This is a genomic window from Pseudomonas sp. MF09156 (genome assembly GCF_059862305.1).
Genome location: NZ_JCBCUR010000003.1, coordinates 114,986 through 230,328 on the forward strand (window position 1 = coordinate 114,986; position 115,343 = coordinate 230,328).

100 protein-coding genes, 2 tRNA genes and 1 riboswitch (2 of these 103 running past the window's edge) are annotated in these 115,343 nt (G+C 61.2%); of the genes, 33 read left to right on the forward strand and 69 right to left on the reverse strand.

What is annotated here, in order from left to right; translation table 11 throughout:
* Nucleotides 1-179, forward strand: the end of a protein-coding gene (ureC, locus tag AC19YY_RS09660) for an urease subunit alpha (protein WP_169952114.1). Its footprint begins 1,522 nt before the window's first position; 179 of the gene's 1,701 nt are visible here — the last part of the coding sequence; its start codon lies beyond the left edge, outside the window; its stop codon occupies nt 177-179.
* Nucleotides 180-278: 99 nt separating this feature from the next.
* Nucleotides 279-1,403 carry a sensor histidine kinase gene (locus tag AC19YY_RS09665; RefSeq protein ID WP_500604113.1) on the forward strand — a complete coding sequence of 375 codons (1,125 nt, stop codon included), beginning with the start codon at nt 279-281 and terminating at the stop codon, nt 1,401-1,403.
* Between the two features lie 1,074 nt (nt 1,404-2,477).
* On the opposite strand, the gene AC19YY_RS09670 is transcribed toward AC19YY_RS09665, so the two are convergent.
* Nucleotides 2,478-3,422, reverse strand: a complete 945-nt coding sequence (locus tag AC19YY_RS09670) for a DnaJ C-terminal domain-containing protein (protein ID WP_169952118.1) — start codon at nt 3,420-3,422, stop codon at nt 2,478-2,480.
* 272 nt (nt 3,423-3,694) lie between these two features.
* Here AC19YY_RS09670 and AC19YY_RS09675 point away from each other — a divergent pair, with 272 nt between their 5' ends.
* On the forward strand, nt 3,695-4,963 hold the full coding sequence (locus AC19YY_RS09675) for an Hsp70 family protein (RefSeq protein ID WP_169952120.1): 1,269 nt from the start codon (nt 3,695-3,697) through the stop codon (nt 4,961-4,963).
* A gap of 137 nt (nt 4,964-5,100) precedes the next feature.
* Here AC19YY_RS09675 and AC19YY_RS09680 read toward each other — a convergent pair whose 3' ends face one another.
* The 3 genes from AC19YY_RS09680 to AC19YY_RS09690 form a co-directional block, all read right to left on the reverse strand.
* The gene (locus AC19YY_RS09680; protein WP_169952122.1) at nt 5,101-6,114 is read right to left on the reverse strand and encodes an AI-2E family transporter; all 1,014 of its coding nucleotides are present in this window, start codon (nt 6,112-6,114) and stop codon (nt 5,101-5,103) included.
* A gap of 181 nt (nt 6,115-6,295) precedes the next feature.
* Nucleotides 6,296-6,595, reverse strand: a complete 300-nt coding sequence (locus AC19YY_RS09685) for a PsiF family protein (RefSeq protein WP_169952124.1) — start codon at nt 6,593-6,595, stop codon at nt 6,296-6,298.
* A gap of 71 nt (nt 6,596-6,666) precedes the next feature.
* Nucleotides 6,667-7,455 carry an AraC family transcriptional regulator gene (locus tag AC19YY_RS09690; protein ID WP_169952126.1) on the reverse strand — a complete coding sequence of 263 codons (789 nt, stop codon included), beginning with the start codon at nt 7,453-7,455 and terminating at the stop codon, nt 6,667-6,669.
* Nucleotides 7,456-7,552: 97 nt separating this feature from the next.
* On the opposite strand from AC19YY_RS09690, the gene AC19YY_RS09695 reads away from it, so the two are divergent.
* Complete coding sequence (locus AC19YY_RS09695) at nt 7,553-8,425, forward strand: DMT family transporter (protein WP_500604114.1); 873 nt, start codon at nt 7,553-7,555, stop codon at nt 8,423-8,425.
* Here AC19YY_RS09695 and AC19YY_RS09700 read toward each other — a convergent pair.
* Entirely contained in the window at nt 8,422-9,312 is an 891-nt protein-coding gene (locus tag AC19YY_RS09700) for an esterase/lipase family protein (RefSeq protein WP_169952130.1), read from the reverse strand. The genes AC19YY_RS09695 and AC19YY_RS09700 overlap by 4 nt on opposite strands.
* Before the next feature lie 177 nt (nt 9,313-9,489).
* On the opposite strand from AC19YY_RS09700, the gene AC19YY_RS09705 reads away from it, so the two are divergent.
* The gene (locus AC19YY_RS09705; protein ID WP_169952132.1) at nt 9,490-10,020 is read left to right on the forward strand and encodes a ferritin-like domain-containing protein; all 531 of its coding nucleotides are present in this window, start codon (nt 9,490-9,492) and stop codon (nt 10,018-10,020) included.
* 112 nt (nt 10,021-10,132) lie between these two features.
* Here the strand turns inward: AC19YY_RS09705 and AC19YY_RS09710 are convergent, their stop codons facing one another.
* Nucleotides 10,133-12,202, reverse strand: a complete 2,070-nt coding sequence (locus tag AC19YY_RS09710; RefSeq protein WP_500604115.1) for an AsmA family protein — start codon at nt 12,200-12,202, stop codon at nt 10,133-10,135.
* Between the two features lie 368 nt (nt 12,203-12,570).
* Between AC19YY_RS09710 and AC19YY_RS09715 the strand changes: the two genes are divergently transcribed.
* Entirely contained in the window at nt 12,571-12,909 is a 339-nt protein-coding gene (locus AC19YY_RS09715; protein ID WP_170058617.1) for a hypothetical protein, read from the forward strand.
* Nucleotides 12,910-13,061: 152 nt separating this feature from the next.
* On the forward strand, nt 13,062-13,694 hold the full coding sequence (locus tag AC19YY_RS09720; protein WP_076961541.1) for a TetR family transcriptional regulator: 633 nt from the start codon (nt 13,062-13,064) through the stop codon (nt 13,692-13,694).
* A 5-nt stretch (nt 13,695-13,699) separates the two neighbouring features.
* Here AC19YY_RS09720 and AC19YY_RS09725 read toward each other — a convergent pair whose 3' ends face one another.
* Nucleotides 13,700-14,218: a C40 family peptidase gene (locus tag AC19YY_RS09725; RefSeq protein WP_500604116.1), complete on the reverse strand. Its 519-nt coding sequence runs from the start codon at nt 14,216-14,218 to the stop codon at nt 13,700-13,702.
* Between the two features lie 309 nt (nt 14,219-14,527).
* Here AC19YY_RS09725 and ureE point away from each other — a divergent pair, with 309 nt between their 5' ends.
* The 5 genes from ureE to AC19YY_RS09750 all read left to right on the forward strand — a co-directional run bounded on the left by ureE (nt 14,528) and on the right by AC19YY_RS09750 (nt 18,224).
* Nucleotides 14,528-15,028, forward strand: coding sequence for an urease accessory protein UreE (gene ureE, locus AC19YY_RS09730; RefSeq protein ID WP_500604117.1), 501 nt, complete (start codon nt 14,528-14,530; stop codon nt 15,026-15,028).
* A complete protein-coding gene (locus AC19YY_RS09735; RefSeq protein WP_169952142.1) occupies nt 15,025-15,699 on the forward strand; it encodes an urease accessory UreF family protein in 675 nt (224 codons plus the stop codon). Before ureE ends, AC19YY_RS09735 begins: the two co-directional genes overlap by 4 nt.
* Before the next feature lie 9 nt (nt 15,700-15,708).
* On the forward strand, nt 15,709-16,323 hold the full coding sequence (gene ureG, locus AC19YY_RS09740) for an urease accessory protein UreG (RefSeq protein WP_003217431.1): 615 nt from the start codon (nt 15,709-15,711) through the stop codon (nt 16,321-16,323).
* 22 nt (nt 16,324-16,345) lie between these two features.
* On the forward strand, nt 16,346-16,918 hold the full coding sequence (locus AC19YY_RS09745) for a HupE/UreJ family protein (protein WP_500604118.1): 573 nt from the start codon (nt 16,346-16,348) through the stop codon (nt 16,916-16,918).
* A gap of 184 nt (nt 16,919-17,102) precedes the next feature.
* Complete coding sequence (locus AC19YY_RS09750) at nt 17,103-18,224, forward strand: AGE family epimerase/isomerase (protein WP_500604119.1); 1,122 nt, start codon at nt 17,103-17,105, stop codon at nt 18,222-18,224.
* Between the two features lie 111 nt (nt 18,225-18,335).
* On the opposite strand, the gene AC19YY_RS09755 is transcribed toward AC19YY_RS09750, so the two are convergent.
* The 9 genes from AC19YY_RS09755 to amaB form a co-directional block, all read right to left on the reverse strand.
* Nucleotides 18,336-19,241, reverse strand: a complete 906-nt coding sequence (locus tag AC19YY_RS09755) for a cation diffusion facilitator family transporter (protein WP_169952148.1) — start codon at nt 19,239-19,241, stop codon at nt 18,336-18,338.
* 164 nt (nt 19,242-19,405) lie between these two features.
* Nucleotides 19,406-20,170 (reverse strand): SDR family oxidoreductase, encoded by a 765-nt coding sequence (locus AC19YY_RS09760; protein WP_169952150.1) that lies wholly within the window; start codon nt 20,168-20,170, stop codon nt 19,406-19,408.
* 803 nt (nt 20,171-20,973) lie between these two features.
* Nucleotides 20,974-21,690 (reverse strand): ABC transporter ATP-binding protein, encoded by a 717-nt coding sequence (locus AC19YY_RS09765; protein WP_029300502.1) that lies wholly within the window; start codon nt 21,688-21,690, stop codon nt 20,974-20,976.
* Nucleotides 21,687-22,562 carry an ABC transporter ATP-binding protein gene (locus tag AC19YY_RS09770; protein ID WP_029300504.1) on the reverse strand — a complete coding sequence of 292 codons (876 nt, stop codon included), beginning with the start codon at nt 22,560-22,562 and terminating at the stop codon, nt 21,687-21,689. Before AC19YY_RS09770 ends, AC19YY_RS09765 begins: the two co-directional genes overlap by 4 nt.
* Nucleotides 22,559-23,836, reverse strand: a complete 1,278-nt coding sequence (gene livM, locus AC19YY_RS09775; RefSeq protein WP_169952152.1) for a high-affinity branched-chain amino acid ABC transporter permease LivM — start codon at nt 23,834-23,836, stop codon at nt 22,559-22,561. Before livM ends, AC19YY_RS09770 begins: the two co-directional genes overlap by 4 nt.
* A gap of 2 nt (nt 23,837-23,838) precedes the next feature.
* The gene (locus tag AC19YY_RS09780) at nt 23,839-24,753 is read right to left on the reverse strand and encodes an ABC transporter permease subunit (RefSeq protein ID WP_029300506.1); all 915 of its coding nucleotides are present in this window, start codon (nt 24,751-24,753) and stop codon (nt 23,839-23,841) included.
* A gap of 222 nt (nt 24,754-24,975) precedes the next feature.
* Nucleotides 24,976-26,112 (reverse strand): branched-chain amino acid ABC transporter substrate-binding protein, encoded by a 1,137-nt coding sequence (locus AC19YY_RS09785; protein WP_104911477.1) that lies wholly within the window; start codon nt 26,110-26,112, stop codon nt 24,976-24,978.
* A gap of 389 nt (nt 26,113-26,501) precedes the next feature.
* Nucleotides 26,502-27,785 carry an L-pipecolate oxidase gene (amaA, locus tag AC19YY_RS09790; RefSeq protein ID WP_169952156.1) on the reverse strand — a complete coding sequence of 428 codons (1,284 nt, stop codon included), beginning with the start codon at nt 27,783-27,785 and terminating at the stop codon, nt 26,502-26,504.
* A 152-nt stretch (nt 27,786-27,937) separates the two neighbouring features.
* The gene (gene amaB, locus AC19YY_RS09795) at nt 27,938-29,428 is read right to left on the reverse strand and encodes an L-piperidine-6-carboxylate dehydrogenase (RefSeq protein WP_432754965.1); all 1,491 of its coding nucleotides are present in this window, start codon (nt 29,426-29,428) and stop codon (nt 27,938-27,940) included.
* A 150-nt stretch (nt 29,429-29,578) separates the two neighbouring features.
* Here amaB and AC19YY_RS09800 point away from each other — a divergent pair, with 150 nt between their 5' ends.
* The gene (locus AC19YY_RS09800; protein ID WP_169952161.1) at nt 29,579-30,466 is read left to right on the forward strand and encodes a LysR substrate-binding domain-containing protein; all 888 of its coding nucleotides are present in this window, start codon (nt 29,579-29,581) and stop codon (nt 30,464-30,466) included.
* A gap of 65 nt (nt 30,467-30,531) precedes the next feature.
* Here the strand turns inward: AC19YY_RS09800 and AC19YY_RS09805 are convergent, their stop codons facing one another.
* The 11 genes from AC19YY_RS09805 to AC19YY_RS09855 form a co-directional block, all read right to left on the reverse strand.
* Nucleotides 30,532-33,909: an ImcF-related family protein gene (locus AC19YY_RS09805; protein WP_500604120.1), complete on the reverse strand. Its 3,378-nt coding sequence runs from the start codon at nt 33,907-33,909 to the stop codon at nt 30,532-30,534.
* Entirely contained in the window at nt 33,896-35,023 is a 1,128-nt protein-coding gene (locus AC19YY_RS09810; RefSeq protein WP_500604121.1) for a KPHS_23130 family T6SS system protein, read from the reverse strand. Before AC19YY_RS09810 ends, AC19YY_RS09805 begins: the two co-directional genes overlap by 14 nt.
* Nucleotides 35,020-35,283, reverse strand: coding sequence for a PAAR domain-containing protein (locus AC19YY_RS09815; protein WP_170042475.1), 264 nt, complete (start codon nt 35,281-35,283; stop codon nt 35,020-35,022). The genes AC19YY_RS09810 and AC19YY_RS09815 overlap by 4 nt, the downstream gene beginning before the upstream one ends.
* On the reverse strand, nt 35,280-37,625 hold the full coding sequence (locus AC19YY_RS09820) for a T6SS phospholipase effector Tle1-like catalytic domain-containing protein (RefSeq protein ID WP_500604122.1): 2,346 nt from the start codon (nt 37,623-37,625) through the stop codon (nt 35,280-35,282). Before AC19YY_RS09820 ends, AC19YY_RS09815 begins: the two co-directional genes overlap by 4 nt.
* A complete protein-coding gene (gene tli1a, locus AC19YY_RS09825) occupies nt 37,613-38,125 on the reverse strand; it encodes a Tli1a family immunity protein (RefSeq protein ID WP_500604202.1) in 513 nt (170 codons plus the stop codon). The genes AC19YY_RS09820 and tli1a (AC19YY_RS09825) overlap by 13 nt, the downstream gene beginning before the upstream one ends.
* Before the next feature lie 179 nt (nt 38,126-38,304).
* Nucleotides 38,305-38,826, reverse strand: a complete 522-nt coding sequence (gene tli1a, locus AC19YY_RS09830) for a Tli1a family immunity protein (RefSeq protein WP_500604203.1) — start codon at nt 38,824-38,826, stop codon at nt 38,305-38,307.
* A gap of 170 nt (nt 38,827-38,996) precedes the next feature.
* The gene (tli1a, locus tag AC19YY_RS09835) at nt 38,997-39,509 is read right to left on the reverse strand and encodes a Tli1a family immunity protein (RefSeq protein WP_463671615.1); all 513 of its coding nucleotides are present in this window, start codon (nt 39,507-39,509) and stop codon (nt 38,997-38,999) included.
* A 179-nt stretch (nt 39,510-39,688) separates the two neighbouring features.
* Nucleotides 39,689-40,210 carry a Tli1a family immunity protein gene (tli1a, locus tag AC19YY_RS09840; RefSeq protein ID WP_262376983.1) on the reverse strand — a complete coding sequence of 174 codons (522 nt, stop codon included), beginning with the start codon at nt 40,208-40,210 and terminating at the stop codon, nt 39,689-39,691.
* 72 nt (nt 40,211-40,282) lie between these two features.
* Nucleotides 40,283-40,777 (reverse strand): YceK/YidQ family lipoprotein, encoded by a 495-nt coding sequence (locus tag AC19YY_RS09845; protein WP_500604123.1) that lies wholly within the window; start codon nt 40,775-40,777, stop codon nt 40,283-40,285.
* A complete protein-coding gene (gene tla1 / locus AC19YY_RS09850; RefSeq protein ID WP_169899448.1) occupies nt 40,774-41,529 on the reverse strand; it encodes a toxin Tle1 chaperone Tla1 in 756 nt (251 codons plus the stop codon). The genes AC19YY_RS09845 and tla1 overlap by 4 nt, the downstream gene beginning before the upstream one ends.
* A gap of 10 nt (nt 41,530-41,539) precedes the next feature.
* A complete protein-coding gene (locus tag AC19YY_RS09855; RefSeq protein ID WP_500604124.1) occupies nt 41,540-43,924 on the reverse strand; it encodes a type VI secretion system Vgr family protein in 2,385 nt (794 codons plus the stop codon).
* 388 nt (nt 43,925-44,312) lie between these two features.
* Here AC19YY_RS09855 and pncB point away from each other — a divergent pair, with 388 nt between their 5' ends.
* Both pncB and nadE read left to right on the forward strand, forming a co-directional pair.
* Nucleotides 44,313-45,527: a nicotinate phosphoribosyltransferase gene (gene pncB / locus AC19YY_RS09860; protein WP_169952179.1), complete on the forward strand. Its 1,215-nt coding sequence runs from the start codon at nt 44,313-44,315 to the stop codon at nt 45,525-45,527.
* A gap of 3 nt (nt 45,528-45,530) precedes the next feature.
* Entirely contained in the window at nt 45,531-46,358 is an 828-nt protein-coding gene (nadE, locus tag AC19YY_RS09865; protein ID WP_169952181.1) for an NAD(+) synthase, read from the forward strand.
* A gap of 133 nt (nt 46,359-46,491) precedes the next feature.
* Here nadE and azu read toward each other — a convergent pair whose 3' ends face one another.
* The gene (azu, locus tag AC19YY_RS09870; protein WP_500604125.1) at nt 46,492-46,938 is read right to left on the reverse strand and encodes an azurin; all 447 of its coding nucleotides are present in this window, start codon (nt 46,936-46,938) and stop codon (nt 46,492-46,494) included.
* 382 nt (nt 46,939-47,320) lie between these two features.
* Between azu and AC19YY_RS09875 the strand changes: the two genes are divergently transcribed.
* Nucleotides 47,321-47,509 carry a hypothetical protein gene (locus AC19YY_RS09875; protein WP_169952186.1) on the forward strand — a complete coding sequence of 63 codons (189 nt, stop codon included), beginning with the start codon at nt 47,321-47,323 and terminating at the stop codon, nt 47,507-47,509.
* 81 nt (nt 47,510-47,590) lie between these two features.
* On the opposite strand, the gene AC19YY_RS09880 is transcribed toward AC19YY_RS09875, so the two are convergent.
* The 3 genes from AC19YY_RS09880 to AC19YY_RS09890 all read right to left on the reverse strand — a co-directional run bounded on the left by AC19YY_RS09880 (nt 47,591) and on the right by AC19YY_RS09890 (nt 54,452).
* Nucleotides 47,591-48,487 (reverse strand): transglutaminase family protein, encoded by an 897-nt coding sequence (locus AC19YY_RS09880; RefSeq protein ID WP_500604126.1) that lies wholly within the window; start codon nt 48,485-48,487, stop codon nt 47,591-47,593.
* Nucleotides 48,487-50,973: a circularly permuted type 2 ATP-grasp protein gene (locus tag AC19YY_RS09885; RefSeq protein ID WP_500604127.1), complete on the reverse strand. Its 2,487-nt coding sequence runs from the start codon at nt 50,971-50,973 to the stop codon at nt 48,487-48,489. Before AC19YY_RS09885 ends, AC19YY_RS09880 begins: the two co-directional genes overlap by 1 nt.
* A 194-nt stretch (nt 50,974-51,167) precedes the next feature.
* A complete protein-coding gene (locus AC19YY_RS09890; RefSeq protein ID WP_500604128.1) occupies nt 51,168-54,452 on the reverse strand; it encodes a transglutaminase family protein in 3,285 nt (1,094 codons plus the stop codon).
* Nucleotides 54,453-54,475: 23 nt separating this feature from the next.
* Here AC19YY_RS09890 and AC19YY_RS09895 point away from each other — a divergent pair, with 23 nt between their 5' ends.
* On the forward strand, nt 54,476-54,826 hold the full coding sequence (locus tag AC19YY_RS09895; protein ID WP_500604129.1) for a hypothetical protein: 351 nt from the start codon (nt 54,476-54,478) through the stop codon (nt 54,824-54,826).
* A gap of 95 nt (nt 54,827-54,921) precedes the next feature.
* Here AC19YY_RS09895 and AC19YY_RS09900 read toward each other — a convergent pair whose 3' ends face one another.
* The 8 genes from AC19YY_RS09900 to rnr form a co-directional block, all read right to left on the reverse strand.
* Nucleotides 54,922-57,225 carry a YgiQ family radical SAM protein gene (locus AC19YY_RS09900; RefSeq protein WP_169952196.1) on the reverse strand — a complete coding sequence of 768 codons (2,304 nt, stop codon included), beginning with the start codon at nt 57,223-57,225 and terminating at the stop codon, nt 54,922-54,924.
* A gap of 99 nt (nt 57,226-57,324) precedes the next feature.
* A complete protein-coding gene (gene dnaB, locus AC19YY_RS09905; RefSeq protein WP_038445597.1) occupies nt 57,325-58,719 on the reverse strand; it encodes a replicative DNA helicase in 1,395 nt (464 codons plus the stop codon).
* 108 nt (nt 58,720-58,827) lie between these two features.
* On the reverse strand, nt 58,828-59,274 hold the full coding sequence (gene rplI, locus AC19YY_RS09910) for a 50S ribosomal protein L9 (protein ID WP_003171376.1): 447 nt from the start codon (nt 59,272-59,274) through the stop codon (nt 58,828-58,830).
* An 18-nt stretch (nt 59,275-59,292) separates the two neighbouring features.
* The gene (locus tag AC19YY_RS09915; RefSeq protein ID WP_170042461.1) at nt 59,293-60,186 is read right to left on the reverse strand and encodes a YybS family protein; all 894 of its coding nucleotides are present in this window, start codon (nt 60,184-60,186) and stop codon (nt 59,293-59,295) included.
* 36 nt (nt 60,187-60,222) lie between these two features.
* On the reverse strand, nt 60,223-60,453 hold the full coding sequence (gene rpsR, locus AC19YY_RS09920) for a 30S ribosomal protein S18 (RefSeq protein WP_003171373.1): 231 nt from the start codon (nt 60,451-60,453) through the stop codon (nt 60,223-60,225).
* A 29-nt stretch (nt 60,454-60,482) separates the two neighbouring features.
* Nucleotides 60,483-60,905 carry a 30S ribosomal protein S6 gene (rpsF, locus tag AC19YY_RS09925; RefSeq protein ID WP_003217491.1) on the reverse strand — a complete coding sequence of 141 codons (423 nt, stop codon included), beginning with the start codon at nt 60,903-60,905 and terminating at the stop codon, nt 60,483-60,485.
* 320 nt (nt 60,906-61,225) lie between these two features.
* On the reverse strand, nt 61,226-61,981 hold the full coding sequence (gene rlmB / locus AC19YY_RS09930; RefSeq protein ID WP_003217493.1) for a 23S rRNA (guanosine(2251)-2'-O)-methyltransferase RlmB: 756 nt from the start codon (nt 61,979-61,981) through the stop codon (nt 61,226-61,228).
* Entirely contained in the window at nt 61,978-64,614 is a 2,637-nt protein-coding gene (gene rnr / locus AC19YY_RS09935; RefSeq protein WP_170042459.1) for a ribonuclease R, read from the reverse strand. The genes rlmB and rnr overlap by 4 nt, the downstream gene beginning before the upstream one ends.
* 224 nt (nt 64,615-64,838) lie before the next feature.
* On the opposite strand from rnr, the gene AC19YY_RS09940 reads away from it, so the two are divergent.
* The 4 genes from AC19YY_RS09940 to AC19YY_RS09955 all read left to right on the forward strand — a co-directional run bounded on the left by AC19YY_RS09940 (nt 64,839) and on the right by AC19YY_RS09955 (nt 67,925).
* Nucleotides 64,839-64,925, forward strand: a tRNA-Leu gene (locus tag AC19YY_RS09940).
* Between the two features lie 179 nt (nt 64,926-65,104).
* Nucleotides 65,105-65,191: transfer RNA gene (locus AC19YY_RS09945), tRNA-Leu, on the forward strand.
* Between the two features lie 143 nt (nt 65,192-65,334).
* Nucleotides 65,335-66,360, forward strand: coding sequence for an extracellular solute-binding protein (locus AC19YY_RS09950; protein WP_169952203.1), 1,026 nt, complete (start codon nt 65,335-65,337; stop codon nt 66,358-66,360).
* Nucleotides 66,360-67,925, forward strand: a complete 1,566-nt coding sequence (locus AC19YY_RS09955) for an ABC transporter permease (RefSeq protein ID WP_500604130.1) — start codon at nt 66,360-66,362, stop codon at nt 67,923-67,925. The genes AC19YY_RS09950 and AC19YY_RS09955 overlap by 1 nt, the downstream gene beginning before the upstream one ends.
* A 90-nt stretch (nt 67,926-68,015) precedes the next feature.
* Here AC19YY_RS09955 and AC19YY_RS09960 read toward each other — a convergent pair whose 3' ends face one another.
* From AC19YY_RS09960 to AC19YY_RS10015, 12 genes are all read right to left on the reverse strand, one after another.
* Nucleotides 68,016-69,950 carry a methyl-accepting chemotaxis protein gene (locus tag AC19YY_RS09960; RefSeq protein ID WP_170042455.1) on the reverse strand — a complete coding sequence of 645 codons (1,935 nt, stop codon included), beginning with the start codon at nt 69,948-69,950 and terminating at the stop codon, nt 68,016-68,018.
* Between the two features lie 139 nt (nt 69,951-70,089).
* Nucleotides 70,090-71,379 (reverse strand): adenylosuccinate synthase, encoded by a 1,290-nt coding sequence (locus AC19YY_RS09965; RefSeq protein ID WP_169952210.1) that lies wholly within the window; start codon nt 71,377-71,379, stop codon nt 70,090-70,092.
* 54 nt (nt 71,380-71,433) lie between these two features.
* Entirely contained in the window at nt 71,434-72,621 is a 1,188-nt protein-coding gene (locus tag AC19YY_RS09970; RefSeq protein WP_500604131.1) for an ATP phosphoribosyltransferase regulatory subunit, read from the reverse strand.
* A 296-nt stretch (nt 72,622-72,917) separates the two neighbouring features.
* Complete coding sequence (hflC, locus tag AC19YY_RS09975) at nt 72,918-73,784, reverse strand: protease modulator HflC (protein WP_017849753.1); 867 nt, start codon at nt 73,782-73,784, stop codon at nt 72,918-72,920.
* Nucleotides 73,784-74,962, reverse strand: a complete 1,179-nt coding sequence (gene hflK / locus AC19YY_RS09980; protein ID WP_115127254.1) for an FtsH protease activity modulator HflK — start codon at nt 74,960-74,962, stop codon at nt 73,784-73,786. Before hflK ends, hflC begins: the two co-directional genes overlap by 1 nt.
* Nucleotides 74,963-75,058: 96 nt before the next feature.
* Nucleotides 75,059-76,360, reverse strand: a complete 1,302-nt coding sequence (gene hflX / locus AC19YY_RS09985; RefSeq protein WP_029299582.1) for a ribosome rescue GTPase HflX — start codon at nt 76,358-76,360, stop codon at nt 75,059-75,061.
* Between the two features lie 12 nt (nt 76,361-76,372).
* Entirely contained in the window at nt 76,373-76,633 is a 261-nt protein-coding gene (hfq, locus tag AC19YY_RS09990; RefSeq protein ID WP_010221594.1) for an RNA chaperone Hfq, read from the reverse strand.
* 95 nt (nt 76,634-76,728) lie between these two features.
* Entirely contained in the window at nt 76,729-77,700 is a 972-nt protein-coding gene (gene miaA / locus AC19YY_RS09995; RefSeq protein WP_170042453.1) for a tRNA (adenosine(37)-N6)-dimethylallyltransferase MiaA, read from the reverse strand.
* Nucleotides 77,700-79,598 (reverse strand): DNA mismatch repair endonuclease MutL, encoded by a 1,899-nt coding sequence (gene mutL, locus AC19YY_RS10000; protein ID WP_170058222.1) that lies wholly within the window; start codon nt 79,596-79,598, stop codon nt 77,700-77,702. The genes miaA and mutL overlap by 1 nt, the downstream gene beginning before the upstream one ends.
* 14 nt (nt 79,599-79,612) lie before the next feature.
* Nucleotides 79,613-81,034, reverse strand: coding sequence for an N-acetylmuramoyl-L-alanine amidase (locus tag AC19YY_RS10005; protein ID WP_169952436.1), 1,422 nt, complete (start codon nt 81,032-81,034; stop codon nt 79,613-79,615).
* 17 nt (nt 81,035-81,051) lie between these two features.
* Nucleotides 81,052-81,519, reverse strand: coding sequence for a tRNA (adenosine(37)-N6)-threonylcarbamoyltransferase complex ATPase subunit type 1 TsaE (tsaE, locus tag AC19YY_RS10010; RefSeq protein WP_169952216.1), 468 nt, complete (start codon nt 81,517-81,519; stop codon nt 81,052-81,054).
* Nucleotides 81,507-82,367: an NAD(P)H-hydrate dehydratase gene (locus AC19YY_RS10015; protein WP_169952218.1), complete on the reverse strand. Its 861-nt coding sequence runs from the start codon at nt 82,365-82,367 to the stop codon at nt 81,507-81,509. The genes tsaE and AC19YY_RS10015 overlap by 13 nt, the downstream gene beginning before the upstream one ends.
* A gap of 63 nt (nt 82,368-82,430) precedes the next feature.
* On the opposite strand from AC19YY_RS10015, the gene queG reads away from it, so the two are divergent.
* Nucleotides 82,431-83,510 carry a tRNA epoxyqueuosine(34) reductase QueG gene (queG, locus tag AC19YY_RS10020; RefSeq protein WP_169952220.1) on the forward strand — a complete coding sequence of 360 codons (1,080 nt, stop codon included), beginning with the start codon at nt 82,431-82,433 and terminating at the stop codon, nt 83,508-83,510.
* On the opposite strand, the gene AC19YY_RS10025 is transcribed toward queG, so the two are convergent.
* Both AC19YY_RS10025 and orn read right to left on the reverse strand, forming a co-directional pair.
* Entirely contained in the window at nt 83,492-84,106 is a 615-nt protein-coding gene (locus tag AC19YY_RS10025) for a trimeric intracellular cation channel family protein (protein ID WP_169851492.1), read from the reverse strand. The genes queG and AC19YY_RS10025 overlap by 19 nt on opposite strands.
* 175 nt (nt 84,107-84,281) lie before the next feature.
* Nucleotides 84,282-84,824, reverse strand: a complete 543-nt coding sequence (orn, locus tag AC19YY_RS10030; protein ID WP_169952222.1) for an oligoribonuclease — start codon at nt 84,822-84,824, stop codon at nt 84,282-84,284.
* Nucleotides 84,825-84,930: 106 nt separating this feature from the next.
* Here orn and rsgA point away from each other — a divergent pair, with 106 nt between their 5' ends.
* The gene (gene rsgA / locus AC19YY_RS10035; protein WP_099170122.1) at nt 84,931-85,962 is read left to right on the forward strand and encodes a small ribosomal subunit biogenesis GTPase RsgA; all 1,032 of its coding nucleotides are present in this window, start codon (nt 84,931-84,933) and stop codon (nt 85,960-85,962) included.
* Nucleotides 85,963-86,076: 114 nt separating this feature from the next.
* On the opposite strand, the gene motB is transcribed toward rsgA, so the two are convergent.
* Both motB and motA read right to left on the reverse strand, forming a co-directional pair.
* On the reverse strand, nt 86,077-87,099 hold the full coding sequence (gene motB, locus AC19YY_RS10040; RefSeq protein WP_169952225.1) for a flagellar motor protein MotB: 1,023 nt from the start codon (nt 87,097-87,099) through the stop codon (nt 86,077-86,079).
* A gap of 3 nt (nt 87,100-87,102) precedes the next feature.
* Entirely contained in the window at nt 87,103-87,954 is an 852-nt protein-coding gene (gene motA, locus AC19YY_RS10045; protein ID WP_169952227.1) for a flagellar motor stator protein MotA, read from the reverse strand.
* 166 nt (nt 87,955-88,120) lie between these two features.
* Here motA and AC19YY_RS10050 point away from each other — a divergent pair, with 166 nt between their 5' ends.
* Genes AC19YY_RS10050 through asd form a run of 3 tightly spaced genes read left to right on the forward strand, consistent with a single transcriptional unit; the run spans nt 88,121 to nt 91,406 of the window.
* A complete protein-coding gene (locus AC19YY_RS10050; protein ID WP_500604132.1) occupies nt 88,121-89,656 on the forward strand; it encodes an HDOD domain-containing protein in 1,536 nt (511 codons plus the stop codon).
* A gap of 57 nt (nt 89,657-89,713) precedes the next feature.
* Entirely contained in the window at nt 89,714-90,529 is an 816-nt protein-coding gene (locus tag AC19YY_RS10055) for a rhodanese-like domain-containing protein (RefSeq protein ID WP_169952231.1), read from the forward strand.
* A 16-nt stretch (nt 90,530-90,545) separates the two neighbouring features.
* Nucleotides 90,546-91,406, forward strand: a complete 861-nt coding sequence (asd, locus tag AC19YY_RS10060; protein WP_169952233.1) for an archaetidylserine decarboxylase — start codon at nt 90,546-90,548, stop codon at nt 91,404-91,406.
* Nucleotides 91,407-91,503: 97 nt separating this feature from the next.
* Here asd and serB read toward each other — a convergent pair whose 3' ends face one another.
* Complete coding sequence (serB, locus tag AC19YY_RS10065) at nt 91,504-92,718, reverse strand: phosphoserine phosphatase SerB (protein ID WP_169952235.1); 1,215 nt, start codon at nt 92,716-92,718, stop codon at nt 91,504-91,506.
* 133 nt (nt 92,719-92,851) lie between these two features.
* Between serB and AC19YY_RS10070 the strand changes: the two genes are divergently transcribed.
* The gene (locus tag AC19YY_RS10070) at nt 92,852-94,381 is read left to right on the forward strand and encodes an AhpA/YtjB family protein (RefSeq protein ID WP_500604133.1); all 1,530 of its coding nucleotides are present in this window, start codon (nt 92,852-92,854) and stop codon (nt 94,379-94,381) included.
* Between the two features lie 171 nt (nt 94,382-94,552).
* On the opposite strand, the gene AC19YY_RS10075 is transcribed toward AC19YY_RS10070, so the two are convergent.
* The 9 genes from AC19YY_RS10075 to AC19YY_RS10115 form a co-directional block, all read right to left on the reverse strand.
* Entirely contained in the window at nt 94,553-95,260 is a 708-nt protein-coding gene (locus AC19YY_RS10075) for a PqiC family protein (protein WP_029299146.1), read from the reverse strand.
* 176 nt (nt 95,261-95,436) lie between these two features.
* The gene (gene parC, locus AC19YY_RS10080; protein WP_170042443.1) at nt 95,437-97,701 is read right to left on the reverse strand and encodes a DNA topoisomerase IV subunit A; all 2,265 of its coding nucleotides are present in this window, start codon (nt 97,699-97,701) and stop codon (nt 95,437-95,439) included.
* 10 nt (nt 97,702-97,711) lie between these two features.
* The gene (locus tag AC19YY_RS10085; protein ID WP_169952241.1) at nt 97,712-98,233 is read right to left on the reverse strand and encodes a TIGR02281 family clan AA aspartic protease; all 522 of its coding nucleotides are present in this window, start codon (nt 98,231-98,233) and stop codon (nt 97,712-97,714) included.
* Nucleotides 98,230-99,225 carry an esterase-like activity of phytase family protein gene (locus AC19YY_RS10090; RefSeq protein WP_169952244.1) on the reverse strand — a complete coding sequence of 332 codons (996 nt, stop codon included), beginning with the start codon at nt 99,223-99,225 and terminating at the stop codon, nt 98,230-98,232. Before AC19YY_RS10090 ends, AC19YY_RS10085 begins: the two co-directional genes overlap by 4 nt.
* Nucleotides 99,225-101,129 carry a DNA topoisomerase IV subunit B gene (gene parE, locus AC19YY_RS10095; RefSeq protein WP_169952246.1) on the reverse strand — a complete coding sequence of 635 codons (1,905 nt, stop codon included), beginning with the start codon at nt 101,127-101,129 and terminating at the stop codon, nt 99,225-99,227. Before parE ends, AC19YY_RS10090 begins: the two co-directional genes overlap by 1 nt.
* A 44-nt stretch (nt 101,130-101,173) precedes the next feature.
* Nucleotides 101,174-101,782, reverse strand: a complete 609-nt coding sequence (locus AC19YY_RS10100) for a YqiA/YcfP family alpha/beta fold hydrolase (protein ID WP_170058097.1) — start codon at nt 101,780-101,782, stop codon at nt 101,174-101,176.
* Between the two features lie 205 nt (nt 101,783-101,987).
* A complete protein-coding gene (cpdA, locus tag AC19YY_RS10105; RefSeq protein ID WP_500604134.1) occupies nt 101,988-102,803 on the reverse strand; it encodes a 3',5'-cyclic-AMP phosphodiesterase in 816 nt (271 codons plus the stop codon).
* Between the two features lie 97 nt (nt 102,804-102,900).
* Entirely contained in the window at nt 102,901-103,350 is a 450-nt protein-coding gene (locus AC19YY_RS10110; protein ID WP_169952252.1) for a DUF1249 domain-containing protein, read from the reverse strand.
* The gene (locus tag AC19YY_RS10115; RefSeq protein ID WP_169952254.1) at nt 103,341-103,958 is read right to left on the reverse strand and encodes an NUDIX domain-containing protein; all 618 of its coding nucleotides are present in this window, start codon (nt 103,956-103,958) and stop codon (nt 103,341-103,343) included. Before AC19YY_RS10115 ends, AC19YY_RS10110 begins: the two co-directional genes overlap by 10 nt.
* 202 nt (nt 103,959-104,160) lie before the next feature.
* Between AC19YY_RS10115 and AC19YY_RS10120 the strand changes: the two genes are divergently transcribed.
* Nucleotides 104,161-104,907, forward strand: coding sequence for an RsiV family protein (locus AC19YY_RS10120; protein WP_169952256.1), 747 nt, complete (start codon nt 104,161-104,163; stop codon nt 104,905-104,907).
* On the opposite strand, the gene cytX is transcribed toward AC19YY_RS10120, so the two are convergent.
* Nucleotides 104,876-106,165, reverse strand: coding sequence for a putative hydroxymethylpyrimidine transporter CytX (gene cytX / locus AC19YY_RS10125; protein WP_170042438.1), 1,290 nt, complete (start codon nt 106,163-106,165; stop codon nt 104,876-104,878). The genes AC19YY_RS10120 and cytX overlap by 32 nt on opposite strands.
* 130 nt (nt 106,166-106,295) lie before the next feature.
* Nucleotides 106,296-108,185: a phosphomethylpyrimidine synthase ThiC gene (gene thiC, locus AC19YY_RS10130; RefSeq protein ID WP_170058099.1), complete on the reverse strand. Its 1,890-nt coding sequence runs from the start codon at nt 108,183-108,185 to the stop codon at nt 106,296-106,298.
* A gap of 150 nt (nt 108,186-108,335) precedes the next feature.
* Nucleotides 108,336-108,441, reverse strand: a riboswitch (TPP riboswitch).
* A 196-nt stretch (nt 108,442-108,637) separates the two neighbouring features.
* Here thiC and AC19YY_RS10135 point away from each other — a divergent pair.
* A complete protein-coding gene (locus AC19YY_RS10135) occupies nt 108,638-110,077 on the forward strand; it encodes a TolC family outer membrane protein (RefSeq protein WP_169952262.1) in 1,440 nt (479 codons plus the stop codon).
* Nucleotides 110,078-110,362: 285 nt separating this feature from the next.
* Here the strand turns inward: AC19YY_RS10135 and waaA are convergent, their stop codons facing one another.
* Nucleotides 110,363-111,640 (reverse strand): lipid IV(A) 3-deoxy-D-manno-octulosonic acid transferase, encoded by a 1,278-nt coding sequence (waaA, locus tag AC19YY_RS10140; RefSeq protein ID WP_169952264.1) that lies wholly within the window; start codon nt 111,638-111,640, stop codon nt 110,363-110,365.
* A 23-nt stretch (nt 111,641-111,663) separates the two neighbouring features.
* Nucleotides 111,664-112,554, reverse strand: coding sequence for a LysR family transcriptional regulator (locus AC19YY_RS10145; RefSeq protein WP_169952266.1), 891 nt, complete (start codon nt 112,552-112,554; stop codon nt 111,664-111,666).
* Nucleotides 112,555-112,659: 105 nt separating this feature from the next.
* On the opposite strand from AC19YY_RS10145, the gene AC19YY_RS10150 reads away from it, so the two are divergent.
* The 4 genes from AC19YY_RS10150 to AC19YY_RS10165 form a co-directional block, all read left to right on the forward strand.
* Entirely contained in the window at nt 112,660-112,995 is a 336-nt protein-coding gene (locus tag AC19YY_RS10150; protein ID WP_099170110.1) for a DMT family transporter, read from the forward strand.
* Nucleotides 112,996-113,079: 84 nt separating this feature from the next.
* Nucleotides 113,080-114,255 (forward strand): NAD(P)/FAD-dependent oxidoreductase, encoded by a 1,176-nt coding sequence (locus tag AC19YY_RS10155; RefSeq protein WP_170058102.1) that lies wholly within the window; start codon nt 113,080-113,082, stop codon nt 114,253-114,255.
* Entirely contained in the window at nt 114,252-115,064 is an 813-nt protein-coding gene (locus AC19YY_RS10160; RefSeq protein ID WP_169952270.1) for an aldo/keto reductase, read from the forward strand. The genes AC19YY_RS10155 and AC19YY_RS10160 overlap by 4 nt, the downstream gene beginning before the upstream one ends.
* A gap of 41 nt (nt 115,065-115,105) precedes the next feature.
* Nucleotides 115,106-115,343, forward strand: the start of a protein-coding gene (locus AC19YY_RS10165) for a metal ABC transporter ATPase (protein WP_169952272.1). 728 nt of this gene lie beyond the right edge of the window; the window shows 238 of its 966 coding nt (coding positions 1-238); the start codon lies at nt 115,106-115,108; its stop codon lies beyond the right edge, outside the window.

Below are 115,343 nucleotides of genomic sequence, written 5' to 3' on the forward strand. Positions count from 1 at the left end.
AGCAGATCGCAGTGGTCAAGGGTTGCCGCCAGGTGCAAAAGAGCGACTTGATCCACAACGACTACCTGCCAGACATCGAGGTCGATCCGCAGACCTACCAGGTCAAGGCCGATGGCCAGCTGTTGTGGTGCGAGCCGGCGGACGTGCTGCCGATGGCCCAGCGTTACTTCCTGTTCTGACCGTTCATCGGCAGGCACCTGCTGTGCCAGTGAAGCCGGGAGACGTTGGCGCTACGATGCGCGACGTTTGTTCACTGTCTTGCACTTGGGAACCTGGCTATGCGCCTATCCGAATTCATCGTGTTGCATGCCGACCGAATCGTCGATGAATGGGAACAGTTTGCCGAAACCCTGACCCCGGCCGCCGAAACCCTGAACCGCGCGCAACTGCGCGACCACGCCCGTTCGATCCTGCTGGCCGCCGCGCGGGACATGAACACTCGCCAGAGCGCCAGCGAACAGGCGGCCAAGGCCAAGGGCGAAGGCCCGGAAAAAACCCCAAGCCTGGACGAAGCGGCCGCCAGCCATGGCGAACTGCGCCATACCGTGGGTTTTGACCTGGTGCAGATGACCTCCGAGTTCCGCCACCTGCGCGCCTGTGTGATTCGCCTGTGGGTCAATAGCCTGGAATCGCCGGACCTGGACTATTTCCAGGACATGATCCGCTTCAACGAAGCCATCGACGAAGCCCTGGCCGAATCCACGGCGGCCTACGCCGAGCAGGTCAATCGCTCGCGGGATATTTTCCTCGCCATCCTCGGCCACGACCTGCGCGCGCCCTTGCAGGCGGTGAAGATGTCCACCGAGATGTTGTTGCGCAAAGCTGCGTTGGACAGCAACGGTTTGAGCCTGCTGGGCAATATCCAAAATGGTGCGCGGCACATGGAGGCGATGGTCAGCGACCTGTTGGAGTTTGTTCGCAGCCGACTGGGCAGCAGCCTGCCTATCGAGCCCAAGCCAATGAACCTAGCCGATGCTGCCAAAGAGGCCATCAATGAAGCGTGCGCAGGCCGCCCGGACTGCCGGGTTCACCTGCACATCGACGGGGAAACCCAAGGGCTGTGGGATCGCGGGCGCATTGATCAGCTGTTGCAGAACCTGATCGGCAATGCATTGCAGCACGGCCTCAACAGCCAGGCGGTGACCCTGAGCCTAGAGGGCACGCCCGACAGCGTGGAACTGCGCATGCACAACTACGGCCAGCCGATTCCCCAGGCGGCGCTGGGCACCGTGTTCGACCCGCTGGTACGCAGCGCCAACGAAGAGCTGGGCAGCAACTCGACCAGCCTCGGGCTGGGCTTGTTTATCGTCAAGGAAGTGGTGCAGGCCCATAGGGGCACGATTGAAGTGACGTCCAGCGAGGCGGCGGGCACCACGTTTACCGTAGTGCTGCCACGCCAGTAGACACCACCGATCCCTTGTAGGAGCTGTCGAGCTTTAGCGAGGCGGCGATGGCGGTGGGTCCGTCGACATCCATGCTGGCAGTGCCGCCGCCATCGCAGCCTCGCCGGGGCTCGACAGCTCCTACATTTCATTTGCGATGTGGCGCAAATCTATGCCCGCCAACGATCCCCGGTAGGAGCTGTCGAGCTTTAGCGAGGCGGCGATAGCGGTGGGTCAGGCAGCATCAATGCTGGCAGTGCCGCCGCCATCGCAGCCTCGCCGGGGCTCGACAGCTCCTACATTTCATTTGCGATGTGGCGAAAATTTTTGCCCGACAACGATCCCCTGTAGGAGCTGTCGAGCTTTAGCGAGGCGGCGATGGCGGTGGGTCAGGCAGCATCAATACTGGCAGTGCCGCCGCCATCGCAGCCTCGCCGGGGCTCGACAGCTCCTACATTTCATTTGCGATGTGGCGCAAATTTGTGCCCGGCAACGATCCCCTGTAGGAGCTGTCGAGCTTTAGCGAGGCGGCGATAGCGGTGGGTCAGGCAGCATCAATGCTGGCAATGCCGCCGCCATCGCCGCCTCGCCGGGGCTCGACAGCTCCTACATTTCTTTTGCGATGTGGCGCAAATTTATGCCCGGCAAAGATCCCCTGTAGGAGCTGTCGAGCTTTAGCGAGGCGGCGATGGCGGTGGGTCAGGCAGCATCAATGCTGGCAATGCCGCCGCCATCGCAGCCTCGCCAGGGCTCGACAGCTCCTACATTTCTTTTGCGATGTGGCGCAAATCTATGCCCGGCAACGATCCCCGGTAGGAGCTGTCGAGCTTTAGCGAGGCGGCGATAGCGGTGGGTCAGGCAGCATCAATACTGGCAGTGCCGCCGCCATCGCAGCCTCGCCGGGGCTCGACAGCTCCTACATTTCATTTGCGATGTGGCGAAAATTTTTGCCCGGCAACGATCCCCTGTAGGAGCTGTCGAGCTTTAGCGAGGCGGCGATGGCGGTGGGTCAGGCAGCATCAATGCTGGCAATGCCGCCGCCATCGCTGGCAAGCCAGCTCCTACAGGGTTTTGCTGATTTCCCACACAGGGCGGTTAGCGGCCCCAGGTTTCCCGTGGATCAAAATTGGCCTTTTGCGCCAGTTCCTGCCACAGCGCCTTGACCTCATCGTCACTGCTTTTGGGCATCACGGCCTTGAGCTGCACAAACAGGTACCCGCGCTGCCCGGCCTTGTTCAGCAAGCCATGGCCCTTGGCCCTCATGCGCTGGCCGTTCTGGCTGCCGGCCGGGACCTTGAGGTTGATCTTGCCGGTCAGGGTCGGCACTGCGACTTCCGCGCCCAGAGCCAATTCCCACGGTGCCAGCGGCAAAGTGATCACCAGGTTTTCGCCTTCGACCTCGAACTTCGGGTGCGGCGCAAAGCGGATGATCAGGTACAAGTCGCCATTGGCGCCGCCACCGATCCCCGGAGCACCCTGGCCCTTGAGGCGAATGCGCTCGCCATCGGCCACACCGGCCGGAATCTTCACGTTCAGGCTCTTGGTGGTGTTGCTGACGTGCTGGCCCGCCGCATTGTATTGCGGCACCTGGAAGCTGATTGCCTTGGGCTCGGTGGACAGGGTCTCCTCCAGGAACACCGGCAACTCCATCTCCACATCCTGGCCGCGTCGCCCGGGGCTGCGCCCCTGGGCGCCGCCAAAGCCGTTGCCACGCGAGCCGAAGATCGAGCTGAAGAAGTCCGAAAACTCGCCCGTATCCTGGCCACCGCCAAACCCGCCACGGCTCTGCCAACCTGGCGGCCCCTGGAAGGGCTGACCGTGCTGGCCATAGCGGCGCAATTCATCGTACTCGGCGCGCTTGTCGGCACTTTTCAGCGCTTCATAGGCTTCCGAGGCGTCCTTGAACTTCTCTTCCGCGTCCTTTTCCTTGCTGACGTCGGGATGATACTTACGGGCCAGCTTGCGATAAGCGGCCTTGATCTGCTTGTCATCGGCCGTCGGCTCGACACCAAGAATCTTGTAATAGTCTTTGAAATCCATGGGGGCATCACCATCCGTTATCGAGATCGCACAGTCGGGCCCTGCCTGCCTGGGCATTGCGGGGCGATTCGAGGTGCGTCAGAAAAATATCGGCGGCTTGCAGGACAAACTTGATCCTTTCGACAGCCACCAACCGTATGCACAGGAGTTGGGGGCAAGGAGCCGACCTTTCAAGGTAACAAGTCTGCTGTATTTAGCGGATAGTCGGCCTACGCATCTGCACGCGAGTGACATACACTGCGCGGCCGTTTTTTAACCGGAACCTGTTAGACATGAACAACACCTCTCCAGCCCGTGCCTGCGGCATCGACTTCGGCACGTCCAACTCCACTGTCGGCTGGATCCGTCCCGGCATGGAAACGCTTATCGCGCTGGAGGACGACAAGATCACCCTGCCGTCGGTGGTGTTCTTCAACTTCGAAGAACGCCGCCCGGTGTACGGCCGCCTGGCGCTGCACGAGTACCTGGAAGGCTACGAAGGCCGCCTGATGCGTTCGCTCAAGAGCCTGTTGGGCTCCAAGCTGATCAAGCACGACACCAGCGTGCTGGGCACGGCCATGCCGTTCAAGGACCTGCTGGGGCTGTTTATCGGCCAGCTCAAGAACCGCGCCGAAGCCACTGCCGGCCGTGAGTTCGAAGAAGTGGTACTGGGCCGCCCGGTATTTTTCGTCGACGACGACCCGATGGCCGACAAAGAGGCCGAAGACACCCTGGTGGACGTGGCCCGCAAGCTCGGCTTCAAGGAAGTCTCGTTCCAGTACGAGCCGATCGCCGCAGCCTTCGACTACGAATCCACCATTGAACAAGAAGAGTTGGTCCTGATTGTCGACATCGGCGGCGGTACCTCCGACTTCTCCCTGGTGCGCCTGTCGCCCGAGCGGCGCAAGCACGACAACCGCCACGACGACATCCTCGCCACCGGCGGCGTGCATATCGGCGGTACCGACTTCGACAAACAGCTCTCGCTGGCCGGCATGATGCCGCTGTTCGGCTACGGCAGCCGCATGAAAAGCGGGGCCTACATGCCCACCAGCCACCATATGAACCTGGCCACCTGGCACACCATCAACTCGGTGTACTCGCAAAAATCCCAGCTGGCCCTGGGCAGCATGCGCTACGACATCGAAGACACCGGCGGCATCGACCGCCTGTTCAAGCTGATCGAGCAGCGCGCCGGCCACTGGCTGGCGATGGAAGTGGAAGAAACCAAGATCCACCTCACCCACGACGACAGCCGCCACGTGCCGCTGGACCGGGTAGAACCGGGCCTGAGCGTGGAACTGAGCCGCGCCCTGTTCGAATCGTCCATCGACAACCTGCTGGAACGGGTGCGCAACAGCGTGACCCAACTGCTCGACGACGCCTCGGTGGACGTGGCCCAGGTCGACACGGTGTTCTTCACCGGCGGCTCCAGCGGCATCCCGGCCCTGCGCCACAGCATTTCGGCGATGCTGCCCAATGCCCGGCACGTGGAAGGCAACATCTTCGGCAGCATCGGCAGCGGGTTGGCGATCGAGGCAAGCAAGCGTTACGGCTACTGAGTATTAGCTGAAACCGCGGCGCGCCCTTTCGCGAGCAAGCCCGCCCCCACATTTGGACCGCATTCCCAAGGCGGAACCCGGTCGAAATGTGGGAGCGGGCTTGCCCGCGATAAGGCCAGCCTAGACGCCCTCAATCTTCAGACCATCCCACCCAGCTTCAACTCACTCTTCAAATACGCATAATAAATCGGCCCTGCCACCACCCCAGGCAGGCCGAATGCGGCTTCAAACACCAGCATCGCCAACAACAACTCCCACGACTTGGCGCTGATCTGCCCGCCGACGATGCGGGCATTGAGGAAGTACTCGACCTTGTGGATCACGATCAGGTAGCCCAGCGCCGCCACCGCCACCCAAATCGACATCGACAACGCGACGATGGTGATCAGGGTGTTGGACATCAGGTTGCCGATCACCGGCAGCAGGCCCAGCAGGAAGGTGAGGACGATCAGGGTCTTGGTCAGCGGCAGGTGGATCCCCGCCAGCGGCAGCACCACCGCAAGGAAGATCCCGGTGAAGATGGTGTTGAGCGCAGCGATTTTGATTTGCGCAAAGACAATGTTGCGAAAAGCCTGGACCAGCAGGTGCAGGCGGTCGAACAACGCGGCTGCCAGGGGTTTGCGCTTGGTCAGGTCCGGGACCCGCTGCAGGGCGATGATGGCGCCCAGGACCATGCCGATCAGCAGGGTCACGAACATATGCGCCGCGTCCTTGCCCACCAGCTGCAGTTCGCTCAGGTGCTTGCTCAGCCATTCACCGATAGCCACGCGAAACTCGGCGGCGCTGGCCGGCAGGTAGGCGTCGAGGAACGGCGGCAACTGGCCGCGCGCGCGGTCGACCACGCCCATGAATTTATCGAGGGAAGCCCCGGGGTTTTCCGCTTCGTGCAGCAAAAAGCTGATGGCACCGGCAAAAATCAGGGTCAGCACGCTGACAATCACGGTGCCGAGCAATGCCACCGCCAGCCAGCGCGCGCGCCGGCCTTCGATCAAGCGTTGCAGTTGCGGGGTGAGCATGTTGACCAGTTCGAAGACCAACAGGCCGGCCAACAGGCTGGGCAGCAGTTTTAACGGTAGGACCAGCAGCAACCCGCCGAAAATGATGATGTAGCTGGCCAGCAACAACACATGACGCTGAGAAAACGTTGGCATACAGCCTCTAAACGAACGGCGTTAAAGGATGGGCAGTCTGCCAGCCTTGGGGCAATCAAGCGAGAAGTCTGATGGTTGTGAACACCATCAACTGTGGGAGCGGGCTTGCCCGCGATGGCGCTGGCTGGCTGACACACCGCAATCGCGGGCAAGCCCGCCCCCACAGGGGTATTTAAGCGGGTCAGCCTTTAAGGCAGGTGCTCATAAAGGTTTTACGCGCATCGCCGGCCAGCGCCTTGGTTTTTGCCGTCGCGTTGCAGTCCTTCATTTTTTGCTGCTGCGGGGTCAGGGTCTTGGCGTCATTGGCGGCCGGGGCCGAGAGGCAGGTTTTCATGAAGGCCTTGCGCTCGTCGCCCTTCAAGGTCTTGGTGGAGGCTTCGGCGTTGCAGGTGGTCATTTTGTTTTGCTGGGCAGTGGCCGCAAACCCTTGGGAACAGAGCAGCAGACCGATCATCAACAACGGAATACGCAACATCTTCATGGAGTTTTCTCCCTGTTACCACGCCGAGGGGCGCGGCCTCCCCTGCAGTGTAGACAAAGCCTGTTACACCTTCACCTGCTACGTAAGTTCGTTCGTCGATACTGCTCCGGCGTACAGCCGGCCTGGCGCTGGAACATTGCAATAAACGCCGAGGCGGTGCTGTAGCCCAGGTCAAAGGCCACTTCCTGGACGCTGCGCGTGTTTTCCAGGGCCTCGATGGCCGCCAGAAAGCGCAGGCGCTGGCGCCATTCGCCAAAGCTCATGCCCAGTTCGCGCACAAATTGCCGGGCCAGGGTGCGCTCGCTGACGTGTACCTGCTGCGCCCATAGCGCCAGCGCGCGGTTGTCCCCGGGATCAGCCTGCATGCCTTCAAGCACGCTGAGCAGGCCGGGGCTGCTGGCATACGGCAGGAAACAGTCATGCACCGGCGCCTGGCGCAGTTGGTCCACCAGCACCTGGGCCAGGCGCACGTCGGCTTCGTTGGCCGGGATATTCACGTCGCGCTCGGCAAAATCACTGAGGATGGCCTTGAGGATGTTGCTGATGGTCAGGGTGCAGGGCTGCGTGGGCAATTGCTCGCACAGGGACGGCGCCAGGTACACCGAGCGGTAGATAATTGCCTGGGCGTTGTAGGAGCTGTGCTGGGTGTTGGGCGGGATCCACACCGCATATTGCGGCGGCGACATAAACCGGTTGCCGCCCACTTCAAAGCGCATCACGCCGCGGGCCGAGTAGTCCAGGGAGCCCCAGGCATGCTGGTGGCTGGAGGCGCGGCTGTCGGCGGCAAATTCCGAGTAGCGAAAGTACACCGGGGCCGGTAGCACGTCGAAATCGGGCAGGTTGATGTAGGTCTTCGGCATATTGTCTGGATACAGAGGCGGCTTGTCTGGATCGAAGTATAGGCTTCGATCCAGACAAAGGATAATCACCCCTCACTAACGTTCCTGGTTCCTTGCAATGCAATACGCTTATCCGCTGCTGGCCATCTTTATCTGGGCTGGTAATACCGTGGTCAACAAACTCGCCGTGGGCTCGATTTTCCCGGCCGAGATCGGTTTTTATCGCTGGCTGCTGGCCGCCATCCTGTTTACCCCGTTCATGCTCAAGCCAGTCATTGCCAACTGGGCGCTGATCCGCCCCAACCTGGGCAAGATCGCCGTGCTCGGCGTGCTCGGCATGGCGGTCTACCAGAGCCTGGCGTACTACGCCGCCAACCTGACCAGCGCCACCAATATGGGGATCATCCTGTCGCTGATGCCATTGATGGCCCTGACTGCGGCGATTATCAGCCTCGGCCAGCGCCTGACCTTCGGCGCCCTGACCGGGGCGGTGCTGTCGTTTGCCGGGGTGGTGGTGGTGGTGTCGGCCGGCAGCCTCGGCGCGCTGCTGCAACACGGGGTTAACCTGGGCGACGCGATGATGCTGGTGGCCACCCTGGCCTATGCGATCTACAGCACCCTGCTGAAAAAATGGCAATTGCGCCTACCGCCCCTGGTGTTGCTGTATTTGCAGGTGCTGGTGGCGGTGGTGGTGCTGTTTCCGCTGTTCCTGGCCTCGGACAAGGTCGGCCTGGGCCGGTCGAATATTGGCCTGGTGGTGTACGCCTGCCTGCTGGCATCGATGATTGCGCCGCTTTCGTGGATGCATTCGGTCAAAAACCTGGGGCCGAGCCGGACCACGCTGTTTTTCAATTTGCTGCCGCTGATCACGGCGCTGATTGCAGCGGTGGTGCTCAAGGAGCAGTTGGCGCTGTATCACTTGGTGGGGGGTGTGTTGACCTTGGGCGGGGTGATTTTGTCGGAGCGCTGGACCACGCCGGTAAGGCGTTAAAGCCCGGCCGCCTTCAACCGCTGCGCATGTTCGACAAACAGGCGGATCGGCTCGGCACCCTTGCCCACCAGGCCCAGTGACTGGTTGACGATATCGAAATGGTCCAGCGCATAGTCATCGCCAATCACCGTGCCCAGGTGTGAGCTGTAACGCCCGACCATGCCGTCGCACTGGCCTTTCTCCTTGACGAAGGTGCGCGCAAACAGCCGGCAACTGCGGTTGGTGCCGTCCAGCAGGTTGCGCCCGCGATCGGTCTTGCCCGGCTGCAAGGTGCCGGACCAGGAGTAATAACGCACTCCGCCCACTTCTTCGGCGCCCTGCCCGCCCCAGGTGTCTGGCAGGCCTTGGGGGTATTGACGATTGAACAGCGCCACACCCGCGCTGGTCAGCGATTGATGGGAGGCGTGGATATCCGCCGCAAAACGCGGGCCGCGATAGCCGGTTTCGAGCAGGCCCATCACCACGCCCACCAGGCGCAACAGCGCACTCATGATCCGGCCCTTGGCGCTGTCGGCCGGATAGTGGGTGTGCAGGTAGTCCGCCAATTCCGAACCGTGATTGGGCCCGGCCACCGAGGTCACCGAGGCCACCCATTCCGGGCGTTTGGCCGCCGCGTAACGGGCGGTGAGCGAGCCCTGGCTATGGCCGATCAGGTTGACCTTGTCGGCACCGGTCTGGCGGCGAATCTGCTCGATCTGCACCAGCAACTGCTCGCCGCGTACCTCGCTGGAGTTGAGCGGCGCCACCTGCACCGCAAACACTTGCGCCCCGCCCGCACGCAAGGCCGGGACGATGCCGTACCAATACGGGTACAGCAGCAGCCGCACAAACCCGAGCATGCCCGGCACCAAAACCAGGGGATAACGTGTAGCCAATGTCTGCGGCATGGGGGCAAACGTCCTTCAAAGGGGCGATTGAGCTGATCCTAGACCAGCCCTGCGGCAATCGATATGACACCCGGCAACATCCGATAAAACTTTTTGCGCCGCGCAGCACTCACAACTTTGAGCGATCACACCCCGAGAGTGTGGCGCAAAACCGGATATCGCCCTGAGGAGATTGAAATGACCGACATGCATTTGTCTGACGTAAGCACCCTTCGCGAACGCGCGCGCAAGAATGTGGAAAACGGCGCAGTGACCGAAGGCTACAGCGCCGACCGCGAAGAGATCCTGCGCCTGCTCAACGAGTCACTGGCCACCGAACTGGTCTGTGTGTTGCGCTACAAGCGCCACTACTTCATGGCCAGCGGCCTGAAAGCCAGCGTGGCCGCCGATGAGTTCCTGGAGCACGCCAACCAGGAACTGGAACACGCCGACAAACTGGCCGAACGTATCGTACAGCTGGGCGGCGAACCAGAGTTCAACCCGGACCTGCTGTCCAAGCTGTCCCACGCACAGTACGTGGCCGGCAAGACCTTGAAGGACATGGTCTACGAAGACCTGGTGGCCGAGCGCATCGCGGTGGACAGCTATCGCGAGATCATCCAGTACATCGGCGAGAAAGACCCGACCACCCGCCGGATCTTTGAAGACATCCTGGCCCAGGAAGAAGAGCACGCCGACGATATGGCGGACATTCTCAAAGACCTGTAAGCCTGCCAGCAGCACTCACTAATGTGGGAGCGGGCTTGCTCGCGAATGCGGTAGATCAGTGATGGATATGTTGACTGATACACCGCATTCGCGAGCAAGCCCGCTCCCACATTTAGCCTTTCACCGTCTTCGGCGCCTTGCCTTCCCGCATCTGCTGCAACAGCGGCACGCACTGGTTGGGCTCATCCCCGCTCGGCGCCACCAGTGCCAGCAGGCCTGCCGCAGGTGCAACGATCACACCCAGCGCCACCATCCCCGCACCACGCAGCAATAGCGGCACTGCCTTGACCCCGGCATTGGGCTTGATGAACGGTCCGTTGACGTACAAGGGCGAACGCAGCGAAAACAGGCGAAAGCCCTTGGACTCTGGGGTGATTGTCAGGTCCAGTTGTTCGCTGGCCATGTTCGCGGTGCCGTCGATGTAGATGATCGCGTTCTCGGTGTCGAACACAAACAACCGACTGGTGGCCAGGCCGGTCTTGATGCCGAAGTCCGCCGCCGCGCAGTTGATCTTCACTTCCTTGTCGCCAAACATCTTGCCGACCACATAGTTACCGACGTTCAGCCCGGCGATTTCCATCAGGCCTCGGCTGATGGCACCGTCGTTGATGAGCATTTTCAGATCGCCATTGGCACTGCCCAACAAAGCCGCCACCGAGTTGCCGCGCCCGGCGATATCCGCATCGCCGTTTAGCTCGCCAAAGCTGGTCTTCATCGGTTCAAAGGTGGGGAACAGTTGCTTGAGCTTGAAGTTGCGCGCCGTCAGTTTCGCCCGGCCTTCCAGCGGGGTGATGCGGCCATTGAGGCGAATCTGTGCATCGAGCTTGCCGCCCGCCACGCCGAAACGCAGGGGTTCGAGGCTCAGTTGGCCGTCGTTGAGCACCAGGTGCGTGTAGAGGTCGGTAAAGGGCAGTTCGGCGCTGTGGACAATGCGCTTGCCGGTGAACTCGACATCGGCGTCCATATCGCGCCAGCGCTCGGTGCGAAACTCCTCCACCGGCAGCACCTTGGTCGCCGGTTGCTTGCTTTCACCGCCACGGGCCTTTTGCTTGGCGTTGGAGTCGGCACCGATCAGCGGCGCCAGGTCGGCCAGCAGCAGTTGGTTGGACACCAGTGCGCCACTGAGCTTTGGCCGTGGCTGGCTGGCGACATAGGCCAGGTCGCCGTGGATGTCGCTGTTGCCGATCTTGCCGTTGAAGTTTTCATAGCGGAACGACGCACCGCCCGCCTCATGCAACTTGGCGATCAGGCGCCCATCGGTGGAATAGGCCGGCGAGTCCGGCAGGGTCACGCCGGTCAGTGGGTAAAGGTTGCCCAGGCTGGTGCCAGACAGTTTCAGGCGCAGGTCCAGGGCGCCGAGGTTCAGTGGGTCGGTCAGGGTGCCGGCCAGGGCGATGCTGGTATCACCGACCTTCGCCTGGGCCTGCAGGGGGAACGGCTTGGCGGCGTCTTGCAGGGCCAGCAGCCCGCCGATCTTGCCGCTGCCGGCGAGTTTCTGGCCGTGGTACTGGCCGCTGACCTTGAGGCCAAACGCATAGTCCTGGGGTGTGGCGCCCTGCTCCAGGGTTTTTTTTGCATCGCGCTCACCGACGATTTCGCTGAACGCAATCGGCTTGCCCAGGAGGTCGATCAGCACATCGAGACGGGTCTTGAGGGTCTGGTCGTCGAGGGTCACGTGGCCCTTGTCGAAGCCGATGGCGCCGATATCCACCACCCAGCTGGACGGTTCGGCATTCGGGTCCTTGGGATCAAAGGTGAAGGTCCAGTTGGCGCGGCCATCGGCCAGGCGCTGCAATTGGGCACTCGGCTCGGTCAGGTCGATGCGCGGGATCACCACGCGCTGGGCCAGCAAGGCCAAGGGCGAGATGCGCAGTTCAACGCGCTTGAGGGTGACCATCTGCGGCTGTTTCGACCACTCGGGGTTGCCCAGGCTCAGGTCTTCGGCCACCACATGGGGCCACGGCACCCAGGCGCGCCAACCGCCCTCGTCCGGCTCGCGCTGCCAGACCACCGCCAGGTTGCCATTGATGGCAAAGGCGCGATGCAGCTCTTCGGAGACCTTGGCATTGAGTTGCGGCTTGATCCGGTTCCAATCGAAGAACACCAGGATCAGTACCACAGCGGCGATTAACAGAACGAAGCAGGCACTGCTCCAGGCGAGAATTTTACGAGTGCGCGTCATTGCACAGGGCTCCTGATTACGACTGCGCGTGCCACTGGCAACGCGCGCAAGGACTAAAGCTTATATGGCTACGACTGGCAAATGGCCTGGGGGTTTAACCGCAGATGGCAATTAGCGCTGAAAAGCGCTTTTTCTGACTAATCCGACAGCTTCTTTCATCAACGACGCACCGTTGTTACCCACGCCCGTGTCGAAAATACCCACCCCGGTGCAAAAGCGCGTGCTTGAGAGGCGCGATCTAGAGCCTCGGCGCAGAACAATCAATTCTGTTGATTATTACCATTGTGTTTATGAACTTTTATATCGAGATATCGAGAGTAGCATTAGCCCTGTACCCACTTTATCGCCCTCCCAAGGAGCAACTCATCATGAAACGCCAATTACTGCTCAGTGTTGCACTCTCTGTCCTGGCCACCAGCGCTTTTGCCCTGCCAGCTGCCGAACAAGCCATCCCGCAAGCCAAGGCTGACGCCACGCACATCGGTCAGACCGTTGCCGAAGGTGGTCGCGATCGCCTGGAACAAAAAGGCCTGGTTGAAGGTGGCTCGGACCGTCTGCAAAAACGCGAATTCGTCGCCGAAGGTGGCCGTGATCGCCTGGAACAAAAAGGCCTGGTTGAAGGTGGCTCGGACCGCCTGCAACAACGCGAATTCGTCGCCGAGGGCGGTTCCGACCGTCTGGATGACATGCATAAAGCTACGAGCTAAGCCTGTGCTGGCCCTGAAAAAAGCCCGATCCCCAGAGATCGGGCTTTGACTTTGTGGGATCTGCGCCACCTTTGTCCCGTTACAAGTTCGACGCAGGCAAAGTTGATTTGCTAGAGTGCGTCGCTGTCCTTGTCTACAAAGCTCACCCGCCAATGCTGCCCCGCGCCGAACAGAAGCAACAGACCCGCCTTGCCTTGATGGACGCAGCCCGCCATCTGATGGAGGGTGGCCGAGGGTTTGGCAGCCTGAGCCTGCGCGAAGTGGCCAAGAGCGCTGGCATCGTGCCCACCGGTTTTTACCGACACTTTGCCGATATGGACCAATTGGGCCTGGTGCTCGTCAGTGAGGTCGGCCAGACCTTCCGTGCCACCATCCGCCTGGTACGCCACAACGAATTCGTCATGGGCGGCATCATCGATGCCTCGGTACGGATCTTTCTCGATGTAGTGGCGGCCAACCGTTCACAATTCCTGTTCCTCGCCCGCGAGCAATACGGCGGTTGCCTGGCCGTGCGCCAAGCCATCGGCGCCTTGCGCGAAGATATCACCTCGGACCTGGCAGCCGACCTGACGCTGATGCCCAAGCTGCAGCACCTGGATGCCGACGGTTTGCATGTGATGGCCGACCTGATCGTCAAGAGCGTGTTCGCCACCCTGCCCGACATTATCGACCCGCCCGCCGCGGCCTTGCCGGCGCACCTCACGCCCCAGGCTAAGATCACCCAGCAACTGCGCTTTATCTTTATCGGCCTCAAGCACTGGCAAGGCCTGGGCAGCACCGAATAGGCCGGTCAGCGCAGCGCCTGGAAACGCTTGGCGGTGGTGTAGTTTTTCTTCCAATAACTGTTGGCCAGTGAGTCGATGCGGATGCTCTTGCCCTTGCGCGGCGAATGAATGAACTTGCCCTCGCCCACATACAGGCCGACATGGCTGACCTGGTTGCGCCCATTGGCCCTGAAAAATACCGCATCGCCCGGTTGCAGCGCGTCACGCTTGATCGTCGCCGCCGTTGACCGGTGCATCGCCGCCGTGGTGCGCGGGATGACAATGTTGGCCTCGGTCTTGAACAGATAGACCAGCAAGCCGCTGCAATCGAACCCCTGGTCCTGAGAGCTGCCGCCCCATTTGTAGGCGGTGCCGAGCAATTGGTGGGCGCGGTCGACTACATTCTCGATGCTCGGCTGCGACACGGCCTGTAGCGAGGCACTGAAGGGGGCCAGTGAGGTGTGGCGCTTGTTGAGGTTGGCCGAAGCCGATGACGTGACGCCAAACAGGCCGACCATCACTACACACAAAAATGACTTGAACATGATAAACAACGCAGTGGATTAAACACGGGGTGCAATCCTAGTGAAGCGATGCGAAGCAAGATGAACGGCAAATCCAAGATGCTCGTAGGACAAATCCCAAATCACCCCTAGCTATAAATAGCCCCGGCCAAATCGCCCAATTCAGGTGCCATCGCCCCCTACGGCGCACCAAAATAGATCACTCCAACCTCCGGCCACCGCCCCGTTTAGTGGCGCAATGCCCATAACCTACGGCCATTTCCTACGCTAAGCGTGGTTGGCAAGCCCCTTGCTCTAGCCTGTTTATCGCTCATTGCTGGAAGCTTCCCGATGCTGGTCATCCACCGCCGAATTGCGCCCCAAGCCACCTGGGCCGCGGAGTTGCTGCTGAACTTCGAAGCCCGCAGCAAAAGCCGCCTGCGCTGTTTCAGTGCCGAGGGTGAAGATGTCGGCTTGTTTCTGGAGCGCGGCCAGCCGCCACTCCACGATGGGGAATTCCTACAAGCTGAAGACGGACGTGTCGTACGCGTCTGCGCACGCCCTGAACAACTGCTGCACGTCACCTGCAGCAGCGCCTTTGAACTGACCCGTGCGGCCTATCACCTGGGCAACCGGCATGTGGCCCTGCAAGTGGGGGACGGCTGGCTGCGCCTGCTCGATGACTACGTGCTCAAGGCCATGCTGGAGCAACTGGGGGCCCATGCCGCAACCCTCGAAGCGCCGTTCCAGCCCGAGCACGGCGCCTACGGTGGCGGCCATCATCACTCGCGCCACGGTGACGAAGACTTCAACTACCCGCCCAAACTGCATCAGTTCGGCGTGCGCCTGTGAACCCGGCCTGGGCGCTGCTGCGTCTGGCCAGTCCGCAATTGCCGATTGGCGGCTACAGCTATTCCCAAGGCCTGGAAATGGCCGTGGACAATGCCCGTGTCAGCGATGCCGACAGCGCCCGACGCTGGATCAGCGACCAACTGTTGCTCAACCTCGCGCGCTTCGAAGCGCCGCTGTTGCTTGCCCATTGCCAGGCGGCAGCTGCCCAGGACTGGGTGGGCCTGCGCCAACTGTGTGAAGAACACCGCGCCAGCCGCGAAACCCGCGAGCTGTTCCAGGAGAGCCGGCAAATGGGCTACTCCCTGCAACAACTGCTCAACGGCCTGCCGGAACTGGATGACGCGGCGCGGCGCTTTCTCGACACCACTCACGAACCCCATCTGGCCCTGGGCTGGGCACTTGCCGCACGAGCCTGGGCGATCAGCCCCGACGATGCCCTGGCCGCCTGGCTGTGGAGCTGGCTGGAAAACCAGTTGGCCGTGCTGATGAAGACCCTGCCCCTGGGCCAACAGGCCGCCCAACGCCTGACCAGCGAACTGCTGCCGTTGCTGCAACAAGCCCAGCAGGACGCCAGCCAGCGCGATCCCCATCACTTTGGCAGCGCCGCGTTCGGCCTGTCCCTGGCATGCATGGCCCACGAGCGCCAGTACAGCCGCCTGTTCCGTTCCTAGGAGAACCCCATGAACACACAACCTTTGCGCGTCGGTATCGGCGGCCCCGTTGGCTCCGGCAAGACCGCCCTGACCCTGGCGCTGTGCCTGGCCCTGCGTGATCGCTACAACCTGGCGGTGGTCACCAACGACATCTACACCCGCGAAGACGCGGACTTTCTGGTACGCAACCAGGCCCTGGCGCCCGAGCGCATCATCGGCGTAGAAACCGGCGGCTGCCCGCACACGGCGATTCGCGAAGATGCGTCGATCAACCTCGAAGCGGTGGATCAACTGAACCGGCGTTTTCCCGGCCTCGACCTGATCCTGGTGGAGTCGGGCGGTGACAACCTATCGGCCACCTTCAGCCCAGAACTGTCGGACCTGACCATCTATGTGATCGATGTGTCGGCCGGCGACAAGCTGCCACGCAAGGGCGGGCCGGGGATCTGCAAGTCGGACCTGCTGGTGATCAACAAGATTGACCTGGCGCCGCTGGTCGGCGCTTCGCTGGAACTGATGAACAGCGACACCCAGCGCATGCGCGGCGGCAAGCCATTTGTCTTCAGCAACCAGAAAACCGGGGTCGGCCTGGAAGAAATCGTCGCCTTTATCGAACGCCAGGGCCTGCTGACCGCAGCCTGATCCCCTTACCAAGGAGCTGTTTATGAGCATCAACAAACTGTTTGCCGCCGCCGCACTGCTACTGGCCCCGGCCCTGGCCCTGGCCCATCCGGGCCACGGCGACAATGGCCTGGTGGCCGGTATCAGCCATCCCCTCGGCGGGCTGGACCATTTGCTGGCGATGCTGGCCGTCGGCCTGTGGGCGGCACAGCAACAAGGCGCGGCGCGGTGGGCGCTGCCGTGTACGTTTGTCGGCACCATGCTGATCGGTGGCTTGCTGGGTTTTGAAGGGTTGGCCTTGCCGGCCCTGGAGAGCGGGATTGCCGCGTCGGTGCTGGCCCTGGGCCTGGCGGTGGCCTTGGCGATCCGCCCGCCGGTGGCGGTGGCCGTGGCCGCAACAGCCGTGTTTGCCCTGTTCCATGGCGTGGCCCATGGCCTGGAGCTGCCGGACATGACCAGCCCTTGGGCGTATGCGGCCGGGTTCGTCGGGGCGACGGCGGTGCTGCATGCGGCCGGGTATGCGCTGGTGCGTTTCCTGCCGGCTGCGGCGGCACCGCTGGTGCGGGTGGCCGGTGCGGCTTCGGCGGCGACGGGGGTTTGGTTGCTGGCGGGCTGAGTCTGGCGGCGCCTGTAAGGTACTCATCGCAGGCAAGCCAGCTCCTACATTTGACCGAGTTCTACCTTTGGAATGGGGTCGAATGTGGGAGCGGGCTTGCTCGCGATAGCGGTAGCAAAACCACCGCAGCCCCCAAGCCTGCTACCATGCGCGGCAAACACCCCTGCCGTGACGACGCCAGCCGATGCCCATCGCTCCAAGCTCTGCCAACAAGCCTCAATTGAACGCTGTGCTCACGCACTTCAACGACCTGATCGTGCCGCTCTGGCAGGGTCCGGGCTGGAATGCCGAGTTGGCGCTGCCCTATGAGGCGCTGGATGCCGATCACCGCCCGTTGCCCCCGCAACGCTACCGCGCCATGGCCTGTGCCCGACAGTTGTATGTGTTTGCCAGCCTGATCGGCGCGCCGGGCAAGGACTTTGCCGAAGAACGCGCCGCGACGCTGTTTCGCTCGCTGCAAAGGCACTTTCATGACGCCGAGCACGGCGGCTGGTTCTACAGCATCGACCCCCACGGCCAGCCGCTGGACAAGCGCAAAGACCTGTATACCCACGCGTTTATCATCTTCGCTTGCGCCCATTACTGGGCCAAGGTTCGCGAGCCGTTGGTGGAGTCGGTGCTCAATGCCGCCCTGGAAGTGGTCGCCGAGCGCTTTGCCACGGGCGACGGCCTGTATGAAGCGGTCCTGGAGCGTAACTGGTCGTCCCTCAAGTCCGGCCCGCTGCAGAACCCGCTGATGCACCTGGCCGAGGGCTTCCTCGCCACCCTCGCAGTGCGTGAAGATGCGGCGGTGCAACAGGCCCTGCTGGCACTGGCGACGGCCATGCAGCAACGCTTTATCGAGCGCCAGCATGGCGTAATGATGGAAAAGCCCCTGGGAGCTGTGGATAACTGGTTCGAGCCGGGGCATCAGTTTGAATGGTTCTTCCTGCTGGAGTCCTCGCCCCTGCTGCGCGGCACTGCGCTGCATGCCTCGCTGAGCCGGGCATTCGCCTATGCCGAGCAAACCGGTGTGGATAACCTCAGTGGCGCGGTCAGCGGCATGTTGGCGCTGGACGGCAGCGTGCGTGACGCCACCCAGCGCATCTGGGCCCAGGCCGAGTACCTGCGCGCACTGACCTTGCGCCCGGGCAGCGCGGCAGTGCTGGAGCGCCAGTTGCTGGCGTTGCAGCAGCATTTTTTACATGCCAAGGGCTGGAATGAGTGCCTGGATGCCAAGGGTGAGGTGAGCCGGCGGGATATGCCGTCGACTACGCCTTACCATTTGGCGACCTGCTATCAGGGGTTGAGCGAGTTTCTCGGCTGATCTTTCTGGCCCCATCGCAGGCAAGCCAGCTCCCACACTTGAAGGGGTTCACCCATCAACAATGTGGGAGCTGGCTTGCCTGCGATAGCCTCACCTCGGTCTAACGGCCAATCAAGCAATCCACTTGCGGTCCCCAGTAAAGCTGATCGTCAACCACCGCGCCTTGTCCGGCGCGCCCAGCCCTGTGGATATCTCTTCGCGCAGCCCGTCGAGCGTCGCGACCTTATCCACCGGGTAGTCCGCCGGCAGCACCACATGAATCTCGATAAACCGCGCCCGCCCGTGCTTCTGCACGTAGGACACGTAGTCGTCGAAACCATGCCGGGCCTGGGCCGCGTCCATCACTTCGCGCACTTTGTCGTCCAACTGGTCGGGAGCAATCCCCAGCACATCGCGCAAGGCCGGGCGCAAGATCTTCAAGGCCGGCGCCAGCATGCTCAGGGCCAGCAGGATCAGGATCAAGGGGTCGACGTACACCGCCCACTCGCCATAGCCCTGGGATTTGAGCAGCAGCGCGGCCAGGAAGCTCACCAGCAGGCCCACGGAGAGCATGGCGTCTACCAGCCAACTGATGTTGTCGAACTGGATCAGCGACGACTGCAGCTTGCGGTTGCGGTGCCGCACATAGAAGAAGTAGGCGAACTCGACCACGGTAAACACCGCAGCGTAGATGATCACCAGCCCCAACTCGATCTCGCGCCCGCCATTGATAATGCCGAACACCCCGTTGAGAAACGCGTAGATGGCGATCAACAGCAGGAAACTGCCTTCGATCAGCAACACCATCGGTTCCAGGTGCCAGTAGCCGAACTGGAAGCGGTCGTTGCTTTTCTTGGCGATCAGCTTGGCCGTGATCAGCATCAACACCTTGATAAAGGTCGCGATCAGCGAGAAAAAGCCGTCGAATAAAATGGATTGGGCGCCTGATATCACACCCGTGACAATCCCGGCGATCGCCACGGCGAACATCAGGATGGTCGATTGTTTGAGCAGTGCCTGCTCACCTCGGTTACTCACATATCCTCCTGTCAAAACCTTTAAACCGCTGGGTGCGGTGGGGTTTTCAGGAGTGGAGTGTACCTTATGCCGCCTTTTGGCCGATTTGCCGCCTTCGCGAGCAAGTCGAATCGGCGGTGCAGCGATTCGACTTGCTCACGAAACAGGCGACGCGGTCTCAAGCCTTACTTGGCCCCACGCTCAATCGCAAACCCAGCCCAGGTCTGGCTTACCGGCATCAGCTCCAGGCGGTTGATGTTCACGTGCGCCGGGGTGTTCATCACCCAGAAGATGGTGTCGGCAATGTCCTGCGGCTGGATCGGCTCGGCGCCGGCGTAGGTGGCGTCGTAACGCGCCTGGTCACCGCCAAAGCGCACCAGGGAGAACTCGCTCTCGCACAGGCCCGGCTCGATGTTGGTCACGCGCACGCCGGTGCCTTGCAGGTCGCAGCGCAGGTTCAGGGAGAACTGTTTGACGAACGCCTTGGAGCCGCCATACACGTGGCTGCCCGGGTACGGGTAGTTGCCGGCGATGGAGCCCAGGTTGACGATCCCGGCGCCACGGCCATGGGCGATCAGGCGCGGCAGCAACAGGCTGGTGGTGGTCAGCAGGCCCTTGATATTGGTGTCGACCATGGTCTCCCAATCGTCGAGGCTGCACTTGGGCGCCGGGTCGGTGCCCACGGCCAGGCCCGCGTTGTTGATCAGCCCGCGTAGCTTGCTGAACGACGCCGGCAGGTTGGCAATCGCCTCTTCCATGCCCTTGCGGTCACGCACGTCCACTACCAGGCCATGCACCTCGGTTTGCTTGGAAAGCTCTTCGACCAGGGCATTCAAGCGCTCGGCACGTCGACCGGTGAGCACCAGTTTCCAGCCAGCCTCGGCAAAGCGACGGGCACAGGCTTCGCCGAAACCTGAGGTTGCGCCAGTAATAAACAGCGTGTCAGACATGGTGTTCTCCTTGCGGGCATCGAGAAAAAATCAGCCAGCAGAATGCCCTTACGCCGCCGTCGCGGCAACCGCTATGCACACAACTTGAAGCACACCTGGTCAATTTTTAACCACCACAGGCAAAGCCTTATAAAACGTGGCGCGCAGCCATGTGCGCGCAGGTTATCCACAGCTGCGCCCACAGTCTTTGGGGGCAAGTGCAAAACCCTCCAGGCCGCTGTGTACAAGGCTTTCAGGGCGATTCAAAAAGTTTTTTGCTTGACCTTGGGCGGCCCATATGTAGGCCCATGGGGGAGGACGCGCCAGGAGGCATGGCTCCAGGCCAGTAAATCCGGCCCCTGCACACGTCTTTCCAGAGTTTAACCACAGACTTATCCACAGGCTTGCAGGTCATGTTCCGGTCATATACCTGTGTCTATGAACAGGTTGACAAAACCTGCGGCACCTCCCGAAAAAGCCCCTGATCAAAAAACAGCCACCGCGCTGTAAGCCCCGTAGATAAAGGCGTACAGCCAGCTACTCCCATGTTACCCACAGCCGGTTCCACAGTGGATGGGGACAAGTCATTTGTGTGACAAAACAGGGATTTGCGGCGGCTATATGTCGCGCTTTGGGAGGTGTGTGGATTTGTTTTCCACAATTTGCCGGAAGGCCTGCGGACTACCGAAAAATGTAGGCGCCGGCTTTATGTGGGAGCCGGGCTTGCCCGCGATGGCATCACCTCGGTGTACCTGAAATACCGAGGTGTCTGCATCGCAGGCAAGCCAGCTCCCACACAAGCCGGCGCCTAGGGTGATGGCGGGTTAGTGCCCGCCGAGGTAGGCGTTGCGCACTTCCTCGTTCACCAGTAGCTCCTTGCCACTGCCAGTCAAACGGATTTCGCCGTTGACCATCACATACGCCCGGTCAGACAGGCGCAGCGCGTGGTTGGCGTTCTGCTCCACCAGGAAGATGGTCATCCCGGTGGCCGCCAGTTCGCGCAAGGTGGCAAAGATCTGCTTCACCACAATCGGTGCCAGGCCCAGGCTCGGTTCATCGAGCAGCAACAGCTTGGGCCGGCTCATCAACGCCCGGGCAATGGCGAGCATTTGCTGCTCGCCACCGGACATGGTCATGGCCCGCTGGTTACGCCGCTCCTTGAGCCGTGGAAACAGCTCGAACATGCGCTGCATATCCTCGCTGGCGTGCTTGTCGCCAATGGGGATGGTGCCCATCAGCAGGTTTTCCTCGACAGTCATGTCGGGGAACACCCGCCGCCCTTCCGGGGACTGGGCGATGCCGTTGGAGGCGATGTAGTGGGACGACTTGTGGGTAATGTCCACGCCCTGGTAGAGGATCTGCCCGGACTCGGCACGCGGCTGGCCGAAGATCGACATCAGCAGCGTGGACTTGCCCGCGCCGTTGGAGCCGATCAGGCTCACGGTTTCGCCCTCGTCGATGTGCAGCGAGACTTTCTTCAGGGCCTGGATCGGGCCATAGAACACGTCCAGGTCCTTCATTTCGAGGATAGGCGTCGTCATACCAGCTCCTCCTCATCGGCGCCCAGGTAGGCCGCGATCACTTTCGGGTCGTTACGGATCGCTTCCGGCCCGCCCTCGGCAATGACGTTGCCGTGGTCCAGCACCACGATGTGGTCGGAAATACTCATCACCATGCCCATGTCGTGCTCGATCAGTACCACTGTGAGGTCGTGTTCGTCGCGCAGCAGGCGAATCATCGCACTGAGGGCTTCGGTTTCCTGGGGGTTGAGGCCAGCTGCCGGTTCGTCCAGGCAGATGATCTGCGGCCGGGTGCACATGGCACGGGCGATTTCCAGGCGGCGCTGCTGGCCGTAGGACAGCTCGCCAGCCAGGCGGTTGGCGCAGTCCACCAAATCCACCACTTCCAGCCAGTAAAAGGCGTGGTCCAGTGCGTCGCTTTCTGCCTTGCGGTAGCCCTTGGTGTTGAGAATGCCCGCCAGCATGTTGCGGTTGACCCACATGTGCTGGGCCACCAGCAGGTTTTCCACCACCGACATTTCCTTGAACAGGCGAATGTTCTGGAAGGTACGGGCCAGGCCTGCGCGGTTCACCAGGTGGGTGCCGCCGAACATCTTGTAGTACACCCGACTGAAAAAGCTCTTGGGCGACACGAAGTCGGTAGGCTTGAAGCGCTCGCCGAGCAACTGGATCACGTTGGTCTGCTTGCCGCGGATGTTGAGTTCGATCTTGCCGCCGCTGGCCGTATAAAAGCCGGTCAGGCAGTTGAACACTGTGGTCTTGCCGGCGCCGTTGGGGCCGATCAGGGCGAAGATCGAGTTGCGTTCGACCTTGAGGCTCACATCGCTCAAGGCCTTGATGCCACCGAAGTGCATCATCAGGTGTTCCACGTTGAGGACAACTTCCTTGCTCATGGCGCTACCCCCTTGCGTGGTGTCACACCGGTACGGCTGATCCGGATCAGGCCCCGTGGCCGCCAGATCATCATCACCACCATCAACACGCCAAACAGCAACACCCGGTACTCGGAGAAGCTGCGCAGCAGTTCAGGCGCCACGGTCAGCACGAACGCGGCAATGACCACGCCCACCGTCGAGCCCATGCCACCCAGTACCACGATGGCGAGAATCAGCGCCGACTCGAAGAAGGTGAACGAAGACGGGTTGACGAAGCCCTGGTAACTGGCAAAGAACACCCCGGCCAGGCCGGCCGTCGAAGCGCCGATGGTGAAGGCCGAGAGCTTGACCAGGACGTGGTTCAGGCCCATGGAACGGCAAGCGATTTCATCCTCGCGCAAGGCTTCCCAGGCGCGGCCCACTGGCATGCGGGTCAGGCGATGCTTGATGTACAGCACCAGCAGCACCACCAGAAACAGCACGATGTAGATGAACAGGAACTTCACGTTGGGGTTGTAGGCGATGCCGAAGAACTCATGGAACGGCACCCCGCCCTCCTTGGCACGCCGGCCGAACTCCAGGCCGAGGAACGTCGGCGATGGCACCGGCATACCGTTTGGCCCGCCGGTAAACGACAGCCAGTTATTGAGCACCAGGCGGATGATTTCACCAAAACCCAGGGTCACGATGGCCAGGTAGTCACCGTGCATTCGCAACACCGGGAACCCGAGGATGCACCCCGCCAGCGCAGCAGCGATGGCCGCCAGCGGCAGTACCGTCCAGAACCCCAGCCCGAGGTATTGGTAACCCAGGGCCAGGCCGTAGGCGCCGATGGCGTAGAACGCCACGTAACCCAGGTCAAGCAGCCCGGCCAGGCCGACCACGATGTTCAGGCCCAGACCCAGCAACACGTAGATCAGCCCGAGGATCACCACGGTCAGCAGGTATTTGTTGGCGAAAAACGGAAAGACAATGGCGATCACGATCAGCGCCGGGATGATCCAGCGCAGCCGCGACTTGTAGTCCGGCGCCAGCACATGCACGCCAGAGCCCGAGCTTTCAAAACCCTGGAGAATCTTCAAGCCCTTGGGGGTTTGCAGGAACAGGCTCATGAGCAGGCGCCCGGCCATGACGATCGCCACCAGCAAGCCGACGCGGGCCGGTTCCAGGTTGAAGCTGTAGCCGTCCAGGACCACGCCGACGATAGGGCCGAATACGATCAGGGAAATCAGCCCGGCGAGGACCGCATCGACCACACTTTTCTTGATATCGATAGATTTGGCAGCAGACATGTTTACACCTTCGCCACGAGCGGGCGACCAAGCAGGCCCTGGGGACGGAAAATCAGAATCACCACCAGCAGGGAGAAACTGAACACATCTTTGTAGTCAGAGTTGATCAACCCCGAGAACAGCGACTCGGAAATCCCCAGGATAATCCCGCCAAGCATCGCCCCAGGCAGGGAGCCGATGCCGCCGAGTACCGCTGCGGTAAATGCCTTGATGCCGATGATAAAGCCGGCATAGAAGTCGAACGTGCCGTAGTTCAGGGTGATCAGCACACCGGCCAGGGCCGCCATGGCGGCACCGATGACAAACACGTAGGAGATCACGCGGTCGGTGTTGATCCCCAGGATCGAGGCCATCTTGCGGTCTTGCTGGGTCGCGCGGCACATGCGGCCGAGCTTGGTGTACTTGATGATGTAGGTCAGCAGCGCCATGCCGGCAAAGGCCGCGACCAGGATGAAGACCTTGGTGTAGGTCAACTGTACGAACCCGGTGCCGATATCGACGCGCCAGGCGCCGGCCAGCAGGGTGGGAATGCCTTGTTGCTTGGCGCCCTGGGCGATCTGCGCGTAGTTCTGCAGGATCAGCGAGATCCCGATGGCGCTGATCAGCGGGGCCAGGCGAGTGGAGTTGCGCAACGGTTTGTAGGCGACACGCTCGATGACCCAACCATAGACGCCGGTGACGACGACGGTGAATATCAGGGTGCCGAGAATGAGCAGCGGGAAGGATTCGAGGCCGAAATAAGCCAGCAGTGCCAGACTGATCGCCGCGAGGTAAGCGGAAATCATATAAACCTCGCCATGGGCGAAGTTGATCATGCCAATGATGCCATAGACCATTGTGTAGCCGATGGCGATCAGGCCATAGACCGACCCGAGGGTCAGGCCGTTGACCAGTTGCTGCAGGAAAATACCATCCATAACGCAATCTCACGCGGTGAGAACCTGCACACCCTTGGGCGTGCGGCCCTTCTGGAGGAAAAAACAGATCTGGTGCCGGACGCAATGGCCCGGGCAACTGCGATCCAGTGTGGGAGCTGGCTTGCCGGCGATAGCGGTCTCACATTCAACACAGGTGCTGGCTGTCAGTCCGTCATCGCGGGCAAGCCCGGCTCCCACAAGGGGTCGGTGGTGGCTGGTTGATTACTTCTGCTTTTCCAACTGGTGGTACTTGCCGTCCTTGTCCCACTGGTACACCACGTAGTCGGAGACCTTCAGGTCACCCTTGGTATCCCATTCCTTCTTGCCCATCACGGTTTGCACCGGGTTGGCCTTGAGCCACTTGGCCGCGTCTTCGCCCTTGTTGGACTTGGCGCCGTTGAAGCCGGCCGCCAGGGCCTGGATCGAGGCGTAGGCGTACAGGGTGTAGCCTTCAGGCTCGGTGCCATTTTTGCGGAACTCTTCCACCACGGCCTTGCTGTCTGGCAGCAGGCGCGGGTCGGCGCCGAAGGTCATGTAGACGCCATCGACGTATTGCGCACCACCGGCGGTCGCCACCAGTTCGTCGGTCACCACACCATCGTCGGACATGAACTTGACGTCTTTGAGGCCCGCTTCACGGATCTGGCGCACCAGTGGGCCGGCTTCCGGGTGCAGGCCGCCGAAGTACACGACATCGGCGCCCAGCGAACGGATCTTGGTCACCAGGGCGCTGAAGTCTTTCTCGCCACGGGTCAGGCCTTCTTCGAGCACCGGCTTGACGCCGCGCTTGGTCAGTTGGGCTGCGGTGGCATCGGCCAGGCCTTTGCCGTAGGTGTCCTTGTCGTTGATGACCGCGACTTTCTTGCCCTTGAGCACGTCGACGATGTAGTCGCCGGCCACGATGCCCTGCTGGTCATCCCGCCCGCACATGCGGAACATGGCGCCCAGGCCACGCTCGGTCACTTGGGGGTTGGTGGAGCCAGGAGTGATTGCGATGATGCCCGCTTCGTCGTACACCTCGGAGGCTGGAATGGTGTTCGACGAGCAGAAGTGCCCGACCACGCCGATCACTTTGTCCTGGTCGGCCAGGCGGTTGGCCACGGCTACGGCCTGCTTGGGTTCGCACGCGTCGTCACCGGCCACCAGCTTGATCTGCTCGCCGTTGATCCCGCCCGCCTTGTTGATCACATCGGCCGCCGCCTGGGCACCTTTCATGTACTGCTCACCGAAGGCAGCGTTGGCACCGGTCATCGGCCCCGCCACGCCAATCTTCACATCAGCTTGAACAAACGTAGAAACGCCCAGCGCGGCAGCTACCGCGAGGGCCAGGAAACCTTTCTTGTAAAACGTCTGGGACATGAGTGGTGCTCCGAGTTTTTTGTTGAATGGGCACTGCAATTTCACTTCAAACTTTCACTTGAAACCTTCACTGGAAAGCTGAGAGCAAGCGGCGTGCCATTGCGTTTTTATATTTCAAAAAGACACGGTGTCATTGTTATTACAGGCGTTTCGGTGCCTTTTTGGCGGGACGTGCAACCCTCTGGAACGCAGAGGTGCAACCACTGGCCCGAAAGAGTGAAACCCGCCCATTGGACTGATGTCAGCCAGCCATCAAGCGCCCCTTCGAGCATCTGTAACCATGCGCGTAACGGAAGTGCACATTTACAGTGCGTCACTGCTACGACTCGCACCAATACAGATTAGTAGCCGGCTAAGAAAATGCCGGCTTTTGAAGGGTATTTCGCTGATCAGATGACAATTCGCAGGCATTGGCCCGCGTGGTACAGCGAGAATCCGGCCTCGTACAGGCAACTGCGCAGGCCCACGCCGGCCAGCGGCTGCATCGGCGCAAACGGAATCGGCAGGGCCTTGGGGTCCTGGTGGCACAAATAATCGGCAAATGCCTTGCCCACCACGCTGCCAGTGGTCACCCCACGCCCGTTGTAACCAGTGACTGCCACCAAACCGGGCGCCGGCTCGAAAAGACGCATCAGATGGTCTGGGGTGAAAGCGATGCAGCCGGTCCAGGTGTATTCCCAGTCCACCGCCTTGAGAAATGGGAAATAGTGCTGCTGCACGCGGTCGGCCCAGGCCTTGAGAAACCAGGTGGGTTTCTGGTTGCCATTGCCCAGGCTGCCCAGCAACAACCGCCCATCGGCATCGCGGCGGATGCTGCTCAGCACCTGGCGGGTATCCCAGGAACCCTGGCCGCCCGGCAGGATTTGCTGCGCAGCATCACCGCTCAGGGGCACCGAGGCCACCTGATAGTAGTAACCGGGGAAAAAATTGCGCCGCAACTCGGTCCACTCGCCTTCGGTGTAGGCATTGGAGGCGATCACCACTTGTGCAGCTTGCACCGCACCCTGGGCCGTTTGCACAGACCAGGATTGGCCCTGGCGCTCCAGTTGGGTCACCGGTGAATGATCGAACAACTGCCCACCCAGGCCCACTGCGGCATTGGCCAGGCCACTGGTGTAGGCCATCGGGTTCAAGGTGCCGGCACGCCGGTCGAGCAAGGCGGCGGCGATCTTTTGGGTGCCGGTGGCCTGCTCGCACGCAGCACCGGTCAGCAGCTCCACGGGCGCGCCACGGCGCTTCCATTGTTGCTCGCGGCTGCGCAGGTCGGCTTCGCCACGGGCGTTGTGCGCCATGTGCAACGTGCCCTCGCGGCGCAGCTGGCAATCAATCCTGTACTTGTCGATCAGGCTGAACACCAGGGACGGCGCTGCGCCAAGCATTCGGTTGAGCTGGCTGCCCACCGCCGTGCCGAAACCAGCCTCGATCTCATCCGGAGGGATCCACATCCCGGCGTTGACCAGCCCCACGTTGCGCCCCGAACCACCATGGCCGGTGCGATGGGCCTCCAGCACGCAGACACTTTTACCTTGCTCCAGCAGGTGGATGGCCGCCGACAAACCGGTGATACCGGCGCCGATCACACACACATCCACCTTGACCTCGCCCTTGAGGGCGATGCGATCCGGCCGGCCAGGGGTCAGTTGTTCCCACAAACACGCTTCGCGTAATGGCATTGCCAGACTCCGGGATCTAACAAACAACTCTTATTCTGAATTGCGAACCCAATCGAATGTGGGAGCTGGCTTGCCAGCGATGACGATGGTGAATTCAATACCGCTATCGCCGGCAACCCAGCTCCCACATTGACCGCATTTCGGCTGGAGGCTCAGTCGAAGGTAATGCCCTGGGCCAACGGCAGCTCCAGCGAATAGTTCACGGTGTTGGTCTGCCGGCGCATGTATCCGCGCCAGGCATCCGAACCCGATTCACGCCCGCCACCGGTTTCTTTCTCGCCGCCAAACGCGCCACCGATCTCCGCGCCACTCGGCCCGATATTGACGTTGGCGATCCCGCAATCACTGCCCACCGCCGACATGAACTGCTCGGCCTCGCGCACATCGGTCGTAAAGATGCACGACGACAGGCCCTGCGGCACAGCGTTGTTCAAACGCAGCGCCTCGGTGAAGTCCTTGTAGCTCACTACATAGAGAATCGGCGCGAAAGTTTCGCTGCACACCACATCGCTCTGCTCAGGCATTTCGACGATGGCCGGCGCCACGTAGTAAGCGTTGGGGAACTGGTCCTGCAACTGACGCTTGCCGCCAAACACCTTGCCGCCTTCGCTCAGGGCCTGCTCCAGGGCGTCCTGCATGTTTTCAAAGCTGTGCTTGTCGATCAGCGGGCCGACCAGATTGCCTTCCAGAGGATGGCCGATGCGCACCTTGGAATACGCGGCCTTGAGGCGCGTGACGATTTCATCCTTGACCGACTCGTGGGCGATCAGCCGGCGCAGGCTGGTGCAGCGCTGGCCTGCGGTACCGACCGCGCTGAACAGGATGGCGCGCACGGCCATGTCCAGGTCGGCGCTGGGGCCGAGGATCATCGCGTTATTGCCGCCCAACTCCAGAATGCTGCGGGCAAACCGCGCGGCAACCTTGGGCGCCACTTCGCGGCCCATGCGCGTGCTGCCAGTAGCGCTGATCAGCGCCACGCGCGGGTCGTCCACCAGGGCGGCGCCGGCATCGCGCCCGCCAATGACCACCTGGCTGAGGTACGGTGGTGCATCGCTGAAGTTTTTCGCCACCCGCTCGAACAAGGCCTGGCAGGCCAGTGCGGTGAGCGGGGTCTTTTCCGAGGGTTTCCAGATCACCGCGTTGCCGCACACCAGCGCCAGCGCGGTATTCCACGCCCACACTGCGACCGGGAAGTTGAAGGCGCTGATCACGCCCACCACGCCCAGCGGGTGCCAGGTTTCACGCATATGGTGGCCAGGGCGCTCGGAGGCGATGGTCAGGCCATACAACTGGCGCGACAGGCCCACGGCGAAGTCGCAGATATCGATCATTTCCTGCACTTCCCCCAGGCCTTCCTGGGTGATCTTGCCGGCTTCCCACGACACCAACTCGCCCAGGTCGGCCTTGTACTCACGCAAAAGGTCGCCGAACTGGCGCACCAGTTCACCGCGACGGGGCGCCGGCACCTTGCGCCAGGCGTCGAATGCATGCTCGGCACGACTGACCTGCTGCTCGACCTCGGCGGCGCCTTCCCAGTGCACACTGGCAATGCGGCTGCCATCGATAGGGGAATGCACGGGCTGTTTCCCCGCCTGGTACAACGCCGGGTCTACCCCCAGACGATCAAGCAATGCGGCAACCATGGGTCACTCCTTCAATCCATCAACAAAAAATGCGCCGCAGCCCGCACGACGATCCAGGCCTTATTTGTAGCTGGCCCAGGACTTGCCAACAAACGACGATTAGGCGAGATATCATTCCGTTTATTCATGCAAAACAAAAAGAGGCATGCCGTGCTCAATAAAAGACATTTGCCCTCGATCACCGCGCTGCAATGCTTCGAGGCCGTGACCCGCCACCTGAGTTTCACCCGTGCCGCCGAGGAGCTGAACCTCACGCAGAGCGCCGTCAGCAAGCAGGTCGCGCAATTGGAAGAGTTGCTGCAGCACCTGCTGTTTCGCCGGGTGCGTCGGCGCTTGCAGATGACCCCGGCGGGCGACCTGTACCTGGTGGAAGTGCGCAAGATCCTGAGCCAGGTGGAGATGTCGACCCACTACCTGCGCTCCTACGGCGGCGAGACCGAAGTACTACGGGTGTCCACGCCCTACACCTTTGGCGCGCGCTGGCTGGTGCCACGTCTCAAGGGCTGGCGCCTGCGCCACCCGCAGATCCACCTGGACCTGTGCAACGAACAGACGCCAGACGAGTTGCTGCAAGGCAAGGCCGACCTGGCCTTCTACTTCGGCGCAGGCGCAAGGCCCGGCACCGAGAGCCTCAAGCTGTTCAGCGAGGAACTGGTGCCGGTGTGCGCCCCCGAGAGCCTGCCGGCCCTGCCCTTGCGCGACCCGACGCAACTGAGCGAACTGGTGCTGCTGCAAAACGCCTCACGCCCCCAGGGCTGGCACGACTGGTTCGCCAGCCTCGGCTACCAGACCGAACACAGCTACCACGGGCCGCGCTTTGACACCTTCTATATGTGCATCCGCGCCGCCCAGGTGGGCTGTGGCGTGGCGCTCCTGCCGCGTTTTCTAGTGGAAGAAGAGCTGGCAGACGGCAAGTTGGTGATCCCCTGGCAGCACGCACTGCCCAGCCAGGACGCGTACTACCTGGCGTACCCGGAGCATTCGGCGGAGGTGCCCAAGGTGCGGGATTTTGTGAAGTGGATGATGGAGCAGAAGTGAGCAAAGTGTCTGCGGCTAGAGCGGGATAGCAAACCATCCGCAGCAAGCCCCGCTCTCCAAAACCACTACCGATCAATCTGCGCATAGGGCACCTCTACAGCGCCCTCACTCAGAAATATCTGCTGCGGCAAGGTGAAGTCACGCAATTGCAGCAAGGCCAACGGCCCTGCGCCTAGTTCCGTGCGCAGGTTCCAGGTCAGGCTTGCGCCGTCTGGGGCCTTCAGCACCATACGATAGTGGCTGTCACCATCGTCCAGATGCGTGATTTGGGCTTTTTCCAGCAGGCGGATCAGGCCCCAAGTGCCCTGGAAGTCGCCGAACAGACGCTCGCCGGTATGAATGCTGGTCCAGCTCAGGCTGGCCCCCGGGTGGTCGCTGCGGCCCGGCCAGTTGAAGCGCTGCCAGATTTCGCGCTGGTTGAAATACTGGTGCTGTTCGCCATTGAGCACGAAGGTGGTTTGCACTACATCACGCACCGGTTTGCCTTGTAGATCGAAACTCAAGCCCATGCCGCCATCGGTGTAGATCACATCCGCCAAATGACTGAGCTGGTTGATCGCCGCCAGGAACTGCGGGTTGAAACGCAACCCCTGGCTGTGACGCGGATCGGCCACCCAACGACTGCCTTCCTTGCGCAATACGCCGCGCAGTTGGCGTTGCAAAAACTGCTCGATGCGCCCGGAGTCGGCGCGGATCATCTGCCCCAGCATCGGCAACGAGGAGTCGCTGGCGGTGTTTGCAAAAGGGTAACGACCGGCGAAGGCGCCTTGCCAGTCGGTGACCACCGCCCGTTGCCATTGATTGTTGAGCCCTGCCGCTGACGGTTGCAGCACCCGTTGCCAGGCTTGCTGCAGCGGCTGCACGAACAGCGTCTGGCCGACGCCACCCCACTCCGCGCCCAGGCTGGAGGCAATCAGGCTGCCGTAAGACTGGGTATCTGTCAGGTCGACGCTTTTGCCCTGAAATACGGTCTGCGCCAAGGCCTGGGTCATTTCCTGCGGGTCGGGCGCATTGCTCACTTGCTGCAATTTCAAACGTACCCGCGTGACCCGAGTGAGAAACGCTTGCAGGCTCAACCGGTCGTTATCAGCCTTGCCCTCCGCTTTGCCCAGCAACATCAGCAGCGGACCGAAGGTGGCATCCAGCGGGCTACGTGGCGTCTGAGTTTGCTGGTCGATCACCGGCACCTTGTCCTGGTCGATCAGCTTTTGTGCGGACTTGATCAGCGAGTCGGCCAATGCCTGCGTACGCGTCCCGGCTTGGCCCTGATAGGCCAGGGTGTTCATCAGTGCAATCAACGGCGACTGGCGCACATCGGTCATCAGGGTTAACTGGTCGATCACATCGGGCAGGCTGTCAGCCTGATGCCAGCGCAAGGTGTTGAGAAAATCCAGCCAGGCATTGGCGTAGTCCAAAAAGTAGCGCTCGATGAGACGCTCCTTGAGTACCTCCGGCGTCAATTCGGCGGCGATGTCGGCCTGCTTGTCGCTGAGCACCCAGTCGATTTCTTCGCGGCGCGCCTCGGCGATGTCGTCGATGGCCTGGCGCACCTGGCCTTCCCACGCTTGACGGGTGAACACGCCCGGCACGCTGGCTTCGGTGTAGAACAGCGCCAGGACGTCGGTCTCACCGACCATGTTTTGCACACCCATGTCAGGGTATTGGTTAGCAGCCAGGTCGAGGACTTGCTGGTACAGGCTGGTCTCGGCATTACGCTGGCCCAACTGGCCGAGCAGCACTTGCCGGGTCAGTGCTACCAGCGTCGGGTCAGCCTTGATGGCCCATTCAGGATGCGCCGCCAGATGCTCGCCATAGAACTGCCACAGCGTTGGCGACAGACCTTGCCACAGCCCCGGCGATACGCCAACACGCGACGGCTCGGCGTTGCTCAAGGCTTTGGTCAGAAAGACCGCATTGGCTTTTTGCGGGCGTGCCAGCATCAGATACGCCTTCAATTGCTCGTAGGCACTCTGAGCCCGCTCGGCCCGTTGCTCGCTGCCCGGTGGCAGGCTGATCAAGGCGTTGAGCTGGCGCTGCAAATTGGCCGCCGCCGGGTCACGCATCAAACGGTTGTTGACTTCGACATAACGCGGCCACACCACCTCGAACAAATCCGGGTTCTGGTTCAGACCGAAACGCTGATACCAGGGCACACCGTGTTCGGCGCGATAATCCAGGCGGGAGAGTTCGCGCACCAGGTCATTGAGCGCAGTCAGTTGCGCATCGCCGTTGCCCGGCTGCTCCAAGGTCGCCAACGAGGCCTGCACCTGGGCAATCTGCATCCGGTTGCTGACAAACGACAGCAACAGACCGGCGCCCCACAGCGTCGCCAGTCCCAGCATCAATACATAGGCGACACGCGGAACACTCCAGCCCAGCCGACGGCCACTGGCTTTATCGTCCAGCACGCCGTGCCACACCGGCGCGGCCGGCCAAACATGTTGAGCATCGCGCTGAGTACGCTGCACCGGCAGGCTGAACCACAACCCGCGTAACGGCACGCCACGGGCAAACTCACCGGCCAGAGGGGCCAGCGTGTGACGCCAACGGGCAATTCCCTCGCCCTGTAAGTCCCGCGACAGGCGTAGCAGGAAGTCATGGCTCATCTCACCATTCATCTGCGCCAGGCCCTCGCGGCGCAATGGCTCCAGCAACCGAGACAGAGAGGTTTCCAACGCCGCCGCCGTTAAACGTGCAGGCAACAGGCAACCGACCGGGCGTGCCTTGCGAGTAGCCTGAGACCATGCGCTGTCGCAGACATGCCACAGGTGCAACGGCAACTGCCAGCTCAGGCTGCGGGCCAGGCGCTGCAACTGATGAATGCCCGCCGCGATTGCGGCATCATCGGCGGCCTGGGTGTTGTTCAGCGCCCAGACCACGCCGTCCAGTGCGCGCCAGCGGCTGAGGCCAGCCCATTGTGTAGGGAATGATTGGTCCCGCGTCGACTGGGCACTACCGCCCCACAAGAGCACGGTGCCTTGGCCTTCCAGCCAGCGTTTATCGGCCAGGGTCGGGGCTATGGCTTCGACTTGCGCGGGTTCGCCGAGGACCAATAGGAGGCGGACTTTACGGCGCCAGAAGAAGCCGTAGCATTCGCGCAGGTGCTCGCGCAGCTCTCCTACCTTTGCCGCGTCTGGCGATGTCGGTTCCGGGTTCAATCGCAAGTTCGGCGTCTCAGCGTCCGCCCCCACAACCCGCCGTGCCTGGCGAAGCGCCAGACGATCCCATGCCAGCAAAATGACCGGGCAGAACCAGCAGAGCGCGAACCACAGCCCCAGGCCCCACAGCAGTAAGTGCTTGATCGGAATTTTCGGCCAGCCCAGATAGCCGCCACACAAGCCATACAACAGGCCACCGAGCAGCACCAGCAGCGTCATGATCAGTAGATAGCCCAACCCCACGCGCACCAAAGAGCCCTTACCTACGTCTTTAACTGTTGCCATGAGGCACCGCCACTCCAATCGCCAATCGTTTGTTTCCATCCTGGCTCAGCCAACCACAGGGCTGACCCGCCTCTCCCGCCTGCAGCAATGCCAGGGACATCCCGATAAATGGCGCAAGGTGCGCCAGCACGCCCCATTGCCCGGCCAGTTGATGCCCCACCGCTGACCAACCGCCCTCTACAAACGCTGCCTGGCTGGTTTTATCCAGTGCCAGGCAGGTGGTCGGAGGAGATTGCAGCCCGGCGTAACGCTGCATCTGTGTACAGAGTTCGACAGGAGACTCGCTCGCCAGGTATTCACCGCGATGCAACAACTGCCGGCCCTGTCGGCTTGCCCGCCAGAGGAAGCCGGCTTCACCTGTCAGCTCACCCTCGTCTGCGCTCTCCACCGACACCACACCGGCGCACAACAGCCAATCGTTCTCGCCACAGCAATCGCGGTGGAAGGTATCAATCAGGTCATCCAAATCAGTCAGGTTCTGTAATGACAAACGGGCCTTGGGCAACACCACGCCCGCCCGGGCCAGCGCCTCAACGAAAGCAGCCTGGCTGCTCTCATCTCCTACCCATGCAATCGCCCGCAGTTGCGACCAGCCCTCGACCAGCCCTGGGAGCGCCAGGGTCAAGCGAGCCAAATGCCGGGCCAGGGCCGGGGCACGCTCGGTGAGAGCACTCATCGACAACGGACAACGCAACATGAGATGCGTGGCGCCGGGTGTCGCCAAAGGCTTCGACAGCGGGACGTCTTTCATCAAGTTGCGGTAATCGGTTTGCACATCACCCGCAGGTCCCAGTAACAACACGTCCTGCACCGGTAGCCCGAGAGAGCGCCATTGCCACCAACGCTGTATGGCGGTCTCCAGCGTACGTAGATACACCGTGCGATTGAACAGTTCGATCTGCCACACCACCACACGCACCGCCAGCACCAACGCCCAGCACAGCGGCAGCACTGCACTCCACAGCCACAGCTCCAGGCGCGGTTGCTCCTGGGGCCACACCAACAGCAAGACTGCCGACTGCGTCCCCCACAGCAGCACTAACCCCAGCCACCAGCGTCCCCAGCGTGGTGCGTCCGGTTCGATAGAGCCAGGGTATTCAGGGGGGCCATTCATGGCGCGACACTCATAAAAGTTGCCGCCAAGGTGCTGACCAACTGGCAACCGCACGCGCAACGATGGCCATCCAGCGCCACAGGTTTGCCGTCCATGGTAGAAATCGAGGTACCTTCAATAATGTGCGTCATGCCATGCAAATTGCAGCGGACTTGATCGTCTACACAGGCCACTGGTTTGCCGAAGGCTTCGTAGTGTCCCGATAACACCTCACCGCCGAAGGGGTGCAATGGGTCGCCCAGCCGTACCAGAGGCATCATGAGACCACCGCCTTCACCTGCTCGACCAAGCTGCCCGTCTTGCGCAACATCGCACTGGTCTGCTCGATACGCTGCATATAGTCATCCAGCGAGATCTGGCGCTTCTGTTCGGCCACCACCTGGCCGATATGGCGGGTCGGTTGCAGGAGTTTCTCGGCGCCCGGCAGGAACGGCATCGCCAAGCCAGTGGCTTTATCGATTACCTGATAACCAATGGTCGCCGCACCTATGCCCCCCGCCAGGCCGCCAAGTCCACCCAGTGCCCCACCACGCTTAATGCCATACACCGTGGCCCCGGCAATCATCGCCACGCCCACTATGCGACCGGCCACAACCACCGGGGACAGATCGCGGCTGTTGTCGTTGCCAAAATAGGTCATGCGATAAAAGAAGTAACCTGCCCACATCTCCCGTGTTGTCAACGCATCGTGCATGAACCAGGCACGAGAGTCGTGTATCTGGTCATCGAACAACGACACCAACAGGGCCATGTCCGGATCCGCGCTAGGCGTGCCTTGAGTGTCACGGAACAGTTGCTCACTGCGCCGCTTGCCCTCGGCCCTGAGGGTTGCGTGGTCTTTGCTCTCATCATTTTGGTTGAGCAGGTAAATCGCATCGCGCAGCACCACATCAAGAACGGTGCCTTTCCAATTAGTCTGTTCACGCTTGGTGTCCAGGTAATCACTCTTGAATTCCGCGGCGGCCTGGCTGAGCTGGGTCTGGTCGATTGTCGGTTCGTAGATCCGCGGGCCCGGCAGATTAGGGTTTTCCAGTCGTTTACGCGGCAGGCCTGCCACTTCCTTTTCATAGTCCTTGCGCTCTTCACTCGCAATGTAAGCCGTGACTTCTTTGGCCTGAGTGAAATACGGCTGGCGTTTGTAGCTGTCGTTATCATCCTTGAGGTCATTAACATAACGGCCAATGCGCCAGCCGGTGATCCAGCCCAATTGATCAGCCAAAGTGTCTTCTACGGTGGTGCTCAGCCTAGGTGGTTTGTACTCCCAGGCAAGGCCATTAATGGACTCCTCGGTTTCGATAACCTGTAGGGTTTTGCTCCGCCAGGCGTTGAAGCGTTCGACTAACTCATCGCTCAGTCCAAACTCTCTATCCGTCATAGGACTCATGACACGCCATAACTTCTGAGTAAGCAGCGTTTTCGGCAACACCTCCTCAGGCACCTGCAACGGTGCACCCGCTGCAAAAGCTGCCGCATACAGGTCGTGCAGGACGATCTGTGACATCAATTCATTAGTGCCACCACGAGCCTTGCCCTGGTCATTTTCGGGGTAGCCGCCGCCAACATCGGAGTGCACACCGGGGTACACCACCTCATAGGTGTTGGCCGGATACTGGCCGTTCTCGTTCCGGATCGAATCTAGCGGGAAGCATGAGCGCTGCTCAAAGCCGGCGACAAAATGTCGGCAACACTTGACCAGCTTCGGGAAGCGCTGTGCATCCGGCAATAACTGGGTGTCATCGGCCCAATCCATGTGCCCAGCGAAAAACGGGGCCGCATGGGCGATGCCCACCGAGGCCACGGTGTCCAGCACACCGAGAAATTCGACGCTCACGGGTAAGCCCGCCAGTTCTTGAACAGGTTGTTCGCCGCCCTCAGGGGTGTCGAACAACTGGCTCAGCCAGGTGACAAAAGTACGGGCCTCGGCTGCTCCTCGGGAGAAGCCGTACACAAACAGTTTGACCCCCAGCACGCGAGGCTTGGCCAATTCCGTTTTGGCCTGCAAGGGGGCCAATAACTCGTTCATCGTCCGCCGCCGGTTACCTTGGCCGAGGGCACTCATCAGCGGCGCCTTCAAGGTACTCATGGCCTCGACCTTAGTTTTAGCAACAGCGTCATCAATTCCGCTTTTGGTCAGTGCAAATGACAGGGCACTGGCTACCTGCACCAACGCCCAGTTGATGCGATCCTCACCCCCAGTGGCATATTTCAGCCCACCTTCGCTGTAATCCAGCTCACCAATTTCGGGAAACGGAGTACCGACACCCGGCATGTAATAAGAAAAATAGCCTTTGCTCTTGGCATCATCGTCTTGAATCGACGCATGATAGAGTTTGGCGATATTACTGGGGTGGTTACTCTTGGTATCGTTACTGTCGTTATTGTTGGTGCCATCTAAAAATAGACTGATATGCAGACTATGACAGCAGTCGGAATGCCGCTTCTGCCCTCTGGAATTGATCCCCTGACGGAAAATATTCTCTTCGGAGGTTTGCTTGTTGTAATTGGCGGTCACCACTGTAGTTTTCGTCGGCAAACGACCACTGACAGGAAAAACCGGAGGAGCCCAAGCTTTAGCTATGGAATTGTTTTTCATTTCGGACATACAGCGGGCTCCTTCATTTGCTTAGGCTCTTTAATCGGGTTGTTCGGCGAGCCGTAGCCCCAGCAAGAAGTGGTGACTTTGACCTGATTACAGACTAAAAAATGCACAGTCAGACCACATCTTTTAGTTCCCAGCCACTCCGGAATATCCACTGTGGCGCTGTGACGCTGAAACTTCGCCTCATGTTCAGCCCATGCCTTCTCGTCAAAGCCATAACCTGTAGTTTTTTTCTTTATTTTTGCAAAAGGGTCAGGGTCGACTTCCCACTCGACATTAGCCTTCAAACCAGGTCGCCACTTAGTCGGCATGATGATGCAGCACGAACTCCCGCCGCCTCCATGGGCCCTGTAACCATTGACCGAAAACCAATTGATTGCACTCAAGGTATGGTTGACGGCCTGTATATTTCCGCCCGCCATTTCGTTATCCGCCGAGGAACATCCGAATAGCATTAAGGCCAGCAAGCCACACAATCCTTGCATCAGCGATTTTCTCATCATTAATTTCATAGCCTTAAACCTCCCTGACCACAACCAAACTAAAAATGTTGCGCACGTAACTAAATAGTCACTCCAAGGTTTGTTTTTGTAATTGGCGGTCACCACCGACGTCTCGGAAGGCAAACGACCACTGACAGGAAAAACCGGAGGAGCCCAAGCTTTAGCTATGGAGTTGCTTTTCACTTCGGACATACAGCGGGCTCCTTCATTTGCTTAGGCTCTTTAATCGGGTTGTTCGGCGAGCCGTAGCCCCAGCAAGAAGTTGTGACTTTGATCTGATTACAGACTAAAAAATGCACCTTAAGATCACAAGACTCTGTACCTGGCCACTCCGGAATTTCCACTGTGACTCTATGGTGCTGATAATTGGCTTTATGTTTAGCTTGTGCGGCTCGATAGCCATCAGTTCCTAACGGCGGCCATTTTGAGTAAGCAAAAGGGTCAGGGTCGACTTCCCACTCGACATTAGCCTTCAAACCAGGTCGCCACTTAGTCGGCATGATGATGCAGCACGAACTCCCGCCTCCTCCATGGGCCCTGTAACCATTGACCGAAAACCAATTGATTGCACTCAAGGTATGATTGACGGCCTGTATATTTCCGGCCGCCATTTCGTTATCCGCAGAGGAACATCCGAATAGCATTAAGGCCAACAAGCCACACAACCCTTGCATCAGAAATTTTCTCATCATTAATTTCATAGCCTTAAACCTCCCTGACCACAACCAAACTAAAAATGTTGCGCACGTAAATAAATAGTCACTCCAAGGTTTGTTTTTGTAATTGGCGGTCACCACCGACGTCTCGGAAGGCAAACGACCACTGACAGGAAAAACCGGAGGAGCCCAAGCTTTAGCTATGGAATTGTTTTTCATTTCGGACATACAGCGGGCTCCTTCATTTGCTTAGGCTCTTTAATCGGGTTGTTCGGCGAGCCGTAGCCCCAGCAAGAAGTGGTGACTTTGACCTGATTACAGACTAAAAAATGCACTTTAAGATCACAAGACTCTGTACCTGGCCACTCTGGTATATCCACTGTGGCGCTGTGGCGCTGAAACTTCGCTTCATGTTCAGCCCATGCCTTCTCGTCAAAGCCATAACCTGTAGTTTTTTTCTTTATTTTTGCAAAAGGGTCAGGGTCGACTTCCCACTCGACATTAGCCTTCAAACCAGGCCGCCACTTAGTCGGCATGATGATGCAGCACGAACTCCCGCCTCCTCCATGGGCCCTGTAACCATTGACCGAAAACCAATTGATTGCACTCAAAGTATGGTTGACGGCCTGTAGATTCCCGCCCGCCATTTCGTTATCCGCAGAGGAACATCCGAATAGCATTAAGGCCAGCAAGCCACACAATCCTTGCATCAGCGATTTTCTCATCATTAATTTCATAGCCTTAAACCTCCCTGACCACAACCAAACTAAAAATGTTGCGCACGTAACTAAATAGTCACTCCAAGGTTTGTTTTTGTAATTGGCGGTCACCACCGACGTCTCGGAAGGCAAACGACCACTGACAGGAAACCTGGGAGGGGCCCAAGCTTTAGCCACTGAGTTATTTTTCACTTCGGGCATACGGCTGGCTCCTTCATTCCCATAGGGTCTTTAATGGGATAATTGGGTGAACTAGGTGCCCAGCACGAACTCGTGAGTTTTATCTTATTGCAGACCAAAAAATGCACAGTCAGACCACATCTTTTAGTTTCCGGCCACTCCGGAATATCCACTGTGGCCCTGTGGTGCTGATAATTGGCTTTATGTTTAGCTTGCGCAGCTCGATAGCCATCAGTTCCTAACGACGGCCATTTTGAGTAAGCAAAAGGATCAGGATCGACTTCCCATTCGATATTAGCTTTCAAACCAGGACGCCATTTAATCGGCATGATAATGCAGCAAGATCGCCCGCCCCCTCCGTCAGCTCTATAACCATTGACCGATAACCAATTGATTGCACTCAAGGTATGGTTGACGGCCTGTATATTCCCGCCCGCCATTTCGTTATCCGCAGAGGAACATCCGAATAACATTAAGGCCAGCAAGCCACACAATCCTTGCATCAGCGATTTTCTCATCATTAATTTCATAGCCTTAAACTTCCATGATCACAGCCAAACTAAAAATGTCGCGCACGTAACCAAACAGTCACTTCAGAACTACTAATTGCGCGCACCAAAACAGAAGCCCATATCAAGGCCCAAATTTTTGAGTGCCACTTCATCCGGCCCGCCCTCCGCGAGGCAGTATTTATCTCTAAGATACGCACTGAATTTTCGTTCTTCGACTATCTTTTTTTGATGATCGCTATACAACATCACTGTATCGACCACGAAATCTACGGGCATACTGAGCAGAGTGGCAAAAGGGCACACTATGCTTAGATAACAAAACATAGGTACGTAGTCGTAGCCACCGCGGCCTTCCAACGAAAGTAATCTCCAGTCATATTGAACACCTGTATAGTAGTGACCTGAGCCACTGTAGACTTTCGATGACTCGCCTCGCTCAACTAATGTTCCGCAGCCGGCAATAATGGCTACTAGGCAAAACAACGCGATCAAAACCAATCGCTTCAGCACACCGAACTCTTGCCTGAACGAATTTTCTGTATTCCGAACAAGCTGACCATACAATGCTGCTTGTTTGAAGCTCACAGTTTTAGCCTCACGTATTCTGTCAAATCACCAAAGTAGTTTTCCTGGCTGGCCTGTACGACTAATGCATATAAAGAGGCGAAAACCAGCTCCCGACTCTCTTCCAAGCCATCAAAATTCCCACCATCCAGCAATTGCTGTGCATCTCCAATACAACCGATCAAATCGCATTGCTGATCGCTGAGCTCCAGGAACGGGCTAACTTCGATACTGCCCTGATGTGCCTGGCAATTACCTTGCAACCATTGCGACTGATCATCCCGATCCAACCAGCCCCAATAGCAGGCCGTTTGCAGATATTCGCCACGCTGGTCAGTGGTCAGGATCGACGACATCAGCAAGGGAAAAATTCGCGGGTCGTAATAACGCAACAAGCCTGCCTGCCCACCCCACTGCATTTGCGACAGGGCTTGCAGGGCGTGGCTCAATGCCTCGAAGGGTAATGGAGAGATCACCACCACCAGCCGGGCATCGGCGGCGCAGTGAGTCATCAACTCCTCCAACCAGGCTTTATGTTGCCAATGCGCCAGATCCAGACGCATCAACAGAGGGGCCTGATCCAGCAGGTTTTCTTCGGGCGTACCGCTGAACAGTGAGAACCACGGAACTTCTGGCCTCAACATCTTCAGCGCAGGTACTGCGCAGTTGTTCCAAGCGGATTGGTCGAGCAGTAGATCAACCTGTTGGATGCCGACGCTGGCACATACCTGTTCGATCTGCTCTTGCCATTGAGTAGGTGTTGTCATCTGCATTCCCCTTCGATCAACCTTCGCGTTTCAGTAAACCGATGGCATTTTTTCGAGCCCTTTCAAGGCACTCTTTACACACCGACTGCGGCAACTCAGGCATCGGAAAACTCTGGCTGGTCGTGGTTTCCCAGACGTGTTGGCCCTTAAGGTTGAGCTTGCCAGGGGTGTGGATGTCGATAGCCCCGGCTGGGGTGATGCGGATGTAACCGCCGCCGCAAGCCAGGGTGATGCCATTTTTGGCGGTCAATTGCAGGTGGCCTTGTACCGACTGCATGGTGATGTCTTGCTGGGCAATCAGATTCAACACGTCGCCGTGGGACTCAATTTCCAGCGGCCCCTTGCCGGACACCAGGCGCATGCCTTCCTGCTGGGCCAGCAGGGAGATGCCTTGATTGGCATGGGCAGACAATCGCTGGGCGGCGGCCAGGTTGATCTCGTCGTTGCTTTGCACGTACAGCGCGTCGCCGCTTTTGAGCAGCAAGCTGGCAGGGGTCACTGCACCGATGCCCTTGGGGGCGCTGAGCAGGATGGCCGAGGCGTTCAGGTCTTTGGCGCTGTCCTGAAACTGTTGCAAGCCGTCGATGGCGGGCTGGCGGCTATGGTGCGCCTGAGCGATCTCCTGCCAGTCGGCAATTTGCTGTTTCGCGCCCTGGACCTGACTGGAAGCAGGTTCCATGGCCAGTACGTCACCGGTGGCCTGGGCCTGTTCATCAGCACTGATAAACACCCCTTTCCCGCCACGAATTGCGCCCCAACCGTCAGTACGCAGTTCAAACCCTTCGCCACGTTTTTTGCGCTCGGCATCCACCAAATGCCCCAAGTTGAGTTGACTCTTACCACTGTGCTCAGTACTGAGCTTGACGTGCTCCTGCCCCCGCGTGTCATCCATACGCAGTTTGTTATTCGCCGGCGTACGCAGCACGTTGCGTTTGTAGTTGCGCAAGGTCACGTGGTCAACGTGCTGGCTGTCGTGCAGCGCGTGGGCAATGTAGGGCCGGTCTGGGTCGCCTTGTTCGAAGGCGATGGCCACTTCGGTGCCGGGGATCAGCAGCAGGTGCAGGCCGTGGGTGTCGCCGGCGTACGGGCGGGCCAGGCGTAACCACAGGCTTTCTTCGCCGGGTTTCCAGCTGTCGCGGTCGAAGAGGAAGTTAACTTTGTATCGACCTTCGATATCGATATGGCCGTACGGGTCGTGCTCCTGCGGGCTGGTGACGCGGGCCGGGACGGTGCCGGCGATTTGTGGCTTTTTTTGCAGCGGGGGGCGGAAGCACACAGTTTCCGAGTAAGGAATCGCCTCAAAGTTGACCTCAAAACTGCGATCACGAGCAGCACGGGTGGTCAGGTGGGTAATCACCGCACCGGGACCAAAGGCTTGCGGGGCGCCGCCGGAGATTTTCAGGACTTGGCCGGGTGCCAGGGTGGCGCTGCTGCTGGTGCCGCTGAGATGAGTCTGGTCGTTGAGGTAGCGTTCGTGACGCAGGCGCGCGTAGAAAAAACCGCTTTCGCTTTGCAGGTCTTCGTCCTGGGCATGAGGATCGCCGAGGCCGGTGTAGGGTTCAGCGTAGTGATAGGCCTCGCCGTAGGTGGTACTCGCGCCACGGCTTTGGTCGACGTCGCCGTTGAGTTGGGCATTGGCGACACGGTGGTAGTAGGCGCGGATGTTGACGTGCTGCTCCACCACCTGATGGCTCGATTGCAAGGCCCACACGCCGTCTTGCCCGCTGCTGCTGGTGCCGGACTGCGGACGGTAAGGCAGCTCGACGTCGAACTGGTAGTGACGCTGATCATCGTGAAATTCCACCACGTCGATGTTCAGGCGTTCGTCGCGGGTGAGGCGGTACCAGATGCCCACGTCGGCCAGCAGACGCGAGATAAAGGCCAGGTCGCTTTCGCCGTATTGCATGACCTGTTCGCGCTTGGGGTATTCGCGCACCAGGCTGAAGAGAAAGTCCTGGCCTTCAAAATCGTGGCGGCTGCGCAGGATACTTTCGACAATGTCCGGTACTGATTGGTGTTGATAGATACGAAATTGTTGGCCCCGTCCCAGCAACGCCAGACGCGGTTCCAGGATGACTTCGTAGCGGGCTTCGTCCAGCGAGCCGGACAGGCGCTTGAATCCGGTGACCACGCCATGAAGTGTGCGCAGTGGTTTAACCGCCAGTGGGGTGAAACCGCGCCTCTGCACATTTTGCGGCGCACCATTCATGCTGAAACTGGCACTCTGCCCAATCATGGCACCGGCAGTAAGATCACGCTCGATACAGGTGAACTCAACACGATAGACAAAGGGCAGGCTAAGCCGCTCTTCGCCGGTGAAATTCAAGACATCAAGGCGGGGCTCAACGTTGCGCACCCTCAGGGTGTGTCGGCTGTGGTCGAAAAAGGGAGTCGAATTCATTGGCGCTCCCTATTCAGCACACAAGACACCGGGTCGCCCCTTCGCTGAAACGTGTGGTTCGAACCTGCTGATACAGTGCTGGATATCATTCATGTCAGTCCCTGGGTAAGCCTCTTCACAAAGAGCCAGGAGGGTAAAGGCTCCTTATCACCCAGTAATGTCGGAGCATTCGTCTTTCCCAGAAGGGAACTTCTCGATTCCTTTTTCTCACCATGAGCACCGGGATCGGCACGACGTCATTGAGGTTCACAGTGGCCAATATCGGCCTGGGTGGCCCTAGCAAAAAAACTGCTGGCAAAACGGCACAAATCTATGCGCCACTAGCACCCTTCCTTTAATTGCGCGTACAAGGTCGGCGCCATCGCCGCCCCGTTTGGAGATTCCCGCCATGAGCGAGAGTGTGTTTGCCGATCGCATCGTGCAGAACCTGCTCGACACCGACTTCTACAAGCTGACCATGATGCAGGCGGTGCTGCACAACTACCCCAATGTGGAAGTTGAATGGGAGTTCCGTTGCCGTAACAGCGAGGACCTGCGCCCCTACCTGGCAGAAATCCGCTACCAGATCGAGCGCCTCGCCGAGTTGAGCCTGAGCCCGGATCAGTTGGGCTTCCTGGAACGCATCAGCTTTATGAAGCCGGACTTCCTGCGCTTCCTTGGCTTGTTTCGCTTCAACCTGCGCTACGTGCAGACCGGCATCGAGAACGGCGAGTTGTTTATCCGCCTGCGTGGCCCCTGGCTGCATGTGATTCTGTTTGAAGTGCCGTTGCTGGCCATCGTCAGCGAAGTACGCAACCGTTATCGCTACCAGACCATCATCCTGGAGCAGGCCCGAGAGCAGTTGTATCGCAAGTTCGACTGGCTGACCGCCAACGCCAGCAGCGATGAGCTGGCCGAGTTGCAGGTCGCGGACTTCGGTACCCGCCGGCGCTTTTCCTACCGCGTGCAGGAGGAAGTGGTGAATGTGCTCAAGCACGACTTCCCCGGCCGCTTCGTCGGCACCAGCAACGTGCACCTGGCCCGCGAGCTGGACATGAAGCCCCTGGGCACCATGGCCCATGAATGGATCATGGCCCACCAGCAACTGGGCCCGCGCCTGATCGACAGCCAGATCGCCGCCCTCGATTGCTGGGTCCGCGAGTACCGTGGCCTGCTGGGTATCGCCCTGACCGACTGCATCACCACCGATGCCTTCCTCAGCGATTTCGATCTGTACTTCGCCAAGCTGTTCGACGGCCTGCGCCATGACTCCGGCGACCCGGTGCAGTGGGCCGAAAAAGCCATCGCCCATTACCACAAGCTGGGCATCGAGCCGATGAGCAAGACCCTGGTGTTCTCCGACAGCCTGACGCTGCCCAAGGCCCTGGAGATTTTCCGTGCGCTGCGCGGGCGGATCAATGTCAGCTTTGGCATCGGCACCAACCTGACCTGTGACATTCCAGGTGTGGAACCGATGAGCATCGTGCTTAAAATGACCGCCTGCAATGGCCAGCCCGTGGCGAAGATCTCCGATGAAGCGGGCAAGACCCACTGCACGGATCCGAACTTCGTCGCCTATTTGCGCCACGTTTTCAAAGTACCTGCCATCTCTAGCGAGGAGTGAATCATGCAAGCCGTACAGCGTGAGATTGCCCAACAGCTCAAGGTCCAACCACCGTTCCAGGACCACGCCGCCCTTGAAGCGGAAGTGGCCCGGCGGATTACCTTTATCCAGGACTGCCTGCTCAACTCGGGGCTCAAGACCCTGGTACTGGGCATCAGCGGCGGTGTCGACTCCCTGACCGCAGGCCTGCTGGCCCAGCGGGCGATGAAAGAGCTGCGCGCGCTCAAAGGTGATGAGGCTTACCGCTTTATCGCGGTGCGCCTGCCTTACGAGACCCAGTTCGACGAGCACGATGCCCAGGCCAGCGTGGACTTTATCAACCCCGACGAACGCCACACGGTCAATATCGGCCCGGCGGTCAAGGCCCTGGCCAACGAAGTAGCGGCCTTCGAAGGCAAGGCTGCGGTGTCTCGTGACTTTGTGCTGGGCAATACCAAGGCGCGGATGCGCATGGTGGCGCAATACACTATCGCCGGCGCAGCGAGCGGCCTGGTGATCGGCACCGACCATGCGGCGGAAGCGGTGATGGGGTTTTTCACCAAGTTCGGTGATGGCGCGTGCGACCTGGCACCGTTGAGCGGGCTGGTGAAAAACCAGGTACGCGCGATTGCGCGGCACTTTGGTGCGCCGGAGTCGCTGGTGGAGAAAATCCCGACGGCCGACCTGGAAGACCTGTCACCGGGCAAGCCGGATGAAGCGTCCCATGGCGTGACCTATACCGAGATCGATGCGTTCCTGCACGGCCAGCCGGTGCGTGAGGAAGCGTTCAGGATTATCTGCGAGACCTATCGCAAGACTGAGCACAAGCGGGTGATGCCGTTTGCGCCTTGAGGTGAGGCGGGGGGTTGTGTATTGATTGTCAGGCCGCTATCGCGGGCAAGCCCGCTCCCACATTTGAATGTATTCACAAATCAAAATGTGGGAGCTGGCTTGCCTGCGATGAACGATAACGCGGTCTTGAGCCTTACTTCAGGGTCACAGTGCCTTTCATCATCGAGATGTGGCCTGGGAACGAGCAGAAGAACATGTAATTGCCGTCAGCCTTGAGCTTGGACACGTCGAAAGTCACCGAATCAGTCTCGCCAGCGCCGATGATCTTGGTGTGGGCGATGATGCGGGCGTCGTCTTTTTTCAGGTAGTTGTTGTCGATACCGGCGGCCATGCCTTCGGTTGCAACCGGCTGCATATCCGCCTCAGTGGTCAGCACCCAGTTATGGCCCATGACGTTCTTTGGCAGGTTACCGGAGTGCTTGAGCTCAACGGTGAACGTCTTGCAGCTCTTGTCGATTTCAATGGCCTTGGTGTCAAAGGACATTTGGTCGGTGGAGTCGACAGTGACCTTGCACTCTGCAGCAAGCAACTGGCCGCTAGCCAGAGTCAGCAGGGAAACAGCAACGATTTTGGCAAACATGTGAATCTCCAAGGCAGGGTTTAGAAAACGCATATGCGACAAGGGTGCCTGAGGCAGGCAGATGTTCCAATGATCTGAATCAACAAATTGTATACAACTTTAGGCTATCAGACTGATCGACAGAATCAACCAGCCAAAGTGCCGCACGGGGCCTATGATCGGCTCATCTTTGTTTCCTGGAGTCCGAGCCATGCACCTCAATAGCCTGTTATGCAGCCTGCTTGCCGCTTATGCCTGTGGCGCCAGCGGTACTTACGAAACGGTTAATGTCGACTAACGTTTAACCTGGAGAGGCGATTCTGAAACCCGATTAACCCTTGGGGCACGTTTAAAGGCAGAATACCCGCCGCTCAACCTCACCTTCGACCCCAGAGGATCGCCCATGGCAAAACCTAATTACTCCTTCGCCAAACGTCAGAGAGACTTGGCCAAGGAACAGAAGAAAGAGGAAAAGCTGCAACGCAAGAAAGCTGCGGCCGACGAAGAAGCAGGCGCACTGAACCCGGATGCCGAGGGTGAAGTGGCTGCTGACGATACCCAAACACCGAAAGACCAGGCACCCGAGGCCTGACTAACCACACAGGCTTATGTAGGAGTTGGCTTGCCGGCGATGGCGGCGCCCGGTAGACCACTGTCGCCGGCAAGCCGGCTCTTACAGTGGGTCTAATGGCATCACCGTCACCCGCACTTCCGGGTCATGGCTGCCCCCTCCCAGGATCACCCCGCGCAACGGCGAGACATCGGAGAAATCCCGGCCCCAGGCCAGGGTGATGTGTTCCAGTGCCGGCTGCACATTGTTGGTCGGATCAAAATCCACCCAGCCCGACAACGGGCAAAACACCGACACCCATGCGTGCGACGCATCGGCGCCGATCAGCCGTGGCTGGCCGGGCGGCGGCTGGGTCAGCAGGTAGCCACTGATATAACGCGCCGCCAGGCCCCGTGAGCGCAGGCAGGCGAGCATCAGGTGGGCAAAGTCCTGGCACACCCCCCGTCGACGCTCCAGCACCTCCACCAGCGGCGTGGCCACCTGGGTGGCTTCGGCATCGAAGGTGAACTCGCAAAAAATCTTCTCCATCAACGCCTGTACCCCCAGCAACAGCGGCAGGCCGGGCGCAAAGCAGCTCTCGGAGAACTCGACGAAGTTTTTCTTCAAGTGCACGTAGGGCGACTCGAAACGATAGCGGCACGCCTCGATGGCCTCCAACGACAATGGCTGGCCGCTGTAGGTCAGGCGGTTGCGGGTCTGGTCCCAGGGCGGTGACTGGCTGAAGTCCAGCACGGGCCGGGCCAGCACTTCCACGGTCAAGCCAGCGTTGACCAGCAATTCATCATGGGGCCGCTCGAACGCCAGCCGGGTGATCGGGTTGCCAAACACGTCCAGCTCATCACGACGCGCCGTCGGCTCGGGGCTGATCTCCAGTTGCCGCGAGGTACAGCGCTGCCACGCACACGGGCGCGGCCATAAGTGCGCCAGTTGCTGGGCCAGGGACACCGGGCTGTCGTAGTGGTAATGGGTATCGTGGAAAATCTGGTAGCGCGCGCTCATCACACAGACACCGTTTGCTGGCTGACATCATCTACATGGGCAAAATGGCGCAGGGCCAGGCGATCGGAGACCTGCCCGCTTTCATCGGCGACGGCCTGCAGCAGGTCCGCCAGGCCATCGAGGGCCGCGCGCACGCTGGCATCACCAAACAGCGGGTTCTCCAGGCAGCCCAGGTCAAAGCGCGCCAGGCGCTCTACCAACGGCGCCAGCCCGGCCTCGCGGGGCACGCCGAAATCATCGTTGAGCCGACGCAAGGTGCGGCTCACCAGCTTGAGCTGGAACAGCACCGCATGGGGGTTCTGTTCATCCAGCAACAACAGGTCCAGCACCGGAATCAATTGCGGCACCGCCAGGTAGCGCGAACGGTAGGTGATGCTGCTGTTGCCCAGCTCCAGCAGCCACTCCAGCCCGGCCTGGTCGAACACCGCCACCCCGCGCAGGAAGGCCGCGAGGCTGCTGCTGAGAAATTGCAGGCGCTCGATGCGCCGGCCCATCATCAAAAAGCGCCAGCCTTCGTCGCGGGTCATGTCGTCGAGGGCAAAGCCGGACAGCGCCGCCAGGGACATCACCAGGCGGTTGAGGAAGTCCAGCAACTGGCCAAAGTCCGGCGCTTCGCGCTCCAGCTCCAGGGCTTCGCGCTGCAGCTCCACCAGAGCCTGCCAGTTCTCCCGGGACAGCTTGCCGCGCACCTGGGACGCCGCCCACTGCAAGCGCTGCAGGTTGGCACGCAGGCTCGACGGCCAGTCATCACCGAGCAGGGCCTGTAGCAGGCGCTCGGGCAACTCGCCCTCCTCCGGCAGCAGGCGCAGGCTTTCGCCGAGTTCCACGGCGGCCTGCAAGGCCAACGGGTCGTCACCATCGACATAGCGGGCGAGGACGATGCGCAGCCAGCGCGCGCTGTCATCGCAGCGCTCGCAGTAGCGGCCGAACCAGAACAGGTTTTCTACCACGCGCGACGGCAGGTACGGGTCGCGGCGCACCAGGTCATGGGTGCCGATCACCCTCTGCGCGCGCCATTGCTCGCCGCCGGGGGCGCGCTCGCCCAGCACCCAAGTGTCCTTGCTCGCCCCGCCACGCTGCATCGACACCACTTCGGCGTCCGCATGGGCTGCCACGCGGGTCAGGCCACCCGGCAGCACCCGATAGCCATCCTCACCGGCCACCGCGTACACACGCATGCCGATGGCGCGATGTTGCAGATGGTCATCCACGGTGTGCCAGACCGGCGCCTGAGACAGCTGCGCCAGCTCCTGGGCCACGTAGGCGTATGGGCGCGCCTGCATGCGTTCGGCCAGGGCCTGGCGTTGTTCGGCACTCAAGTCGCGGCCAAATACCGGGGCAAAACTCTGCGAGGGAAATGCTGGCTTGATCAGCAGCTCCGGCAGTTTTTCCAGGGCTTCGGCCAGCACCGGCGCTTCGCCGCACCACCAGGTGGCGATGGACGGCAGGATCAGTTCTTCGCCAAACAGAAACTGATTGATCTTCGGCAGGAAACCCAGCAGCCCAGGGGACTCCAGCACGCCGGCGCCCAGGGCGTTGGCCACCAGCACATTGCCCTGGCGCACCGCGTCCAGCAGGCCGGGCACGCCCAGGGCCGAGTCGGTGCGCAGCTCCAGGGGGTCGCAAAAATCATCGTCCAGCCGCCGCATGATCGCGTGCACGCGGCGCAGGCCGCTGAGGGTTTTCAGGTACACGGTGCTGTCGCGCACGGTCAGGTCGCCGCCTTCTACCAGCGGGTAGCCAAGCTGGCGGGCCAGGTACAGGTGTTCGAAATAGCTTTCATTGAAGCGCCCCGGGGTCAGCAGCACGATCAGCGGCGGCTGGTCATCGCCGGGGGCCTGGCGGGCCAGGGTTTCCTGCAGGGTGCGGAAGAACCCGGTGAGGTGCTGCACCTGCAAGTCGCGATACAAATCCGGGAATGCGCGGGAAACGATGGTGCGGTTTTCCAGGGCGTAGCCGGCACCGGACGGCGCCTGGGTACGGTCCGCCGTGACCCACCAGCGGCCATCCGGGGTGCGCGCCAGGTCCACCGCGTACAGGTGCAGGAACACCCCATCGGGCGGCTGGATGCCCTGGCAAGGCCACAGGAAGTTGTTATGCCCAAACACCAGCTCTGCCGGCAGCAAGCCTTCGGCAATCAGGCGTTGCGGGCCGTACAGGTCGGCCAGCACCGCATTGAGCAAGCGCGCGCGTTGGGCAATGCCTGCCGACAAATGCGCCCACTCATCCGCCGCCAATACGTGGGGCAGCAGGTCCAGTTCCCATGGGCGATCGGCGCCCTTGGGGTCGGCATAGACGTTGTAGGTCACGCCGTTTTCCTGAATCTGCCGCGTCAACAACGCCTGGCGCTGGGCCAACTGCGCCGGGGTGCTGCGTTGCAGATGGTCGAGCAGGCGCTGCCAATGGGCGCGCACGGCGCCGCTGTCATCCAGCAGTTCGTGATAGGTGCCCGCAGTCAGCGGGTAACGGTCGAGCAAGTCGGACATGGAACGCTCGGCAGGGGCAAGGGGGCTCAGATTAACCCAACAAACATTGCAAATCCTCTGTGGAAACTGGGCTCGCGTGGGAGCGGGTTTGCTCGCGATAGCGGTGGGTCGGCCAATGCATGTACTGGCTGATATTCCGTCATCGCGGGCAAGCCCGCTCCCACACAAGCCCGCTCCTATAGGTGGAGTTGTGTTTAGTCATTTTTATTGGCGAAGCGCCGCAGATCCAGGGTCATTGGCAGTTCATCGTTGATCACCACCGTCGGCACCGGCAATTTCCCCGGGCTGTGGCCCAAACGGAAGAACCGCGCCATGCGTCGGCTTTCCGCTTCGTTGGCATTCACCGGCAAGCTGTCGTAATTGCGCCCGCCCGGATGGGCCACGTGGTATTGGCAACCACCCAGGGAGCGTTGCATCCAGGTATCCAGCAAGTCGAATACCAACGGCGCATGCACGGCGATGGTCGGCTGCAGGCAATTGGCCGGTTGCCAGGCGCGATAACGCACACCCGCCACAAACTCGCCGACCCGGCCGGTAGCGTGCAGTGGCACGGCCACCCCGTTGCAGGTCAGCACATAGCGCTGTGGCGCCAGGCCGCTGAGTTTTACCTGCAGGCGCTCAAGGGATGAATCCACATAGCGCACCGTACCGCCCGCCGCGCCCTCTTCGCCCAGTACATGCCAGGGCTCCAGGGCCTGGCGCAGTTCCAGCTCGATACCGCTGACGGCATAGTCGCCGACCTTGGGAAAGCGAAACTCCAGGTGTGCCGCGAACCACTCGGCGCGCAGCGGATAACCGGCGGCGTTGAGCTCGACAATCACGTCGGCAAAGTCCTGCTCGATAAAGTGCGGCAGCAGGAAGCGATCGTGCAGCTCCGTGCCCCAGCGCGCCAGCTTCGGTGGCGCGTAGGGCTCACGCCAGAAGCGCGCCACCAGGGCGCGCAGCAGCAACTGTTGGGTCAGGCTCATGCGCGCATGGGGCGGCATTTCAAAAGCGCGCAACTCCAGCAGGCCCAGGCGCCCGGTGGCGCCATCCGGCGAGTAGAGCTTGTCGATGCAGAATTCGGCACGGTGGGTATTGCCGGTGACGTCGATCAACAGGTTGCGCAGCAAGCGGTCCACCCGCCACGGCGGGCATTCCTCGCCTGGCGCGGGCATTTGCGCGAAGGCGATTTCCAGTTCATACAGCGCGTCGTTGCGCGCCTCATCCACCCGTGGTGCCTGGGAGGTCGGGCCGATAAACAGCCCGGAAAACAGGTACGACAACGACGGGTGGTTATGCCAGTAGCTGATCAGGCTGCGCAACAGGTCCGGGCGGCGCAGGAACGGCGAATCCTTGGGCGTGGCCCCACCCAGCACAAAGTGGTTACCGCCGCCGGTGCCGGTGTGGCGCCCGTCGATCATGAATTTTTCGGTGGTCAGGCGGGTTTGCCGGGCCTCTTCATAGAGGAACTCGGTGCGCTCCACCAGTTCGTCCCAGGTGGCGGACGGCTGCACGTTGACTTCGATCACGCCAGGGTCTGGCGTCACACGGAAGTTGCTCAGGCGTGGGTCACTCGGCGGCTCGTAACCTTCCAGCAGCACCGGGCAATGCAGTTCCTGGGCGGTGGCCTCGATGGCGCTCACCAACTCCAGGTAATCCTCGACCCGCTCCAGGGGCGGCATGAACAGGTAGAGCCGCCCTCCCCGCGCTTCAGCGCACAAGGCAGTACGGGTCAGCCAGTCGGCAGACTCGTCGATCTTGGGCACACGCTCATCGCTGGGCGCAGGCTCGCCAGGGCCTGGCGTGGTGATGGCCAGCGCCGGCAGATCCTGATTGGGATCGGTCGGATGCACAAAGGGGTAATCTGCCGCCGTCACCCAGGGCTGAGAGGCCAAGGGCAGGCGATAGCCCAGTGGCGAATCACCCGGCACCAGCCGGCAGTGGGTGTCGCGCAGGTACCAACGGCCACTCTGCCAGCGGTCGTTGGCCGCCGTGCGCGCCAGGGGCAGTACGTGGCCGATGACTTTATCCAGGCCCTGGCTGAACACCTTGCGCAGGCGTTCACGCTCCAGCTCATCGTCCAGGCGCGAATCCTGGGGGCTGACGTTCTGCGGCAAGGCTCCTTCGCGCCACAGGTAGTAAAAATTGTCCTCGAAGGCCGGGAATACAAAGCGTGCGGGGAGCTTCAGGCGCTCGGCAATGCTCGCCAGGAAGCGCCCGGCCATCACGTCATCCGCACCGTAGTCCTGCTGCTCGTCGGCAATCAACGCGTCGTTGTGCCAGACCGGCACGCCGTCCCGACGCCAATGGCAATTGAGCGACCAGCGCGGCAGTTGCTCGCCGGGGTACCACTTGCCCTGGCCGAAGTGCACCAGCCCTTTGGGCGCGTAGTGCTTGCGCATGCGCTGGAACAGCTCGGCAGACAGCCGGCGCTTGTCCGGGCCGAGGGCGGCGGTGTTCCACTCGGCGCCGTCGGGGTCGTCGATGGAAACAAATGTCGGCTCGCCGCCCATGGTCAGGCGCACATCGTCCCTGAGCAGGTCGCTATCAATCTGCCGGCCCAGGGCCTGGATCGCCAGCCATTGCTCTTCGGTGTAGGGCTTGGTGACGCGCGGCGCTTCCCAGATGCGCTCTACCGACATTTCGTGGGTAAATTCGCACTCGCACGGTTCCACCAGCCCACTGATCGGGGCGGCAGACGATGGATCAGGACTACACGCCAACGGGATATGCCCTTCACCAGCGAACAGGCCGGAGGTGGCATCCAGGCCGATCCAGCCGGCACCGGGCAAGTACACCTCGCACCAGGCATGCAGGTCGGTGAAGTCCACCTCGGTACCGGAGGGCCCGTCGAGGGCCTTGACGTCGGCGGTCAACTGGATCAGGTAGCCGGAGACAAACCGTGCCGCCAAGCCCAGGTTGCGCAGCAATTGCACCAGCAGCCAGGCCGAGTCACGGCAGGAGCCGGAGGCGTTTTCCAGGGTGAATTCGGGGGTTTGTACGCCAGGCTCCATGCGGATCAGGTAGCCGATATCGGCGGCCAGGCGCTGGTTGAGGCCGACCAGGAAATCCACGGCCGGCAGCGGCGTGCGGTCGATACCGGCCAAGTACGCGGCAAACTTGGGGGTCAGCGGCAGGGTTTCCAGATACGGTGCCAGCTCGCGCTGCTCATCGGCGGCGTAGCTGAAGGGGATGTGTTCGGCGTAGGGCTCAAGGAAAAAGTCGAACGGATTGAACACCGCCATCTCGGCCACCAGATCGACCTCGATGCGCAGCTCGTCGGTCTTTTCCGGGAACACCAGGCGCGCCAGGTAATTGCCCTGGGGATCTTGCTGCCAATTGATGAAATGCTGCTCGGGCAGCACCTTCAGCGCGTAGGACAGGATCCGCGTGCGGCTATGGGCTGCCGGGCGCAGGCGTACGATCTGCGGGCCAAGCTCCACAGCGCGGTCGTAGCGGTAATGCGTAACGTGGTGCAACGCGACATGAATCGACACGGCGGCCTCCTGCGAGCCAGGGCATGGAAACAAAGCGCGCAAGACTTATGCCAGTGCGGCGGTCATTGCGCTTTATCGAGGGACCCGGTGCAGTACAGCACCAAAACGGCGCGAGAGTGACCGCCGTGGTGCGAGGGTTGCACATATTTGTGGCGCAAGTGCGGGGCGCAGTGGTGAATCTACCCAATCAGCGCGTTTTGCGCGCGGCGATGACGGCTTGGCGCATGGAGTATGTGGCGCTGGTGCTTGATGTTGAGCTGGTTTTCTTCCTCGAGGTCGAGGGTGGCTGGTCTGGCGTCATCGCAGGCAAGCCAGCTCCCACAATTTTAAATTGTGAACCTGATCAGATGTGGGAGCTGGCTTGCCTGCGATGACGGCTTGACGGGCGCCACCTTAACAAGCAGGTTTCCCACCCGCGACAAAGCAAAACGCCAGCACGGAGGCTGGCGTTTTGCATTTCAGGCGGTGATCAACGCGGCACGACCGGCTTGCGCGCAGGCTTCTTGCCTTTGCCCTTGGCCGCGTCGGTGCGTTCTTTAGCTGCCTGCTTGTTGCGCGCCATGGCCGCGGCCTTGGCTTGTTCGCGCTTGTCCCACGGGTTGCTGCCGTCGCTGCCACGGGGCGGCAGGCCGGTGTGCTGGGTGAGGATCTTGGTGGTGGTTTCCTTGGCGACCTTATGGCTGCCCACCGGCGTCGAGTTCTTGCGACGAGCACTCTGGTAGCTGTCGGTGGACGGCTGGTGCAGCGGGATCAACTGCTCCTTGCCCGGCCCGATCAGGTCGGCGCGGCCCATGCGCGTCAGCGCTTCACGCAGCATCGGCCAGCCTTTGGGGTCGTGGTAGCGCAGGAACGCCTTGTGCAGACGGCGCTGGTCTTCGCTCTTGACGATGGTCACCGCGTCGCTCTTGTAGGTGACCTTGCGCAGCGGGTTCTTGCCCGAGTGGTACATCGCGGTGGCGGTGGCCATTGGCGAGGGGTAGAACGCCTGCACCTGGTCGGCACGGAAGCCATTGCCCTTGAGCCACAGGGCCAGGTTCATCATGTCTTCATCGGTGGTGCCGGGGTGGGCGGCGATGAAGTACGGGATCAGGTACTGCTCCTTGCCCGCTTCCTTGGTGTACTTCTCGAACATGCGCTTGAACTTGTCATAGCTGCCGATGCCCGGTTTCATCATCTGATTGAGCGGACCTTCCTCGGTGTGTTCCGGGGCGATCTTCAGGTAACCACCGACGTGGTGGGTCACCAGCTCTTTGACATATTCCGGCGACTCCACGGCCAGGTCGTAGCGCAGGCCGGAAGCGATCAGAATCTTCTTCACACCCGGCAACGCACGGGCGCTGCGGTACAGCTGGATCAACGACGAGTGGTCGGTGTTCAGGTTCGGGCAGATGCCTGGGAATACGCAGGACGGCTTGCGGCACGCGGATTCGATTTCCGGGCTCTTGCAGGCAATGCGGTACATGTTCGCGGTCGGCCCGCCGAGGTCGGAAATCACCCCGGTAAAGCCCGGGACTTTGTCGCGGATTTCTTCGATCTCGCGAATGATCGACTCTTCGGAACGGTTCTGGATGATCCGGCCTTCGTGCTCGGTGATCGAGCAGAAGGTGCAGCCGCCGAAGCAGCCACGCATGATGTTCACCGAGAAGCGGATCATGTCGTAGGCGGGGATCTTCTCTTTGCCATACACCGGGTGTGGGACACGGGCGTAAGGCATGCCGAACACGTAGTCCATTTCTTCGGTGGTCATGGGAATGGGCGGCGGGTTGAACCACACGTCCACTTCGCCATGCTTCTGTACCAGCGCGCGGGCGTTGCCTGGGTTGGTTTCCAGGTGGAGCACGCGGTTGGCGTGGGCATACAGCACCGAGTCGCCACGGACTTTTTCCACGGACGGCAGACGAATGACCGTCTTGTCACGGGTCATGCGCGGGCTGGCCAGGATCTGTACGACCTTGGCCTCTTCCGGGTCTTCAACCGGGCCCTTTTCCTGCTCGATGGCACAGGCCTGGGTGTCCTGGGTATTCACGTACGGGTTGATGATCTTGTCGATCTTGCCCGGACGGTCGATACGGGTGGAGTCCACTTCGTACCAGCCTTCCGGCGTGTCACGGCGAATGAACGCGGTGCCGCGCACGTCGGTGATGTCTTCGATCTTGTGGCCCCACGACAGGCGCTGGGCAACTTCGACAATCGCCCGTTCGGCGTTGCCGTACAGCAGGATATCGGCGGTGGCGTCGATCAGGATCGAGTTGCGCACCCGGTCCTGCCAATAGTCGTAGTGGGCGATGCGGCGCAGCGAAGCCTCGATACCACCGAGCACGATCGGCACGTTTTTGTAGGCTTCCTTGCAGCGCTGGCTGTACACCAGGCTCGCCCGGTCCGGGCGTTTGCCGGCCATGCCGCCTGGGGTGTAGGCGTCGTCGGAGCGGATTTTCTTGTCGGCGGTGTAGCGGTTGATCATCGAATCCATGTTGCCGGCCGCGACGCCGAAGAACAGGTTCGGCTCGCCGAGCTTCATGAAGTCGTCTTTGGACTGCCAGTTGGGCTGGGCAATGATCCCGACGCGAAAGCCCTGGGACTCCAGCAGCCGGCCGATGATCGCCATGCCAAACGACGGATGGTCAACGTAGGCATCGCCGGTGACGATGATGATGTCGCATGAATCCCAGCCAAGCTGATCCATCTCCTCCCTGCTCATGGGCAGGAATGGCGCTGGACCGAAACATTCGGCCCAATACTTGGGATAGTCAAATAACGGCTTGGCTGTTTGCATGACGGTGACCGGTGTTGAGATGAAAAATCGCGGGCGCGGAATATAGCACAAATTTTGACCAATTCCGACCTTTGCAGTCGGAATTGGCGAGACCGTCTTTTACTCGTCCTCGAAGTTGTAGCTGCCCGGCGCGAGGTTTTCGAAACGTGTGTATTTACCGATAAACGCCAGGCGCGTGGTGCCGATCGGCCCGTTCCGCTGCTTACCGATAATGATCTCGGCGATGCCTTTGTGTTCGGTCTCCGGGTGATAAACCTCGTCCCGGTACACGAACATGATCACGTCGGCATCCTGCTCGATCGCTCCGGATTCACGCAAGTCGGAGTTGATCGGGCGTTTGTTCGGCCGCTGCTCCAGGGAGCGGTTGAGCTGCGAGAGCGCAACCACCGGGCAGTTGAACTCCTTGGCCAGGGCCTTGAGGGAGCGCGAGATTTCGGAAATCTCGTTGGTCCGGTTGTCGCCGCCGGAACCAGGGATCTGCATCAATTGCAGGTAGTCGATCATGATCAGGCCGACATCGCCGTGCTCACGCACCAGGCGCCGGGTGCGTGCGCGCATTTCCGACGGGCTGATGCCCGCGGTATCGTCGATGAACAGCTTACGGTCGTTGAGCAGGTTGACCGCCGAGGTCAGGCGCGGCCAATCGTCGTCTTCGAGGCGACCGGCACGCACCTTGGTCTGGTCGATGCGGCCCAGGGACGAGAGCATCCGCATGATCAGCGATTCACCTGGCATCTCCAGGGAGTACACCAGTACGGCCTTCTCGCTGCGCAGTACCGCGTTCTCCACCAGGTTCATGGCAAACGTGGTCTTACCCATGGACGGACGACCGGCGACGATGATCAAGTCAGCCGGTTGCAGGCCGCTGGTCATGCCGTCGAGGTCGGTGTAGCCAGTGGACAGCCCGGTGATGGCATTGTCGGTGTTAAACAGCGTATCGATGCGGTCGATGGCCTTGGTCAACAGGTCGTTGACGCTGACCGGGCCGCCGGTCTTGGGCCGCGCTTCGGCGATCTGGAAGATCTGCCGTTCGGCTTCATCAAGGATTTCTTCTGCCGTGCGGCCTTCGGGGTTGAAGGCGCTGTCGGCGATTTCCGTGGCGATGCCAATCAGCTGTCGCAAGGTGGCTCGTGCGCGGACGATCTGCGCGTAGGCCTTGATGTTGGCGACAGATGGCGTGTTTTTCGCCAATTCGCCCAGGTAACCGAGGCCGCCCACCTGCGAGGTCTGACCTTCCTTGTCCAATTGCTCGGCAAGGGTCACGACATCGATGGGGGAGTTAAGGTCGGCCAGTTTGGCGATGGCGCGGAAAATCAGGCGGTGGTCATGGCGATAGAAATCACCGTCCGAGACTTGATCGAGCACGCGTTCCCAGGCGTTGTTGTCCAGCATCAAGCCACCGAGCACGGCCTGTTCGGCCTCGATGGAATGCGGCGGCACCTTCAGGGCAGCGGTTTGCAGATCGTATTGCTCAGGAGCGGAGATATCGTTCATGGCCACTTGAAATTAGGGGGTCTGAAAAAACAAAAGGCACGACCTGTAAACAGGATCGTGCCCGATGTTAACCGCCTGGCACCGGGGGTGCCAGTCAGTTAGCTTGCTTTAAGCTGCTACCACTACAACGCGTACGGTGGCTTCAACTTCAGCGTGCAGGTGCACGGCTACGTCGAATTCGCCTACGTTGCGGATGGTGCCGTTCGGCAGACGAACTTCGCTCTTCTGCACTTCAACGCCGGAGGCGGTCAGTGCATCAGCGATGTCGTGGGTGCCGATCGAACCGAACAGCTTGCCTTCGTCACCGGCGGTGGCAGTGATAGTCACTTCCAGCTCAGCCAGTTGGGCGGCACGGGTTTCAGCCGAAGCTTTCTTGTCTGCTGCAGCTTTTTCCAGCTCAGCGCGACGCTCTTCAAACGCGGCCAGGTTGGCAGCGGTTGCAGCGGTGGCTTTGCCGTATGGCAGCAGGTAGTTACGACCGTAGCCGGCCTTAACGTTTACTTTGTCGCCCAGGTTGCCCAGGTTGGCGACTTTTTCCAGAAGGATCAGTTGCATGTGAAAATCCTCTAACTTTTAACCTTCACCGTTCGCGTTATCGGCGTCTTTCGGCGCCAGACGACCGCGAAAATCAATCAGGCCGTCGACAATGGCCAAGACCACGAGTAACGGATAGATCAGTTGCATAAACAGCAACAGCGTCACGTACAACCCCACCAGCCAGAACCTGGCCAGGCGCTTTTGCGCCACCAGCCCGTGAATCAGGGCCAGCCCGGCAATCACCAGCGGTACGCTGCACAACGGCGTCAACATGGCCATTTGCGGACCGAAGTTCGGCCCTACAAGCATGCACGCCAGCAGCAACATCGCTGGTCCTGCGGGGATTCTGATACTGCGAAACTCGCGACCAAAACCACCTGGGTTATACAACAACGCCTGCCAGTAGCGCCCAAGAATCAGGCTCAGCACACTGACGATCTGCAACAGTGCCGCTATCAGGCCGGTAAGGACCGGAGCAATCAGTGTGGCCATGCGCGCTCGCTCATCTACCGACAATTGCTGGTAGAGATCCCCGAGGGCCAGTGGCAGGATTTTTACCAACTCCTGCGACAGCGCCTCGATTTGCGGGCGGAAAGCCGCGCCAAGCACCACTGAATACACCACTCCCAATGCCACGCTGACCAGCAGCGTACGGACCCAGGACTCACTTGCGCGCAGAACCAACGCAAGGCTCGAAGACCCCAGCAGTACCAGAAGTACCCGCGGATCGTCGAATTGCAGCCACCAGATCAAGGCCGGCAGCAACCCCAGGGCAAGGACGCCCAGGGCGTCCTTCAAACCGCGCCGCAGCAGCACAAGGCTTCCTGCGGCAGCACCCAACCAATACAACAACGGCAATGCAGCACATCCAGCCACTACCAGAGTGGCCTGCACACGACCGCGCATGATGAACTCAGCTAAGGCGCGCATGCATTCAATCCCTTACTACTTGTCGACTGCCCGGTCTCAGCGGCCGTGGCTGTCGGTGTAGGCCAGCAGGGCCAGGAAGCGGGCGCGCTTGATAGCGGTGGCCAGCTGACGCTGATAACGAGCTTTGGTACCGGTGATACGGCTTGGAACAATTTTGCCGGTCTCGGATACGTAGGCTTTCAGAGTGTTGAGATCTTTGTAGTCGATCTCCTTCACTTCTTCAGCGGTGAAGCGGCAAAACTTACGACGACGGAAGAAACGTGCCATTTGATAGGCTCCTTAATAAGGTCCGTGGATTACTCGTCAGCGTTATCGCTGTTGTCGCTGTCATCACTATCAGCGCTTTCAGCGCCTTCGTGCTCAGGACGGTCGCGACGCTCACGGCGCTCACTGCGGTTTTCTTCAGCCTTGAGCATCTCGGATTGGCCGGTAACGGCTTCTTCGCGACGGATGACCAGGTTACGGATCACTGCATCGTTGTAGCGGAAGTTGTCTTCCAGCTCGGCCAGGGCCTTGCCAGTGCACTCAACGTTCAGCATCACGTAGTGAGCCTTGTGAACATTGTTGATTGCGTAGGCCAGTTGACGACGGCCCCAATCTTCCAGACGGTGGATTTTGCCGCCGTCTTCTTCGATCAGCTTGGTGTAACGCTCAACCATGCCGCCGACTTGCTCGCTTTGATCCGGGTGGACCAAAAAGATGATTTCGTAATGACGCATGAATGCTCCTTACGGGTTGTAGCCTGCCGCTCAAAAACGGTCAGACAAGGAGTGAATGACACTTAGGAATCTTGCCGAAGGGAGGCACATCGGTGCCCGCCAGGAAGGCAAGGGGCGCAATTGTAGAGAAGGGGGAGAAAGGGTGCAAGGCAATTGGTGATTATTTGACCAAAAACCAATGTGGGAACAGGCTTGTGTGGGAGCTGGCTTGCCTGCGATGCAGACACCTCGGCACATCAGGTGTACTGAGGTGATGCTATCGCAGGCGAGCCAGCTCCCACACAAGCCCGCTCCCACATTTGGACCTGCGCCAGACCTGATTACTTCTTGGCCTTGGCCTTGGCACCACGCTGGCGCTGGGCTTCGAACAGGCAGACGCCCGTCGCGACTGAAACGTTGAGGCTGCTGACGCTACCCGCCATCGGCAAGTGCACCAGGTAATCGCAATGTTCACGGGTCAGGCGACGCATGCCCTTGCCTTCGGCACCCATGATCAGGATGGTCGGGCCAGTGAGGTCCTGGTCATAAATGCTGACCTCGGCCTCTCCCGCCGTGCCCACGACCCACAAGCCGCGCTGCTGGAGTTTTTCCAGGGTGCGCGCCAAGTTGGTCACGGCCACCAGCGGAATCACTTCCGCCGCGCCGCAGGCGACTTTACGCACAACTGGCGTCAACGTGGCCGACTTGTCTTTAGGCACGATCACCGCCAGCGCACCGGCAGCATCCGCCGAACGCAGGCAGGCGCCGAGGTTATGCGGGTCGGTCACGCCGTCCAGCACCAGCAACAGCGGCGCGCCTTCGGTACGGTCGAGCAGCTCGTCGAGCATGGCCTCGCCCCAGACCTGGCTCGGACTCACGTCCGCTACCACGCCCTGGTGCACGCCTTCGACCCACACGTCCATTTCGCGACGTTCGGCCTGGCCGATGGCAACCTTGTTCTGGTTGGCCAGCTCCACCAGCGCTTGCACGCGCGGCTCGCTACGACCCTCGGCCAACCACACTTGCTTGACGCGCTTGGGATGGTGACGCAGCAACGCTTCTACGGCGTGTACGCCGTAGATTTTTTCCAGACTCATGACTTGGCCTTAGGTTTGCGCGACCCGCCGCTCTTGGCAGGGGCCGAACCCGCTTTTGGCGGGCCTTTACGGTGTTTACTCGGTTTGCTCGACGGCTTGTCGGCGGCCTGGGACTTTCCCCCAGACGCCGCTTTACCACCGCTTTTGGCTTCATTGAGCAACTGCTGCTTCAACTCGCGACTCTTGCGCAGCTCGGCGTTTTTCGCCGCCGCATCGCTAGGGCGGTAAGCGTCACTGACCTTTTCCTTGCTCGACGAACGGCGAGCAGGCTTGGCGGCTGGCTCGGCGGCAACAGCCGCGGCAGCTTTGGCCGGAGCGCCTTTTTTCGCCGGCGCTGCAGTTTCAGCACCACGCTTCTTGCGACCAATCGGTGCATCGATGGTTTTTTCGGCCATCTCGAAGTCGATCTTGCGCTCGTCGAGATCGACGCGCATGACCCGCACTTCCACGGTATCGCCCAAGCGGAAGCTGCGACCGGTGCGCTCGCCCGCCAGGCGGTGATGCACAGGGTCGAAGTGGTAGTAGTCACCCGGCAAGGCAGTGACGTGCACTAGGCCTTCGACGTAGATATCGGTCAGCTCGACGAACAGGCCAAAGCCAGTCACCGCGGTGATCACGCCCGGGAACGACTCGCCTACGCGATCCTTCATGAACTCGCACTTGAGCCAGTTCACCACATCGCGAGTGGCTTCGTCGGCACGGCGCTCGCTCATGGAGCACTGCTCGCCCAACTGTTCCAGGGCCGCTTCGTCGTACGGATAGATCCGTGCCTTCGGAATGGTCATGGCACCGGCACGCTTGACGTGCGGGGTGTTCTGCTTGGAATGGATCACGCTGCGGATAGCACGGTGCGTGAGCAGGTCCGGGTAGCGGCGGATCGGCGAGGTGAAGTGGGTATACGCCTCGTAATTCAGGCCGAAGTGGCCCTGGTTGTCGGCGCTGTACACCGCCTGGCTGAGGGAGCGCAGCATGACGGTCTGGATCAGGTGGAAATCCGGACGGTCCTTGATGCTGGCCAGCAGCGCCTGGTAATCCTTGGGCGACGGGCCGTCCTTGCCTTTGTGCAGGGACAGGCCAAGCTCACCGAGGAAGGCGCGCAGTTTTTCCAGGCGCTCCGGCGGCGGACCATCGTGCACTCGGTACAGCGCAGGAATCTCGTGCTTTTTCAGGAATTCGGCGGTGGCCACGTTGGCCGCCAGCATGCATTCCTCGATCAGCTTGTGCGCGTCATTACGGGTGGTCGGCGTGATTTCGGCGATTTTGCGCTCGGAACCGAAAATGATCCGGGTTTCCTGGGTTTCAAAATCGATCGCGCCACGCACATGACGTGCGCCCAGCAACACCTTGTACAGCGAGTAGAGCTGCTTGAGGTGCGGGACTACGTCGGCGTACTGGCTGCGCAAAGCCTTGGCTTCGCTGGTTTTCGGCGTTTCCAGGATGGTGCTGACCTTGTTGTAGGTCAGGCGCGCCTGGGAGTGGATCACCGCTTCGTAGAACTGGTAATCGGTCATTTCGCCGGTTTTCGAGATGGTCATCTCGCACACCATGGCCAAACGGTCGACTTTCGGGTTCAGGGAGCACAGGCCGTTGGACAGCTGCTCAGGCAGCATCGGGATCACGCGCTCAGGGAAGTACACGGAGTTGCCGCGCACCTGGGCTTCGTTATCCAGGGCCGAACCGATCTTCACGTAGCTGGATACGTCGGCAATCGCGACAAACAACTTCCAGCCGCCGGAGAACAGGCGCAGCTTGCCGGGCTTGGCTTCGCAGTAGACCGCATCGTCGAAGTCGCGGGCATCTTCGCCGTCAATGGTGACGAACGGCAGATGGCGCAGGTCGATGCGTTTCTCTTTGTCTTTTTCTTCGACTTCCGGCTTGAGCTTGGCGGCTTCTTTGAGCACTGCCTCAGGCCAGACGTGAGGAATATCGTAGGTGCGCAGCGCAACGTCGATTTCCATGCCCGGCGCCATGTAGTTGCCGACCACTTCGACGATATCGCCCTGTGGTTGGAAGCGCGGGGTTGGCCAGTGGGTGATTTTCACCTCGACGAACTGACCGACCTTGGCAGCGCCGTTGCGGCCCGGGGTCACCAGCACTTCCTGCTGGACCTTGGGGTTGTCCGGAATCACGAAGCCGATGCCGCCTTCTTCGAAGTAACGGCCGACGATGGACTCGTGGGCACGGGACACCACTTCGACAATCACGCCTTCGCGCCGACCGCGACGATCCAGGCCCGACACACGCGCCAGGGCACGGTCGCCATCGAACACCAGGCGCATTTGCGCCGGGCTCATGAACAGGTCATCGCTGCCATCATCAGGGATCAGGAAGCCGAAGCCGTCACGGTGACCGGCAATGCGGCCAAGGATCAGGTCGAGCTTGTCCACCGGTGCGTAAGTGCCGCGGCGGGTGTAGATCAACTGTGCATCGCGCTCCATGGCGCGCAGGCGGCGGCGCAGCGCTTCGAGTTGGTCTTCGGTGGTCAGACCGAATTCTTCAACCAGCTGCTCGCGGCTAGCAGGCGAACCCCGATCGGCGAGATGCGCCAGGATCAGTTCGCGGCTAGGAATAGGGTTTTCATATTTTTCCGCTTCACGAGCGGCCTCGGGATCGAGGGACTGCCAATCGGCCATTAGAGAGTTTTCACCTTGTCTATATGTGGGTTAGTTTGGCATACGCGTATTGAAACGGGAAATTTCCAGCAATAACTAGCCGGGAAATGCGTTTTATAGCCCCGCAAAACCACCTTGCGCGACCGCCCGCGAAATTTTCCAGGCTTTTTTGATGACGGGGGTTTACAGCTCAAAAGTCACTCCGTATAGTGCGCGCCATCGACGACGGCAACGTTGAAGATACTGCCCAGATGGTGAAATTGGTAGACACGCCAGCTTCAGGTGCTGGTGACCGCAAGGTCGTGGAAGTTCGAGTCTTCTTCTGGGCACCAATTCAAAACTTGAGGTTTGCGCCTTGAGTCTCACAAAAACCCGCGAAAGCGGGTTTTTGCGTTACAGGCCTTTGATTTTTAACCGAAAAATTGATTTATAAAATCAAATCAGGGGTTTACAGATCAAAAAGCCCGCCGTATAGTTCGCCCCATCAAGAGCGGCAACGTTGTTTGATAATGCCCAGGTGGTGAAATTGGTAGACACGCCAGCTTCAGGTGCTGGTGATCGCAAGGTCGTGGAAGTTCGAGTCTTCTCCTGGGCACCAAATTCAGATCAAACCCGCGAAAGCGGGTTTTTTCGTTTCTGGGGTTTAAAAACTCCCACTGCATTGCTCCCCTGTCCGCACTTGAGAAGTTTTATCGTTTATCCTTGCAATGATTTGTTGCACTCAAGTGAGGAAAACCCCGGATGATGATCCGCGATACCCGTCTCAAGACATCCCTTCTGCGTGGCCTGACCATCACTCTGCTCGGCCTGACCCTGCTCTCTCCCGCCGCCTACGCCGCCGACAAGGTTGAACTGACCCTGTACAACGGCCAGCACAAGGAAGTCGGCGACGAACTCGCCAAGGCCTTCGAAGCCAAGACCGGCATTCATGTGAATGTGCGCAAGGGCAGCAGCAACCAACTGGCCAGCCAGGTCGTCGAAGAGGGTGAGCGCTCCCCCGCCGACGTGATCTACACCGAAGAATCCCCACCGCTCAACAAGCTCGGCGAACAAGGCCTGCTGGCCACTATCGACGCCAGCACCCTGGATGTCTTGCCCAAGGAATACGTAGCTGCCAACGGCGCCTGGATGGGCGTGACCGCACGCACCCGGGTCGTGGCCTTCAACCCCAAGTTGATCAAGGAAGAAGAACTGCCCAAGTCGGTCCTGGATTTTGCCGGCCCCGAGTGGCAAGGCAAGGTTGGTTTCGTCCCCACCAGCGGCGCCTTCCAGGAACAGGCCGTGGCCATCATCAAGCTGCATGGTCGTGAAGCCGCCGAGGAATGGCTGACCGGCCTGCGCGCGTTCGGCAAGGTCTACAGCAACAATATGGTGGCCCTCAAAGCCGTGGAAAACGGCGAAGTCGCGACGGTACTGGTGAACAACTACTACTGGTTTGCCCTGAAAAAAGAAAAGACCAACCTGGATTCGCAACTGCACTATTTCACCGATGGCGATGCCGGCGGCCTGATCACCGTCTCGGCAGCGGCGGCACTCAAATCCAGCAAGCACCCCAAGGAAGCCCAGCAACTGCTGGCTTTCATGGCCAGCGAAGAAGGCCAGCGGGTTATCACCAATACCTCGGCTGAATACCCGTTGCGCAAGGGCATGGAGTCCAATCGCGGCCTCAAGCCTTTCAGCGAGCTGCAACCGCCAAAAGTCACTCCCGCCGACCTGGGCAATGCCGAAGAAGCCCTGGAGCTGGAACGTGAGGTTGGCCTGAACTGATGAACCCATCGCTACCGACCCCCGCCTTGCGCGGGGGTTTTAGTCCACGGCGCAAGCGCCCTTCAATCTGGTTGCTGCTGCCGGTCTTGCTCCTGGTGGGCCTGAGCCTGCTGCCATTGGTGTATGTGGGCCTCAAGGCCTGGCAAGCGGGCTGGACCGAAGCGGTGCATCTGCTGTGGCGCCCGTATGTGTTCGGGTTGCTGCGCAACACGTTGGCACTGATGGTTGGCGTGACCATGGCCTGCGCGGTGATCGGCCTGTCCCTGGCCTGGCTGCTGGAGCGCAGCAACCTGCCGGGCCGGCGGATCTGGGGAGTGATCCTGTGCCTGCCGTTTGCCGTGCCGGCGTTTGTCAGCAGCTTTACCTGGGTGTCGCTGAGCGCCCAGTTCGAAGGCCTGGGCGGTGCGATCCTGGTGATGACCCTGTCCAAGTACCCGTTGGTCTTCCTGCCGGTGGCGGCCACCCTGCGCAACCTGGACCCGTCCCTGGAAGAGTCGGCCCGCACCCTGGGCCTGAATCGCTGGGGCGTATTCTTTCGCATCACCCTGCCGCTGCTGTGGCCATCACTGTTGGCCGGCGCGCTGCTGATTGCCCTGCACATGCTGGTGGAATTCGGCGCCTTGTCGATCATCGGCCTGCAAACCTTCACCACGGCGATCTACCAACAGTTCGAGCTGGAATTTAGCAACGCCAATGCGGCGATGCTGTCTGCGGTACTGCTATTGATGTGCCTGACCCTGCTGTGGCTGGAGTTGCGCGTGCGCGGCAAGGGCCGGCATGTGCGCACCGGACAAGGCGCGGCGCGGCATGCCGAGCAGGTTCGGCTGGGTAAATGGGCACCGCTGGGCCAGCTGTATTGCTTGATGCTGGCGATCATTGGCAGTGGCATTCCGTTAGGGATGCTCGGTTACTGGCTGGCCGTGGGCTCTTCGGCCGCCTTCCCGGTTGCGCAAATCAGCGAGGCGCTGCTGTCGTCCCTGGCCCTTTCCCTCGGCGGCGCCGCACTGTGCCTGGCGCTGGCTGTGCCGGTAGGCCTTTTGGTGGTGCGCTACAAGGGTCAACTGGCGCTATGGGCCGAACGCCTGCCGTACCTGCTGCACGCCCTGCCCGGCCTGGTGATTGCCCTGACCCTGGTGTATTTCGCCCTGCATTACGTGCCGGCGCTGTACCAGACCTCGGCGCTGCTGCTGATCGCCTATGCGCTGTTGTTCCTGCCACTGGCCCAGGCCCCCATCCGCACTGCGCTGAACAAGGCTGCGCCACAGTTGGAAGAGGCGGCACGCACACTGGGCGCATCGTCGTTCAGCGCGTTCTGCCGGGTGACCCTGCCGATTATCTTTCCGGCATTGGGTGCGGCGTTTGCGCTGGTGTTCCTCGACGCGATGAAGGAATTGACCGCAACCTTGCTGCTCAGCCCGACGGGACTGAATACCCTGGCCACGGCAGTATGGGCACACACCTCGAATGTGGAGTTTGCGGCGGCGGCGCCTTATGCGGCGTTGTTGATTCTGGTGTCGGGGTTGCCGGTGTATCTGCTGACGACGCGGATGTATCTGAGCCGCTGAGAGCGCCATCGCGGGCAAGCCCGCTCCCACATTGGAACGCGATTACCTGTGGGAGCGGGCTTGCCCGCGATGGCGCCCGATCAGGCGACGCTAGGCCCGAAACTGCCCCAGGCTGGCCTTCAACTGCGCCGCCAACCCATCCAGCACCTTGCCACTGGCCGTGGTTTCCACCACCGCCTGCGCCGCACGCTCGGCCTGGGCGTGGATCACCTCGACCCGGCCACGCACCGCATGCGCGCCCTGCGCCTGGTGCTCGGCAGCCCGGGTCGCCAGGCCAATCGCCGCGTGCACCTGCTCTACCGAGGCCTGCACCGTTTGCTGCAGGCGCACGCTGTCACGCAGCACCAGCAGACCTTCGCTGGCCTGGCGCCCGGCCTTGCCGATGGTTTCGACTGCCTCGCGCGCGCCTTGCTGCAACGCCACGATGTGCGCCTGGATATCACCAGTGGAGCTTTGGGTTTTACTCGCCAGCGCCCGCACTTCGTCCGCCACCACCGCAAAACCGCGCCCGGTCTCGCCGGCACGCGCCGCTTCGATGGCCGCATTCAGGGCCAGCAGGTTGGTCTGCTCGGCAATCCCGTGGATCACCGTCAGCACCACTTCAATCTGCTCGCTTTGCTGGGCCAGGCGCTCGATCACCTTGGAGCCGGCCTGCACCTGGCCTGCCAGTGCTTCGATCAAACTGCCGACCTCAGCCGAGGTCCGCGAATTTTCATCGGTGGCCTGGCGGATATCCACCACCTGCTGCAACGCGGCCTGCATGGCGTGACTTTCAGCCTGGGCCTCGTCGGCCATTTGCGACAGCGCCCGCAGGCTTTCGGCCACCTCGTCGCGCTGCAAGCCCGCCGCCGCATCAGCACCAGCATTGCGTAGGGTCATCGCGCCGATTTCCACACCAGTACGCTGGGCCACATCGCCCGCCTCGCGCACGATGGGCTGCAACTTATCCACAAACCGATTGACCGCCGAAGCCATGGCGCCGATTTCGTCCTGGCTGTTGATCTGCACACGCTTGGTCAGGTCACCCTCGCCAGCGGCCAAGTCATCCATGGCGGCGATCAGCAGCTTCAGGCGATTGACCACCCGCCGCCCCAGCACCACGGCAATCAGCAACAGCACGCCCAGGCCAACCACCGCCAGGCCCAGGCCAATCCGCCAGCGTAGGGCCTGCGCGGCCTCTTGTACGGCGCTTGAGGTGTTAGCCGTCATTTGCGTGGCCGTGGCCTGCGCCGACTGCAAGCGTGCGCCCATGGCCGCTGCGCTGTCAGCCGCCGCGCCCTTGAGGCTATCGCCCACCAATTGACCGCCACTGGCGATCAGCGCGATGAAACGCTGGTCCAGCGCCGCCAGATCCGCCTCGACCGCAACGGTGGAAACCCCCATGAGCACCTTGCCGATCTCCACGCCATTGGGGCTGATCGATGCCTCAACGTAATACACCGACGGGTCGTTTTTCGCGGCATTCAACACTTTATCCAGCGCGCGGTCGCCTTCGCCTTTCTCCAACAGCGCCTTATTGATCGGGTTTTCCCGGTTCAGATAACGGGTCAGGTGCTGGCCCGTGGCATCGTCGTACACCACAAACAGCACGTTGGGGTTGCGCTGGGCGCGTCGGGCGAACTCGGACAGCGCCGGGACATCACTGTCCCACATGGCACGCGGCGCAACCGAAGCCAGCAACTGCGCCATGTCATTGGCAGAGTCCTTCAGGTCCTTTTCCAGGGTCGCACGCAGTTGCTGCTGCTCTTGCTTGAGACGCGCAGAAAGCCCGGCCGTCAGGCGGTCGCTGGTGCTGGTCGACAGGCTGTCCAGGCTGGATGTCACTTCCTTGCCCGCCTGGGTCAATTCGCCCGACAGTTTCTGGCTGTCCACGCCCAGGCGCTTGCCTAAATCGGCTTCCAGGGCCGTGACTGTGCTCCGGGTCAGGGCGACCGCCACCAGCACTTGCACCAAAAGAGCGATACCAAGGGTAACGAACACCGGCCGCAACAGCCGGCTTTGTAACAATGAGAGAACGGCAGACATCGGGAATCCCTCCACCACGGGTGCCATTAAATTGATAGCACCGCGAAAGAGAGAAACATAGCAAGGGTCGTGCCGTGCGCAAGGCAGAAACGACAAAGGGCCCCCGAAGGGACCCTTTGCTTTTTACATCAACAGCTTATTAAGCGAACGGATGACGCAGAACGATGGTCTCGTTGCGGTCCGGGCCGGTCGAAATAATGTCGATCGGCGCGCCAATCAGCTCTTCAACGCGCTTGATGTACGCACGGGCGTTAGCGGGCAGTTCTTCCAGGGTCTTGGCACCCACGGTCGATTCGGTCCAGCCTGGTACTTCTTCGTACACAGGCTGCAGGCCGACGTAGCTGTCAGCGTCAGTCGGGGCCACATCATTACCTTCTGCGTCTTTGTAGCCGATGCAGATGTTGATGGTTTCCAGGCCGTCGAGCACGTCCAGCTTGGTCAGGCAGATGCCCGAGATGCTGTTCACATCGATAGCGCGACGCAGGATAACGGCGTCAAACCAGCCACAACGACGGGCACGGCCGGTAGTGGCGCCGAACTCGTGGCCTTGCTTGGCCAGGTGCGCACCGACGTCGTCAAACAGCTCAGTCGGGAATGGGCCCGAACCTACGCGTGTGGTGTAGGCCTTGGTGATGCCCAGGATGTAGTCCAGGAACATCGGGCCGACGCCCGAACCCGTCGCAACGCCGCCAGCGGTGGTGTTGGAGCTGGTCACGTACGGGTAGGTACCGTGGTCGATGTCCAGCAACGAACCCTGGGCGCCTTCGAACATGATGTCTTTGCCGGCGCGACGCAGGTCGTGCAGCTCTGCAGTCACGTCCAGCATCAGCGGCTTGAGCAGTTCAGCGTACTCTTTGCACTCAGCCAGGGTCTTGTCGAATTCAATGGCTGGCTCTTTGTAGTAACCAACCAGCATGAAGTTGTGGTAATCCACCAGTTCACGCAGCTTGTCTTCAAAGCGCGGCATGTTGAGCAGGTCGCCCACACGCAGGCCACGACGTGCAACCTTGTCTTCGTAGGCCGGGCCGATGCCGCGACCGGTAGTACCGATCTTCAGCTCGCCACGGGCCTTTTCACGGGCCTGGTCCAGCGCAACGTGGAAGGACAGGATCAGCGGGCAGGACGGGCTGATACGCAGGCGCTCGCGCACCGGTACGCCTTTCTCTTCCAGCTTGGTGATCTCGCGCAGCAGGGCGTCAGGTGCAACCACCACGCCGTTGCCGATCAGGCACTGCACGCCTTCGCGCAGGACGCCCGACGGGATCAGGTGCAAGACGGTTTTTTCGCCATCGATGACCAGGGTGTGGCCAGCGTTGTGACCACCTTGGTAGCGCACTACGGCGGCAGCATGTTCGGTCAGCAGATCAACGATCTTGCCTTTGCCCTCATCACCCCATTGGGTGCCCAGGACTACGACATTCTTACCCATAACACTTGTCCTCATTCGCGCAAACTTGGTGCCGGCATTGGCCGGCAGGAAAACTCAAGAAGCCAGTGGCGATACTTGCCAAAGCCCGTTCTGCTGAATCAATTGCCGGTCGCAGTCCGCTTCACGGGCGGCGGCCAATGGCTGCCCAGGCAAGGCCTGGACGACACGCTGACCCTCACTGCGCAACTGGCAGACCTGCTGCCAGAGTGCCGCGTCCGTACTGTCTGGCATCCAGATACCGCCAGACGGTAGCTCGACTTCAGCACGCCCCAGGGTCACCAGGGTTTTCAAATCGGTAGAAAAGCCAGTCGCCGGACGGGCACGACCGAAGTCGGCGCCGATATCGTCATAACGACCGCCCTGGGCGATGGCTTGGCCAACACCCGGAACAAACACGGCGAACACCACACCGGTGTGGTAGTGGTAGCCGCGCAGCTCACCCAGGTCAAAATACAGCGGCAGTTGCGGGAAGCGCGCCGACAACTGCTCGGCAATCGCCAGCACGTCGTCCAGGGCCGCCAACACCGGGGCCGGTGCGTTGGACAGGCGATCACGGGCAGCGGTCAGCACTTCGCGACCACCACACAGGCCCACCAGCGCACGCAGCATGCCGGCCAGATCCTCAGGCACGCCTTCGGTCAGGGCGATCACTTCGTCGATGGCCTTGCGTTGCAGGGCATCGAACAACTGTTGCTCAACTTCGCCAGACAAACCGGCCGCACGGGCCAGGCCACGGTAGATACCGACATGCCCCAGGTCCATGTGCACATCCGGCACGTCAGCCAGTTGCAGCATCGCCAGCATCAGGCTGATGACTTCGACGTCGCTGCTCGAGCTCGCATCGCCGTACAACTCGGCGCCCAGCTGAATCGGGCTACGGGACGATGACAGGGCGCGCGGTTGCGCGTGCAGCACGCTGCCGGCATAGCACAGGCGGCTCGGCCCTTCACGGCGCAGGGTATGCGCATCGATGCGCGCCACTTGCGGCGTGATGTCGGCGCGAAAGCCCATTTGCCGGCCCGATTGCGGGTCGATGACCTTGAAGGTGCGCAGATCCAGGTCCTGGCCCGCGCCGGTCAGCAGGGATTCCAGGTACTCGATATGGGGAGTCACGACAAACTCGTAACCCCAGCTCTGGAACAGATCCAACACCTGGCGGCGCGCGATTTCAATACGCGCAGCCTCTGGTGGCAGTACTTCTTCGATGCCATCTGGCAGCAGCCAGCGGTCTACCGTTGCCATTACGCCATTCCCCTATGACCCGGCCTGCCCTTGGGCGAGCCTTGAGTGAAGCAGAAAATACCCGGCCCCTGCATAAACCACGCGCAAGAGCGACGTGACGAATGGCCTGTAAACGGCCTCGTCGGGCACTTTCCTCGAAAAACCTGTCACGCCTGCAGCGTAAAACAGCAATCAAACATGCAGACGCAAAAAAGCCGGGAATTTCCCGGCTGCCGCATCATACACCCGTTTTCCGAAAGGATCACCCCGCCAAGCGTTTTAGCCGCCCGACGGAGTGGGTCCAGACAGTCAGCGGGTTACTTGGACTTTTCCAGGTAGCGGAAGAAATCGCTACTTGGGTCCAGCACCATGACGTCGGTTTTGTTCGCAAAGCTTTCACGGTAGGCACGCAGGCTACGGTAGAACGCGTAGAACTCCTGGTCCTGGCCATAAGCCTTGGCGTAGATCGATGCGGCTTGAGCATCACCGTCACCGCGAGCCTCTTCAGACTCACGATAGGCTTCTGCCAACAGTACGCGACGCTGACGGTCGGCATCCGCACGGATACCTTCAGCCAGTTCGTTACCCTTGGCGCGGTGCTCACGAGCCTCACGCTCACGCTCGGTGCTCATCCGCTCGAACACGCTGCGGTTCACTTCCTTGGGCAGGTCAATGGCCTTGACCCGGACATCGACAACTTCGATGCCCAGCTCTTTTTCAGCCATGGTGTTCAACGAACGCGTGATGTCAGCCATCAGCGCATCACGTTCACCGGATACCACCTCGTGCAGGGTGCGCTTACCAAACTGGTCGCGCAGGCCCGATTCCAGACGACGGGACAAACGCTCGTCGGCAATCTGCTTGAGGCCGGAAGTCGCGGTGTAGAAACGCTCGGCATCCTTGACGCGCCACTTGGCGTAGGCGTCAACCATTACGGCTTTCTTTTCCAGGGTCAGGAAACGCTGTGTCGGTGCATCCAGGGTCATCAGGCGGGCGTCGAACTTGCGCACCTGGTTGACGTAGGGGACTTTCACATGCAGGCCCGGCTGGACATCCGCCTGGACCACACGCCCGAATTGCAGCAGCACCGCGCGCTCGGTCTGAGCCACGATGTAGAAGCAGTTCCAGGCAGCGATGACCACGACGACGCCCACAATCAGGGCGGTCAGCGATTTATTGCTCATCAACGACTCTCCCTGGAACGTGTTTGCTGTTGCTGCAGGTCAGCGGCCGCACGGGCGCTCGCTTCGTTGGCAGCGGCAGTCGAACTGGCGGAAGACGAAGTACTGCCGGCACTACGACCACCTTCGATCATCTTGTCCAGCGGCAGGTACAGCAGGTTGTTCTGCCCACCTTTGTTGCCGGTCACGAGAACCTTGCTGGTGTTGGTGAAGACTTCCTGCATGGTGTCCAGGTACAGACGCTCGCGGGTGACTTCCGGTGCCTTGCGGTACTCGGCCACCAGCTTGGTGAAGCGGTCGGCCTCACCCTTGGCGCGGGACACGACTTCGTCGCGGTAACCGTTGGCATCTTCAAGGATGCGCTGGGCCTGACCACGGGCTTCCGGCACGACGCCGTTGGCGTAGGTTTCAGCCTGGTTGCGCGAACGCTGCTCGTCTTCACGGGCACGGATCACGTCATCGAAGGCTTCCTGCACTTCACGCGGTGCAGCTGCGCTCTGTACGTTGACCTGGGTAACGGTGATACCGGTGCGATAAGTATCGAGGAACCGTTGCAGGCGCTCCTTGATCTCGCTGGCCATCAGTTCACGGCCTTCGGTCAGCACCTGGTCCATCGCAGTGGAACCCACTACGTGGCGCAGGGCGCTTTCGGTCGCGTGCTGCAAGCTGATTTCCGGCTGGTCGACGTTAAGCACGAAGTCCTGCAGGTTGCTGATCTTGTACTGCACGGTCAGCGGCACTTCGACGATATTCTCGTCTTCGGTCAGCATCTGGCCCTGCTTGGTGTAGGCACGCTCACGCGTGACGTTCTCCATGTACTTCTTGTCGATCGGCGGGAAGTAGATGTTCAGGCCGGGGCCGACAGTCTCGTAGTACTTGCCAAAGCGCAGCACCACGGCTTGCTCCTGCTCGTCGACTACATAAACCGCGCTGTACAGCCAGACAGCCGCCAGCGCCACGAGGCCGAGGCCAAGCAGGCCGTAGCCGCCGCCCTTGCCTGTGCGACCGCCGTCGTCACCACCACGTTTTTTTCCACCACCGAACAACCCATTCAGGCTTTCCTGCAGCTTTCGGAAGGCCTCGTCGAGATCTGGTGGCCCCTTGCGGTCGCCATTATTGCGGCGTTTACCACCCCAAGGATCCTGATTATTCGAGTTGCCACCCGGCTCATTCCAAGCCATAGCGCTCTCCATCTGATAAAGCAAAGACGCACCCACGGCGCGCCGACCAATGCTACAGAATGCCTGCCACAGCGGCACAACCGCTTTCTCAGGCTTTTATTGCAAAGTGTGTTGTTCGAGGAACTCCGTCGGTACAACGCCCTCACGACTCACCAGTCGATTGAGCTCCGAACGGGGCAAACGAACAGCCAGCAGGCTGACACCTTCTTCGTCGTGTTCTTCTTTCTGTACGGCGCCCAACTCAAAAAATTGAGCACGCAGTCGAGCAAAACGCTGCGGCAAGCGCAAGGTGCCGACGAACAAATCGCCGCCCAGCAACTCTGCGATCGCCTGTTCAAGCAGTTCCAGGCCGCTACCGTCCCGCGCCGAGAGCCAGACCCGCTGGGGCCTGCCGTTTTCGTCGCGCTGGATCTGCGGCTCTACACCCTCGAGCAAATCGAGTTTGTTATAGACCTCGAGGATCGGCAAGTCTTGGGCACCAATCTCACCCAGTACTACCATGACCTGCTCGATCTGCAACATCCGGTCAGGCTCGGCCGCATCGATGACGTGCAGCAGCAGGTCGGAGTTGCTCGACTCTTCGAGCGTAGACCGGAATGCCTCGACCAGCTTGTGCGGCAAGTGGCGGATGAAGCCCACGGTGTCGGCCAGCACAATCGGCCCCAGGTCGTCGAGTTCCAGACGGCGCAAGGTCGGGTCGAGGGTGGCGAACAACTGGTCTGCCGCGTACACGTCCGACTTGGTCACGTTGTTGAACAACGTGGATTTACCGGCGTTGGTGTAGCCCACCAGGGACACGGTAGGGATATCCGCACGGGTACGCCCACGGCGTGATTGCTCGCGCTGGCTGCGTACTTTTTCCAGGCGGCCCTTGATCTGGCGCAGGCGCACCCGCAGCAGACGCCGGTCGGTTTCAAGTTGGGTTTCACCCGGGCCACGCATGCCGATACCACCACCCTGACGCTCAAGGTGAGTCCAGCCACGAACCAGGCGGGTGCTCATGTGGTCAAGCTGGGCCAGTTCGACCTGGAGCTTGCCTTCATGGGTACGGGCGCGCTGGGCGAAAATATCGAGAATCAGACCGGTGCGGTCAATCACGCGACACTCGAAGACACGTTCGAGGTTACGTTCCTGGCTGGGCGTGAGGATGTGATTGAAGATCACCAGATCGGCTTCTTCGGCATGGACCAGGTCGCGTAGTTCCTCGACCTTGCCGCTGCCAATCAGAAATTTGGCGGTTGGCCGATGACGCGGCACGTTAAAAAACGCGACGGTCTCGGCGCCGGCCGAATTTGCCAGCTCCTGAAACTCCTGCGGATCTTCGCGCGCCTCAGGGTCCTGTCCATCCAAGTGAACGAGGATTACTCGCTCACCACCACCGTGGCGCTCAAAGAACAAAGGAGACTCCTATCAGGCGTTACCTGGCTCAGCGTCACCCTGTTCGGATTCGGTTGCGCTAGGCAGACGAATTGGACGAACTGGCACTACTGTCGAGATAGCGTGTTTGTAGACCATCTGGCTTACGGTGTTTTTCAGCAGGATCACGAACTGGTCGAAAGACTCGATCGTACCTTGCAGCTTGATGCCGTTGACCAGATAGATGGAAACCCCAACTTTCTCTTTACGTAAAGTATTCAAGTAAGGGTCTTGTAGCGAATGCCCTTTTGACATGTGCCGCACTCCTTTAAGGATCAATAATAAAAAATCGGAAAAATAGATAGTTTGTAGCCGTCACACCCCCAAGGATAGACGGCAATTGCAAGGACTCAGCTCAATATGGAGACCGTTCCCAAGTATTTCAAGGCGCGTGACAGATTGTCGCAATCCAGACTGTCCAGCCAATGCAAGTCAGTCCAGCTGCGCAGCCAAGTGAACTGGCGCTTTGCCAATTGGCGCGTGGCAATAATGCCGCGCTCCTGCATTTCGGCTGACGTCAGCTTGCCATCCAGATGATCCCAGACTTGGCGGTAGCCTACAGCACGTATCGAAGGCAATCCCGGATGCAGATCACCTCTTGAACGCAGTGCTACGACCTCTTCCACGAACCCCTGTTCCAACATAATTGTGAATCTTTGTGCAATTCGCTCATGCAGCACCTGGCGATTCGCCGGAGCGATGGCCAGATTGGCGACAGTATAGGGCAATTGTCCCGGTCCAGAGGTGCCTGCGTCAGTACTTTGCGCAGATTGTCTGAGGCGATGGGCCGTCATTGTCTGGCCACTCACGCGCCAGACTTCCAGGGCCCGGCTCAGGCGCTGGGGGTCATTGGGGTGAATGCGCGCGGCAGACACCGGGTCAATCGCCGCCAATTGCTCGTGCAGGGCCTGCCAGCCAAGGCGCGCAGCCTCTTCTTCGATCTCGGCGCGCACCTGTGGATCGGCGGGCGGCATGTCTGCCAGGCCTTCCTGTAGAGCCTTGTAATAGAGCATCGTGCCGCCCACCAGCAGCGGGATATTGCCCCGCGCGGTGATCTCAGCCATGGCGGCGAGGGCATCGGTACGAAAATCCGCCGCCGAGTAGCTTTGCGACGGATCGATAATGTCGATCAGACGATGGGGATGGGCAGCCAATAGTTCTTTGGACGGTTTGGCGGTGCCGATATCCATGCCTCGATAAACCAGGGCCGAATCGACGCTGATCAGCTCACAGGGCAGGACCTTGGTCAGCTCGATCGCCAAGTCGGTCTTGCCGGCCGCTGTCGGGCCCATCAGGAAGATGGCGGGAGGTAGGGCGCTCATCAGCGACCGCGCAGGAATAGTTTGTCCAGATCATCCAGGCCCATCTGGGTCCAGGTCGGTCGGCCGTGGTTGCACTGGCCACTGCGCTCGGTGTTTTCCATGTCCCGCAGCAGGCCGTTCATTTCCGGCAGGGCCAGGCGCCGGTTGGCGCGGATCGCGCCGTGGCAGGCCATGGTGCCGAGCAGTTCGTTGATATGTGCCTGGATCCGGTCACTGGTGCCGTACTCCATCAGGTCCGCCAGCACGTCAGCCACCAGCCGGTTAGCCTCAGCCTGCTTGAGCAAGGCGGGAATCTGCCGGATAGCCAGGGTTTCCGGGCCCAGTCGCTGCAATTCAAAGCCCAGTTTCTGGAACACCGCGAGGTGCTCCTCGGCGCAATCGGCTTCGCGCTGGCTGACGGCCAGGGACTCTGGCACCAGCAATGGCTGGCCGCTCAGGCCTTCGCTGGCCATGGCGATCTTCAGGCGCTCGTACATGATCCGCTCGTGGGCTGCGTGCATGTCCACCAGCACCAGGCCGTGGGCGTTTTCCGCGAGGATATAGATGCCCTTGAGCTGAGCCAGGGCATAACCGAGCGGCGGGATATCACCGCCACCTTCCGGCAGGGCCACCGCGCCCGGCTCGGCACCAGGCAGCGGCGCAAAAAATTCGCGATAGGCCGCCTGGGCCTCGGCCACTGGCACCGCCGACTGCGGACGCGGGGTGTATTGATATTGATAGCCCGCCCCCGCGCCGGAACCCGCCGCCGGGTAGCTTGGCTGGGATTGCGGCGCTTGCAGCAGGTTGGCCGCCAGGCTCATTTCGCCCTGGGGCCCGAATTCACCGGCCTCAGGCCCCGTCGGGCGGACGATGGCGGTGACTATCGGCGCCGCCAGTTGATCATCCGGACGCACATCGCCCAAGGCACGGTGCAAGGTGCCATAGAGGAAATCGTGGACCATGCGCCCGTCACGGAAGCGCACCTCATGCTTGGTCGGGTGCACGTTGACGTCGACTACTGCCGGGTCCACTTCAAAAAACAGTACGAAGGTCGGATGCCGGCCATTGAACAGCACGTCGCGATAGGCCTGGCGCACCGCGTGGGCCACCAGTTTGTCGCGCACTGCACGACCATTCACAAAAAAATACTGCAAGTCGGCCTGGCTGCGGGAGAACGTCGGCAGGCCGACCCAACCCCACAAATGCAGGCCATTGCGCTCGATTTCAATCGGCAGCGCCTGCTCCAGGAACCCAGCACCGCAGATCGCCGACACGCGCCGGGCGCGGGCGGCATCGTCGTTGGCCTCGTGCAGGCTAAGGATGGTCTTGCCGTTGTGGCGCAGATGGAAAGCCACGTCGAAACGGGCCAGGGCCAGGCGCTTGATGACTTCTTGCAGGTGATCGAATTCGGTTTTTTCGGCCTTGAGGAATTTGCGCCGTGCCGGAGTATTGAAGAACAGGTCGCGCACTTCCACCGAGGTGCCTACCGGATGGGCCGCCGGCTGGACCCGAGGGGCCATGTCGCGGCCTTCGGTTTCTACCTGCCAGGCCTGTTCGGCGCCACGGGTGCGGGAAGTCAGGGTCAGGCGCGCCACGGAGCTGATCGACGCCAGGGCCTCACCGCGAAAGCCCAGGCTCATCACCCGCTCAAGGTCTTCCAGGTCACGGATCTTGCTGGTGGCATGGCGTGCCAGCGCCAGCGGCAGGTCGTCGGAGGAGATCCCGCTGCCGTCGTCACGCACCCGCAGCAACTTGACTCCGCCCTGCTCCACGTCCACGTCAATGCGCTTGGCGCCGGAGTCGAGGCTGTTTTCCAGCAACTCCTTGATCACCGAGGCCGGACGCTCAACCACCTCGCCGGCGGCGATCTGGTTGGCCAGCCGTGGGCTGAGCAGTTCGATGCGCGAAGCGCTGTTCAATACCGATTCGCTCATTACTGGGCTGCCAATTCAGTGCCGGGGATGGTCAATACCTGGCCGACTTTCAGTTCATCGGTTTTCAGGCTATTGGCGCTGCGCAAGGTGGCAGCCGAGACCTGGAAGCGTACGGCCAGCATGGCCAGGGTGTCGCCGGGCTGCACCCGATGGTCACGCGGGCCCTGGGCAATTTTCCCGGAGTCCCGCAGCCAGGCGATATAAGTGCCCGGTGGCGGGTTCTGCTGGAAGAACTGGCGCACGCCGGCGCTGATGGAGCGCGCCAGCGCCTGCTGGTGGCTGGCGGAGGCGAGCTTGTTGGCTTCGTTGGCGTTGGAGATAAAGCCGGTTTCGACCAGGATCGACGGGATATCCGGCGACTTGAGCACCATGAACCCGGCTTGCTCCACCCGCTGTTTGTGCAGCGGCGTGACCCGGCCCATGTTGCTCAACACCTTCTGCCCGACGTTCAGGCTGGAGGTCAGCGAGGCGGTCATCGACAGGTCCAGCAACACACCTGCGAGCATGCGGTCCTTGTCATCCAGGGACACGTTGCCGGCACCGCCGATCAAGTCGGAACGGTTTTCGCTGTCAGCCAGCCAGCGTGCGGTCTCGGACGTGGCGCCACGATCCGACAGGGCAAACACCGAGGCGCCGAAGGCTGCCTTCGACGGTGCGGCGTCGGCGTGGATCGAAACGAACAGGTCCGCGCCCTTTTTGCGGGCGATTTCAGTACGTCCACGCAATGGGATGAAGTAGTCGCCAGTACGGGTCAATTCGGCGCGATAACCCTTCATCCCGTTGATCTGGCGCTGCAGTTCACGGGCGATGGCCAGAACCACATCTTTTTCGTGCTGGCCACGGGAGCCCGAGGCGCCCGGGTCTTCACCGCCGTGCCCGGCGTCGATCACTACGATAATGTCGCGCTTGCCGGCCGGCGCGGGTGGCAGCGGTGGCAACTTGACCTGGGGCTGCGCAGGATTGACCGGCACCGCCGGGGTGGTGGCAACCGCAGGGGTCGGCGCCGGGGTGGGCGCGGCGTCGGCAGGATTGTCAAAGAGGTCGACCACCAGGCGGTTGCCATACTGGGCGTTCGGCGCGAGGGAAAAACTCTTGGGCGTGACGACTTTCTTCAGGTCGATGACCACCCGCAGGTCGGTCGGCGTGCGCTGGGCCGAGCGCATCGCGGTAATCGGCGTGTTGGCGGTGGAAACCTTCAAGGGCGCAGCCAGGGTTGCACCGTTGATGTCGATCACCAGGCGATCAGGCGCCGTCAGGGTAAAGACGCTGTGCTGGACCGGGCCAGACAGGTCGAACACCAGTCGCGTGTTATCCGGTGCTCGCCACAGGCGCACACTTTTTACCTGTGAAGCGGCCAGAGCATTGACAGTCATTGCCGCAAGCAACACCCCCACGACAGCAACCAACGCGCGAAAGCGCATACCTAACCCACCCATTATTAGAATTCCAAAGCCAAAGCGGCGCACCAAGACTCACTGCGCGCGCTCTGGGACAACAATTTCAACTGACGCCCATGGTTATGCGGGGTAATGGTAATGGTCAGGTCAGGCTTTGGCAAAAAGCCTGTGCCCTTGTCCGGCCACTCGATCAGGCATAAAGCATCGCCATCGAAGTAATCGCGGATGCCCATGTACTCCAATTCCTCAGGATCCACCAGGCGGTACAGGTCGAAATGGAACGCGCGCAGGTCACCGATCTCGTAAGGTTCTACCAGGGTAAACGTCGGACTTTTCACCGCGCCAGCGTGCCCAAGCCCGCGAATGATGCCGCGCGACAGCGTGGTTTTGCCGGCACCCAGGTCACCCTGCAGAAAAATCAGGCCCACGCCCTGGGTGATCTCGGCAATGCGTTTACCAAACGCCACCATGGCCTCTTCATCGGCAATAAACAGGGTTACTTCAGACACGGTGACTGCTCCTCCAGCAACTGACGAATGGCAGGAATCAGGTCGCTGGCTACCAGGCCGCGACCAAAGGTGCCCTGGCGATCGCCCGCCGTGGCGTGCAACCACACCGCCAGGCTGGCGGCCTCGAACGCCGGCATGCCCTGGGCCAGCAGCGCGCCGGTCAGGCCGGCGAGCACATCCCCCAGGCCCGCCGACGCCATGGCCGGATGCCCCTGGTCACAACGCGATACCCGCCCATCCGGGCTGGCGATCAGGCTGCCAGCGCCCTTGAGTACCGTGACGGCATTGAATTTCTGGCTCAGCGCGCGCGCCACCTTAAGTCGGTCGGCCTGAACCTCGGCTGTCGAAATACCCATCAGCCGCGCCGCTTCCCCCGGGTGCGGGGTGATCACACAATCGGCCGGCAAGGTTACATGGCCTGCGGCCAGCAGGTTCAGCGCGTCAGCATCCCAGACCTGGGGTTGCCGGGCATTGGCCGCCACCGACAACAGGCTCTTGCCCCACGCCATGTCGCCCAGGCCAGGGCCGATAACAATCACCGAGACTTTTTCCAGCAGGCCCATCAATTGGTTGGCCGAATGCACGCCCCGCGCCATGATTTCCGGCAAGCGGGTCAAGGCCGCCGGGACGTGTTCGCTGCGGGTCGCCAGGGACACCAGGCCAGCACCGCTGCGCAGCGCGCTTTCGGCACTCAGCAACCCCGCCCCGCCAAAGCCATGGTCGCCGCCAATCACCAGGACATGGCCAAACTGGCCCTTGTGGGCCTCTGGGGAACGCGCAGCCAGTTGCGGCAAATGGCCGGGCAACAGGGGCTGAACGTCAGTTATTTCGTGTTTTGTCTGCGGCATGCGTCTTCAAGCTCCGATGTCTGGCAGAATTATACGCATCTAACCTGCGGTTTCTCTCGTCTCATGCCTGCTATTACCACCGATCTGCCCGCCCTCGCCCAATCGATCAAAGACTGGGGCCGCGAGTTGGGCTTTCAACAAGTCGGCATCAGCGGCCTGGACCTGGCCGAGCATGAACAGCACCTGCAGCGCTGGCTCGACGCGGGCTATCACGGCGAGATGGACTACATGGGCGCCCATGGCAGCAAACGCTCGCACCCTGACGAGCTGGTACCCGGCACCTTGCGCGTGGTGTCCCTGCGCATGGATTACCTGCCCGGCGACACGCAGATGGCGCAACTGCTGGCCCAACCCGAAAAAGCCTACATCTCCCGCTACGCCCTGGGCCGCGACTACCACAAGCTGATCCGCAAGCGCGTGCAGCAACTGGCCGACCGCATCCAGGCACAGATCGGCCCGTTTGGTTTTCGCGCCTTTGTCGACAGCGCCCCAGTGCTGGAAAAAGCCATCGCCGAACAGGCAGGTTTAGGCTGGATCGGCAAAAACACCCTGGTCCTCAACCGCAAGGCCGGTAGCTACTTCTTCCTCAGTGAGCTGTTTGTCGACCTGCCGCTGCCCATCGATCCGCCCCACAGCACCGAACACTGCGGCCGCTGCACCGCCTGCCTCGATATCTGCCCGACCAATGCCTTCGTCGGCCCCTATGTGCTGGACGCCCGGCGCTGCATTTCGTACCTGACCATCGAACTCAAGAGCGCGATCCCCGAAGAGCTGCGGCCGTTGATTGGCAACCGGGTTTTCGGCTGCGATGACTGTCAGATCGTTTGCCCATGGAATCGTTTCGCCCGCCCCTCAGGAGAAAGCGATTTCAAGCCGCGCCACAATCTGGATAACGCCGAACTGGCTGAGTTATTTATGTGGGATGAGGATAAATTCCTCAGCAGCACCGAAGGCTCGCCGCTGCGCCGCGCCGGCTATGAGCGCTGGCTGCGCAACCTGGCCGTGGGCCTGGGCAATGCGCCCTCGAGCATTCCGGTGCTGGAAGCCTTGAAGGCACGCCTGGACTACCCCAGCGAACTGGTCCGCGAACATGTGGAATGGGCGCTGAACCAGCACGCGCTCCGTCAATGTTCGTCGTTGTAGACGAACTTGGGCATTTCCCAATGAAAGCGGATCGCCAGCAGACGCAATAGAAAACCGCTGAACAAGGTCAGCAGGATCGCCTGCTCGCTGGGCAATTCGAGGTAGATGCACAGCATGTAGCACCAGGCGGCGAGGAACGACACGCTGGCGTACAGCTCGCGGCGGAAGATCAATGGGATATCGTTACAGAAGATATCCCGCAGGATCCCGCCGAAGACCCCGGTGATCACCCCGCTGACCGAGGCCACCAGCATGCCGTGGCCCATTTCCAGGGCCGTCATGCAGCCGATCAGGGTGAACGCCACCAGGCCCACGGCGTCCAGCGCCAAAAACAGTGAACGCAAATGACGCATCAATGGGGCGATAAAGATCGTCACCAATGCCGCTACCGAGGTCAGCACCAGGTATTCCGGGTGTTTGACCCAGGTGAGCGGGTAGTGGCCAAGCAACACATCGCGTACCGAACCGCCGCCAAGGGCTGTGACGCACGCAATCAGCACCACGCCGAACCAATCCATGCCACGACGGCCGGCCGACAAGGCACCAGTCATGGCTTCGGCGGTGATGGCGATGAGGTAGAGCATCAGCAGCATGATGGCGATCCTTGCAAAGAGGCGCGCAGTCTAATCATTTGGCAGGGGCACCAAAAGGGGGCGACCAGAAAACCCACGCGAACATCCGTGTAGGAGCCCGGCTTGCCGGCGATGGGGCCCTTGAGGACGCCATCGCCGGCAAGCCAGACTCCTACAGAGGGCACAGCCCTGCTGCAAGTCAGGCCTTGATGAAATGCTTGCGGTAGTGCTGCAACTCGGCAATCGACTCGCGGATATCATCCAGGGCCAGGTGGGTGCTGCCCTTGTGGAAGCTGTCCTTGACCTCTGGCGCCCAGCGCGCGGCCAGTTCTTTCAAGGTCGACACATCTAGGTTGCGATAGTGGAAGTAGCTTTCCAGCCCCTTCATGTGGGTATAAAGGAAGCGACGGTCCTGGCAGATGCTGTTGCCACAGATCGGCGACTTGCCCTTGGGCACCCACTTTTCCAGGAACGCAATCGTCTCGGCCTCAGCCTCAGCCATGCTCACGCGGCTGTCGCGCACGCGCTGGGTCAGGCCCGAGTTGCCGTGGGTGCGGGTGTTCCACTCGTCCATGGTGGCCAGCACCGCGTCGCTGTGGTGGATGGCGATCACCGGACCTTCGGCCAAGGTGTTGAGGTTGCTGTCGGTGACAATGGTCGCCATCTCGATGATGACGTCGGTGTCAGGGTTCAGACCGGTCATTTCCAGATCGATCCAAATCAGGTTCTGTGGGTTTTGCATGTCGTGGTTCCTTGGCACCTTGGCGTAGCTGCGCAGTTTAGCAGGCGGGGCGTGCTAGACTCGCGACCGTTTTATCCAACCTTTGCATTATCGACACGGAACACCAATGGCCAAACGCCAGCTCAACCGCCGCCAAAACTGGCGCATCGAAAAGATCCAGGGTGAACGCGCTGCCCGCGCCGCCAAACGTGAATCCTCTGCCGTAGAAGCGCTGGAGGGTGGCGACCTCGGCCCCGAGCAAACGGGCCTGGTAATCGCGCACTTTGGGGTGCAGGTCGAAGTCGAGGCCCTGGAAGGCGAACTGGCCGGCGCAGTGTTCCGCTGCCACCTGCGCGCCAACCTGCCGGCGCTGGTCACTGGCGACAAAGTGGTATGGCGTGCCGGCAACCAGGGTATCGGGGTGATCGTCGCGCAACTGCCGCGCACCACCGAACTGCGTCGCCCCGACAGCCGTGGCCAACTCAAGCCGGTGGCGGCCAACGTCGACATGATTGTCATCGTCTTCGCCCCGCTGCCCGAGCCCCACGCCAACCTGATCGACCGCTACCTGGTGGCGGCCGAACACGCCGGCATCCGCCCGCTGTTGCTGCTGAACAAATTCGACCTGATCGACGAACAGAACGCCCCGGCGCTCAATGCATTGCTCGCGGTGTATCGGCAGTTGGGCTACCCGGTGCTGGAAGTCTCGGCGCACCATGGCAACGGCATGGAACAGCTGCAACAGCAGTTGGACGGGCGCATCAGCGTGTTCGTCGGCCAGTCGGGCGTGGGCAAGTCGTCTTTGGTCAACAGCTTGCTGCCGGAAGTCGAGACCCGCGTCGGCCCGCTGTCGGAACTGTCCGGCCAGGGCACGCACACCACCACCACCGCGCGCCTGTTCCACTTCCCGGGCGGTGGCGAGTTGATCGACTCCCCCGGCATCCGTGAGTTCGGCCTGGGCCACGTCAGCCGTGCTGATGTCGAAGCGGGTTTCATCGAGTTCAACGACCTGATCGGCACTTGTCGCTTTCGCGACTGCAAGCACGACCGCGAGCCAGGCTGCGCCTTGCTCAAGGCCCTGGAAGACGGGCGCGTGCAGCAACAACGGATGAACAGCTATCGCTCGATCATCGCCAGCTTGCCCGAAAGCAGCTATTAAGTCGTAGGTACGCGCTTGTGTGGGACCGGGCTTCCCCGCGATGCAGACAACTCGGTGCAACTGATGCACCGAGGTGATGCTATCGCGAGCAAGCCCACTCCCACCTAAGCCGCATCAGCTACCGGCCGGGGCTTCTCCGGGAGCCTTCACCCCACCCTCGTCAAACAAATTCAGCTTCTGGCGCAGCTCATGGGCCGGCAACGGCTGCTGCTCGGGTGGCAGGGCGTTCGGGTCCACCGGGACTTCACCCGGAGCGCCCTCGCCCTGGGTCGGCACTGGCGGTGGAGTGCCCTGCTCGCCTTCGATGGCGCGCTGGGCTTTTTTGGTCAGCACCACGATGTCGATGCGCCGGTTGATCGGGTTGAATGGGTCCTGGGTATCAAACAACTGCGATGAAGCAAAGCCCACCACGCGCGCCACCTGGGTATCTGGGTAACTGCCAGCCACCAGGGCGCGGCGGGCGGCGTTGGCGCGGTTGGCGGACAGTTCCCAGTTACCGAAATCGCCCAGGCCCGAATACGGCTTGGCATCGGTATGGCCGCTGACGCTGATCTTGTTCGGCACCGCCTTGATGGTGTCGGCCATGGCCAGCAGGATGTCTTCGAAGTAGGGCTTGAGGCGCGCACTGCCAGAGTCGAACATCGGTCGATTGGCGTCATCCATGATCTGGATACGCAGGCCGTCCGGGGTGATCTCGAAGTGGATCTGATCCTTGAATTTTTGCAGTTGCGGGTTCTCGTCGACCTTGTTCTGCAGCTCTTGCAGCAACAACTCCAGGCGTTCCTGCTCGACCTGTTCGGCCATGCTCTCGACGGTCTGGCGTTCGATCGGGATGTTTTTCTGGGGCGCTTCGGTCTGGACTTCTGGGTTGATGGTGCGCTCGGGAGCCAATTCTGGCGAACCACCCAGGTCGATCACAAACGGCGTGCCACTCTCGGAGAAGCCGATGGGATCCTTGAAATAACCGGCGATGGCGATCTTCTGTTCCGGCGTCGCAGTGGACATCAGCCACAGCACCAGGAAGAACGCCATCATCGCCGTCGCAAAGTCGGCGAAGGCGATTTTCCAGGCGCCGCCGTGGTGCCCGGCAGCGAAGCGCTTGACGCGCTTGATGATGATTGGCTGGTTGTTTTCCATGGCTTAGCGACCGCGAACTGCTTGTTCCAGCTCGGCAAAGCTCGGGCGGTGCTTCGGATACAGCACCTTGCGCCCGAATTCCACGGCCAGGGACGGCGGCATACCGGAAGCCGAAGCCACCAGCGACGCCTTGATCGCTTCGTAGATATTCAGCTCTTCCTTGGCATCGTGGGCCAGGGAGGTGGCCAGCGGGCCAAAGAAACCATAGGCCGCGAGAATACCGAAGAAGGTCCCCACCAGCGCCGCGCCTACGTGCATACCGATGGCCGCCTGGTCGCCCTCGCCCAGGGACGCCATGGTCACCACGATACCCAGTACCGCCGCGACAATACCGAAACCGGGCATGCCGTCGGCGATGCCGGTCACGGCATGGGACGGGTGCTCCAGCTCTTCTTTCAAACTGAACAGCTCCATGTCGAACAGGCCTTCCAGCTCGTGCGGGGCCATGTTGCCGGAGGACATGATGCGCAGGTAGTCGCAGATGTAGGCGGTCATGCGCTCGTCCTTGAGCACGGCCGGGTACTTGGCGAAGATCGGGCTCGCTGCAGCGTCCTCGATATCCGCCTCAATGGCCATCATGCCTTCGCGGCGGCTCTTGTTGAGGATCTCGTAGACCAGGCCCAGCACTTCCAGATAGAACGTGTGGGAAAAGCGCGAGCTGAACATGCCCAGCGACTTTTTGACCACGTGCATGGTCATGTAGCCTGGGTTAGCCTGCAGGAAAGCGCCAAACGCCGCACCGCCGATGATCAGCACTTCGAAGGGCTGGATCAGCGCAGCAATTTTACCGTGGGACAGAACGTATCCGCCGAGCACGCTTGCGATGACGACGATGATGCCGATAATTTTAGCCATAGGGGATGAGTACTTGCGCCGTCGGGTTCATGGACATATTCGGAAGATCTAAAAACTCTTCTTCTACTTATCGGCAAAACTGCGCCAGACTATAGCCCGTTAAGGCGAAAAGCCAGTTCGGCCCACTCCGGGCGTGTTGACCGCAAGTGATGATCGCGCCCCAATCATGGCAAACGAAACGACAGTCCCAACTGCAAAACCCAACTCCCTGGCTGGCTGGATCAAGCGTCTGGACGAGGTGTGCCTGCCCGTCCCGCAAGCGAGCCACGTTGCGGTGTGCAAGGCCATCGGCGACAGCCGCCGTTCGTTGCGAGATATTGCGGAGCTGATGCAAGACAGCCCGGCGTTGGTCCTGAGCGTCATGCGCGAAGCCAACAACCAGGCCCACGGCAGCCTGGCAGAGCCTGCAGAAAACCTTGAAGTGGCGATCAACCGCCTCGGCCTCAAGCGCACCGAAGAACTTCTCGTGCGCCTGCCGTCGGTGCCGCTCAATGAAATCCCCGTGGCCCTGCGTCAACTGCAACTGATCAGCCAGCACGCCTCGCAACAAGCCAATGGCCTGTTCGCCAGCCGCCTGGCGCGCCTGTGGCAGGACATTCATTGGGGCAGCCTGCTGTTTCTCTCGCCGCTGTGGCCGATGGCCGTGGCCTACCCAAAGCTTTTGGAAGAATGGGAACTGCGGGTGATCCACAAGGGCCAATCGGCACGCAAGGTCGAGCAGGAACTGTTCGGCGTGCGCCTGCTGGAACTGTGCCTGGGGCTGACCGAGGCCTGGCGCTTGCCGATCTGGGTGTCCCAGGGCTACCAACTGCTGCTCAAGGAACAACGCTTGCTGGTCAAGGCCCTGCACATCGCCCGCGATGAAGCGCCCTTGAGCCAGCAGCAAAAACTCGATGACGACCCAGCGCTGCGGCGCTGGCTGAACCAGCCGGCCAACACCGTGCTGCTGGCCAATGGCATGGCGCTGGCAGCGCAGGAGTCCTGGACCTGCCCGCACACCCAGCGCTGGCAGTACCTCACCGCACTGTACCTGCAACAACCGCTGGCCGATGTGCAGCAACAGGTGCACCAGCAGGCAGCCATCAGCGCCCGCCATACCTTGACCGCCGGTCTCTGGCACCCAGCGTTGGCACTGATCTGGCCGTGGCATGTGCAGCGGGTGCATCGCGGCCTGCTGCCAGCACCGCCGCCCACCGCCGAATCCCTGGCGGTCTGGCGCAAGCGCTGCAGCGAACTGTTGGTGGAGCCCAGCCGCTTCGCCAACGCCATGCACCTGACCACCTGTGCCAAGGAGGCCCTGGTGGCCAGTGGCATGCAGCGCGTCATGTTGCTGATGGCCGACAAGGCCTTGACCACGCTGCGCGTGCATCAGGTCGATGGCCTGCCCAAGGACGCCGCCAACCTGAGCCTTGAAACCGCACAAAGCACGCTGCTGCAACGCCTGCTGGAGAAGTCTGCGCAGGTGCGCCTTAACCCGGACAATCACGCGCAATTCGCGGCACTGCTGCCGGCCTCATTGCGTCGCCTGTTTGTCGGCGAGCACCTGCTGTTGCGCTCCCTGAGCTGTAACGGCCGGGTGGTGATGCTGATGGTGGCCGACCAGGGTGGCGGGCCGTTCTCCGAAACCACCGTACAGGCCTTCGGTAAAACCGCCCAATGCATCGAGAAAGCCCTGCACTGCTTTACCAACCGCACCACCTGATGCTTGCGTTACAATCGCCCTCTTTTATCGCCCAACCTAGTGCCCGGGAGACCTCACATGCCTGACTTTTCTGGCTTGCCGCTGGTGATCGAGCCCAGCGACCTGCTTGGCCGCCTCGCCGCCGAGCCGTTGATTCTGGTGGACCTCACCAGCGCCGCCCGTTATGCCCAGGGGCATATCCCCGGCGCGCACTTTGTTGATCCCAAACGCACCCAACTGGGCCAGCCTCCGGCACCGGGGCTGCTGCCGGCCAAGGCCGACCTGGAGAAGCTGTTCGGCGAACTGGGCCACACTCCGGACGCCACCTACGTGGTGTACGACGACGAAGGCGGCGGCTGGGCCGGGCGCTTTATCTGGCTGCTCGACGTGATCGGCCACAAAAAGTATCACTACCTCGATGGCGGCCTGCTGGCGTGGCTGGATGAGCAGCACCCGGTGTCCACCGAGGCAACCGCCGCCGTGGGTGGGCCGGTCAGCCTGACCCTGCACGACGAGCCCACCGCCACCCGCGAATACCTGCAAAGCCGCCTCGGCGCTGCCGACCTGGGCATCTGGGATGCACGCGGGCCGCTGGAATACTCGGGAGAGAAAGTCCTCGCCGCCAAGGGCGGACATATTCCCGGCGCGGTCAACTTCGAATGGACGGCGGGCATGGACAAGGCGCGCAACCTGCGAATCCGCCGCGACATGCCGCAGATCCTCGAAGGCCTGGGCCTGAGCAAAGACAAAGAAATCATTACCCACTGCCAGACTCACCACCGTTCTGGCTTCACCTACCTGGTGGCCAAGGCGCTCGGTTATCCGCGAGTCAAAGGTTATGCCGGTTCCTGGGGCGAATGGGGCAACCACCCCGACACCCCCGTCGAGATTTAAGGTTTAAGGACAGTTCATGAAAAAGCGTTTGTTTATCCTCAGCCAGTACCTGCTGCCCCACCACCTGCTATCGCGCCTGGCCGGCTGCATCGCCGAATGCCGTGTGCGCTGGTTCAAGAATGCCTTCACCACCTGGTTCGCCAAGCGCTACCAGGTGGATATGTCCCAGGCGCTGGTGGAAGACGTGACCGCCTACGAGCACTTCAACGCCTTCTTCACCCGTGCCCTGAAGGACGGCGCGCGCCCACTGGACCCAACCCCGGGCGCGGTGTTGAGCCCGGCAGATGGCGCCGTCAGCCAGCTCGGCCCGATCGAGCACGGTCGTGTGTTCCAGGCCAAGGGCCACAGTTTCAGCGTGCTGGAGTTGCTCGGTGGCGACGCCGCCGTTGCCGCACCGTTCATGGGCGGCGACTTTGCCACCATCTACCTGTCGCCGAAGGACTACCACCGCGTGCACATGCCACTGGCCGGCACCCTGCGGGAAATGGTCTACGTGCCTGGGCGGATTTTCTCGGTCAACCAGACCACCGCCGAAAACGTGCCGGAACTGTTTGCGCGTAACGAGCGTGTTGTCTGCCTGTTCGATACCGAACGCGGCCCGATGGCCGTGGTATTGGTGGGCGCGATGATTGTGGCGTCGATTGAAACCGTATGGGCCGGGCTGGTGACGCCGCCCAAGCGCGAGCTGAAAACCGTGCGCTACGACGAAGCCGCCCGTGCACCGATCCACCTGGAAAAAGGTGCGGAACTGGGGCGCTTCAAGCTGGGTTCGACCGCTATCGTGCTGTTTGGGCCGGATCAGGTGCAGTGGGCTGAAGAACTGGTGGCGGGAACGCCGGTGCAGATGGGCCAGGGTATCGCGCTACCAAAAGCCTGATGCAGCCTTCATTGTAGGAGCCGGCTTGCCGGCGATGACGGTGGTGAATCCAACACCGCTATCGCTGGCAAGCCAGCTCCTACATTTTGATCTCGGCTTACAGCTGCCCGTCGCGGTCGCGCAGGCCCAACAGATACAGCACACCGTCCAACCCCAACGTCGAAATCGCCTGCTTGGCCGACTGCTTGACCAACGGCTTGGCACGGAACGCCACGCCCAACCCGGCGATAGCCAGCATCGGCAGGTCATTGGCGCCGTCGCCGACCGCAATGGTCTGCTCCAGACGTAAACCTTCCTTGTGTGCCAGCTCCCGTAGCAGATCAGCTTTGCGCTGCGCGTCGACAATCGGCTCGACCGCCACGCCCGTCACCTTGCCATCCACCACTTCCAGTTCGTTGGCGAACACATAGTCGATGCCCAGCTTGGCCTGCAATTGCTTGGCGAAGTAGGTAAAGCCGCCCGAAAGGATCGCTGTCTTGTAACCCAGGCGCTTGAGTTCGGCGAACAGGGTTTCGGCACCTTCGGTCAAGCGCAGGGAGGCGCCGATAGAGTCGAGGACGCTGACGTCCAGGCCCTTGAGCAGCGCCAGGCGCTCCTTGAAGCTGGCGCGAAAGTCCAGCTCACCCGCCATCGCGCGTTCAGTGATCTGGGAAACTTGCTCGCCAACGCCCGCAGCCTTGGCCAACTCGTCGATGACTTCGGCTTCGATCAGGGTCGAGTCCATGTCGAACACCGCCAGGCGGCGATTGCGACGGAACAGCGAGTCTTCCTGGAAGGCTATATCCACGTTCAGTTCCTGGGCGACGCTAAGGAACTCGGCGCGCAAGGCCTGTGGATCGGCCGGCTCACCGCGCACAGAGAACTCGATACAACCCTTGCCCTGGTCCGCCGGCATGTCCAGCGGCATACGACCCGACAGACGGTCGATATGGTCGATGTTCAAGCCGTATTGCGCGGTGATCGAGCTGACCCGCTGCAACTGTTCGGCGGTGACCTTGCGCGTCAGCAGCGTGACGATGTGGCGTTTCTTGCCTTGGCCGGCCACCCAGTGCTGGTAATCCTCTTCGGATACCGGAGTGAACCGCACCTGCTGATCCAGCTTATAGGCCGTAAACAGGATGTCCTTGAGCACGGACGAGGCCTGTTCGGTATCTGGAATCTCCACCAGAATGCCGAACGACAGGGTGTCGTGGATCACGGCCTGGCCGATGTCCAGAATGGTCACGCCACCCTGGGCCAGGACACCGGTGATGGCTGCGGTAAGACCCGGACGGTCCTCACCTGTGATGTTAATCAGGACAATTTCGCGCAAAGCGCACCCCCGAGCTGGAAAAAAACCGCATTCTACCCACTTTCAGTGACCATCGGGCACAGCCAGCGCTTTGCCGGTCTTGGGCCTGTCGCTATACTGCGCGTCAACTTCACGGACCAAGAGCCGAGCGCAAGTGAACCGGCCCACGCCAGTAAAAACCGATAACTTCTTCCTGCTGATCTTCCGGGCACTGCGCCACCGCCGTGTACCGATCGCATTACGCATTGCCAGCCATAACGTGATCCTGGTCGCCCTGGCCCTGGTGATCTACGCGTGCGTGATGGGTTTGCAGTTCAAACAGGCCATGCACGAGCAAGCCGACGCCCTGGGCGAGAGCTTGACGACCCAGACCGCCACCTCGGCGACCGAGCTGTTGGTGTCCAATGACATCCTCAGCCTCAACGTGCTGCTCAACAACCTGACCAAGAACCCGCTGGTGGCCCACGCCGCCATCTACAGCGTGGACAACCGGATCATGGCCGAAGCCGGGCAACGCCCGAAAAACGGCCTGTTGGGTGAAGCCGAAGGCTTGTACCAGAGCAATATCACGTTTCAGGATGTGAAAGCCGGCCAATTGCGCATCAGCCTGGACATGCAACAGTTCCAGCAGCCGATGACCATCAGCCTGCAAAGCATGGGCATCCTCAGCGCGATCCTGCTGGCCCTGGCCCTGGCCTTGAGCCTGCGTCTGGGCCGGCATATCTCCACGCCCCTGATGCAACTGCGCATCTGGTTGCGCGACATCGACGAACACACCCCGGCCACCGACCGCCAGGATGAGATCGGCGACCTTGCCCGCCAGTTGCACACAAGCTTTGCCCCGGAGCCGGCCGTGCCCGAAGCCAAGCCTGAGTCTGAGCCAGAGTTCGACGACGCCGACTATGACGACGAGCCCGAGTTCGAGGTGCGCAACCTGCGCGACCCGAGCTTCGACGAGTCGGCGCCGGTGGCAGGCCTCAAGCCGCTACCGCGCACCCTCATCAAGGCCGACGAAGACAGCCTGGACGAAGACGACCCGTTTGCCGACCTGCGTGACGAGTCGGCACCAAGCCCGGTGGTCGCGCCCAAGCCTGCGAACACCCAACCCCAGCACAGCGCGGTATTGGCCGTGCAACTGGGCGCCCAGGAGCAATTGCGCCGCCTGCCACGGGCACGCCTGACCGAGTTGCTGGAACGCTACCGCGACTGCCTTGACCAGGCGGCGTCGCTGTACCAGAGCGAGCTGCACACCCTCAACGATGGCAGCACGCTGATGCTGTTCCACAGCGAAGACAGCGGCGAAGATTATTTGACCAACGCCATCTGCTGCGGTGAGCTGCTGCGCGCCCTGGGCCATGCCTTGCAGATCGAAGTCGCTGACAGTGGCATCACCCTGCAACTGCAACTGGGCCTGACCTTGGGCGACGATCTATATGGCATGAGCCAGATCGACCTGTTGCTGACCGAAAACGCCCAGGATGCCCTGGCCTTGTCGCAACACAGCCGCAACCTGCTGCTGGTGGAGCGCAAGATCAGCGACGACGCCTTGATCCGCCAACGCGCACGTATCCGCCCGATTGCCAGCCCGGAAGGCGCGTGCTGTGTAGAGCGCTTGATGGAGCCTTATCCGTCGATGCTGGAGCGCCAGCTGGCGCGGATGCATGAGACTCGGAACAAGCCCTAAACAACACTGCGGGCTTGTGTAGGAGCGGGCTTGCCCGCGATGGCGCTGGATCAGTCAATCAAGTGTCGACTGACACTGCGCTATCGCGGGCAAGCCCGCTCCCACATTTGATCTGCACCAAACAAAAAGGCCCGCTTACTCAGCGGGCCTTTTATTTGGCTGCGATCCAGGTCAGAACCTGAACACTTCCATATCCGTACGAATCGGCGAAGCCATCGGGATCTTTGGCTTTTCCGGAGCTGCCGGCTTGGCCGGGGCCGGGGCCTGTTTGCGTGGGGCTTCGGCAATCGGTGGCTGGTTGGCCAGCGGCTTGAGGGCTACCGACAACTGCTCAGCCAAACGCTGCAACAACACACCCTGGGCCTGGACCTGTGAAGCGGTGCTGCCGGCATGTTGCTCCTGCAGATGCACGATGCGGTTGTCCCGCACCTGGCCGCGGCGGTCGATCAGGCGCCATTGCGCGTCAAGGATCGCCGGCTGGGAAGCCCCGGAGTCCAGGCGCGTGATGGTCAGCAATACCTGCACATCGGGGGAGAAGCTTGTAGGCGCCGGCGACAGCACCACACGCTGGCTGTCCAAGTGGCCAGCCACCTGACGCAACATCAACTGGTTGATATCCGACGACAGGCTACCGGCCCAACGGCCGTCGATGGAGCCTTGCAGGCTGCCATCGTCCTGGCGTTGCAGCAGGGTTTCACGTTGCAGGTAATCGGCAACCACTACCGGCCCGAGCAAGACCGCCATGCCAGCACTTTGCGCTGGCTGCGCCGGATTTCCGCTATCCAGCTGGTACAGCGACACCGGTTGGTGCGTAGTGCAACCCGCCAACCCCAAAAGGCCGGCGAGCATCAAAAATAAAGGAAGGCGTGGAGCAGTCATCATCCCATCCAGGTGGCTGCCACAAGGCAAACCACAATGTAATACTAAAAATAACCTATACGCGCTCAGCCACGCCGGCGCTGGAAAGGCCATATCATCCGTGAATATGCGCCATGACTCCAGCGCGAAAGCGCCGATCTACGCGTTAAATCGTAGATCGGGCGCTCTATATCGCTTTAAGCGGGTGTTTCTACCAGCAATGCATCTACCCGCTGGAAGCCACGGGGCAATTTGTTCCCGCGGCGTCCACGTTCGCCCTTGTAGTGCTCAAGGTCGTCAGGACGCAGGGACAACGTGCGTTTACCGGCCTGCAGCACCAGGGTCGAGCCTTCCGGGATCACTGCGATGTCGGTCACGTACTCTTCGCGACTGGCCACCCGCTCCCCTGGGATACCAATGATCTTGTTGCCCTTGCCCTTGCCCAGTTGCGGCAGGTCGCTGATCTTGAACACCAGCAAGCGCCCTTCGGTGGTCACCGATGCCAGCCAATTGCCCTCGCGGTCCTCGACCGGGCGCGGCAGGATCACCTTGGCGTTGTTCGGCAGGCTCAGCAGGGCCTTGCCCGCCTTGTTCTTGGCCTGCAAGTCCTCACCCTTGACCACAAAACCGTAGCCGGCGTCGGAGGCGATCACGTACAGCGAGTCATCATCGGGCAGCAATACACATTCAAAACTTGCCCCTGGCGGCGGCGTCAGGCGGCCGGTCAGCGGTTCGCCCTGGCCCCGTGCAGACGGCAAAGTATGGGCCGGTACCGAATAACTGCGCCCGGTGGAGTCGATAAACACGGCAAACTGGTTGGAACGCCCGGCTGCGGCGGTCTTGAACCCATCGCCCGCCTTGTACGACAAGCCAGTGGCATCAATATCATGCCCCTTGGCAGAACGAACCCAACCCTTTTCCGACAGAACGACGGTAATTTTCTCGTTGGGCAACAGCTCGGTTTCAGTCAGGGCCTTGGCTTCGGCGCGCTCGACAATCGGCGAGCGGCGGTCGTCGCCATAGGTTTCGGCATCTTTGATCAGTTCGCTGCGCACCAGCTTCTTGAGCTTGGCTTCGCTACCCAGCAGCGCTTGCAGCTTGGCTTGTTCCTTGAGCAACGCGTCCTGCTCGTCGCGCAGCTTCATCTCTTCCAGGCGCGCCAACTGGCGCAGACGGGTATCGAGGATGTAGTCGGCCTGGATCTCGCTCAGTTCGAAACGCGCGATCAACTCGGCCTTCGGGTGCTCGGCGGTGCGGATGATGTGGATCACTTCATCCAGGTTGAGGTAGGCAATCAGCAAGCCGTCCAACAGATGCAGGCGGCGCTCGACCTTGTCCAGGCGGAACTGCAGGCGGCGGCGCACGGTATTGACCCGGAACTCCAGCCACTCCACCAGCAGGTTGCGCAGGTTTTTCAGCTGCGGCTTGCCGTCCAGGCCGATGATGTTGACGTTGACCCGGTAGCTGGATTCCAGCTCGGTACTGGCAAACAGATGCTGCATCAACACTTCGTGGTCGACCCGGCTATTGGTCGGGATGATCACGATGCGGCAAGGGTTCTCGTGGTCGGACTCGTCACGCAAGTCCGCGACTTGCGGCAGCTTCGACGGCTTGGCCTGCATCAGCGCGGCAATCTGTTCCAGCACCTTCGCGCCGGAGACCTGGTGCGGCAAGGCGGTGACGATGATGTCGCCATCTTCGACGTGGTACACCGCGCGCATGCGCACCGAGCCCTTGCCGGTCTCGTACATTTTCAGCAGGTCGGCACGCGGCGTGATGATTTCCGCTTCGGTCGGGTAGTCCGGACCCTGGATATGCTCGCACAGCTGCTCGACCGTGGCCTTGGGCTCATCGAGCAGGCGCACGCAGGCGCTGGCGACTTCACGCAGGTTGTGTGGCGGTACGTCGGTGGCCATGCCCACGGCGATGCCGGTGGTGCCGTTAAGCAGGATATTGGGCAGGCGCGCCGGCAAGACCAGAGGCTCGTCGAGGGTGCCGTCGAAGTTCGGGCCCCAGTCTGCCGTGCCCTGACCCAGCTCGCTGAGCAGCACTTCGGAGTAACGCGACAGCCGCGCCTCGGTGTAACGCATGGCGGCGAACGACTTGGGATCATCCGGCGCACCCCAGTTGCCCTGGCCATCGACCAGGGTGTAGCGGTAGCTGAACGGCTGGGCCATCAGCACCATGGCTTCATAGCACGCCGAGTCGCCGTGGGGGTGGAACTTGCCGAGCACGTCACCGACGGTACGCGCCGACTTCTTGTGCTTGGAGTCCGCGTCCAGGCCCAACTCACTCATGGCGTAGATAATGCGCCGCTGTACCGGTTTCAGGCCGTCGCCGATATGCGGCAAGGCACGGTCCATGATCACGTACATGGAGTAGTTGAGGTAGGCATTTTCGGTGAAGTCAGCCAGCGACCGGCGTTCTACGCCGTCTAAGCTGTCTGCGAGGATGTCACTCATGCGGGCCTCATCATTGTCTGGTCTGGCGCAGCAGCAAGGTGCCGCCACGCTGGGTAAATTCAAGTTGTTTCAATGCGCTCATGCCCAACAGCACTTGCTCGCCACCCAGGCCCGGCGCCACCAGGGCGCGTACGTCCTGCAGGACGATATCGCCCAACTGCAGGCGGTCGAGGTGGGTGCGATAGCCCTGGCTACGGCCGTTGGCGGTGCTCAAGGTCACCGGCAAACCGCGCTTGAGCCCCAGGCGCTCGGCCAACTCGGCCGGCACCGCCACATCGGTGGCACCGGTGTCGAGCATGAAATCCACCGGCTGGCCGTTGATCTGGCCAGTGGCGACAAAATGCCCCTGGCCGTTGCCGACCAGTTTCACTTCTATATAACCCGCGTGTTGCTGCGAGGTGACCACGGCGTTGGGGTTTTCCTGCCGCGCCTCCCATTGCCCAAAAAACCGTGTTGCCAAAAACAGCCCCGCGCCCCAGGCCACGAACATCAATAGGCGTCCAGCGCGCTTGCCGGGCGGTTGCGTGCTCACGGCTGGGCGCTCCAGCCACCGGCCGGGGCGGCAAAACGATAGACCATCGGGCGTTTTTCACCATCGGCCCGGGCGCCGAAATTATTGTCGATGCCAACCCAGGCACCGTCAGCGTCAATCAGCAGCGCTTCCGCCAGCCCGTAACTCTGGGGGTAGCGCCGATTTGGCAGCAGGGCCTCATCGGCGTACGACCAGCACAACTCGACCTTGGCCGTCACGCTGTCGCGCCGGCAGATCTGGAACGCGTTGCGCTCCAGGGTAAACAGCTTGCCGTTGAACAGCGCCAGGTCGGCAAAATCCTTGGATACCGCCCTGGCCCCCGGAAACTGCGCCGGCTGCATTTCCTGGCCGGCTTCGCTCAACAGTACGCATGGGCCATCACAATCCCAAACGCTTTGCCCGCGCTTGATCGAGATCAGCCCACGCCGCTCGCGCTCGGCCGCCAGCCAGATCTGATTGCCCTCGGGGTTGATCGCCAGGCCTTCAAACAACGCATTGAAGTGCAGCAGCAAGCCACTGGCCCGCGCTTCGCGAACCATGCCAGGGGCAATTTTCAGCCACTCTGGATCACCGCTTGCCGGCACCTGCAGCACTGCCGCATGGGCTTCGCTGACGATGTAGCGATTACCTGCGGCGTCACAGCTGATGCCTTCAAAATCCAGGTCGCCGCCGCGTATCACCGACGCTGCCGTGGTGCGCGCGCGCAAGCCCCACGGCAGGCCCGACTCGGGCACTGGTGGCACGTCGAGCTTTACCGTCTCGGCCTGCCAGGTGTCGGCGCGGGTGTCGAGGCGGTAGATCTGGTCGTCGTCGCGGTCAGAGACCGTCCACAACTCCTTGCCACACAACGCCAGGCCCGACAGGTTGCCGCCGCGCATGCCGTCTACCGGGTGTTCGGACAGCAACTTGAGCTCGACCGCAGGCTGGGCAACTGCCTGGGTAGCTGCCAACCCGCTCAACAACAGTATCGCCAGGGCGAAACCGCTGCGCATCAGCCCAATACCTCGGCCAGGTTGCCTTTGGACTCCAGCCAGGCCTTGCGGTCGCCGGCGCGTTTCTTGGCCAGCAACATGTCCATCATTTCCGAGGTGGCGGCGTAGTCTTCCAGGGTCAACTGCACCAGGCGCCGGGTGTTCGGGTCCATGGTGGTTTCGCGCAGTTGCGGCGGGTTCATTTCACCCAGGCCCTTGAATCGGGTGACCTGCGGTTTGCCGCGCTTCTTCTCGGCTACCAGGCGGTCGAGGATGCCGTCGCGCTCGGCTTCGTCCAGGGCGTAGAAAATCTCTTTGCCCAGGTCGATGCGGTACAGCGGCGGCATCGCCACATAGACGTGACCGGCATCCACCAGCGGGCGGAAATGCTGGACGAACAAGGCACAGAGCAAGGTCGCGATGTGCAAGCCGTCGGAGTCGGCGTCGGCGAGGATGCAAATTTTGCCGTAGCGCAGTTGGCTCATGTCCTCGGCGCCTGGATCGACGCCAATGGCCACGGCGATGTTGTGCACTTCCTGGCTGGCCAGCACTTCGCTGCCATCGACTTCCCAGGTATTGAGGATCTTGCCGCGCAGCGGCAGGATCGCCTGGAACTCCTTGTCCCGTGCCTGCTTGGCCGAACCGCCGGCGGAATCACCCTCCACCAGGAACAGTTCGGAGCGCATCGGGTCCTGGCCGGCGCAGTCCGCCAGCTTGCCGGGCAATGCCGGGCCCTGGGTGATGCGCTTGCGCTCGACCTTTTTGCTGGCCTTGAGGCGACGGCCGGCGTTGTTAATCGCCAGTTCCGCCAGGGCCAGGCCCAGCTCCGGATGTTCATTGAGCCACAGACTGAACGCGTCCTTGACCACACCCGAGACAAACGCCGCGGCCTCGCGGGACGACAGGCGTTCCTTGGTCTGGCCGGAGAATTGCGGCTCCTGCATCTTCATCGACAGCACAAAGGCGATGCGCTCCCAGACGTCTTCCGGCGCCAGCTTCACGCCGCGCGGCAGCAGGCTGCGGTATTCGCAGAATTCACGCATCGCATCCAGCAGGCCCTGGCGCAGACCGTTGACATGGGTACCGCCCTGGGCGGTGGGGATCAGGTTGACGTAGCTTTCCTGAACGCTGTCGCCACCCTCGGGCAACCACAGCAAGGCCCAGTCCACCGCCTCCTTGTTACCGGCCAGGCTGCCGCAGAACGGCTCGTTGGGCAGGCGTTCGAAGTCGCTGACCGAGTCTTCGAGGTAGGAGCGCAGGCCGTCTTCGTAGTGCCACTCGACCTTTTCGCCGGTGCCTTTGTCTTCAAAACTGACCAGCAAGCCCGGGCACAACACGGCCTTGGCCTTGAGTACGTGCTTGAGGCGGCTGATGGAGAATTTCGGGGAATCGAAGTATTTCGGATCCGGCGCAAAGTACACGCTGGTCCCGGTGTTGCGCTTGCCGACGGTGCCGACCACTTCCAGCTCGGTGGCCTTGTAGCCATCGGCGAAGGTCATCTGGTATTCGTTGCCGTCGCGCTTGACCTTGACCCGCACCTGCGTGGACAAGGCGTTGACCACGGAAATACCCACACCGTGCAAGCCACCGGAGAACTGGTAGTTCTTGTTGGAGAACTTGCCGCCGGCATGGAGCTTGGTGAGGATCAGCTCGACACCCGAAACCCCTTCCTCGGGGTGAATGTCCACCGGCATGCCGCGCCCGTCGTCGGACACTTCCAGGGAGTGGTCGGCGTGCAAAATGACCTGGACCGACTTGGCGTGCCCGGCCAAGGCTTCGTCGACGCTGTTGTCGATGACTTCCTGGGCAAGGTGGTTCGGCCGACTGGTGTCGGTGTACATGCCGGGGCGTTTGCGCACCGGGTCGAGGCCCGAGAGGACTTCGATGGCGTCGGCGTTATAAGAGCTAGCGCTGGGAGTGGCCATGGGGTCTCGTCGTGAGTCGTTCGATTAAAAAGTAACCTGCGGTTTCACAATGCGGTGAAATCGAAGGATTGGTACTGATCTGCGCCAACGCCGGCAAAACTCAACAACGCCGGCAACTGTCGGCCAAAACCCTGGTAACCGTGGTCGCCGCCAGCCTGGATACGCAAGGCACAGGCCCGGTAATACTGCTCGGCGAGGCGATAATCCAGTGTTTCGTCCCCGGTCTGCAACCACACCTGATAGCGCTGGGCATCCTGGGGCGCTGCAACCTCAAGCTCAGCCAGGGCCGCGACGTGATCGTGGGTCAGTTCCCAGGTTTCATCGGTATAGAGGTTCTTCTGGGTGCCCAGGTAACCGTCGAACATGCGATGGGGGCTGACCGCCGGGTTGACCAGCAGCGCCTTGAGGCCATGGCGTTCGGCAAGATGGGTTGCATAGTAGCCGCCGAGTGAGCTGCCGACCAGCAGCGGCCGCCCCAGCTCGCCGATCGCCTGCTCCAGCTGGGCAATCGCCTGGCGTGGGTGGTGATGCAAGGCCGGCACCCGCAGTTGGTCGGCCAGACCGAGACTGTCCATCACGCCCATCAGCAAGCTGGCCTTGGTCGAGGCTGGCGCGCTGTTGAAACCGTGGATATACAAGATCGAAGCGGACATGCCGGGCTCTCCGTGCGTTATCGGCCAAAGGGGCGCAGTTTACAGGGAATGACGCAGTGTGAGCAGGGTTACTGCCGAACGCGGTCTGCCAGGGGTGTGGGAGCGGGCTTGCCCGCGATGGCGCTATATCAGTGATAGATTTGTTGGCTGACCCACCGCAATCGCGGGCAAGCCCGCTCCTACATTTTGATGTGTGTTTGCAGGTTTAGTAGCCGTTACTGCCGTAATCCACGGTAAAGGTGAAGTCTTTGACCCGCTCTACCCCAGTGTCCAGCCGTCCATCCGGATGCAGACGCAGCCAACGATAGCCTGGCGCCTCTTCACTGACCTTGAAATCCTCACTGCCGGGGGCGAACTGGATGCAGGTCGACGGCGACGCCAGCAAGCGCACGCCATGGCGTTCGCGGTCGATTTCCTGGTGCACATGCCCCCACAGCACCGCCCGCACCTGGGGGAAGCGATCGAGCACGGCGAACAGCGCCTCGGGGTTGCGCAGGCCAATCGGTTCCATCCACGGGCAGCCAATGGGCACCGGGTGATGATGGAAGCACACCAGATGATGACGGCCCGGCGCTTCACTCAAGGCTTGCACCAGCAATTGCAGTTGCGGCTCGGCCAGATAACCCGGCACCGAGCCCGGCACGGCGGAGTCCAGCAAAATCACCCGCCAGTTGCCCACATCCACCACCGGTTCCAGCAGTGCGCTGCCCATGGTCGCCTGGGCCATGACCTGCGGCTCATCGTGGTTGCCCGGAATCCAGCGCGCCGGGACGCCAAGCTGCTGGCTCAGGTCGCGAAACTGCTGGTACGACGCAAGCGTACCGTCCTGGGACAAGTCACCGGTGGCCAGCAGCAAATCAATCTGCGGTTGCTGGGCCCGCACCAACTCGATCACCCGTTGCAGGCTGTCACGGGTGTTCATGCCCAGCAGCGTGCCGTCGGCCTCAGCAAACAGGTGGCTGTCGGACAGTTGCACCAGCAACGCCGGCGCATCAGGGTTCACGGTGGATACGCTCGGCAAGGCGTTCTCCCAGGGCGATCACAAAAATGGACAATGGGCGCAATTATGCTGGGGCAGGACACAAAGAGGAAACCCGTGAAGCGTACGCAGTTCACCTCTAGCGCACGACTTCAAACTCATGGCCCAAGGCCAGGCAATGACTCAACCATTCACCGAGGAACACATTGAGCTGTGCTTTCTCATCGGGCTGGTGCATGAACACATTGGGGTAAGGATAGATGCTGCGAAAGCGCCGCGCATGTTCGGCGCTGACCACTTCGGCCATCCGCGCATCGTGATACACCTGCACTTCCAGCTGCGGCACCGGCAGCCATGGCAGGCTGTGCTCCTGGCGCACGCGCAGGGTGCTGGTGTACGGGCAGGTGAGGATGACTTCCAGGTTCAGCACGCCGAGCATCTGGTCGCCGTGGGTCACGGCAATGCGCCGCGCTTGCGGCGTGCGGCGCATGTCTGGCAGCAGGCGCATCAGCCGCGCATAGTTAGCCTCGCAAGCGGCTTGCAAGCCGATCAGGTCGACCCGGTAGCGTTCCCGTGTCTTTACTGCCATAGCCCCCTCACTTCCGCGCGATTAAGCGCAAGCCATTGCAGGGCGATAATGCTGGCTGCGTTGGAAATCTTACCGTCGCGCACCGCTTGCAGGGCATCTTCAAATGCCCAGGTGGTGACGCGGATATCTTCTGCTTCTTCGGCCAGGCCGTGGATACCGCCGGCACCGGTACTGTCGCAACGCCCCAGGAACAGGTGGACGAATTCGGTGCTGCCACCCGGCGAGGGGAAATATTTGGTAATCGGCCACAGCGCGGAGAAGGTCAGCCCAGCTTCCTCCTCGGCTTCGCGGTGCGCAACCTCCTCCGGTTGCTCGTCCTTGTCGATCAGGCCGGCCACCATTTCCACCAGCCAGGGGTTGTCGGTGCGACCCATGGCGCCCACGCGAAACTGTTCGATCAACACCACTTCATCGCGCTGCGGGTCGTAGGGCAGTACACACACGGCATCGTGGCGCACAAAGACTTCACGATTGATCACCGGGCTCATGCCACCATCGAACAGCTCGTGGCGCAGCTGTACACGATCGAGCTTGTAGAAGCCCTGGTAGGCATTGTCGCGCTGAACGATTTCAATTTTGTTCGGCGTCGATTTCGCACTGTCGGTCATATCAACCCTCGTTTAATACGGTGTGTGTCTGAGCATCGCGCCATCCTACAGCGCCCGCGTGCCTCGGTGCAGCCCCTTTGCAGTTGCCGGGACGGGCGGCGGCGGTCAAACTCACTGTAATCAGCTTAGTGGCGAACTGACTGGGATGCCGATAGTCCAAGCCCCATCTCTTTCGCTCTTCTCCGCTTTATGAAGGACGCCCATGTCGCTGTTAAAAGTCGCCTCCGTGGCCTGTATTGCCTTGACGCTCGGCGCTTGCCAGAGCCTGTTCCAATCCAGCTACCGTGCACCACTGGAAGCCACCCGCGATGCATCCGAGGTGGTGCAACCCGGCTGCACCACCGCCGACTGCCCGCTGGTGAACATCGATACCGTGCATTTCGCCAACGAGCCCAAGCTCGATGCGCTGATCGAGCAACGCCTGCTGGAAATGACCCGCACCACGCCCGGCGCCCCATTGCCAGCGACACTGAACGCCTATCGGGAAAAATTCCTGCGCGAGTCCGGCCCGCGCAACAGCATGTACTTGCAGGCCAAGGTACGGGAGCAGCATGACGGCTTGGTGATCATCGAACTGTCCAGCTACCTGGACACCGGCGGCGCCCATGGCGAACCTGGCCGCGGCTTCATCAACTACTCGCGCCAGCAGCAAAAAAACCTGACCCTGGCGGACATGCTGCGCCCCGGCAAGGAAGACGCGTTCTGGAAAGCCGCCCAGGTGGCCCACAACAGCTGGCTGATCAGCACCCGCCTGAGCCTGGAGCCGGACTACGTGAAAAGCTGGCCCTTCCAGAAAACCCCGAACGTGGCGCTGACCTACGGCGCGGTGGTGCTCAAGTACCCTACCGCCACCATCGCGCCCTACGCCATGGGCCACGTCGAGTTGCAGATTCCTTACGCTCGCCTCGACGGCATCATCAAGCCTGAGCTGGTGCCCGTGCGCCGCTGAAGGCGCGCCCGAGGATAAATTGCAGCAGCCCTGCCAGCACCAGTGCCGGCAGGGTCGCGCCAACATCCGGGTACAGATTGGCCAGCAGGTGATAGGTACTGATGCCCCCCAACCAAGCCAGCAGCGCCGGCCAACGCAGGCTTGCAACCAGCGCCTGGCCACGCCGGCGCAGGATGAAGTGGTCTACCAGCACCACGCCAAACAGCGGCGCGAATACCGAGCCGATCAACAGCAGGAAGTTCTGATACTGGGCCAAGGGCGCAAAGCAGGCGATCAGCGTGCACACCAGCCCAATCGCCAGCGCCAGGTGCTCGACTTTCAGGCGCAACAGCATGCCGCTGGACACCGCCGCCGAGTGGATGTCGGCGAAGGCGTTTTCTGACTCATCCAACACAATCAGCAGCAGCGGAATCCCCAGGCCAGCCCCGGCCAACGCCAACAACAGCGCATTGACTTCACCACTGGGCGCGAACGCCAGGGTGTAGGCCACGCCCAGGCTCATCAGCCAGAAATTGCCGATAAAAAAGCCCAGGGCCGTGCCGCCGAACACACGGGTGGCGCGCTGGCCGAAACGTGAGTAATCGGCAATCAGCGGCAGCCAGGACAACGGCATGGCAATGGCGATATCAAACCCGACGGCAAACGGCAGCGAACCGTCGCCAGCCTGGGCCCACAGCGCGGCCAGGTCAGCCTTGGCGAACAGGTTCCAGGTCAGCCACAGGCACGCCGCCAGCAGCAGCCAGATTCCCCATTTGCGCAGGATCTTTCGCACAAAGGTCAACGGGCCGCTGATTGCAAGCAAGGTGGCGAGGCCGCCGAAAAACACGGTCCAGAGCAACGGGCTGGCCAACAGGCTGCCTGCACTGAAGGCGCGGGTGCCCAGCAGGCTAGCGGCATCGCGCATGACGATGATCTCGAACGAACCCCAACCGATCAGTTGCAACAAGTTCAACAGCGCCGGCAGGCTGGCGCCTTTGGCACCCAGGCTGAGCTTGAGGGCGGCCATGGACGACAGGCCGGTGTCACTGCCGATCACCCCTACGGCGGCCAGTAACAGCACGCCCACCAGGGTCCCGAGGAAGATGGCCAGCAACGCCCCCGACAGGCCAAGCCCCGGCGCCAACAGTGCACCGGTTTGCAGGACCATCAGGCCGATGCCGAGGGAAAACCACAGGGAAAACAGATCGCGGGCGCCGAAGACACGTTTGTCTATTGGGACTGCAATGTCGGGAGAGTAGGTACTCGGTTGAATGCTCAAGGGGGTCATCTCAGAGGGACATTTGTTATTGGAGAGATTGCTATCGCGGGCAAGCCCGCTCCCACACATTCAAAGATGTGGGAACGGGCTTGCCCGCGATGAGGCCAGTAGAAGCACCTCCAATCCCAAGTCAGACCTTTTTATAGAGCTGACTGCCTTCCTGCTTGAACCGCTGCGCCTGCTCGGCCAGGCCCTTGGCCACATCCACGTCCACCGCCTCGATACGCTGGTTGGCCGCGTATTCGCGCACTTCCTGGGTGATTTTCATCGAGCAGAATTTCGGCCCGCACATCGAGCAAAAGTGCGCGACCTTGGCCGAATCCTTGGGCAGGGTTTCGTCGTGATAGGAGCGCGCGGTGTCCGGGTCCAGGCCGAGGTTGAACTGGTCTTCCCAGCGGAACTCGAACCGTGCCTTGCTCAACGCGTTGTCGCGGATCTGCGCACCGGGATGGCCCTTGGCCAAATCCGCCGCGTGGGCCGCAATCTTGTAGGTAATGATCCCGGTCTTCACGTCATCCTTGTTCGGCAAGCCCAGGTGCTCCTTGGGCGTGACGTAGCAAAGCATGGCGCAACCGAACCAGCCGATCATCGCCGCGCCGATGCCCGAGGTGATGTGGTCGTAGCCGGGCGCGATATCGGTGGTCAGCGGGCCCAGGGTGTAGAACGGCGCTTCGTCGCAGCACTCCAGCTGCTTGTCCATGTTCTCCTTGATCAACTGCATCGGCACGTGGCCGGGGCCTTCGATCATGGTTTGCACGTCGTGCTTCCAGGCGATTTTGGTCAGCTCGCCGAGGGTTTCCAACTCACCGAACTGCGCCGCATCGTTGGCGTCGGCAATCGAGCCCGGGCGCAGGCCATCGCCGAGGGAGAAGCTGACGTCATAGGCCTTCATGATTTCGCAGATTTCGTCGAAATGGGTGTAGGTAAAGTTCTCTTTGTGGTGTGCCAGGCACCACTTGGCCATGATCGAGCCGCCACGGGACACGATGCCGGTGACGCGCTTGGCGGTCAGCGGTACATAGCGCAGCAACACACCGGCGTGGATGGTGAAGTAATCGACGCCCTGCTCGGCCTGCTCGATCAAGGTGTCGCGGAACAGTTCCCAGGTCAGGTCTTCAGCGGCACCGCCGACTTTTTCCAGGGCCTGGTAGATCGGCACGGTACCGATCGGTACCGGCGAGTTGCGGATGATCCACTCGCGGGTTTCGTGGATGTGCTTGCCCGTGGACAGGTCCATCACCGTGTCCGAGCCCCAGCGAATGCCCCAGGTCAGTTTCGCCACTTCTTCTTCGATGGACGAACCCAGGGCGCTGTTGCCGATGTTGCCGTTGATCTTCACCAGGAAGTTACGGCCGATGATCATCGGTTCCAGTTCGGTGTGGTTGATGTTGGCCGGGATGATGGCGCGGCCGCGGGCGATTTCTTCGCGCACAAATTCCGGGGTGATGATTTTCGGCACGCTGGCCCCGAAGCTGTGCCCGGCGTGTTGCTGGTCGAGCAGGCCACTGGCACGGGCTTCTTCAAGCTTCATGTTTTCGCGGATGGCGACGTATTCCATCTCGGCGGTAATGATGCCCTGGCGTGCGTAGTGCATCTGCGTGACGTTGGCCCCGGCCTTGGCGCGGCGCGGGTTTTTCACATGGGCAAAACGCAGGGCGGTCAGCTCGGCGTCGCTCAGGCGCTGTTGGCCGAAGTGCGAACTCAGGCCCGGCAGGCGCTCGGTGTCGCCACGGGATTCAATCCACGGCGAGCGCACATCGCCCAGGCCTTTGCGCACGTCAATGATCACGTTGGGGTCGGTGTACGGGCCAGAAGTGTCGTAGACCACCACGGGCGCATTGATCTCGCCGCCAAAATCGGTGGGGGTCACGTCCAGGCTGACTTCGCGCATCGGCACGCGGATATCCGGGCGAGTGCCCTGCACATAGACTTTTTGCGAGCGGGTAAACGGCTGCACGGATCCCGAGTCAACCTTGGCCGACTCACTCAAATGCACGGTGTTTTTTAGTTTTGTACTCATCACGGGCTCTCCAGACACATCCAGGCAGTGGATTTTTGTCGGAGCGAACCTGTGACGGACGGACGCACTGGAAGCAGTGCTGTGCTTGGCGCACGAGGGCTGTTCGATTGTCGAACAACATCCCGGACGAAGCACAAGAGGACTCGCCGGGTGACGAGAAATCTTGTTCCCTACGCAGGCGCTAACCTGATCAGGTTCAACGGGATCCGGTATTTACCGATCTCAGCCTCATAGCAAGGCACCCCGACAAGAACGCGGCCAGTCTAGACCATGGAGCAGGCAAATTGCCAATAGCGGTGCATTCAGCGTGATGAATGGCGCAATTACAGGATTGTTGTGCGGGGGTGTGGCCACTACACTCGCCTACTGTCTCAACGCCTTGACGCTATGGATTGCTCGTCGTAGCCTTGGGCGCTAAATTATCGCCGTAATATTTATCTAGGGATCGCCTCATGCTGCGCAAACTTTCACTGGCTCTTGCCGTGTCTTGTGCGACCAATGGAATGGTCTGGGCAGCAGAAGCGCCCTTGTCGACCAAAACCGACTTGGTCAGCGTCTACCAGGAAGCGGTGGACAACAACGCCGACCTGGCCGCCGCCCGCGCCCAGTACGGCGCGCAGAAAGAAGTGGTGCCCCAGGCCCGCGCCGGCCTGCTGCCCAACCTCTCGGCCGGTGCCGACGTGAACAACGTGCGCACCCAGATCGACACACCGTCGGCTACCGCCAATCGCGACGCCCATACCTGGCGCGCAACCCTGAGCCAGCCGCTGTTCCGCGCCGACCGCTGGTTCCAGTTGCAAGCTGCCGAAGCGGTCAATGAACAAGCCGCACTGCAGCTGTCGGCCACCGAGCAGGAACTGATCCTGCAAAGCGCGGAAAACTACTTCGCCGTGCTACGCGCCCAGGACAACCTGGCCTCGACCAAGGCCGAAGAGGCCGCCTTCAAGCGCCAACTGGACCAGTCCAACGAGCGTTTTGACGTGGGCCTGTCGGACAAGACCGACGTGCTGCAATCCCAGGCCAGCTACGACACGGCGCGGGCCAACCGGATCCTCGCCCAGCGCCAGGTGGATGACGCGTTTGAAGCGCTGATCACCCTGACCAACCGCCAGTACAACGCGATCCAGGGCATTGTCCATACCCTGCCCGTTTTGCCGCCAGCACCCAACGACGCCAAGGCCTGGGTCGACACCGCCGGGCGCCAGAACCTGAACCTGCTGGCCAGCAACTATGCGGTCACCGCCGCCGAAGAAACCCTCAAGCAACGCAAGGCCGGCCACGCGCCGACCCTGGACGCGGTGGCGCAATACGAAAAAGGCGACAACGACGCCCTCGGTTTCAGCAACCCCAACGCCTTCGGCCAGCCCTATCGTGGCGACGTCGAGCAACGCACCATCGGCCTGCGCCTGAATATCCCGCTGTACAGCGGCGGCCTCACCAGCTCCCAGGTACGCGAATCCTATTCGCGCCTGGGCCAGACCGAACAGCAACGCGAAGGCCTGCGCCGCCAGGTAGTGGAAAACACCCGCAACCTGCACCGCGCGGTGAACACCGATGTAGAACAGGTGCAGGCACGCCGCCAGTCGATCATCTCCAACCAGAGCGCAGTGGAAGCCACGGAAATCGGTTACCAGGTGGGCACACGCAATATCGTCGACGTGCTCGACGCCCAGCGCCAGCTGTACACCTCGGTGCGCAACTACAACAACAGCCGTTATGACTACATCCTCGACAACCTGCGCTTGAAACAGGCGGCGGGAACGTTGAACCCGGGGGATCTGCAGGACCTGGCGCGCTACCTGAAGGCTGACTACAACCCGGACAAGGATTTCCTGCCGCCGGACCTGGCCAAGGCCGCGGCCGAACAACTGAAGGCCCGCCCCAGTAACTAAACCCACCACATGACAAATGTGGGAGCGGGCTTGCCCGCGATACAGGCGCCTCGGGTTATCTGCAACACCGAGGTGATGCTATCGCAGCGATGCGGCGACCCGACAAGCCAGCTCCCACAGTTGGTGTGTGGTATGTGCAAAGTCCTGTGCCCAACCGAGATCCCTGTGGGAGCGGGCTTGCCCGCGATGGCGGTGGGTCATGTAAGGATGTGCTGACTGGCCTACCGCTATCGCAGCGATGCGGCGACCCGACAAGCCAGCTCCTACATTTTTGACCGAGCTGGGTCAGGGTTTGAGCAGTCTGTCCAAGCCATCGAGCAAACGCTTCAACGCGCCCTGATTGGCCTGCATCACCTTAAGCCCCGCCAGCGCCCGCTTGTGCGCATCCTGTGGCAGTTCGAACAGTTGCCGCACTACCTCGGCCAACCCCTGGGCATCATCCACTTCCTGCAACGCCCCGGCGTCGCGCATCATTGCGGCGATTTCGAGGAAGTTGAACAGGTGCGGGCCGCTGATCACCGGCTTGGCCAGCGCCGCAGGCTCCAGCAGGTTGTGCCCACCGTTGGGCACCAGGCTGCCGCCGACAAAGGCGCTGTCGGCCAAGGCGTAGAGAAACAGCAGCTCGCCCATGGTGTCGCCAAGCAATACCGAGGTGTCGGCATCGACCGGCGCCCCACTGGAGCGCTGCACCGTGGCAAAACCCTGCTGCTGGCACAGCTCCAGCACCGTGTTGAACCGCTCCGGATGACGGGGCACCAGGATCAACAGCGCGTTGGGGTAGCTGGCGAGCAACTGCCGGTGGGCTGCCAGCACCACTTCATCTTCGCCCTCGTGGGTACTGGCGGCGATCCATACCGGGCGCTCGCTGGCCTGCCACTGCTCACGCAACGCGGCGGCGCGTGCCAAAAGCGCTGGGTCGATGGTCAGGTCGAACTTGATCGAGCCGGTGACTTCGACCGTTTCCGGGCGCGCGCCCAGGCTGCGAAAGCGCTCGGCCTCGGTGGCGGTCTGCACCGCGAACAGGCTCATGTCTGCCAGCATCGGCGCAGTCAATTTGGCGAAACGCCCGTAACCTTTGGCCGAACGTGCCGACAGCCGCGCATTGGCCAGGGCTACTGGAATCCCGCGCTTGGCGCATTGGTGAATATGGTTGGGCCACAGCTCGGTTTCCATGATGACCGCAAGCCTGGGCTGGACCCGGTCCAGAAAACGCTTGGCGGCACACGGCAAATCGTAGGGCAAGTAGCAATGCTGGATGCGCGGCTCGTTGGCAAACAGTGCCTGGATCCGCTCGGAACCGGTGGGCGTCATGCAGGTGACGGTGATCGGCAGCTGTGGATGACGCTCCAGCAAGCCGCGGATCATCGGTGCGGCGGCGATGCTCTCGCCCACCGACACCGCGTGCACCCAGATCCCGCCGGGTTTGAGTACCGGCAAACCGTAGGAAAAGCGCTCGCTGACGCGCTTGGCGTAGGCCGGCGCCTTGCGGGCACGTAGCCATAGTCGTAAGGCCACCAACGGCAGCGCCAGGTAAAACAGACAGCTGTAGAGAGTTCTATTCATGGCGGCGGAGTTTATCGGCTTTTTCAGCCGATCGCCTGCAAACACGCGGTAAAACGTTCGGCCAGAAAGCGCGCGGCCGGACCCAGGGGCTCATCGCGCCGCCACACCAGTTCCACCACCAAGGCCGGCGGCGTCCATTCGCTGTCCAGCTCGACCATCTGCCCGTGATAGGTCGGGTATTGCACCACATGCCGGGGCAACCAGGCCCAGCCCAGGCCACGGGCCAGCCATTCGGCCAGCACATAGAAGCTGTCGGCGCGCCACACCTGCGGGCTGGCCGCCTCGCTGCCGGGGTAGACGCTGGTCTGGGTCGACATCAGCAATTGGCGAAACTGCGCCAGGCGCTGGCAATCGACAAAACCTTCCCTGGCCAGCGGATGCCCGACGCCACACACCGTGACCATCTCCACACTGCCAACCACCCGCCGCTCAAGGGCTTCGGGGATCTGGTCGTGGTAAAACAGCAACCCCAGGTCAGCCTTGCGCTCCACCAGCTTGCGCGCGACATCGCCCTGGGCCGTGCTGGACAACTGCACCTCCAGGCTGGGAAATTTCCCCGCCAGCGCCTCTAGGCTGTCGAGTACCGGCTGATAGAGCATGGCTTCGTCCTGGGCCAGGCGCAGCCGTGCTTCTTCGCCGCGCATCAACGACAGGGCGCGGCCATTGAGGCGCTCACACTGGCGCAGCACTTCCCGGGCCTCCTCCAGCAGCACAGTGCCGGCCTCGGTCAGGCGTGGCTGGCGACCGCTACTACGCTCAAACAGGCTCACGCCCAGGTCGGCCTCCAGCAAGGCAATGCCATTGCTCACCGCCGACTGCGCCTTGCGCTGGTGCCGTGCCACCGCCGAAAACGAGCGCTGCTCGGCGACGCTGACAAACAGGCGCATCTGCTCCAGGTTCCATTGCACGCTCATTGGCCAAACCCATCTTAAATTCGGATAGGTAATGACTTTACCCCATCTACGGATTCTCTAGAATGCCGGCCTTGTTATGCGCCCCTATTTCCGAGGAACACCCCCATGAACGCCGCCTACTACTACCTGGCCATTGCCATTTGCTCGGAAGTGATCGCCACCGTTTCCATGAAAGCGATCAAGGGCTGGAGCACGCCAATCCCGCTGCTGCTGGTTATCGTCGGCTACGGCGTAGCGTTCTGGATGCTCACGCTGGTGGTGCGCACCGTACCGGTGGGCGTGGCCTACGCGGTTTGGGCGGGGCTGGGGATCGTCATGGTCAGCATCGCAGCGCTGTTTATCTATGGGCAGAAGCTCGATCTGCCGGCGATGCTGGGGATGGGCTTGATCGTGCTGGGCGTGGTGGTGATTCAGTTGTTTTCGAAAACAGCCGGCCACTGACCTTCTACAGTTGTTGATCCTGGGCAAAGATCCCGCTGTCGAGTCTGTATACTTGGCCTCTTGTTCTGAACACTGAGGTCGCCCATGCCATCCGTTATTTCCACCGACGTCCTGATTGTCGGCGCCGGGGTTGCCGGCCTCTGGCTCAACGCGCGCCTGCGCAGCCAGGGGTTTTCCACGATTGTGGTGGAGAACGCGACCCTGGGTGGCGGGCAGAGCGTGAAGTCCCAGGGGATCATTCACGGTGGTGCGAAATACGCCTTGCACGGTGCCCTGACCGGCGCTTCCGAAGCCATTGCCGACATGCCGCGACGCTGGCGTGAAGCGCTGGCGGGCACCGGCGAGCTGGACCTGACGGGCGTGCGCCTGCTGTCCCAGGCCCATTACCTGTGGTCGCCCGGCACCCTGGCCGGCAACCTCACCAGTTTCTTCGCCAGCAAGGCGGTGCGTGGCCGCGTCGACCAGGTCAAGGGCGACGATTTGCCGCCGGCCCTGCAAGACCGCCGCTTCAAGGGCAAGGTCTATCGCCTGGCCGAACTGGTGGTGGACGTGCCGAGCCTGATCGAACGCCTGGCGCAACTGGCCGGCGACGGCCTGCTCGCCGGGCAACAGATCGAGCCGCTGCTGGAAGGCGGCATCCTGGTCGGCCTGAAAGTCGATGGCCGGGCGATCCGCGCCCAGCGCATCGTGCTGAGTGCCGGCGGCGGCACCGCCGAGCTGTTGAGCGCCCTGGGCCTGAGCCAGCCGGCCATGCAAAAGCGCCCGCTGCATATGATCATCGCCAAGGGCCCCGGCCTCAAACCCCTGTACGCGCACTGCCTGGGCGGCGGCACCAAGCCACGGATCACCATCACCACGCACCCGGCCGCCGATGGCAATTGGGTGTGGTACATGGGCGGTGATATTGCCGAGACCGAAGGCGTTCACCGCACGCCCGCCGAGCAAATCGCCACTGCGCAAAAGGAGCTGGCGCACCTGCTGCCGTGGATCGACATGAGCCAGACCCAGTGGGCAACCCTGCGGGTGGATCGCGCCGAACCCCTGCAAACGGGCCTGACCCGGCCAGACAACGCGTTCCTCGCCGAACAGGGCCGCCTGTTGGTGGGCTGGCCAACCAAGCTGGCCCTGGCGCCGGACTTCGCCGACCGCGTGCTCAGCGCCCTGGAACGTGACGGCATCCAGCCAACCCCAAGCACGCCGCTGCCTGAACTGCCACGCCCAGCCATCGCCCAACCCGCCTGGGAGCAATTGTTGCCATGAGCCTGCCGACCCTGCATGACCTTCATCGCCCCCTGGGCAGCACCGGCCTGCTGGTATCGCCGCTGGGCCTGGGCACCGTGAAGCTGGGCCGCGACCAGGGGGTGAAGTACCCCAATGGTTTTCAGATCCCCAATGATGAAGAAGCGCGGATGTTGCTGCGCCAGGCGCGCGAGCTGGGGATCAACCTGATCGACACCGCACCGGCCTACGGCCATAGCGAAGAGCGCCTGGGGCCGCTGTTGCGCGGCCAGCGCCAGGACTGGGTGATTGTCAGCAAGGTCGGCGAAGAGTTTGCCGACGGCGTGTCCCACCATGACTTCAGCGCGGCCCATACCCGGCTCTCCGTGGAGCGCAGCCTGAAACGCCTGGAAACGGATTTCATCGACCTGGTGCTGGTGCATTCCGACGGCAATGACTTGCATATCCTTAATGACTGCGAGGTCTACCAGACCCTGGCGCAGCTCAAGGCCGAGGGCAAAATTCGCGGCTTCGGCTTCTCCGGCAAAACCGTCGAAGGCGGCGTGAAGGCTCTGGAACAAGGCGATTGCGCCATGGTCACCTACAATCTGAACGAGCAAAACGAAAAAGCCGTGATCGATTACGCCGCCGCCCATGGCAAAGGCATCCTGGTGAAAAAGGCCCTGGCCAGCGGCCATGCATGCCTTGAGCCTGGAGTGGATCCAATTCATGCCAGTTTCGTCTTGTTGTTTGCGCAAACGGGCGTGGCCAGTGCTATTGTCGGGACCATCAACCCGCTGCACCTTGCCCATAACGTGGCAACCGCTGCCAAGATCATTCGCCAATCCTGATGCCGCCGACGCGGCCGACCCCGACGCAAGAAGGAGCCGACATGCCGCGAACGCTCATAAGAAAAAACCCCAGTAACTTTAAAACACTGCCGCTGTACGTCGAAGCCACCCCCGAAGGCCTGAGCTACCAGAGCGTGGGCATGCCGCTCAACTTTGCCCAGACTCTGCAACGGCGCAAGCCGGTGGAGGTGGCGGATGCCGAACGCTTCGCCCTGGAACTGGCCAACCTCGGCGTATCGGTGCGCCTGACACTGCACTGGCAAAACCGCGATTACTGGG

Bases quoted from the DNA above. Each gene is read 5' to 3' on its own strand.
- AC19YY_RS09665 (WP_500604113.1), top strand. From the start codon at position 279: ATGCGCCTATCCGAATTCATCGTGTTGCATGCCGACCGAATCGTCGAT.
- AC19YY_RS09670 (WP_169952118.1), bottom strand. From the start codon at position 3,422: ATGGATTTCAAAGACTATTACAAGATTCTTGGTGTCGAGCCGACGGCC.
- AC19YY_RS09675 (WP_169952120.1), top strand. From the start codon at position 3,695: ATGAACAACACCTCTCCAGCCCGTGCCTGCGGCATCGACTTCGGCACG.
- AC19YY_RS09680 (WP_169952122.1), bottom strand. From the start codon at position 6,114: ATGCCAACGTTTTCTCAGCGTCATGTGTTGTTGCTGGCCAGCTACATC.
- AC19YY_RS09685 (WP_169952124.1), bottom strand. From the start codon at position 6,595: ATGAAGATGTTGCGTATTCCGTTGTTGATGATCGGTCTGCTGCTCTGT.
- AC19YY_RS09690 (WP_169952126.1), bottom strand. From the start codon at position 7,455: ATGCCGAAGACCTACATCAACCTGCCCGATTTCGACGTGCTACCGGCC.
- AC19YY_RS09695 (WP_500604114.1), top strand. From the start codon at position 7,553: ATGCAATACGCTTATCCGCTGCTGGCCATCTTTATCTGGGCTGGTAAT.
- AC19YY_RS09700 (WP_169952130.1), bottom strand. From the start codon at position 9,312: ATGCCGCAGACATTGGCTACACGTTATCCCCTGGTTTTGGTGCCGGGC.
- AC19YY_RS09705 (WP_169952132.1), top strand. From the start codon at position 9,490: ATGACCGACATGCATTTGTCTGACGTAAGCACCCTTCGCGAACGCGCG.
- AC19YY_RS09710 (WP_500604115.1), bottom strand. From the start codon at position 12,202: ATGACGCGCACTCGTAAAATTCTCGCCTGGAGCAGTGCCTGCTTCGTT.
- AC19YY_RS09715 (WP_170058617.1), top strand. From the start codon at position 12,571: ATGAAACGCCAATTACTGCTCAGTGTTGCACTCTCTGTCCTGGCCACC.
- AC19YY_RS09720 (WP_076961541.1), top strand. From the start codon at position 13,062: ATGCTGCCCCGCGCCGAACAGAAGCAACAGACCCGCCTTGCCTTGATG.
- AC19YY_RS09725 (WP_500604116.1), bottom strand. From the start codon at position 14,218: ATGTTCAAGTCATTTTTGTGTGTAGTGATGGTCGGCCTGTTTGGCGTC.
- ureE (WP_500604117.1), top strand. From the start codon at position 14,528: ATGCTGGTCATCCACCGCCGAATTGCGCCCCAAGCCACCTGGGCCGCG.
- ureG (WP_003217431.1), top strand. From the start codon at position 15,709: ATGAACACACAACCTTTGCGCGTCGGTATCGGCGGCCCCGTTGGCTCC.
- AC19YY_RS09745 (WP_500604118.1), top strand. From the start codon at position 16,346: ATGAGCATCAACAAACTGTTTGCCGCCGCCGCACTGCTACTGGCCCCG.
- AC19YY_RS09750 (WP_500604119.1), top strand. From the start codon at position 17,103: ATGCCCATCGCTCCAAGCTCTGCCAACAAGCCTCAATTGAACGCTGTG.
- AC19YY_RS09760 (WP_169952150.1), bottom strand. From the start codon at position 20,170: ATGTCTGACACGCTGTTTATTACTGGCGCAACCTCAGGTTTCGGCGAA.
- AC19YY_RS09765 (WP_029300502.1), bottom strand. From the start codon at position 21,690: ATGACGACGCCTATCCTCGAAATGAAGGACCTGGACGTGTTCTATGGC.
- AC19YY_RS09770 (WP_029300504.1), bottom strand. From the start codon at position 22,562: ATGAGCAAGGAAGTTGTCCTCAACGTGGAACACCTGATGATGCACTTC.
- livM (WP_169952152.1), bottom strand. From the start codon at position 23,836: ATGTCTGCTGCCAAATCTATCGATATCAAGAAAAGTGTGGTCGATGCG.
- AC19YY_RS09780 (WP_029300506.1), bottom strand. From the start codon at position 24,753: ATGGATGGTATTTTCCTGCAGCAACTGGTCAACGGCCTGACCCTCGGG.
- AC19YY_RS09785 (WP_104911477.1), bottom strand. From the start codon at position 26,112: ATGTCCCAGACGTTTTACAAGAAAGGTTTCCTGGCCCTCGCGGTAGCT.
- amaA (WP_169952156.1), bottom strand. From the start codon at position 27,785: ATGCCATTACGCGAAGCGTGTTTGTGGGAACAACTGACCCCTGGCCGG.
- amaB (WP_432754965.1), bottom strand. From the start codon at position 29,428: ATGGTTGCCGCATTGCTTGATCGTCTGGGGGTAGACCCGGCGTTGTAC.
- AC19YY_RS09805 (WP_500604120.1), bottom strand. From the start codon at position 33,909: ATGGCAACAGTTAAAGACGTAGGTAAGGGCTCTTTGGTGCGCGTGGGG.
- AC19YY_RS09810 (WP_500604121.1), bottom strand. From the start codon at position 35,023: ATGAATGGCCCCCCTGAATACCCTGGCTCTATCGAACCGGACGCACCA.
- AC19YY_RS09815 (WP_170042475.1), bottom strand. From the start codon at position 35,283: ATGATGCCTCTGGTACGGCTGGGCGACCCATTGCACCCCTTCGGCGGT.
- AC19YY_RS09820 (WP_500604122.1), bottom strand. From the start codon at position 37,625: ATGTCCGAAATGAAAAACAATTCCATAGCTAAAGCTTGGGCTCCTCCG.
- tli1a (WP_500604202.1), bottom strand. From the start codon at position 38,125: ATGATGAGAAAATCGCTGATGCAAGGATTGTGTGGCTTGCTGGCCTTA.
- tli1a (WP_500604203.1), bottom strand. From the start codon at position 38,826: ATGAAATTAATGATGAGAAAATTTCTGATGCAAGGGTTGTGTGGCTTG.
- tli1a (WP_463671615.1), bottom strand. From the start codon at position 39,509: ATGATGAGAAAATCGCTGATGCAAGGATTGTGTGGCTTGCTGGCCTTA.
- tli1a (WP_262376983.1), bottom strand. From the start codon at position 40,210: ATGAAATTAATGATGAGAAAATCGCTGATGCAAGGATTGTGTGGCTTG.
- tla1 (WP_169899448.1), bottom strand. From the start codon at position 41,529: ATGCAGATGACAACACCTACTCAATGGCAAGAGCAGATCGAACAGGTA.
- AC19YY_RS09855 (WP_500604124.1), bottom strand. From the start codon at position 43,924: ATGAATTCGACTCCCTTTTTCGACCACAGCCGACACACCCTGAGGGTG.
- pncB (WP_169952179.1), top strand. From the start codon at position 44,313: ATGAGCGAGAGTGTGTTTGCCGATCGCATCGTGCAGAACCTGCTCGAC.
- nadE (WP_169952181.1), top strand. From the start codon at position 45,531: ATGCAAGCCGTACAGCGTGAGATTGCCCAACAGCTCAAGGTCCAACCA.
- azu (WP_500604125.1), bottom strand. From the start codon at position 46,938: ATGTTTGCCAAAATCGTTGCTGTTTCCCTGCTGACTCTGGCTAGCGGC.
- AC19YY_RS09875 (WP_169952186.1), top strand. From the start codon at position 47,321: ATGGCAAAACCTAATTACTCCTTCGCCAAACGTCAGAGAGACTTGGCC.
- AC19YY_RS09880 (WP_500604126.1), bottom strand. From the start codon at position 48,487: ATGAGCGCGCGCTACCAGATTTTCCACGATACCCATTACCACTACGAC.
- AC19YY_RS09885 (WP_500604127.1), bottom strand. From the start codon at position 50,973: ATGTCCGACTTGCTCGACCGTTACCCGCTGACTGCGGGCACCTATCAC.
- AC19YY_RS09895 (WP_500604129.1), top strand. From the start codon at position 54,476: ATGGAAACAAAGCGCGCAAGACTTATGCCAGTGCGGCGGTCATTGCGC.
- AC19YY_RS09900 (WP_169952196.1), bottom strand. From the start codon at position 57,225: ATGCAAACAGCCAAGCCGTTATTTGACTATCCCAAGTATTGGGCCGAA.
- dnaB (WP_038445597.1), bottom strand. From the start codon at position 58,719: ATGAACGATATCTCCGCTCCTGAGCAATACGATCTGCAAACCGCTGCC.
- rplI (WP_003171376.1), bottom strand. From the start codon at position 59,274: ATGCAACTGATCCTTCTGGAAAAAGTCGCCAACCTGGGCAACCTGGGC.
- AC19YY_RS09915 (WP_170042461.1), bottom strand. From the start codon at position 60,186: ATGCGCGCCTTAGCTGAGTTCATCATGCGCGGTCGTGTGCAGGCCACT.
- rpsR (WP_003171373.1), bottom strand. From the start codon at position 60,453: ATGGCACGTTTCTTCCGTCGTCGTAAGTTTTGCCGCTTCACCGCTGAA.
- rpsF (WP_003217491.1), bottom strand. From the start codon at position 60,905: ATGCGTCATTACGAAATCATCTTTTTGGTCCACCCGGATCAAAGCGAG.
- rlmB (WP_003217493.1), bottom strand. From the start codon at position 61,981: ATGAGTCTGGAAAAAATCTACGGCGTACACGCCGTAGAAGCGTTGCTG.
- rnr (WP_170042459.1), bottom strand. From the start codon at position 64,614: ATGGCCGATTGGCAGTCCCTCGATCCCGAGGCCGCTCGTGAAGCGGAA.
- AC19YY_RS09950 (WP_169952203.1), top strand. From the start codon at position 65,335: ATGATGATCCGCGATACCCGTCTCAAGACATCCCTTCTGCGTGGCCTG.
- AC19YY_RS09955 (WP_500604130.1), top strand. From the start codon at position 66,360: ATGAACCCATCGCTACCGACCCCCGCCTTGCGCGGGGGTTTTAGTCCA.
- AC19YY_RS09960 (WP_170042455.1), bottom strand. From the start codon at position 69,950: ATGTCTGCCGTTCTCTCATTGTTACAAAGCCGGCTGTTGCGGCCGGTG.
- AC19YY_RS09965 (WP_169952210.1), bottom strand. From the start codon at position 71,379: ATGGGTAAGAATGTCGTAGTCCTGGGCACCCAATGGGGTGATGAGGGC.
- AC19YY_RS09970 (WP_500604131.1), bottom strand. From the start codon at position 72,621: ATGGCAACGGTAGACCGCTGGCTGCTGCCAGATGGCATCGAAGAAGTA.
- hflC (WP_017849753.1), bottom strand. From the start codon at position 73,784: ATGAGCAATAAATCGCTGACCGCCCTGATTGTGGGCGTCGTCGTGGTC.
- hflK (WP_115127254.1), bottom strand. From the start codon at position 74,962: ATGGCTTGGAATGAGCCGGGTGGCAACTCGAATAATCAGGATCCTTGG.
- hfq (WP_010221594.1), bottom strand. From the start codon at position 76,633: ATGTCAAAAGGGCATTCGCTACAAGACCCTTACTTGAATACTTTACGT.
- miaA (WP_170042453.1), bottom strand. From the start codon at position 77,700: ATGAGCGCCCTACCTCCCGCCATCTTCCTGATGGGCCCGACAGCGGCC.
- AC19YY_RS10005 (WP_169952436.1), bottom strand. From the start codon at position 81,034: ATGCGCTTTCGCGCGTTGGTTGCTGTCGTGGGGGTGTTGCTTGCGGCA.
- AC19YY_RS10015 (WP_169952218.1), bottom strand. From the start codon at position 82,367: ATGCCGCAGACAAAACACGAAATAACTGACGTTCAGCCCCTGTTGCCC.
- queG (WP_169952220.1), top strand. From the start codon at position 82,431: ATGCCTGCTATTACCACCGATCTGCCCGCCCTCGCCCAATCGATCAAA.
- orn (WP_169952222.1), bottom strand. From the start codon at position 84,824: ATGCAAAACCCACAGAACCTGATTTGGATCGATCTGGAAATGACCGGT.
- rsgA (WP_099170122.1), top strand. From the start codon at position 84,931: ATGGCCAAACGCCAGCTCAACCGCCGCCAAAACTGGCGCATCGAAAAG.
- motB (WP_169952225.1), bottom strand. From the start codon at position 87,099: ATGGAAAACAACCAGCCAATCATCATCAAGCGCGTCAAGCGCTTCGCT.
- motA (WP_169952227.1), bottom strand. From the start codon at position 87,954: ATGGCTAAAATTATCGGCATCATCGTCGTCATCGCAAGCGTGCTCGGC.
- AC19YY_RS10050 (WP_500604132.1), top strand. From the start codon at position 88,121: ATGGCAAACGAAACGACAGTCCCAACTGCAAAACCCAACTCCCTGGCT.
- AC19YY_RS10055 (WP_169952231.1), top strand. From the start codon at position 89,714: ATGCCTGACTTTTCTGGCTTGCCGCTGGTGATCGAGCCCAGCGACCTG.
- asd (WP_169952233.1), top strand. From the start codon at position 90,546: ATGAAAAAGCGTTTGTTTATCCTCAGCCAGTACCTGCTGCCCCACCAC.
- AC19YY_RS10075 (WP_029299146.1), bottom strand. From the start codon at position 95,260: ATGACTGCTCCACGCCTTCCTTTATTTTTGATGCTCGCCGGCCTTTTG.
- parC (WP_170042443.1), bottom strand. From the start codon at position 97,701: ATGAGTGACATCCTCGCAGACAGCTTAGACGGCGTAGAACGCCGGTCG.
- AC19YY_RS10090 (WP_169952244.1), bottom strand. From the start codon at position 99,225: ATGCGCAGCGGTTTCGCCCTGGCGATACTGTTGTTGAGCGGGTTGGCA.
- parE (WP_169952246.1), bottom strand. From the start codon at position 101,129: ATGGCCACTCCCAGCGCTAGCTCTTATAACGCCGACGCCATCGAAGTC.
- AC19YY_RS10100 (WP_170058097.1), bottom strand. From the start codon at position 101,782: ATGTCCGCTTCGATCTTGTATATCCACGGTTTCAACAGCGCGCCAGCC.
- AC19YY_RS10110 (WP_169952252.1), bottom strand. From the start codon at position 103,350: ATGGCAGTAAAGACACGGGAACGCTACCGGGTCGACCTGATCGGCTTG.
- AC19YY_RS10115 (WP_169952254.1), bottom strand. From the start codon at position 103,958: ATGACCGACAGTGCGAAATCGACGCCGAACAAAATTGAAATCGTTCAG.
- AC19YY_RS10120 (WP_169952256.1), top strand. From the start codon at position 104,161: ATGTCGCTGTTAAAAGTCGCCTCCGTGGCCTGTATTGCCTTGACGCTC.
- thiC (WP_170058099.1), bottom strand. From the start codon at position 108,185: ATGAGTACAAAACTAAAAAACACCGTGCATTTGAGTGAGTCGGCCAAG.
- AC19YY_RS10135 (WP_169952262.1), top strand. From the start codon at position 108,638: ATGCTGCGCAAACTTTCACTGGCTCTTGCCGTGTCTTGTGCGACCAAT.
- waaA (WP_169952264.1), bottom strand. From the start codon at position 111,640: ATGAATAGAACTCTCTACAGCTGTCTGTTTTACCTGGCGCTGCCGTTG.
- AC19YY_RS10145 (WP_169952266.1), bottom strand. From the start codon at position 112,554: ATGAGCGTGCAATGGAACCTGGAGCAGATGCGCCTGTTTGTCAGCGTC.
- AC19YY_RS10150 (WP_099170110.1), top strand. From the start codon at position 112,660: ATGAACGCCGCCTACTACTACCTGGCCATTGCCATTTGCTCGGAAGTG.
- AC19YY_RS10155 (WP_170058102.1), top strand. From the start codon at position 113,080: ATGCCATCCGTTATTTCCACCGACGTCCTGATTGTCGGCGCCGGGGTT.
- AC19YY_RS10160 (WP_169952270.1), top strand. From the start codon at position 114,252: ATGAGCCTGCCGACCCTGCATGACCTTCATCGCCCCCTGGGCAGCACC.